This is a genomic window from Salmonella sp. NW645 (genome assembly GCF_051703725.1).
GTDB lineage: Bacteria > Pseudomonadota > Gammaproteobacteria > Enterobacterales > Enterobacteriaceae > Salmonella > Salmonella enterica.
On sequence record NZ_JAMMKR010000006.1, the window covers coordinates 57,672 to 173,014 of the forward strand.

Annotated in this window: 98 protein-coding genes and 1 pseudogene (2 of these 99 cut by a window edge); 42 read left to right on the forward strand and 57 right to left on the reverse strand. The window is 54.0% G+C overall.

Features of this window, described 5'->3' with window-relative positions; genetic code table 11:
* Positions 1–439 carry the end of a phosphoenolpyruvate carboxykinase (ATP) gene (pckA, locus tag NA389_RS14065; RefSeq protein WP_001265689.1) on the forward strand. It extends 1,181 nt beyond the left edge of the window, so the window shows 439 of its 1,620 coding nt (coding positions 1,182–1,620); the start codon falls outside the window, past its left edge; its stop codon occupies positions 437–439.
* Between the two features lie 74 nt (positions 440–513).
* Here pckA and envZ read toward each other — a convergent pair whose 3' ends face one another.
* Positions 514–1,866 carry a two-component system sensor histidine kinase EnvZ gene (gene envZ / locus NA389_RS14070; RefSeq protein ID WP_001253818.1) on the reverse strand — a complete coding sequence of 451 codons (1,353 nt, stop codon included), beginning with the start codon at positions 1,864–1,866 and terminating at the stop codon, positions 514–516.
* Entirely contained in the window at positions 1,863–2,582 is a 720-nt protein-coding gene (ompR, locus tag NA389_RS14075; protein WP_001157751.1) for an osmolarity response regulator transcription factor OmpR, read from the reverse strand. Before ompR ends, envZ begins: the two co-directional genes overlap by 4 nt.
* A 225-nt stretch (positions 2,583–2,807) precedes the next feature.
* Here ompR and greB point away from each other — a divergent pair, with 225 nt between their 5' ends.
* From greB to NA389_RS14105, 6 genes are all read left to right on the forward strand, one after another.
* Positions 2,808–3,281, forward strand: a complete 474-nt coding sequence (gene greB, locus NA389_RS14080; protein WP_000856696.1) for a transcription elongation factor GreB — start codon at positions 2,808–2,810, stop codon at positions 3,279–3,281.
* Between the two features lie 98 nt (positions 3,282–3,379).
* On the forward strand, positions 3,380–5,710 hold the full coding sequence (locus tag NA389_RS14085) for a Tex family protein (protein WP_000980654.1): 2,331 nt from the start codon (positions 3,380–3,382) through the stop codon (positions 5,708–5,710).
* Positions 5,711–6,146: 436 nt separating this feature from the next.
* On the forward strand, positions 6,147–6,374 hold the full coding sequence (gene feoA, locus NA389_RS14090) for a ferrous iron transporter A (RefSeq protein WP_001160955.1): 228 nt from the start codon (positions 6,147–6,149) through the stop codon (positions 6,372–6,374).
* Between the two features lie 18 nt (positions 6,375–6,392).
* Positions 6,393–8,711: a Fe(2+) transporter permease subunit FeoB gene (gene feoB, locus NA389_RS14095; RefSeq protein ID WP_000736971.1), complete on the forward strand. Its 2,319-nt coding sequence runs from the start codon at positions 6,393–6,395 to the stop codon at positions 8,709–8,711.
* A 12-nt stretch (positions 8,712–8,723) separates the two neighbouring features.
* Positions 8,724–8,960, forward strand: coding sequence for a [Fe-S]-dependent transcriptional repressor FeoC (gene feoC / locus NA389_RS14100; protein ID WP_000157589.1), 237 nt, complete (start codon positions 8,724–8,726; stop codon positions 8,958–8,960).
* A gap of 234 nt (positions 8,961–9,194) precedes the next feature.
* Positions 9,195–10,121 carry an Rpn family recombination-promoting nuclease/putative transposase gene (locus NA389_RS14105; protein ID WP_000235951.1) on the forward strand — a complete coding sequence of 309 codons (927 nt, stop codon included), beginning with the start codon at positions 9,195–9,197 and terminating at the stop codon, positions 10,119–10,121.
* Positions 10,122–10,156: 35 nt separating this feature from the next.
* Here the strand turns inward: NA389_RS14105 and bioH are convergent, their stop codons facing one another.
* Positions 10,157–10,927, reverse strand: a complete 771-nt coding sequence (gene bioH, locus NA389_RS14110; RefSeq protein ID WP_000998138.1) for a pimeloyl-ACP methyl ester esterase BioH — start codon at positions 10,925–10,927, stop codon at positions 10,157–10,159.
* Between the two features lie 37 nt (positions 10,928–10,964).
* Here bioH and gntX point away from each other — a divergent pair, with 37 nt between their 5' ends.
* From gntX to gntT, 3 genes are all read left to right on the forward strand, one after another.
* Positions 10,965–11,648: a DNA utilization protein GntX gene (gene gntX, locus NA389_RS14115; protein ID WP_000958733.1), complete on the forward strand. Its 684-nt coding sequence runs from the start codon at positions 10,965–10,967 to the stop codon at positions 11,646–11,648.
* 58 nt (positions 11,649–11,706) lie between these two features.
* Entirely contained in the window at positions 11,707–12,282 is a 576-nt protein-coding gene (gene nfuA / locus NA389_RS14120) for a Fe-S biogenesis protein NfuA (protein ID WP_000619387.1), read from the forward strand.
* A gap of 376 nt (positions 12,283–12,658) precedes the next feature.
* Positions 12,659–13,975, forward strand: coding sequence for a gluconate transporter (gene gntT, locus NA389_RS14125; protein WP_001131741.1), 1,317 nt, complete (start codon positions 12,659–12,661; stop codon positions 13,973–13,975).
* A gap of 118 nt (positions 13,976–14,093) precedes the next feature.
* Here gntT and malQ read toward each other — a convergent pair whose 3' ends face one another.
* Together malQ and malP are read right to left on the reverse strand one after the other, a co-directional pair.
* Positions 14,094–16,172, reverse strand: a complete 2,079-nt coding sequence (gene malQ, locus NA389_RS14130) for a 4-alpha-glucanotransferase (protein WP_000428720.1) — start codon at positions 16,170–16,172, stop codon at positions 14,094–14,096.
* A 9-nt stretch (positions 16,173–16,181) separates the two neighbouring features.
* Positions 16,182–18,575 carry a maltodextrin phosphorylase gene (gene malP / locus NA389_RS14135; RefSeq protein ID WP_000082247.1) on the reverse strand — a complete coding sequence of 798 codons (2,394 nt, stop codon included), beginning with the start codon at positions 18,573–18,575 and terminating at the stop codon, positions 16,182–16,184.
* A gap of 593 nt (positions 18,576–19,168) precedes the next feature.
* Here malP and malT point away from each other — a divergent pair.
* Positions 19,169–21,874, forward strand: coding sequence for an HTH-type transcriptional regulator MalT (gene malT / locus NA389_RS14140; protein WP_000907030.1), 2,706 nt, complete (start codon positions 19,169–19,171; stop codon positions 21,872–21,874).
* A 67-nt stretch (positions 21,875–21,941) separates the two neighbouring features.
* On the opposite strand, the gene NA389_RS14145 is transcribed toward malT, so the two are convergent.
* From NA389_RS14145 to glpE, 3 genes are all read right to left on the reverse strand, one after another.
* Positions 21,942–22,700: a DeoR/GlpR family transcriptional regulator gene (locus tag NA389_RS14145; RefSeq protein WP_000815084.1), complete on the reverse strand. Its 759-nt coding sequence runs from the start codon at positions 22,698–22,700 to the stop codon at positions 21,942–21,944.
* Between the two features lie 93 nt (positions 22,701–22,793).
* Positions 22,794–23,624: a rhomboid family intramembrane serine protease GlpG gene (gene glpG, locus NA389_RS14150; RefSeq protein WP_000928694.1), complete on the reverse strand. Its 831-nt coding sequence runs from the start codon at positions 23,622–23,624 to the stop codon at positions 22,794–22,796.
* A 75-nt stretch (positions 23,625–23,699) separates the two neighbouring features.
* Positions 23,700–24,026 (reverse strand): thiosulfate sulfurtransferase GlpE, encoded by a 327-nt coding sequence (gene glpE, locus NA389_RS14155; protein WP_000434523.1) that lies wholly within the window; start codon positions 24,024–24,026, stop codon positions 23,700–23,702.
* 198 nt (positions 24,027–24,224) lie between these two features.
* Here glpE and glpD point away from each other — a divergent pair, with 198 nt between their 5' ends.
* Positions 24,225–25,733, forward strand: coding sequence for a glycerol-3-phosphate dehydrogenase (gene glpD, locus NA389_RS14160; RefSeq protein WP_000448178.1), 1,509 nt, complete (start codon positions 24,225–24,227; stop codon positions 25,731–25,733).
* A 91-nt stretch (positions 25,734–25,824) separates the two neighbouring features.
* On the opposite strand, the gene glgP is transcribed toward glpD, so the two are convergent.
* The 6 genes from glgP to asd form a co-directional block, all read right to left on the reverse strand.
* Positions 25,825–28,272, reverse strand: coding sequence for a glycogen phosphorylase (glgP, locus tag NA389_RS14165; RefSeq protein WP_000993424.1), 2,448 nt, complete (start codon positions 28,270–28,272; stop codon positions 25,825–25,827).
* A 19-nt stretch (positions 28,273–28,291) separates the two neighbouring features.
* Positions 28,292–29,725: a glycogen synthase GlgA gene (glgA, locus tag NA389_RS14170; RefSeq protein ID WP_001197669.1), complete on the reverse strand. Its 1,434-nt coding sequence runs from the start codon at positions 29,723–29,725 to the stop codon at positions 28,292–28,294.
* Complete coding sequence (glgC, locus tag NA389_RS14175; protein WP_000253994.1) at positions 29,725–31,020, reverse strand: glucose-1-phosphate adenylyltransferase; 1,296 nt, start codon at positions 31,018–31,020, stop codon at positions 29,725–29,727. The genes glgA and glgC overlap by 1 nt, the downstream gene beginning before the upstream one ends.
* Before the next feature lie 14 nt (positions 31,021–31,034).
* Positions 31,035–33,011: a glycogen debranching protein GlgX gene (glgX, locus tag NA389_RS14180; RefSeq protein WP_000192471.1), complete on the reverse strand. Its 1,977-nt coding sequence runs from the start codon at positions 33,009–33,011 to the stop codon at positions 31,035–31,037.
* Positions 33,008–35,194 (reverse strand): 1,4-alpha-glucan branching enzyme, encoded by a 2,187-nt coding sequence (gene glgB, locus NA389_RS14185; protein WP_000098551.1) that lies wholly within the window; start codon positions 35,192–35,194, stop codon positions 33,008–33,010. Before glgB ends, glgX begins: the two co-directional genes overlap by 4 nt.
* Positions 35,195–35,540: 346 nt before the next feature.
* On the reverse strand, positions 35,541–36,647 hold the full coding sequence (asd, locus tag NA389_RS14190) for an aspartate-semialdehyde dehydrogenase (RefSeq protein WP_000799940.1): 1,107 nt from the start codon (positions 36,645–36,647) through the stop codon (positions 35,541–35,543).
* 126 nt (positions 36,648–36,773) lie between these two features.
* Here asd and NA389_RS14195 point away from each other — a divergent pair.
* Positions 36,774–37,148, forward strand: a pseudogene (locus NA389_RS14195) (MarC family protein); the annotation flags it as partial.
* On the opposite strand, the gene gntU reads toward NA389_RS14195, so the two are convergent.
* The 5 genes from gntU to NA389_RS14220 all read right to left on the reverse strand — a co-directional run bounded on the left by gntU (position 37,071) and on the right by NA389_RS14220 (position 42,061).
* Positions 37,071–38,411: a gluconate transporter gene (gene gntU / locus NA389_RS14200; protein ID WP_000105950.1), complete on the reverse strand. Its 1,341-nt coding sequence runs from the start codon at positions 38,409–38,411 to the stop codon at positions 37,071–37,073. The pseudogene NA389_RS14195 and the gene gntU sit on opposite strands and share 78 nt — an antisense overlap.
* Entirely contained in the window at positions 38,408–38,941 is a 534-nt protein-coding gene (gntK, locus tag NA389_RS14205; RefSeq protein WP_000108342.1) for a gluconokinase, read from the reverse strand. The genes gntU and gntK overlap by 4 nt, the downstream gene beginning before the upstream one ends.
* A gap of 138 nt (positions 38,942–39,079) precedes the next feature.
* Positions 39,080–40,075, reverse strand: coding sequence for a gluconate operon transcriptional repressor GntR (gntR, locus tag NA389_RS14210; RefSeq protein WP_000730239.1), 996 nt, complete (start codon positions 40,073–40,075; stop codon positions 39,080–39,082).
* Positions 40,076–40,204: 129 nt separating this feature from the next.
* A complete protein-coding gene (locus tag NA389_RS14215) occupies positions 40,205–40,900 on the reverse strand; it encodes a pirin family protein (protein WP_000639789.1) in 696 nt (231 codons plus the stop codon).
* A gap of 123 nt (positions 40,901–41,023) precedes the next feature.
* Complete coding sequence (locus tag NA389_RS14220) at positions 41,024–42,061, reverse strand: oxidoreductase (protein WP_000172402.1); 1,038 nt, start codon at positions 42,059–42,061, stop codon at positions 41,024–41,026.
* A gap of 466 nt (positions 42,062–42,527) precedes the next feature.
* Here NA389_RS14220 and yhhY point away from each other — a divergent pair, with 466 nt between their 5' ends.
* The 5 genes from yhhY to NA389_RS14245 all read left to right on the forward strand — a co-directional run bounded on the left by yhhY (position 42,528) and on the right by NA389_RS14245 (position 47,328).
* The gene (gene yhhY, locus NA389_RS14225; RefSeq protein WP_001290279.1) at positions 42,528–43,016 is read left to right on the forward strand and encodes an N-acetyltransferase; all 489 of its coding nucleotides are present in this window, start codon (positions 42,528–42,530) and stop codon (positions 43,014–43,016) included.
* 264 nt (positions 43,017–43,280) lie between these two features.
* A complete protein-coding gene (locus tag NA389_RS14230; protein ID WP_000667447.1) occupies positions 43,281–44,495 on the forward strand; it encodes a PfkB family carbohydrate kinase in 1,215 nt (404 codons plus the stop codon).
* 15 nt (positions 44,496–44,510) lie between these two features.
* A complete protein-coding gene (locus NA389_RS14235) occupies positions 44,511–45,272 on the forward strand; it encodes a glutamine amidotransferase (protein WP_001066515.1) in 762 nt (253 codons plus the stop codon).
* A gap of 53 nt (positions 45,273–45,325) precedes the next feature.
* Positions 45,326–46,297: a DMT family transporter gene (locus NA389_RS14240; protein WP_001038948.1), complete on the forward strand. Its 972-nt coding sequence runs from the start codon at positions 45,326–45,328 to the stop codon at positions 46,295–46,297.
* Positions 46,294–47,328 (forward strand): phosphotriesterase family protein, encoded by a 1,035-nt coding sequence (locus tag NA389_RS14245; protein ID WP_000675712.1) that lies wholly within the window; start codon positions 46,294–46,296, stop codon positions 47,326–47,328. The genes NA389_RS14240 and NA389_RS14245 overlap by 4 nt, the downstream gene beginning before the upstream one ends.
* Before the next feature lie 44 nt (positions 47,329–47,372).
* Here the strand turns inward: NA389_RS14245 and ggt are convergent, their stop codons facing one another.
* Entirely contained in the window at positions 47,373–49,115 is a 1,743-nt protein-coding gene (gene ggt / locus NA389_RS14250) for a gamma-glutamyltransferase (RefSeq protein ID WP_000805104.1), read from the reverse strand.
* Between the two features lie 125 nt (positions 49,116–49,240).
* On the opposite strand from ggt, the gene NA389_RS14255 reads away from it, so the two are divergent.
* Entirely contained in the window at positions 49,241–49,657 is a 417-nt protein-coding gene (locus NA389_RS14255; protein WP_000826042.1) for a DUF2756 family protein, read from the forward strand.
* A gap of 12 nt (positions 49,658–49,669) precedes the next feature.
* Here NA389_RS14255 and ugpQ read toward each other — a convergent pair whose 3' ends face one another.
* The 12 genes from ugpQ to livK form a co-directional block, all read right to left on the reverse strand.
* Positions 49,670–50,410 carry a glycerophosphodiester phosphodiesterase gene (gene ugpQ / locus NA389_RS14260; RefSeq protein WP_000073548.1) on the reverse strand — a complete coding sequence of 247 codons (741 nt, stop codon included), beginning with the start codon at positions 50,408–50,410 and terminating at the stop codon, positions 49,670–49,672.
* Complete coding sequence (locus NA389_RS14265; RefSeq protein WP_000907832.1) at positions 50,407–51,477, reverse strand: sn-glycerol-3-phosphate import ATP-binding protein UgpC; 1,071 nt, start codon at positions 51,475–51,477, stop codon at positions 50,407–50,409. The genes ugpQ and NA389_RS14265 overlap by 4 nt, the downstream gene beginning before the upstream one ends.
* A 2-nt stretch (positions 51,478–51,479) precedes the next feature.
* A complete protein-coding gene (gene ugpE / locus NA389_RS14270) occupies positions 51,480–52,325 on the reverse strand; it encodes a sn-glycerol-3-phosphate ABC transporter permease UgpE (RefSeq protein WP_000572196.1) in 846 nt (281 codons plus the stop codon).
* Positions 52,322–53,209 (reverse strand): sn-glycerol-3-phosphate ABC transporter permease UgpA, encoded by an 888-nt coding sequence (gene ugpA / locus NA389_RS14275; protein ID WP_000099303.1) that lies wholly within the window; start codon positions 53,207–53,209, stop codon positions 52,322–52,324. Before ugpA ends, ugpE begins: the two co-directional genes overlap by 4 nt.
* Positions 53,210–53,313: 104 nt before the next feature.
* Positions 53,314–54,630, reverse strand: coding sequence for a sn-glycerol-3-phosphate ABC transporter substrate-binding protein UgpB (gene ugpB / locus NA389_RS14280; protein WP_000624747.1), 1,317 nt, complete (start codon positions 54,628–54,630; stop codon positions 53,314–53,316).
* 258 nt (positions 54,631–54,888) lie between these two features.
* Complete coding sequence (locus NA389_RS14285; RefSeq protein WP_000193730.1) at positions 54,889–55,257, reverse strand: type II toxin-antitoxin system death-on-curing family toxin; 369 nt, start codon at positions 55,255–55,257, stop codon at positions 54,889–54,891.
* Positions 55,254–55,475, reverse strand: a complete 222-nt coding sequence (locus NA389_RS14290; RefSeq protein ID WP_001635839.1) for a type II toxin-antitoxin system Phd/YefM family antitoxin — start codon at positions 55,473–55,475, stop codon at positions 55,254–55,256. The genes NA389_RS14285 and NA389_RS14290 overlap by 4 nt, the downstream gene beginning before the upstream one ends.
* A gap of 130 nt (positions 55,476–55,605) precedes the next feature.
* The gene (gene livF, locus NA389_RS14295; protein WP_000416114.1) at positions 55,606–56,319 is read right to left on the reverse strand and encodes a high-affinity branched-chain amino acid ABC transporter ATP-binding protein LivF; all 714 of its coding nucleotides are present in this window, start codon (positions 56,317–56,319) and stop codon (positions 55,606–55,608) included.
* Position 56,320: 1 nt separating this feature from the next.
* Positions 56,321–57,088, reverse strand: coding sequence for a high-affinity branched-chain amino acid ABC transporter ATP-binding protein LivG (livG, locus tag NA389_RS14300; RefSeq protein ID WP_000082083.1), 768 nt, complete (start codon positions 57,086–57,088; stop codon positions 56,321–56,323).
* Positions 57,085–58,362 carry a branched chain amino acid ABC transporter permease LivM gene (gene livM, locus NA389_RS14305; RefSeq protein WP_000803764.1) on the reverse strand — a complete coding sequence of 426 codons (1,278 nt, stop codon included), beginning with the start codon at positions 58,360–58,362 and terminating at the stop codon, positions 57,085–57,087. The genes livG and livM overlap by 4 nt, the downstream gene beginning before the upstream one ends.
* Positions 58,359–59,285, reverse strand: a complete 927-nt coding sequence (gene livH, locus NA389_RS14310; protein ID WP_000003007.1) for a high-affinity branched-chain amino acid ABC transporter permease LivH — start codon at positions 59,283–59,285, stop codon at positions 58,359–58,361. The genes livM and livH overlap by 4 nt, the downstream gene beginning before the upstream one ends.
* 59 nt (positions 59,286–59,344) lie before the next feature.
* Complete coding sequence (gene livK / locus NA389_RS14315; protein ID WP_000822976.1) at positions 59,345–60,454, reverse strand: high-affinity branched-chain amino acid ABC transporter substrate-binding protein LivK; 1,110 nt, start codon at positions 60,452–60,454, stop codon at positions 59,345–59,347.
* Positions 60,455–60,875: 421 nt separating this feature from the next.
* Between livK and panM the strand changes: the two genes are divergently transcribed.
* Both panM and NA389_RS14325 read left to right on the forward strand, forming a co-directional pair.
* Positions 60,876–61,259 (forward strand): aspartate 1-decarboxylase autocleavage activator PanM, encoded by a 384-nt coding sequence (panM, locus tag NA389_RS14320; protein ID WP_000778873.1) that lies wholly within the window; start codon positions 60,876–60,878, stop codon positions 61,257–61,259.
* On the forward strand, positions 61,237–61,371 hold the full coding sequence (locus NA389_RS14325; RefSeq protein ID WP_001517957.1) for a hypothetical protein: 135 nt from the start codon (positions 61,237–61,239) through the stop codon (positions 61,369–61,371). The genes panM and NA389_RS14325 overlap by 23 nt, the downstream gene beginning before the upstream one ends.
* Before the next feature lie 83 nt (positions 61,372–61,454).
* On the opposite strand, the gene livJ is transcribed toward NA389_RS14325, so the two are convergent.
* From livJ to ftsY, 5 genes are all read right to left on the reverse strand, one after another.
* Positions 61,455–62,558, reverse strand: a complete 1,104-nt coding sequence (livJ, locus tag NA389_RS14330) for a branched chain amino acid ABC transporter substrate-binding protein LivJ (RefSeq protein WP_001530031.1) — start codon at positions 62,556–62,558, stop codon at positions 61,455–61,457.
* Between the two features lie 321 nt (positions 62,559–62,879).
* Complete coding sequence (gene rpoH / locus NA389_RS14335) at positions 62,880–63,734, reverse strand: RNA polymerase sigma factor RpoH (RefSeq protein ID WP_000159621.1); 855 nt, start codon at positions 63,732–63,734, stop codon at positions 62,880–62,882.
* Positions 63,735–63,979: 245 nt separating this feature from the next.
* Positions 63,980–65,035 (reverse strand): permease-like cell division protein FtsX, encoded by a 1,056-nt coding sequence (gene ftsX / locus NA389_RS14340; RefSeq protein ID WP_001081707.1) that lies wholly within the window; start codon positions 65,033–65,035, stop codon positions 63,980–63,982.
* Positions 65,028–65,696, reverse strand: coding sequence for a cell division ATP-binding protein FtsE (ftsE, locus tag NA389_RS14345; protein WP_000617729.1), 669 nt, complete (start codon positions 65,694–65,696; stop codon positions 65,028–65,030). Before ftsE ends, ftsX begins: the two co-directional genes overlap by 8 nt.
* A 2-nt stretch (positions 65,697–65,698) precedes the next feature.
* A complete protein-coding gene (gene ftsY, locus NA389_RS14350; protein ID WP_001118680.1) occupies positions 65,699–67,174 on the reverse strand; it encodes a signal recognition particle-docking protein FtsY in 1,476 nt (491 codons plus the stop codon).
* Between the two features lie 125 nt (positions 67,175–67,299).
* Between ftsY and rsmD the strand changes: the two genes are divergently transcribed.
* Both rsmD and NA389_RS14360 read left to right on the forward strand, forming a co-directional pair.
* On the forward strand, positions 67,300–67,896 hold the full coding sequence (gene rsmD / locus NA389_RS14355; protein ID WP_000743275.1) for a 16S rRNA (guanine(966)-N(2))-methyltransferase: 597 nt from the start codon (positions 67,300–67,302) through the stop codon (positions 67,894–67,896).
* Entirely contained in the window at positions 67,886–68,155 is a 270-nt protein-coding gene (locus tag NA389_RS14360) for a DUF1145 family protein (protein WP_000906762.1), read from the forward strand. Before rsmD ends, NA389_RS14360 begins: the two co-directional genes overlap by 11 nt.
* 21 nt (positions 68,156–68,176) lie before the next feature.
* Here NA389_RS14360 and NA389_RS14365 read toward each other — a convergent pair whose 3' ends face one another.
* On the reverse strand, positions 68,177–68,548 hold the full coding sequence (locus tag NA389_RS14365; protein WP_000042855.1) for a DUF2500 domain-containing protein: 372 nt from the start codon (positions 68,546–68,548) through the stop codon (positions 68,177–68,179).
* A gap of 141 nt (positions 68,549–68,689) precedes the next feature.
* On the opposite strand from NA389_RS14365, the gene NA389_RS14370 reads away from it, so the two are divergent.
* The 3 genes from NA389_RS14370 (at position 68,690) to tcp (ending at position 73,438) form a co-directional block, all read left to right on the forward strand.
* On the forward strand, positions 68,690–69,316 hold the full coding sequence (locus NA389_RS14370; protein WP_000964735.1) for a lysoplasmalogenase: 627 nt from the start codon (positions 68,690–68,692) through the stop codon (positions 69,314–69,316).
* Between the two features lie 80 nt (positions 69,317–69,396).
* Positions 69,397–71,595 (forward strand): Zn(II)/Cd(II)/Pb(II) translocating P-type ATPase ZntA, encoded by a 2,199-nt coding sequence (zntA, locus tag NA389_RS14375; protein ID WP_000106655.1) that lies wholly within the window; start codon positions 69,397–69,399, stop codon positions 71,593–71,595.
* 199 nt (positions 71,596–71,794) lie between these two features.
* The gene (gene tcp, locus NA389_RS14380; RefSeq protein ID WP_000789678.1) at positions 71,795–73,438 is read left to right on the forward strand and encodes a methyl-accepting chemotaxis citrate transducer; all 1,644 of its coding nucleotides are present in this window, start codon (positions 71,795–71,797) and stop codon (positions 73,436–73,438) included.
* Between the two features lie 23 nt (positions 73,439–73,461).
* Here the strand turns inward: tcp and tusA are convergent, their stop codons facing one another.
* Positions 73,462–73,707 carry a sulfurtransferase TusA gene (gene tusA, locus NA389_RS14385; protein ID WP_001541054.1) on the reverse strand — a complete coding sequence of 82 codons (246 nt, stop codon included), beginning with the start codon at positions 73,705–73,707 and terminating at the stop codon, positions 73,462–73,464.
* A gap of 169 nt (positions 73,708–73,876) precedes the next feature.
* On the opposite strand from tusA, the gene NA389_RS14390 reads away from it, so the two are divergent.
* A complete protein-coding gene (locus tag NA389_RS14390) occupies positions 73,877–74,542 on the forward strand; it encodes a 7-cyano-7-deazaguanine/7-aminomethyl-7-deazaguanine transporter (protein ID WP_001531644.1) in 666 nt (221 codons plus the stop codon).
* Positions 74,543–74,614: 72 nt separating this feature from the next.
* Complete coding sequence (locus tag NA389_RS14395) at positions 74,615–75,172, forward strand: DcrB family lipoprotein (protein ID WP_001245277.1); 558 nt, start codon at positions 74,615–74,617, stop codon at positions 75,170–75,172.
* 3 nt (positions 75,173–75,175) lie between these two features.
* Here NA389_RS14395 and NA389_RS14400 read toward each other — a convergent pair whose 3' ends face one another.
* Positions 75,176–76,435: an MFS transporter gene (locus tag NA389_RS14400; RefSeq protein ID WP_077905455.1), complete on the reverse strand. Its 1,260-nt coding sequence runs from the start codon at positions 76,433–76,435 to the stop codon at positions 75,176–75,178.
* A gap of 89 nt (positions 76,436–76,524) precedes the next feature.
* On the opposite strand from NA389_RS14400, the gene NA389_RS14405 reads away from it, so the two are divergent.
* From NA389_RS14405 to nikR, 3 genes are all read left to right on the forward strand, one after another.
* A complete protein-coding gene (locus NA389_RS14405) occupies positions 76,525–77,574 on the forward strand; it encodes an AI-2E family transporter (protein ID WP_000179588.1) in 1,050 nt (349 codons plus the stop codon).
* A gap of 51 nt (positions 77,575–77,625) precedes the next feature.
* Entirely contained in the window at positions 77,626–78,204 is a 579-nt protein-coding gene (acpT, locus tag NA389_RS14410) for a 4'-phosphopantetheinyl transferase AcpT (protein WP_000285375.1), read from the forward strand.
* Positions 78,205–78,295: 91 nt separating this feature from the next.
* On the forward strand, positions 78,296–78,697 hold the full coding sequence (gene nikR / locus NA389_RS14415) for a nickel-responsive transcriptional regulator NikR (protein WP_001190057.1): 402 nt from the start codon (positions 78,296–78,298) through the stop codon (positions 78,695–78,697).
* A 102-nt stretch (positions 78,698–78,799) separates the two neighbouring features.
* Here the strand turns inward: nikR and NA389_RS14420 are convergent, their stop codons facing one another.
* The 4 genes from NA389_RS14420 to NA389_RS14435 form a co-directional block, all read right to left on the reverse strand.
* Positions 78,800–79,924, reverse strand: coding sequence for an ABC transporter permease (locus NA389_RS14420; RefSeq protein WP_001214750.1), 1,125 nt, complete (start codon positions 79,922–79,924; stop codon positions 78,800–78,802).
* Positions 79,924–82,665 carry a ribosome-associated ATPase/putative transporter RbbA gene (gene rbbA / locus NA389_RS14425; RefSeq protein ID WP_000202916.1) on the reverse strand — a complete coding sequence of 914 codons (2,742 nt, stop codon included), beginning with the start codon at positions 82,663–82,665 and terminating at the stop codon, positions 79,924–79,926. The genes NA389_RS14420 and rbbA overlap by 1 nt, the downstream gene beginning before the upstream one ends.
* Positions 82,662–83,729: an HlyD family secretion protein gene (locus tag NA389_RS14430; protein ID WP_000359836.1), complete on the reverse strand. Its 1,068-nt coding sequence runs from the start codon at positions 83,727–83,729 to the stop codon at positions 82,662–82,664. Before NA389_RS14430 ends, rbbA begins: the two co-directional genes overlap by 4 nt.
* Before the next feature lie 305 nt (positions 83,730–84,034).
* Complete coding sequence (locus NA389_RS14435) at positions 84,035–85,231, reverse strand: NAD(P)/FAD-dependent oxidoreductase (RefSeq protein ID WP_000439227.1); 1,197 nt, start codon at positions 85,229–85,231, stop codon at positions 84,035–84,037.
* A 230-nt stretch (positions 85,232–85,461) separates the two neighbouring features.
* On the opposite strand from NA389_RS14435, the gene pitA reads away from it, so the two are divergent.
* On the forward strand, positions 85,462–86,958 hold the full coding sequence (gene pitA, locus NA389_RS14440; protein WP_000902764.1) for an inorganic phosphate transporter PitA: 1,497 nt from the start codon (positions 85,462–85,464) through the stop codon (positions 86,956–86,958).
* A gap of 140 nt (positions 86,959–87,098) precedes the next feature.
* Here pitA and uspB read toward each other — a convergent pair whose 3' ends face one another.
* A complete protein-coding gene (gene uspB, locus NA389_RS14445) occupies positions 87,099–87,434 on the reverse strand; it encodes a universal stress protein UspB (RefSeq protein WP_000626193.1) in 336 nt (111 codons plus the stop codon).
* 387 nt (positions 87,435–87,821) lie between these two features.
* On the opposite strand from uspB, the gene uspA reads away from it, so the two are divergent.
* Together uspA and dtpB are read left to right on the forward strand one after the other, a co-directional pair.
* Positions 87,822–88,256, forward strand: a complete 435-nt coding sequence (gene uspA, locus NA389_RS14450; RefSeq protein WP_000323565.1) for a universal stress protein UspA — start codon at positions 87,822–87,824, stop codon at positions 88,254–88,256.
* A gap of 324 nt (positions 88,257–88,580) precedes the next feature.
* Positions 88,581–90,053: a dipeptide/tripeptide permease DtpB gene (gene dtpB, locus NA389_RS14455; RefSeq protein WP_001098268.1), complete on the forward strand. Its 1,473-nt coding sequence runs from the start codon at positions 88,581–88,583 to the stop codon at positions 90,051–90,053.
* Positions 90,054–90,144: 91 nt separating this feature from the next.
* Here dtpB and rsmJ read toward each other — a convergent pair whose 3' ends face one another.
* The 3 genes from rsmJ to NA389_RS14470 all read right to left on the reverse strand — a co-directional run bounded on the left by rsmJ (position 90,145) and on the right by NA389_RS14470 (position 94,405).
* The gene (gene rsmJ, locus NA389_RS14460) at positions 90,145–90,903 is read right to left on the reverse strand and encodes a 16S rRNA (guanine(1516)-N(2))-methyltransferase RsmJ (RefSeq protein ID WP_001165130.1); all 759 of its coding nucleotides are present in this window, start codon (positions 90,901–90,903) and stop codon (positions 90,145–90,147) included.
* Positions 90,904–90,909: 6 nt separating this feature from the next.
* Positions 90,910–92,952, reverse strand: a complete 2,043-nt coding sequence (prlC, locus tag NA389_RS14465) for an oligopeptidase A (RefSeq protein WP_000184177.1) — start codon at positions 92,950–92,952, stop codon at positions 90,910–90,912.
* A gap of 181 nt (positions 92,953–93,133) precedes the next feature.
* On the reverse strand, positions 93,134–94,405 hold the full coding sequence (locus tag NA389_RS14470; RefSeq protein WP_000766149.1) for an acid phosphatase: 1,272 nt from the start codon (positions 94,403–94,405) through the stop codon (positions 93,134–93,136).
* A gap of 210 nt (positions 94,406–94,615) precedes the next feature.
* On the opposite strand from NA389_RS14470, the gene NA389_RS14475 reads away from it, so the two are divergent.
* Both NA389_RS14475 and gorA read left to right on the forward strand, forming a co-directional pair.
* Positions 94,616–95,458 (forward strand): 23S rRNA (adenine(2030)-N(6))-methyltransferase RlmJ, encoded by an 843-nt coding sequence (locus tag NA389_RS14475; protein ID WP_000954233.1) that lies wholly within the window; start codon positions 94,616–94,618, stop codon positions 95,456–95,458.
* A gap of 104 nt (positions 95,459–95,562) precedes the next feature.
* The gene (gorA, locus tag NA389_RS14480) at positions 95,563–96,915 is read left to right on the forward strand and encodes a glutathione-disulfide reductase (protein ID WP_000160772.1); all 1,353 of its coding nucleotides are present in this window, start codon (positions 95,563–95,565) and stop codon (positions 96,913–96,915) included.
* 46 nt (positions 96,916–96,961) lie between these two features.
* Here gorA and fraE read toward each other — a convergent pair whose 3' ends face one another.
* From fraE to NA389_RS14505, 5 genes are all read right to left on the reverse strand, one after another.
* Entirely contained in the window at positions 96,962–98,005 is a 1,044-nt protein-coding gene (gene fraE / locus NA389_RS14485) for a fructose-asparagine asparaginase (protein WP_000702756.1), read from the reverse strand.
* A 58-nt stretch (positions 98,006–98,063) separates the two neighbouring features.
* The gene (locus NA389_RS14490; protein ID WP_000498935.1) at positions 98,064–99,383 is read right to left on the reverse strand and encodes an anaerobic C4-dicarboxylate transporter family protein; all 1,320 of its coding nucleotides are present in this window, start codon (positions 99,381–99,383) and stop codon (positions 98,064–98,066) included.
* A 53-nt stretch (positions 99,384–99,436) separates the two neighbouring features.
* Positions 99,437–100,282, reverse strand: a complete 846-nt coding sequence (gene fraD, locus NA389_RS14495) for a fructose-aspartate kinase (RefSeq protein WP_000028427.1) — start codon at positions 100,280–100,282, stop codon at positions 99,437–99,439.
* A gap of 63 nt (positions 100,283–100,345) precedes the next feature.
* Positions 100,346–101,323, reverse strand: coding sequence for a 6-phosphofructose-aspartate deglycase (gene fraB / locus NA389_RS14500; protein ID WP_077905336.1), 978 nt, complete (start codon positions 101,321–101,323; stop codon positions 100,346–100,348).
* 175 nt (positions 101,324–101,498) lie between these two features.
* The gene (locus NA389_RS14505) at positions 101,499–102,218 is read right to left on the reverse strand and encodes a GntR family transcriptional regulator (protein WP_000572566.1); all 720 of its coding nucleotides are present in this window, start codon (positions 102,216–102,218) and stop codon (positions 101,499–101,501) included.
* Between the two features lie 326 nt (positions 102,219–102,544).
* On the opposite strand from NA389_RS14505, the gene NA389_RS14510 reads away from it, so the two are divergent.
* Positions 102,545–104,194, forward strand: coding sequence for an alpha,alpha-trehalase (locus NA389_RS14510; RefSeq protein WP_000934257.1), 1,650 nt, complete (start codon positions 102,545–102,547; stop codon positions 104,192–104,194).
* A gap of 12 nt (positions 104,195–104,206) precedes the next feature.
* Here NA389_RS14510 and NA389_RS14515 read toward each other — a convergent pair whose 3' ends face one another.
* The gene (locus NA389_RS14515) at positions 104,207–105,796 is read right to left on the reverse strand and encodes an STY4199 family HEPN domain-containing protein (RefSeq protein WP_000185021.1); all 1,590 of its coding nucleotides are present in this window, start codon (positions 105,794–105,796) and stop codon (positions 104,207–104,209) included.
* A 280-nt stretch (positions 105,797–106,076) separates the two neighbouring features.
* On the opposite strand from NA389_RS14515, the gene NA389_RS14520 reads away from it, so the two are divergent.
* Positions 106,077–106,433, forward strand: a complete 357-nt coding sequence (locus NA389_RS14520; RefSeq protein ID WP_001120251.1) for a glycoside hydrolase family protein — start codon at positions 106,077–106,079, stop codon at positions 106,431–106,433.
* Between the two features lie 5 nt (positions 106,434–106,438).
* Here NA389_RS14520 and NA389_RS14525 read toward each other — a convergent pair whose 3' ends face one another.
* Positions 106,439–107,041, reverse strand: a complete 603-nt coding sequence (locus NA389_RS14525; RefSeq protein WP_001196082.1) for a helix-turn-helix transcriptional regulator — start codon at positions 107,039–107,041, stop codon at positions 106,439–106,441.
* A 632-nt stretch (positions 107,042–107,673) separates the two neighbouring features.
* Between NA389_RS14525 and NA389_RS14530 the strand changes: the two genes are divergently transcribed.
* From NA389_RS14530 to NA389_RS14540, 3 genes are all read left to right on the forward strand, one after another.
* Positions 107,674–108,573 carry a LysR family transcriptional regulator gene (locus tag NA389_RS14530; RefSeq protein ID WP_000358039.1) on the forward strand — a complete coding sequence of 300 codons (900 nt, stop codon included), beginning with the start codon at positions 107,674–107,676 and terminating at the stop codon, positions 108,571–108,573.
* Positions 108,574–108,645: 72 nt separating this feature from the next.
* The gene (yhjD, locus tag NA389_RS14535; RefSeq protein WP_000191228.1) at positions 108,646–109,674 is read left to right on the forward strand and encodes an inner membrane protein YhjD; all 1,029 of its coding nucleotides are present in this window, start codon (positions 108,646–108,648) and stop codon (positions 109,672–109,674) included.
* A 350-nt stretch (positions 109,675–110,024) separates the two neighbouring features.
* The gene (locus NA389_RS14540; protein WP_001148981.1) at positions 110,025–111,347 is read left to right on the forward strand and encodes an MFS transporter; all 1,323 of its coding nucleotides are present in this window, start codon (positions 110,025–110,027) and stop codon (positions 111,345–111,347) included.
* 39 nt (positions 111,348–111,386) lie between these two features.
* Here NA389_RS14540 and NA389_RS14545 read toward each other — a convergent pair whose 3' ends face one another.
* A complete protein-coding gene (locus NA389_RS14545) occupies positions 111,387–113,447 on the reverse strand; it encodes an AsmA family protein (protein WP_000158671.1) in 2,061 nt (686 codons plus the stop codon).
* 109 nt (positions 113,448–113,556) lie between these two features.
* Positions 113,557–114,324: a cyclic-guanylate-specific phosphodiesterase gene (gene pdeH / locus NA389_RS14550; RefSeq protein WP_000595626.1), complete on the reverse strand. Its 768-nt coding sequence runs from the start codon at positions 114,322–114,324 to the stop codon at positions 113,557–113,559.
* Positions 114,325–114,552: 228 nt separating this feature from the next.
* On the opposite strand from pdeH, the gene NA389_RS14555 reads away from it, so the two are divergent.
* Positions 114,553–115,343, forward strand: the 5' portion of a protein-coding gene (locus NA389_RS14555; protein ID WP_000037583.1) for a sugar kinase. 139 nt of this gene lie beyond the right edge of the window; only the first 791 of its 930 coding nucleotides appear in the window; it begins with the start codon at positions 114,553–114,555; its stop codon lies beyond the right edge, outside the window.

Genomic DNA, 115,343 nt, shown 5'->3' on the forward strand with positions numbered 1-115,343 from the left:
ACGCGGCGTCACCGAACCGACCCCCACCTTCTCCGCCTGCTTCGGCGCCGCGTTCCTGACGCTGCACCCGACGCAGTATGCTGAGGTGCTGGTGAAACGTATGCAGGCAGCAGGCGCGCAGGCTTATCTGGTTAACACCGGCTGGAATGGCACCGGTAAACGTATCTCCATCAAAGATACGCGTGCGATTATCGACGCCATTCTGAACGGTTCTCTTGATAACGCGGAAACCTTCCGTCTGCCGCTGTTCGATCTGGCGATCCCGACTGAACTGCCAGGCGTGGATACCCACATTCTCGACCCGCGTAACACCTACGCGTCGCCGGAACAATGGCAGGAAAAAGCCACCGCGCTGGCGAAACTGTTCATTGAGAACTTCGAGAAGTATACGGATACCCCGGCAGGCGAAGCGCTGGTTAGCGCCGGACCGAAGCTGTAAGGAACAGGCCGGATGGCGGCTTTGAACAGCGTCATCCGGCGTTAAGAAGAAAGGGAGGGTAATACCTCCCTTTCTTATGCCTCTTTTGTCGTCCCCTGGACGCGAGCCACAGGAACCGGTAGCCAGGCGCGAATTGACAATCCGCCACGCTCGCTGGTGCCAATCTCCAGCATCCCGTTATGGTTATCGATAATGCGCTGCACAATCGCCAGCCCCAGCCCTGTGCCGCTGGTGCTACGGGCGCTGTCGCCGCGTACAAAAGGCTGGAACAGATGTTTACGCTGCTCCGGCTTAATGCCCGGCCCGTCATCTTCTACCTGGAACCAGGCGCGATGCGACTCGGTGCCGCTACTGACCTTAATCCAGCCGTTGCCATAACGGGCAGCATTAACCACCATATTCGCCACCGCGCGCTTAATCGAGAGCGGGTGCATTTTCACCTGGATGCTGCCTGCCTGAAGCGCAGTGTTAATCTCACGCTCATAGCCGCTTTCCGCCGCAATCACCTCGCCCAGTACGGAATTGAGATCCGCCATCTCCATTGGCATTTCCTGACCGGTACGCAGATAGTCAATAAACTGTTCGATAATGGCGTTACACTCTTCGATGTCTTTATTGATCGACTCCGCGAGATAACCGTCTTCCTCGCCCATCATCTCCGTCGCCAGACGAATACGGGTCAGCGGCGTGCGCAAGTCGTGGCTGACGCCCGCCATCAATAGCGTACGGTCATCAGCCAATTGTTTCACGCCGGCTGCCATATGGTTAAACGCCCGAGTCACAGAGCGCACCTCAGAGGCGCCATATTCACGCAGCGGCGGCGGAATAATTCCCTTCCCTACCTGCAGGGCGGCATGTTCAAGATCCACTAACGGTCGGTTCTGTATACGAATAAACAGCCACGCGCCGCCTATCGCCAGGAGCATAATCGCCAGCGTGTAACGGAAAAGCGGAGAAAAATCGCCCTGATGAATCTCGGTCAGCGGCACGCGCACCCAGATATTGGGCGACAGCCAGGTTTTGAGCCACACGACAGGCGAGCTTTTGTTGACCTCAACGCGCACTTCCGTCGGGCCGCCTAATTGCTGCGCCATCTGGTGGCTTAAGAATTCGTAGTGTTGCGCCCAACGCAGCCCGGCCTCTTCGGCGGCTTCGTTGGTGTAGAGAGAGATCCCCAGCTCGCGATAGATTTCCCGACGAAACGCAGGCGGCACGACTAACTGCGTGCCGTCCTCCAGTTGCAGCTTATCGGTCATCAGCATACGGACTTCGTAAGCCAGAACCTTATTAAACTGCTGGAGGCTCGGCAAAATCGCGAAGTTCAGCACCACCAGGTAGGTCGTCACCAGGCTGACGAACAGCAAGGTGACGATGAGCAACAGCGTGCGGGCAAATGAACTTCGCGGCGAGAAGCGCATTCGCCTCATGCTTTAGAACCGTCCGGTACGAAGACGTAGCCCAGGCCCCAGACGGTCTGAATATAACGCGGATGCGCCGGATCTTCTTCCACCATACGGCGCAGGCGGGAGATCTGGACGTCGATGGAGCGTTCCATCGCGGAATACTCGCGGCCACGGGCCAGATTCATCAGCTTGTCGCGAGAGAGCGGCTCGCGCGGGTGGCTTACCAGCGCTTTCAGTACCGCAAACTCCCCGCTGGTCAGCGGCATCGGTTCATCTTCACGGAACATCTCGCGCGTACCGAGGTTCAGTTTAAACTTACCGAACGCAATAACGGCCTCTTCCTGCGACGGCGCGCCGGGCAGTTCGTTTGCCTGACGACGTAACACGGCGCGGATACGCGCCAACAGCTCGCGCGGGTTAAACGGTTTAGGAATGTAGTCATCGGCGCCGATTTCCAGCCCGACGATACGGTCAACTTCTTCACCCTTCGCCGTGACCATAATGATCGGCATTGGATTACTTTGACTACGCAGGCGACGACAAATCGACAGACCATCTTCACCTGGCAGCATTAAATCCAGTACCATGAGATGGAAAGATTCACGGGTCAGCAGACGATCCATCTGCTCGGCGTTAGCGACGCTTCGAACCTGGAAGCCCTGCTCGGTCAGATAACGTTCCAGTAGCGCCCGCAGACGCATATCGTCATCAACCACCAGAATCTTATAATTCTCTTGCATTGTCTGTACTCCCAAAGGTTCGCAACAAATGTAAGTGTGTATTCTTAAAAAAGCTCACGTGAGTCACCAGCAAATTCTGGTATGAATTTCAGGCTAAATTGTTACAAAGCATATTTAACAGCAGCTTAAATATACAATTAATCGGCAACCCCATTATTTATTCTGTCGGGACGATCACGTTATACCCCGTGTGCGCAATATCGACAGCAAAGGTAAATCAACGAGATGAAAACGCCCCTGATCACCCGCGAAGGGTACGAAACACTCAAACAAGAGCTCAATTATCTCTGGCGTGAAGAGCGCCCGGAGGTCACCAAAAAAGTGACCTGGGCTGCGAGTCTGGGCGACCGCAGCGAGAATGCCGACTATCAGTATAATAAAAAGCGCCTGCGTGAGATCGACAGACGCGTCAGATATCTGACCAAATGCATGGAAAATCTCAAAATCGTGGATTATTCCCCGCAGCAGGAGGGCAAAGTCTTCTTCGGCGCCTGGGTGGAAATCGAAAATGATGACGGCGATACGCTGAAGTTCCGCATTGTCGGCTACGATGAAATTTTCGGACGTAAGGATTACATCTCTATCGACTCGCCGATGGCGCGGGCGCTACTGAAAAAAGAAGTGGGCGATCTGGCGGTGGTTAACACCCCTGTCGGCGAAACAAACTGGTACGTCAATGCGATCGAATACGTCAAATAAGACAAGAAGAATCCTAAGCCCCCGCTGATGGCTGGCATTTTTGCCAGCCAATCCGTATAACTATCCCCTGATTTTTATCCTGAAGACGAAGCTAACCCATGATGAATGATTCTTTCTGCCGCATTATTGCGGGTGAAATCCAGGCAAATGCCGGGCAGGTTGAAGCTGCCGTTCGCCTGCTTGACGAAGGGAACACCGTGCCGTTTATCGCACGTTATCGTAAAGAAATCACCGGCGGTCTGGATGACACGCAGTTGCGTAACCTGGAAACGCGTCTGGGCTATCTGCGTGAGCTTGAAGACAGGCGTCAGGCCATCCTCAAGTCCATTTCCGAACAAGGCAAACTGACCGATGAGCTGGCTGGCGCTATCAACGCTACGTTAAGTAAGACCGAGCTCGAAGACCTCTACCTGCCCTATAAACCTAAACGCCGCACCCGTGGACAAATCGCCATTGAAGCCGGCCTTGAGCCGCTGGCCGATCTGCTCTGGAACGAACCGTCCCACGATCCTGACGTGGAAGCGGCAAAGTACATTGATGGCGACAAAGGCGTGGCGGACACGAAAGCCGCGCTCGACGGCGCACGCTACATTCTGATGGAGCGCTTTGCCGAAGACGCCGCATTGCTGGCGAAAGTGCGTGATTACCTGTGGAAGAACGCCCATCTGGTCGCCACGGTCGTGAGCGACAAAGAGGAAGAAGGGGCAAAATTCCGCGACTATTTCGACCATCATGAGCCCATTGCTAACGTCCCGTCTCACCGTGCGCTGGCCATGTTCCGTGGTCGTAACGAAGGCATTCTGCAACTTTCGCTCAATGCCGACCCACAGTTTGATGAGCCGCCGAAAGAAAGCTACTGCGAGCAAATCATCATGGACCATCTCGGCCTGCGGCTAAATAACGCCCCGGCGGATAGCTGGCGCAAAGGCGTAGTGAGCTGGACGTGGCGTATCAAAGTCTTAATGCACCTCGAAACCGAACTGATGGGCACCGTGCGCGAACGTGCGGAAGATGAAGCGATTAACGTGTTTGCCCGTAACCTGCACGACCTGCTGATGGCAGCCCCCGCAGGCCTGCGCGCCACGATGGGCCTTGATCCTGGCCTGCGTACCGGCGTAAAAGTCGCTGTCGTTGACGGCACCGGCAAGCTGGTGGCGACGGATACCATTTATCCGCATACCGGTCAGGCGGCCAAAGCGGCTACCGTGATCGCCGCGCTGTGCGAAAAATACCACGTCGAACTGGTCGCGATTGGCAACGGTACGGCCTCGCGTGAAACCGAACGCTTCTATCTCGACGTACAGAAACAGTTCCCGAACGTGACGGCGCAGAAAGTGATCGTCAGCGAAGCGGGGGCGTCCGTGTATTCCGCTTCTGAGCTGGCGGCGCAGGAGTTTCCGGATCTCGACGTCTCCCTGCGCGGCGCGGTCTCTATCGCGCGTCGTCTGCAGGATCCGCTGGCGGAACTGGTGAAAATCGATCCGAAATCCATCGGCGTCGGCCAATATCAACACGATGTCAGCCAGACCCAGTTGGCGCGTAAGCTGGATGCGGTGGTCGAAGACTGCGTAAACGCCGTCGGCGTCGATTTGAATACCGCCTCCGTACCGCTGCTGACCCGCGTCGCGGGCTTAACGCGCATGATGGCGCAAAACATCGTCGCCTGGCGCGATGAGAACGGTCAGTTTCAGAACCGCCAGCAACTGTTGAAGGTGAGCCGTCTGGGGCCGAAAGCGTTTGAGCAGTGCGCGGGCTTCCTGCGTATTAACCACGGCGATAACCCGCTGGATGCCTCCACCGTCCACCCGGAAGCCTATCCGGTTGTCGAACGCATTCTGGCGGCGACGCAGCAAGCGCTAAAAGATCTGATGGGCAACAGCAACGAATTGCGTCACCTCAAGGCCGCTGATTTTACCGACGATAAATTCGGCGTGCCGACCGTGAGCGATATCATCAAAGAGCTGGAAAAACCGGGCCGCGACCCGCGTCCTGAATTTAAAACCGCGCAATTCGCCGATGGCGTCGAAACCATGAACGACCTGCTGCCGGGGATGATTCTGGAAGGGGCGGTCACTAACGTCACTAACTTCGGCGCGTTTGTCGATATCGGCGTTCATCAGGATGGCCTGGTGCATATCTCCTCGCTCTCGAATAAGTTCGTTGAAGATCCGCACACCGTGGTGAAAGCGGGCGACATCGTGAAGGTGAAAGTGCTGGAAGTGGATCTGCAACGTAAGCGTATTGCGCTGACGATGCGTCTGGACGAACAGCCCGGCGAAACCGCCGCTCGCCGCGGCGGCGGCGCCGATCGCGCTCAGGGCAACCGCCCGGCATCTAAAGCGGCGAAACCGCGCGGTCGTGACGCCCAGCCAGCTGGTAACAGCGCCATGATGGACGCGCTGGCAGCCGCAATGGGAAAAAAACGCTAATCGGGTAATACGCAGGCCGGGTTACTTCTTATCCGGCCTGCGATTTTGCAATACGTCCAACCCTTTCTTTTTTAATTAACAATTAAATCTTACCCATTAGAACCTGTTAATTAATTTTCTTCTGCTATCCGCACTATTAATTATCACTTTATTAACAGATGAAACCTTAATTAAACATTAAAAACGGTGAATATTTGCACATCAGGGGTATTTGCAAAAAGACAAATAAATGTTGAGCCATATCAACATCGGCGCAAATTATCGCTTATTTGTACATTCCGTCACATTTTAATCGTTGAAGATAGAAACCATTCTCATTATCATTGTGTTGTTGATTATTTACTCTTTCCTTCGTTGGCTAAACATCGGGTCTCCTGCCGCCCCCCTGAGCGCCGCATGAGGTATACATCCAGTTAGTAAGAAACAAGTAGGTCGTATGCAATTCACTCCTGACACTGCGTGGAAAATCACCGGCTTTGCGCGTGAAATCAGCCCGGCGTATCGTCAAAAACTGCTTTCGCTCGGCATGTTGCCCGGCTCTTCATTTAATGTTGTCCGCGTCGCGCCCTTAGGCGATCCGATCCATATCGAAACACGACGCGTGAGTCTGGTTTTGCGTAAAAAGGATTTGGCGTTAATAGAAGTGGAAGCGGTTTCCTGTTAATACAGTGAGTCTATAAAAATGAAAAAATTAACCATTGGTTTAATTGGTAATCCTAATTCCGGCAAGACCACCTTATTTAACCAACTCACCGGCGCGCGTCAGCGCGTGGGGAACTGGGCGGGCGTCACCGTCGAGCGTAAAGAGGGCCAGTTCGCGACAACTGACCACCAGGTCACGCTGGTAGATTTACCCGGCACCTATTCTCTGACGACCATCTCGTCACAAACCTCTCTCGACGAACAGATCGCCTGCCACTACATCCTGAGCGGCGACGCCGACCTGTTGATAAACGTTGTAGACGCCTCCAATCTGGAGCGCAACCTCTATTTGACGCTGCAGCTGCTGGAGCTGGGTATCCCCTGTATTGTCGCGCTCAATATGCTGGATATCGCTGAAAAACAGCAGGTTCGTATTGATGTCGACGCTCTGTCCACGCGTCTGGGTTGCCCTGTCGTACCGCTGGTATCGACTCGCGGTCGCGGTATCGAGGCGCTGAAACTGGCCATTGACCGTCACAACGCTAACGACAACGTCGAACTGGTGCATTATGCCCAGCCGCTGCTGCGCGAAGCGGATTTCCTGGCCGACGCGATGGCCCAGGAGATGCCTTTACAACAGCGCCGCTGGCTGGGTCTGCAAATGCTGGAGGGCGATATCTACAGCCGGGCTTACGCAGGCGAGGCGGCGCAAAACCTGGACACCTCCCTGGCCCGTCTGAAGGACGAAATGGACGACCCGGCGCTGCATATCGCCGACGCCCGTTATCAGTGTATCGCCGCTATTTGCGACGTGGTCAGCAATACCCTGACAGCCGAACCCAGCCGCTTCACCAGGGCGGTCGATAAAATTATCCTGAACCGCTTCCTCGGCTTACCGATTTTTTTGTTCGTGATGTACCTGATGTTCCTGCTCGCCATTAACATCGGCGGCGCGTTGCAACCCCTGTTTGATGCCGGTTCCGTCGCCATCTTTATTCATGGCATTCAATGGATTGGCTACACGCTGCACTTCCCGGATTGGTTAACCATCTTCCTGGCGCAAGGTCTTGGCGGCGGGATCAATACCGTCCTGCCGCTGGTGCCGCAAATCGGGATGATGTACCTGTTCCTCTCTTTCCTTGAAGACTCCGGTTATATGGCGCGCGCGGCCTTCGTCATGGATCGCCTGATGCAGGCGCTGGGACTACCGGGTAAATCCTTCGTGCCGCTGATTGTCGGCTTCGGCTGTAACGTACCTTCCGTGATGGGTGCCCGCACGCTTGACGCTCCGCGCGAACGCCTGATGACCATCATGATGGCGCCGTTTATGTCCTGTGGCGCGCGCCTGGCGATTTTCGCCGTCTTTGCCGCCGCCTTCTTCGGGCAAAACGGCGCGCTGGCGGTCTTCTCGCTGTACGTGCTGGGTATTGTCATGGCGGTATTAACCGGCCTGATGCTGAAGCATACCATTATGCGCGGCGAAGCCTCTCCGTTTGTGATGGAGCTGCCGGTTTACCACGTCCCGCATATCAAGAGCCTGATCATCCAGACCTGGCAACGCCTGAAAGGTTTTGTACTACGCGCCGGTAAAGTCATTATCATCGTGAGTATTTTCCTGAGCGCGTTTAACAGTTTCTCGCTGAGCGGCAAAATCGTCGATAACATTAATGACTCCGCCCTCGCCTCCGTAAGCCGCATCATCACGCCAGTCTTTAAACCGATCGGCGTCCATGAGGATAACTGGCAAGCGACCGTGGGTCTGTTTACGGGCGCTATGGCGAAAGAAGTTGTCGTCGGTACGTTGAACACGCTCTACACCGCCGAAAATATTCAGGACGAAGCGTTTAATCCTGCCGACTTTCACCTCGGCGATGAACTGCTGGGCGCGGTTGACGATACCTGGCAAAGCCTGAAAGACACCTTTAGCCTGAGCGTACTGGCTAACCCGATCGAAGCGAGTAAAGGCGACGGCGAAATGGCGACCGGCGCGATGGGCGTGATGGGTCAAAAATTCGGCAGCGCCGCAGCGGCGTACAGTTACCTGATTTTCGTCCTGCTTTACGTACCGTGTATCTCGGTAATGGGCGCTATCGCCCGCGAGTCCAGCCGCGGCTGGATGGGCTTCTCCATCCTGTGGGGGCTGAATATCGCCTATTCGCTCGCCACGCTGTTCTACCAGGTTACCAGCTTCAGTCAACACCCGACATACAGCCTGATCTGTATTCTGGCAGTGATCGTCTTTAACGTTGTGGTGTTAAGCCTGTTGCGCCGCGCCCGCAGCCGTGTAGACATTGAACTGCTGGCAACCCGCAAAAACGTCAGTTCCTGTTGTTCGGGCACTGCGGGCAATTGTCACTAAGGGATGTAAAAAATGGCTTCATTGATACAGGTTCGCGATCTACTGGCGCTACGGGGGCGTATGGAGGCAACGCAAATCAGCCATACGCTGCACGCTCCGCAGCCCATGATCGACGCCATGCTGAATCAACTGGAGATCATGGGTAAAGCGGTACGTATCCCGGAAGAACCGGACGGCTGCCTTTCAGGCAGCTGTAAAAGTTGTCCGGAAGGTAAAGCCTGCCTGCGCGAATGGTGGGCCTTGCGTTAACCTTCGCCGGGTAGCGACGTAACGCGTCCTATCCGGCCTTTATTCCGCGTTATGTTGCCCGGTACGCGTCACGCTGCCGGGCAATTTTGCGTCATGCCTTCCACAAAGATGAAAGCGTTACCGCCGTGCGCATTTATCTCCCCATGCGCCTCGCAAGCGCACTAATCCTCTACTGCAATCAGCACGGTCTGCGCGTAGTGTCACGCCATTGAACTTCACTGATGACGGATCGATATGGCGACCTCAACAACATCCACGCCGCATGACGCGGTATTCAAACAGTTTTTATGCCACCCCGATACTGCACGGGATTTTTTGGAAATTCATCTCCCGACGACATTACGTCAAATCTGTAATCTGAATACGTTACGGCTGGAGTCCGGTAGCTTTATTGAAGAGGATTTACGCCCCCATTATTCCGATATTATTTGGTCGCTGGAAACAAGTGAAGGTGAAGGTTACATTTACGTGGTTATTGAACATCAGAGTACGCCGGACGCGCATATGGCATTTCGGCTGATGCGTTACGCGATGGCTGCAATGCAACGGCACCTGGAGGCCGGGCATAAGACGTTGCCGTTAGTGGTGCCAATGCTGTTTTACCACGGAAACCGAAGCCCGTATCCGTTCTCATTATGCTGGCTGGATGAATTTGCCGACCCGGTGATGGCGCGTAAGCTATACGCCACCGCCTTTCCTCTGGTCGATATTACGGTCGTGCCGGATGACGAGATTATGCGGCACCGACGGGTCGCGCTGCTGGAACTCATACAAAAACACATCCGCCAGCGTGATCTAATGGGGCTTGTCGAACAGCTGGTCGCCCTACTGGTTAAGGGATACGCTAATGACACCCAGCTTCAAAGTTTGTTTAATTACATGATGCACACTGGCGACGCCGCGCGCTTCAATACGTTTATCCGCCAGGTGGCTATGCGTATCCCACAGCATAAGGAGAAGATCATGACTATCGCAGAAAGATTACGTCAGGAAGGGCATCGTAACGGGTTACAGAAAGGGCTACAGCAAGGCAAACAGGAAGGCCAACGGCTCGCCGCATTGCGCATTGCCCGCTCCATGCTAAACGATGGTTTCGATCGCGATACCGTGCTTAGGGTTACCGGGCTGGCGCCTGCCGATCTGGCATCTGAAAACCATTAATCTGGCAGAATGGTCCGGGCCCGGCAACGCCCTGGTTACAGCGATGATTTTAGCGTCATCAGCGCCTGACAAAACGCCGCCGGATGCGAGATAAACGGCGCATGGGCCGCCTTCGCCATTATCTGTGATGTACTGTGCGGCCATAACGTATCGAGCAAAGGCACAATTTTACGCGGCACCAGACCGTCCAGATAACCATACAAACGCAAAAACGGCATGTTCACATTTTTAAGCGCTTCTCGTAGATCGACCGTTTTTAAGATTTCCAGTCCGCCATTGAGCACGTCTACATCCGGCATAGGCTGCGCCAGCACCACGCTTTTTAAGGTGCGGGCATCCTGACGCGCCGTCTCCGTCCCTAACGTTTGCAGCGCCAGAAAACGCTCCACCGTGCGCTGAAAATCGTCGCTAAGCTGCTGCTGGAATCCACCGAGGATTTCCGGTTTTATTCCCGGCCACCCCTCACGCGCGCTAAAGCATGGCGAAGAGGCGACTGTCACCAGCGCCTGAACGCGTTCAGGGTGGGTGAGCGCCATCTGACTCGCCACCAGGCCACCCAGGCTCCAGCCAAGCCAGATAGCCTGGTCCGGCGCGTTTTTCGCTACCTGCGCCGTCATCTCTTCAAACGTCATAGCGCCAAACCCCGAACTACGGCCATAGCCCGGCAAATCGACCAGATGCAGCGTAAAATGCGAGCCGAGTTCCTCGCGAATGCAATGCCATACCTCCGCGTTCAATCCCCATCCGTGCAGCAGCACAAGATGACAATTTCCCTCGCCGTAGGTCTGCCACCAGATGTCATTCATCAGTTACTGTTCTCTTTTGTCTAACAAGGATGCACCTATGCTAACAGTACCGGGATTATGCTGGCTATGCCGAATGCCGCTGGCGTTAAGCCACTGGGGGATTTGTTCCGTATGCGCGCGCGCCGTTCGTCAGCGCGTCAGCCTGTGTCCGCAATGCGGATTACCTGCCGCGCATCCTTCGCTCCCCTGCGGTCGCTGCCTGCAAAAACCACCGCCCTGGCAGCGTCTGGTGAGCGTCAGTGACTATACGCCGCCCTTGAGTTTACTGGTGCATCAGCTTAAATTTACCCGCCGCAGCGAAATTGCCGCCGCTCTGGCGCGTCTACTGTTGCAGGAAGTACTCATGGCGCGCCGCAGCACTGGCTTGCAGCTTCCCGATAGAATCGTCAGCGTTCCGCTCTGGTCGCGCCGACACTGGCGGCGGGGATTTAACCAAAGCGATCTGTTATGTCAACCGTTAGCGCGCTGGCTTGGCTGCGCGTGGGACAGCCAAACCATCACGCGGGTACGGGCGACCGCAACACAACATCATCTCAGCGCCAGGTTACGTAAGCGCAATTTGAAAAACGCGTTTCGCCTTGAATTGCCGGTACAGGGTCTCCATATGGTTATTGTGGATGATGTCGTCACTACCGGAAGTACCGTCGCGGAAATCGCGCAACTGCTTTTGCGCAACGGCGCAGCGACTGTCCAGGTATGGTGCCTGTGTCGAACCTTGTAGAGCCTCGATGATGGGCGTATTATAACCAACTAAAATAGTCAACTATTAGGCCATTACTATGATCCGTATTTCCGATGCTGCACAAGCGCACTTTGCCAAACTGCTGGCAAATCAGGAAGAAGGGACGCAAATCCGCGTATTTGTCATTAATCCCGGCACTCCTAACGCAGAGTGCGGTGTTTCTTATTGTCCGCCCGACGCCGTAGAAGCCACCGATACTGCACTGAAATTTGACCTGTTGACCGCTTATGTTGATGAACTGAGCGCGCCCTATCTGGAAGACGCGGAAATTGATTTCGTGACCGACCAGCTAGGTTCTCAACTCACATTGAAAGCGCCAAACGCGAAGATGCGCAAAGTGGCCGATGACGCGCCGCTGATGGAGCGCGTGGAATATGCTCTGCAATCGCAGATTAACCCACAGTTGGCGGGCCACGGCGGTCGCGTCTCGCTGATGGAAATTACCGATGAAGGCTATGCAATTCTGCAGTTTGGCGGCGGTTGTAACGGTTGCTCGATGGTTGACGTCACGCTGAAAGAAGGGATCGAGAAACAGTTGCTGAATGAATTCCCGGAACTGAAAGGGGTTCGCGATCTGACCGAACACCAGCGCGGCGAGCACTCATACTACTAAGATTTTCCCCGCATCCATGCCCGATGGCGCTTGCGCCTGTCGGGCCTTGTCTGCCCCACCGTAGGCCGAATAAGGCGTCTACGGTGCCGTCCTGTGCCATCAGCCACATCTCAGAGCAATGGTCCTTCTTCTTTCGCCGATAACATGACCTGTGTCTCATAATTTAAATTTTGCCTGCCAGGGTCATTTTCAACACCCATATGTTACCCGTATCATTCTTATGGGCACCTAACATCCATATAACATCTGACTACGCTCATTCGTTTCAACGGTAATCAGTATTGGTGCTATTGCGACTCTGTTCCCGTCGGGAACAACAGGAATTTGTCGTCGAAACAATGACGTTACCCATAACAAAGTAAAGGCCAGGTAAATCATGCCATTAGTCATCGTTGCTATCGGTGTTATCTTGTTACTTCTTCTGATGATCCGCTTCAAAATGAACGGATTTATCGCCCTTGTCCTGGTAGCGCTCGCTGTCGGGTTGATGCAGGGAATGCCGCTGGATAAAGTCATCGGCTCCATCAAAGCCGGTGTCGGCGGTACGCTTGGCAGTCTGGCCCTGATTATGGGGTTCGGCGCCATGCTGGGCAAAATGCTTGCCGACTGCGGCGGCGCTCAACGTATCGCCACTACCCTGATCGCGAAATTTGGTAAAAAGCATATTCAGTGGGCCGTAGTGTTAACCGGCTTTACCGTCGGCTTCGCTCTGTTCTATGAAGTGGGCTTCGTTCTGATGCTGCCGCTGGTATTCACCATTGCCGCAGCGGCGAATATTCCGTTACTGTACGTCGGCGTGCCGATGGCCGCGGCGCTCTCCGTCACACACGGTTTCCTGCCGCCGCACCCGGGCCCAACCGCGATCGCCACGATTTTCCATGCCGATATGGGTAAGACGCTGCTGTTTGGTACGATTCTGGCAATCCCGACCGTGATCCTTGCCGGCCCGGTTTACGCCCGTTTTCTGAAAGGCATCGATAAGCCGATCCCGGAAGGCCTGTACAGCGCGAAAACTTTTACGGAAGAAGAGATGCCGGGCTTTGGCGTCAGCGTCTGGACGTCGCTGGTTCCGGTGATTCTGATGGCGATGCGTGCGGTTGCCGAGATGATTCTGCCAAAAGGCCACGCTTTCCTGCCCGTTGCCGAGTTCCTGGGCGACCCGGTAATGGCTACGTTAATTGCCGTACTGATTGCGATGTTCACCTTTGGCCTGAACCGCGGGCGTTCCATGGATCAGATTAACGATACGCTGGTCTCTTCCATCAAAATTATCGCCATGATGCTGCTGATCATCGGCGGCGGCGGCGCGTTCAAGCAGGTGCTGGTCGATAGCGGCGTGGATAAATACATCGCTTCAATGATGCATGAAACCAATGTCTCTCCGCTGTTGATGGCGTGGTCTATCGCGGCGGTGCTGCGTATCGCGCTGGGCTCCGCGACTGTCGCGGCGATTACCGCAGGCGGCATTGCGGCGCCGCTGATCGCCACTACCGGCGTTAGCCCTGAACTGATGGTTATCGCGGTCGGTTCCGGGAGCGTGATTTTCTCTCACGTTAACGATCCAGGCTTCTGGCTGTTCAAAGAGTATTTCAATTTGACTATCGGCGAGACCATTAAATCCTGGTCGATGCTGGAAACGATCATCTCCGTCTGCGGCCTGATCGGCTGTCTGCTACTGGGTATGGTGGTTTAAGCGAGGCGGCTTGTAGGCCGGATAAGGCAGCAATGTGCGCCAGGATTGCCTGATGGCGCTACGCTTATCAGGCCTACGTGCTCTCTCCATAACAAAGCCGGGGAAATCCCCGGCTTTATTACTTCTTCTTCGCGGCCGCTTTTCGGCGCTTATCCAAATCCTTAATTAGCTTGTTTACGCCCTCATCGGCAAACATGGCCTCAAGAGATGCAGACAATTTCCGCCGCCAGTTTTTATACTGATCGCTGGTGCCCGGTACGTTAACCGGATCGGCCATATCCAGCCAGTCCTCCGGCTGAAGCCCCAACAGACCGCTGTTACTGTCGGCGATGTAGCGCTGAAGTCCGCGATTTAGCGTTGGCGTCATCGACATTAACGATGCCTTATGCCCGGCGCGTTTTGGCAGACAGCCATATTTATGCAGCGCGTCCAATAGCCCCTGTTTCGCCCGCTCGCGATCCTCATACAGCCCGCGCAGAATCACTTCATCCGGATAAAGCCCCAGAGCTTTGCCCAACGTCAGGTCACCGCATTCCCAATAGCCGCGCAGCGTGGGGAGATCGTGCGTCGAGGCGACAGCCATCGATTGTTGCGGATATGCGCCTGGCGCGCGGAAGTTTTTCTCAAGGTCATTTTCAAACCACAGCACTTTATAAGAATAGACCCCGCTATCGCGCAGCTTGCCGACAATCTCAACTGGCACAGTCCCCAGATCTTCGCCTATCACCATACAGCGGTGACGTTGGCTCTCCAGCGCCAGAATAGCCAACAGATCGTCAACCGGATACTGAACATATGCCCCGCGATCCGCGGTTTCGCCATACGGTATCCACCACAGACGCAGCAACGACATGACATGGTCAATGCGCAACGCGCCGCAGTTTTGCATATTGGCGCGCAGCAGGTCGATAAAGGGTTCATAGGTCCGGGCGACAATGATATGCGGGTCCATTGGCGGCAGCCCCCAGTTCTGACCGAGCGGGCCGAGGATATCCGGCGGCGCGCCGACAGATGCTTTCAGGCAGTACAGCTCCCGGTCGCACCAGGTTTCCGCGCCGCCTTCCGCTACGCCAACCGCCAGATCGCGGTACAGACCAATCGGTAGTTTAAAACTCTGGCAGGTATCCCAGCAGGCGGCGAATTGGCGCCAGGCCAGCCACTGAAGCCAGAGGTAAAACTCCACCTCTTCGCGGTGCGCTTCACAGAATTGTTTTACAGCGGGAGACTCTACCGACTGGTACGCCTCCGGCCAGGCTGGCCAGCCCCAGCGCTGCTCATCCTCTTTCACCTGATACGCATGCAGCGCGTCGAATGCCGCCTGCCAGTAAAGGCTCTCGCCTTCACGGGCGATAAAGTGACGAAACTCCGCCATTTGCGCATCGTCGCGAGCGGCAAAGCGCGTCCACGCCATCCGAAGCGCCGTGATTTTCAGCGCGGTAACGGTAGCGTAATCCACCCATTGCGCATCGCGCGCCTGCCGCAGCTTTTGCTGTGTGGCGGGCATTTGCCACCATGCCTGCGCCTCTTCGCTCAGGCGGAAATCTTCGACGGCATTGACGTCGATATATATCACGTTCAGCCAGCGACGAGACGAGGGGCTGTAGGGACTGGCGCTCTCCGGATTCGCCGGATAAAGCGCGTGGATCGGGTTCAGGCCGATAAACGCGCCGCCGCGTGTCGCCACATCGACCAGCATCGACTTTAAATCGCCGAAATCGCCAATACCCCAGTTTTTTTCTGAACGCAGAGTATAAAGCTGGACGCAGGCCCCCCACAGTTTTTTCCCTTCCAGTAACGCCTGCGGCTCATAGCATCGCGGCGGGGCGACGATAATACGGCAGTGCGTACGCTGTTCATCCTGGGTCAACGTCAGGGTGTGGTAGCCCTCCGGCAATGTAGCCGGAAGGTTAAGTTTTTTACCGCCCGTCACGCGCCCTTTGTAATGCACGCCCTCTTCCGTAGTCAGCAGCCAGGCAAACTCACCGCGCCCCTCTACCGGCAACGCCATTTTTTTACCCGCGGTATAAACCTTCACATTCGGCACGACCGCCTGTGGTCCTGTTGTCGTGCCGTGCATCGCCGCCAGCAAACGTCTCTTGGTTTCAGCGCCAATAGACTGCGGTTTGCCATGAGCATTGATGTAACTGGGGCTGATCCCCGCCGCCAGCGCGGCACTATCGAGACGTTTATTTTCCATCGCGCTCCCTTAGCGTTTTGCCTGCCAGATACGGGCCTGATAATCGCGAATAGAGCGATCGGAACTGAACATACCGCAGCGCGCGGTATTGAGGATCGCGGCGCGCGTCCACGCTTCCTGGTCGCGATACAGTGCATCCACCTGCTTTTGCGCCTCGACATAAGCGGCGAAGTCCGCCATGACCAGGTACGGATCGCCCCCCTGTTTGCCGAGGCTATGCAGCATCTGGTCAAAGGCATGTTTATCGCCATCGCTGTATTGACCGCTTTCCAGCTCTTTTAGCACCGCATCCAGCACTTTGTCTTTTTTACGCCATTTCACCGGATCGTAGCCTTTGGCTTTGAGCGCCTTGACCTCTTCCACAGTATGGCCAAAGATAAAGATATTCTCTTCACCCACCTTCTCAGCGATTTCAACGTTAGCGCCGTCCAGCGTTCCCACTGTCAACGCCCCGTTCAGCGCCAGTTTCATGTTGCCGGTGCCGGACGCCTCTTTCCCGGCAGTGGAAATTTGCTCGGAAATATCCGCCGCCGGAATGAGCATTTCCGCCGCCGAGACGCAGTAATCCGGCAGGAAAACCACCTTCAGCTTATCACCCACCGCCGGGTCGTTATTAATGGCTTCCGCAACCTTATTGATAGCAAAAATGATGTTCTTCGCCAGGTAATAGCCCGGCGCCGCCTTCGCGCCAAACAGGAATACGCGCGGTACGCGGTCGGCCTGCGGGTTTTCGCGGATCTCTTTGTACAGCGCCAGAATATGCAACAGATTCAGATGCTGACGCTTGTACTCATGCAGGCGTTTGATCTGAATATCAAAAATCGCATGGCTCGAAATCTCAATCCCGGTACGGGCCTGGATAAATTTCACCAGCCGTTCTTTGTTCGCCCGTTTGATGTCGCGATACTGCTGACGGAACTTCGCATCGTCAGCGTATTTTTCGAGGTTGCTCAACTGGTCGAGATCGTTAGCCCACTCTTTTTTCAGCGTTTTATCCAGCAACGCCGCAAGCTGCGGATTGCACTGTTTGATCCAGCGACGCGGCGTAATGCCGTTGGTGACATTGTGGAATTTGTTCGGCCAAAGCTGGTGATATTCAGGGAACAGATCTTTCACCACCAGATCGGAGTGCAGCGCCGCCACACCGTTGACCGCAAAGCCACTGACCACGCACATATTGGCCATGCGCACCTGACGGTCATGCACCACCGCCAGTTTTGCCCATACCTGCTTATCGCCAGGCCAGGTGTTATCGACCAGCGTCTTAAAGCGGTCGTTAATCTGCTTGATAATCTGCATATGACGCGGCAGCAGCGCTTTCACCAGCTTCTCATCCCAGCACTCCAGCGCTTCCGGCATCAGGGTGTGGTTGGTGTAGGCGAAGGTTTTGCTGGTGATAGCCCAGGCGTCATCCCAGCTCAGCTGGTGCTCGTCAATCAGCACGCGCAGCAGTTCAGGGATGGCAATAGTCGGGTGGGTATCATTTAGCTGAATGACCTCATAATCCGCCAGCTCATGCAGTTTGCGTCCGGCCAGATGATGGCGACGCAGAATATCCGCTACCGAGCAGGCGCACTGGAAGTATTGCTGCATCAGACGCAGTTTTTTGCCCGCCGTGTGGTTATCGTTGGGATAAAGCACCTTCGTCAGTTTTTCCGCATCGATACCCTGCTGTTCCGCCCGCAGGAAAGCGCCGTCGTTGAATTTGGTCAGATCAAACGGATGCGCGTGGGTCGCCTGCCACAAACGCAGCGGTTGCGCGACACCGTTACGATAGCCTAACACCGGCAGATCCCAGGCCTGGCCTGTAATCACAAAACCTGGCTCCCAGCGCCCTTCTTTGGTGACTTTACCGCCGATCCCAACCTGGACGTCCAGCGCCTCGTTGTGGCGGAACCACGGATAGCTGCCGCGATGCCAGTCATCCGGCGCTTCCATCTGCTTGCCTTCAACAAATGACTGACGGAACAGCCCATACTGGTAGTTCAGACCATAGCCCGTAGCGGACTGCCCGACGGTGGCCATCGAATCGAGGAAGCAGGCGGCCAGACGTCCCAAACCACCGTTGCCGAGCGCCGGATCGACTTCCTCTTCCAGCAGATCGGTCAGATTAATATCGTGCGCTTTCAGTACATCGCTAACGTCCTGGTACCATCCCAGATTTAACAGGTTATTTCCCGTCAGGCGACCAATCAAAAATTCCATCGAAATGTAGTTCACATGACGCTGGCCTTTTGTCGGCTGCGCTACCGGTTGCGCGCTCAGTAATTCCGCCAGCGCGCCGCTAACGGCCTGCCACCACTGACGAGGCGTCATGTCGGACGCCGACAGTAAACCGAAACGCTGCCACTGACGCGTCAGGGCGGCCTGGAATTGATCTTTATTGAAGGTTGGCTGTGACATAGGAAATCCGTCCTCGGGTAATAAAACAACGTTATCGCTAGTTTGCCAGGCTCGATGTTGACCTTCCTCCTCCCGGCAATGATTAGGGAGGGAGGAGGAGCGGGGATGAGCATAAAAGTGTGATCGCCGCCACTTACCCCTGTATAAACGCGCCGATTCCTGTCAACGACACTCAGTGTTACGCATAATCAAATGAATAAACAGAAATAACAGTAAATCGCGAAGGGGTATTTTCGAAGATTATATGAACGCCGAAATAGTTTCTTATCTGAAATATTCAGCGGCGGGAGATTCACTAACTAAACATAATTAATTAAACGCCTGGTATCGTCATTGTGTTAAATCCGCATCATGTCCAGGACATTATTTACAATAACGAAAATATGACCTCAGCCCAGCTCTGACGCTCGTTTCAACCGCGCTGAATACTTTTTTAATACCGTTATTTAGAATTGTGACAGAGTGCAAATTCAGACACATAAAAAGTCTGCTTAGCTTGCATTAAAATGCTTTCTGGCCGACCTTATATCTATTAATTACGAAGCGCAAAAAAAATCGCAGTTCCCCCCATTTCCCACAGTGAAGTGATTGCTATGTTGATTCCGTCTAAATTAAGTCGTCCGGTTCGTCTCGACCATACCGTGGTTCGTGAGCGGCTGTTGGCTAAACTTTCCGGCGCGAACAATTTCAGGCTCGCCCTGGTAACCAGTCCTGCTGGCTATGGGAAAACCACGCTTGTCTCACAGTGGGCGGCGGGCAAAAATGAATTAGGCTGGTACTCTCTCGACGAAGGCGATAACCAGCAAGAGCGGTTCGCCAGTTACTTAATTGCCGCAATCCAACAGGCCACCGGCGGACACTGCTCTACCAGCGAAGCGATGGCGCAAAAACGTCAGTACGCCAGCCTGACGTCCCTCTTCGCACAGCTCTTTATTGAACTGGCGCAGTGGCATCGCCCGCTTTATCTGGTGATTGACGACTACCATTTGATTACCAATCCGGTGATTCACGACGCGATGCGCTTTTTCTTACGTCATCAGCCGGAAAATTTCACCCTGGTGGTGTTATCGCGTAATTTACCGCAACTGGGCATCGCTAACCTGCGCGTGCGCGATCAGCTGTTGGAAATCGGTAGCCAGCAGTTGGCTTTTAACCATCAGGAAGCAAAGCAATTTTTTGACCGTCGTCTTTCGTCGCCCATTGAAGCCGCTGAGAGCAGCCGCATGTGCGACGATGTTGCCGGTTGGGCCACTGCGCTACAGTTGATCGCCCTCTCCGCGCGCCAGAACCATACCTCTGCGCATCACTCCGCCCGCCGTCTTGCTGGGATTAATGCCAGCCACCTTTCTGATTATCTGGTGGACGAAGTACTGGATAACGTGGATGTCAGCACCCGACATTTTTTACTTAAAAGCGCGATCTTACGCTCAATGAATGACGCGTTGATCGTGCGTGTGACCGGCGAAGAAAACGGCCAGATGCGGCTGGAGGAGATTGAGCGCCAGGGGTTATTCCTACAACGCATGGACGACACGGGCGAGTGGTTTAGCTATCACCCGTTGTTTGGTAGCTTTCTGCGCCAGCGTTGCCAGTGGGAACTGGCGGCGGAACTGCCGGAGATCCACCGCGCGGCCGCAGAAAGCTGGATGGAACAAGGTTTTCCCAGCGAAGCTATACATCATGCGCTGGCGGCGGGTGACGCGCAAATGCTGCGCGATATCCTGCTTAATCATGCGTGGGGGCTGTTTAATCACAGTGAACTGGCGCTGCTGGAAGAGTCATTAAAAGCGCTGCCGTGGGAAAGCCTGCTGGAAAATCCGCGGCTGGTGTTGTTACAGGCCTGGCTGATGCAAAGCCAACACCGCTACAGCGAAGTGAATACGTTGCTGGCGCGCGCCGAGCAAGAGATCAAAGGGGTCATGGACGGCACGCTACATGCTGAATTTAACGCGCTGCGCGCTCAGGTCGCCATCAACGACGGCAATCCGGAAGAGGCAGAGCGGCTGGCGAAACTGGCGCTGGATGAGCTTCCTCTCGCCTGGTTTTATAGCCGCATTGTCGCGACCTCCGTTCACGGCGAAGTGCTGCACTGTAAAGGCGATCTCAGCCAGTCTTTATCGCTGATGCAGCAAACCGAACAAATGGCGCGCCATCATGACGTCTGGCATTACGCGCTATGGAGCTTAATTCAACAAAGTGAAATTCAGTTCGCCCAGGGATTCCTGCAGGCCGCATGGGAAACGCAGGAGCGAGCCTTCCAGTTGATCAAAGAGCAACATCTGGAACAACTGCCGATGCATGAGTTTCTGGTACGTATCCGCGCGCAATTGCTGTGGGCATGGGCGCGCCTTGACGAAGCGGAAGCCTCGGCGCGCAGCGGTATCGCTGTGCTGTCCACCTTCCAGCCGCAACAACAGTTGCAGTGTTTGACGCTACTGGTGCAGTGCTCGCTGGCGCGCGGCGATCTGGATAATGCCCGTAGTCAGCTTAACCGACTGGAAAACTTATTAGGCAATGGCCGTTATCACTGCGACTGGATCTCTAACGCCGATAAAGTGCGTGTCATTTACTGGCAGTTAACCGGCGACAAGAAATCCGCCGCCAACTGGTTACGTCATACGCCAAAACCGGCGTTTGCCAATAACCATTTTCTGCAAGGCCAGTGGCGGAATATCGCCCGCGCGCAGATCCTGCTGGGCGAATTCGAGCCTGCGGAAATCGTGCTGGAAGAGTTAAATGAGAATGCCCGTAGCCTGCGCTTAATGAGCGATTTAAACCGCAATCTGCTGTTACTCAATCAGCTTTACTGGCAATCCGGGCGGAAAAACGATGCCCAGCGCGTATTGCTTGATGCCTTACAGCTCGCCAACCGCACCGGATTTATCAGCCATTTTGTGATTGAAGGCGAAGCCATGGCGCAACAATTGCGTCAGCTTATCCAGCTCAATACGCTGCCGGAGATGGAGCAGCATCGCGCGCAGCGCATCCTGCGAGAGATTAACCAACATCACCGGCATAAATTCGCCCATTTTGACGAAGGCTTCGTCGAGCGCCTGCTTAACCATCCGGATGTCCCGGAGCTTATTCGCACCAGCCCGCTCACCCAGCGTGAATGGCAGGTGTTAGGGCTTATCTATTCCGGTTACAGCAACGAACAGATTGCCGGCGAACTGGCGGTGGCCGCGACCACCATTAAGACGCATATCCGCAACCTCTACCAGAAACTCGGCGTCGCGCACCGTCAGGACGCGGTACAGCACGCGCAGCAGTTGCTGAAGATGATGGGGTACGGGGTTTGACGTGTGCCTGATGAGCTTATCAGGCCTACGATCACGCGCAGAGTGTAGGCCTGATAAGACAGTCTCTTTAGCACAGCTCTAATTGAATATGGTGGTCGGCAATCACCTGCATCACGCCCGGCGGCGGCAGGGTATCGGTGTAGACCGCATCGACCATACTAATGCTGCCCATGTTTACCATCGCGTTACGGCCAAATTTAGAGTGATCCACCACCAGCATCACATGGCGCGAATTTTCGATAATCGCGCGCTTGGTGCGTACCTCATGGTAGTCAAATTCCAGCAACGAGCCGTCGCTATCAATACCGCTAATACCGAGAATGCCGAAATCGAGACGGAACTGGGCGATAAAGTCCTGCGTCGCTTCGCCAATAATGCCGCCGTCGCGGCTGCGGAGTTCACCGCCGGCGAGGATAATACGAAAATCCTCTTTCGCCATTAGCGTGTTCGCTACGTTCAAATTGTTGGTCACGATCCGCAAATTACTGTGCCCTAACAGGGCGTGCGCTACGGCTTCCGGCGTCGTGCCGATATCAATAAACAGCGTTGAACCATTGGGGATCTGGGCCGCGACTTTGCGAGCGATGCGCTCTTTTTCTTCCGTTTGCGTCGCCTTACGATCGTGCCACGGCGTGTTCACCGAGCTGGAGGGCAACGCCGCGCCGCCGTGGTGGCGCAAAATCATATTCTGTTCCGCCAGATCGTTAAGATCCCGACGAATGGTTTGCGGGCTGACAGAAAAATGCTCCACCAGCTCTTCCGTACTGACGTACCCCTGTTTTTTCACCAGTTCAATGATCGCGTCATGCCGTTGTGTTTGTTTCATGAATAATCTCTGAAAGTAACCAACCTTGCGCCGGATAGCGGCATTCGCCCTACCCGGCCTGGAAAAATATCTCGACCACAGGCCGGATACGCCTCACGTTCGTTTTCGCGCATTCAGCGTATCAACAAAGGCCATCGCTAAACCGACGATAAGCCCGGCGATGTGCGCGCCGTTCGCCATAGACATGCCAAACCAGTCAAACCAACCAGCGACTATCCACAATAATGCAAAAATAATTAAGCCGCGCTGGAGGTAAATTCCGCTTTGCGGATCGCGCTCTCCGCGCAGCCACACGTAACCCATCAGCGCATAGACGACGCCAGACAGCCCGCCAAACCACGGGCCGCTAAATTTCTGCTGTACATAGCCGCTTAGTAGCGCGCTTATCACCGTAATGACGATTAATTTACCGCTGCCCAGGCGCTTCTCTACCGCCCCGCCGAGATACCACCACCACAGCAGGTTAAAAAGAATATGCATCAGTGAGAAGTGCATAAAGATATGGGTGAAGTAGCGCCAGAATTCAAATTTTAAAACCGGATCGAACGGCCACGCCAGCCACACCATCACCGTCTGATCGCCGATGAGACTCATCGCGATATAGACCAGCACGCAGACGAGCATCACGATCCAGGTAACAGGGCCGGCTCGTTCACGCAGCGTGGCGAGAAAGGGAAAACGGCGATAGCGTAGTCCGCTGTTCGTCTGCCCGGACTGCCAGCTAGCCGCCAGATAACGCGGATCGCCGGGATTTTCTATAAACCGCGCCAGCTCGACCCGCACACGTTCGGCCTGCGATTCATCCGCCAACCAGATATCGCTTTGATTATGTTGCTGAATAGTAAGAATGATGCCCTGGGTGGCCATGTAATCAACAAATGCCTGCGCCACGCGAGGATTCGCAAAGGAAGTAATCATCAACATTATTGCTGTCGCTTAGTCCATACAAAAGAAGACAGTATATATACCCTTCTCGTCGGAGGCTGCATCTTTATGGGATTACGCGCCATTTGCGACATCGGCAGGGAAACGGCGATGCCAGGCCTCAAACCCGCCGTCAATGCTGTAAACCGCATCATAGCCTTGCTGGAGCAGATACTGCGCGGCGCCTTTACTACTGTTGCCGTGATAGCACATTACCATCACGGCGGTATCGAAACCATGCTCACGCATAAACGCGCCCAGCGTATCGTTAGTCAAGTGAAACGCCTGCGGCGCATGACCCATGGCATAACTTTGCGGATCGCGAATATCGACCAGCACCGCCGCGCCCTGGTGCAGTTTCTGATACGCCTCTTCTACAGTGATACATTCAAATTGTTCCATGAATCGCTCTTTCATTATTACCGGTGAAGCCAATTAAGGCATTTTATCGCCCAGTGTACGTTGACGGAGTAGCTTAACGCCATAATGTTATACATATCACTCTAAAATGTTTTTTCGATGTTACCAATAGCGCGTTTCTTTGCTATTATGTTCGATAACGAACATTTTTGAACTTTAACGAAAGTGCAAGAGGGCAGCATGGAAACCAAAGATCTGATCGTGATAGGCGGGGGCATTAACGGTGCAGGCATCGCGGCTGATGCCGCCGGACGCGGTTTGTCCGTACTCATGCTGGAAGCGCAGGATTTGGCCTGCGCGACCTCTTCCGCCAGTTCGAAACTTATCCACGGCGGCTTACGCTACCTTGAACACTACGAGTTCCGTCTGGTCAGCGAAGCGCTGGCCGAACGTGAAGTGCTGTTGAAAATGGCGCCGCACATCGCCTTCCCGATGCGTTTTCGTCTGCCGCACCGCCCGCATTTACGTCCGGCCTGGATGATCCGTATCGGTCTGTTTATGTACGATCACCTCGGCAAACGTACCAGTTTACCCGGTTCCACCGGTGTGCGGTTTGGCGCAGATTCGGTACTCAAACCTGAAATCGTGCGCGGATTCGAATACTCCGACTGCTGGGTAGACGATGCGCGTCTGGTGCTTGCTAACGCACAGATGGTGGTGCGTAAAGGCGGCGAAGTCCTTACCCGTACTCGCGCAACCGCCGCTCGTCGGGAAAATGGCCTGTGGATTGTCGAAGCGGAAGATATCGACACCGGTAAAAAATATGTCTGGCAGGCGCGCGGACTGGTTAACGCCACCGGACCGTGGGTCAAACAGTTCTTCGACGAAGGGATGCATCTGCCGTCACCGTATGGCATCCGCCTGATCAAAGGCAGCCATATCGTCGTGCCGCGCGTCCATAATCAGAAGCAGGCGTATATTCTGCAAAACGAAGATAAACGTATCGTCTTTGTCATTCCGTGGATGGAGGAGTTTTCGATCATTGGCACAACCGATGTCGAATATAAAGGCGATCCGAAAGCGGTAAAAATCGAAGAGAGCGAAATTAATTACCTGTTGAAGGTCTATAACGCGCACTTCCAGAAACAACTGGGGCGCGATGACATCGTCTGGACGTACTCCGGCGTCCGTCCGCTGTGCGATGATGAGTCCGACTCACCGCAGGCGATCACTCGCGATTATACCCTGGATATCCATGATGAAAACGGCAAAGCGCCGCTGCTTTCCGTGTTTGGCGGTAAGCTCACGACCTACCGTAAGCTGGCCGAACACGCGATGGAAAAACTGGCGTCTTATTATCCAGGCATCGGGCCGGCATGGACCAAAACGTGCGTACTGCCCGGCGGCGACATCGACGGCAGCCGCGAAGATTACGCGGCGAAGCTGCGTCGTCGTTATCCGTTCCTGACGGAATCGCTGGCGCGCCACTATTCGCGCACTTACGGTAGCAACACGGAGTGGATTCTCGGCGAAGCTACGTCACTGCTTGATTTAGGCGAAGATTTCGGTCATGAGTTTTACGAAGCGGAACTCAAGTACCTGGTGGATCACGAATGGGTGCGCCGTACTGAAGACGCTATCTGGCGTCGCACCAAAGAAGGCATGTGGCTGACCGCCGAACAGCAGTCCCGCATCACTCAGTGGCTGGCGGCGTATGTTGAGAAACACCAGCTTTCACTGGCGTCCTGAGAAAAATGCCGGATGGCGGCTAACGCCTGATCCGGCCTACAAGGATACATAAACGTAGGCCGGGCAAGCGAAGCGCCGCCGGCATCGGGATTTACAACCGCACCGGATCAATATGCCAGATATTTTCGGCATACTCTTTGATGGTTCTGTCCGATGAGAAGTAGCCCATATTGGCAATGTTGAGCATCGCTTTCGTCGTCCACTCTTCCGGGCGACGATACAACTCATCCACCTTATCCTGGCAGTCCACGTAGCTGCGGTAGTCCGCCAGCACCTGATAGTGATCGCCAAAGTTAATCAGCGAATCTACCAGATCGCGGTAACGGCCTGGCTCTTCCGGATTAAAGACGCCGCTACCAATCTGCGTCAGTACCTGATGTAGCTCTTCATCTTTTTCATAATAGTCGCGAGGCTTATAACCCTGCCTGCGCAACGCTTCCACCTCTTCGGCAGTATTACCGAAGATAAAGATATTCTCCTCGCCGACATGCTCCTGCATCTCTACGTTCGCGCCATCCAGCGTACCAATGGTGAGCGCGCCGTTCAGGGCAAATTTCATATTACTGGTGCCGGAAGCTTCTGTTCCTGCCAGCGAAATCTGCTCAGACAGGTCGGCAGCGGGAATGATCACCTGCGCCAGGCTGACGCTGTAGTTCGGGATAAACACCACTTTCAGCTTGTCGCCAATCTGCGGATCGTTGTTAATCACTTTCGCCACGTCGTTGATCAGATGAATGATATGTTTTGCCATGTAATAGGCGGAAGCCGCCTTACCGGCAAAAATATTCACCCGCGGCACCCAGTCGGCCTCCGGATTTTCTTTAATGCGGTTATAGCGGGTAATGACATGCAGTACATTCATCAACTGCCGCTTGTATTCGTGAATACGCTTAATCTGCACGTCGAATAACGCTTTAGGGTTCACCACCACATTCAGTTGTTGCGCTATCACCACCGCCAGCCGTTTTTTATTTTCCAGCTTCGCCTGACGCACCGCATGATTGACCAGCGGATAATCACAATGCTGCTTCAGCTCGCTGAGCTGACTAAGATCGGTACGCCAGGTACGACCAATATTCTCATCCAGCACGTCAGACAGCGGCGGGTTTGCCAGCGCCAGCCAGCGGCGCGGCGTAACGCCGTTAGTGACGTTACAAAAACGGGTCGGAAAAATCTTCGCAAAATCCGCGAACAGCGACTGCACCATCAGGTTGGAATGGAGTTCAGAAACGCCGTTGACTTTATGGCTGACCACCACCGCCAGCCAGGCCATCCGTACCCGGCGGCCGTTCGACTCATCAATAATCGACGCGCGTCCAAGCAGGCTGGTATCGTTGGGATATTGCTCCTGCAACGTTTTCAGGAAATAGTCGTTAATCTCGAAGATAATCTGCAGGTGACGGGGCAGAATTTTCCCCAGCATATCGACGGGCCAGGTTTCCAGCGCCTCGCTCATCAACGTATGGTTGGTATAAGAGAAGACCTGACAGCACACCTCAAACGCGTCGTCCCAGCTAAATTTATGTTCATCAATCAGCAGACGCATCAGCTCCGGAATTGACAGCACCGGATGGGTATCGTTGAGGTGAATGGCGATTTTATCCGCCAGATTCTCATAGGTTTTATGCAATTGATAATGACGGTGCAGGATATCCTGTACCGTCGCCGAGACCAGAAAATACTCCTGGCGCAGGCGTAGCTCTCGTCCGGAATAGGTGGAATCGTCCGGGTAGAGCACCCGTGAAACGTTCTCAGAGTGGTTTTTATCTTCCACCGCCGCAAAGTAGTCGCCCTGGTTGAATTTACCGAGGTTGATTTCACTACTGGCCTGCGCATTCCACAGCCGCAGTGTGTTAGTGGCGTCGGTGTCGTAACCGGGGATAATCTGATCATACGCGACGGCCAGAATCTCTTCCGTCTCAATCCAGCGCGCTTTTTTACCTTCCTGCTGAATGCGCCCGCCAAAAAGCACCTTATAGCGCGTATTGTGGCGCTTGAACTCCCACGGGTTGCCATATTCCAGCCAGTAATCCGGAGATTCTTTTTGCCGCCCGTCGACAATATTCTGCTTAAACATGCCGTAATCGTAGCGAATGCCATACCCGCGACCCGGTAATCCTAGCGTCGCCAGCGAGTCCAGGAAGCAAGCCGCCAGCCGTCCTAAGCCGCCGTTGCCAAGCCCTGGGTCATTCTCTTCATCGATCAGCTCTTCGAGATCTAAGCCCATGGCCTCCAGCGCGCCTTTAACGTCGTCATAAATGCCCAGCGAGAGCAGCGCGTTAGAGAGGGTACGACCAATCAAAAACTCCATCGACAGGTAATAAACCTGCCGGGTTTCCTGCGATAATTGGGCTCGATTAGAACGCAGCCAGCGCTCCACCAGACGATCGCGCACCGCGAACAATGTGGCGTTCAGCCATTCATGTTTATTGGCAATGACCGGGTCTTTACCAATCGTAAACATCAGCTTATAGGCAATAGAATGCTTAAGCGCCTCAACGCTGAGTGTGGGCGATGCATAAGTAAACGGAGCATTCATATAAATGATTCCTGGATGACTATTTCAAGCGATAGTACAGCTCGCGGTATGATTTCGCGGCAACTTGCCAGCTAAAATCCATCGCCATCGCCTGCCGTTGTACAAACCGCCAAAGCGAAGGCCGTGACCACAACACAAAAGCACGCCGAATCGCGCGTAGCAACGACCAGGCGTTACTGTCTTCGAAGACAAAACCGCTGGCGATACCGTCCGCCAAATTTTCCAGCGAACTGTCGGAGACCGTATCGGCCAACCCCCCGGTACGCCGCACCAGAGGCAGCGTGCCATACTTTAAGCCATATAACTGCGTTAAGCCGCACGGTTCGAAACGACTGGGCACCAGAATGACGTCCGCGCCGCCCATAATGCGATGCGAGAAAGCTTCGTGATAGCCGATCTGTACGCCAACCTGCCCTGGGTGTTCCGCCGCCGCCGCGAGGAACCCCTCCTGAAGCACCGGATCGCCCGCGCCGAGTAGCGCCAACTGCCCGCCCTGCTCCAGCAGCCCCGGTAACGCCTCCAGCACCAGATCCAGACCTTTCTGGTTGGTCAGACGGCTTACCACGGCGAACAGCGGCACTTTGTCGTTAACCTTCAACCCCATCGCAATTTGTAGCTGACGTTTGTTTTCCGCCTTCTCTTCCAGGGTATCGCGCGTGTAGCGCGACGCCAGCAGCAGATCGGATTCCGGGTTCCAGATCTTCTCATCCACGCCGTTCAGTATGCCGGACAAGCGCCCTTCCAGATGACGCTGACGCAGCAGGCCTTCCATACCATAAGCAAACTGCGGTTCGGTAATTTCACGCGCATAGGTCGGGCTCACCGCCGTAATATGGTCGGCATAGTACAAACCGGCCTTCAAAAAGGAGAGTTGTCCGTTGAACTCCAGCCCATGCATATTAAAGAATGACCACGGCAGTTCGATGTCATCCATATGCTTTGCATAAAACATGCCTTGATAGGCCAGGTTGTGTACGGTAAAGACCGATTTCGCCGGCCGCCCGCGCGCCGCCAGATAGGCGGGCGCCAGCCCGGCGTGCCAGTCATGGGCGTGCACCACGTCGGGGCGCCAGAATGGATCAAGTCCGCAGGCCATTTCACAGCCGACCCACCCTAACAGGGCAAAGCGCAGCACGTTATCGGTATAAGCATATAAATTCGTATCGTGATAGGGACTGCCTGGACGCTCGTACAGATGCGGCGCGTCGATCAGATAAATGCCCACGCCGTTATAATGCCCGAACAGCAGCGATATCTTACCGGCGAAAGTATCGCGGCGGCTCACCACATGCGCATCGGGTATCCCCCGACGGATATCGGGAAACCCTGGAAGCAGAACGCGAACATCAACACCATCCGCAATTTGTGCCGCAGGCAACGCGCCTATCACATCCGCCAGCCCCCCAGTCTTCAGCAGGGGGAACATCTCTGAACATACATGTAAAACCTGCATTATCGCTCCTGTTTGACCTGCAGTTTGCGCAGCATTTCACGCGTGACCAGTACAATACCTTCTTCTGAACGGTAGAAACGACGAGCGTCCTCTTCCGCATTTTCACCAATCACCATGCCTTCCGGGATAATACAGGCACGGTCAATAACACAGCGACGTAAACGGCAGGAGCGCCCTACCCAAACCTCAGGTAACAACACTGCCGAATCAATATTACAAAAAGAATTTATTCTCACCCGTGGGAAGAGCACAGATTGCACCACCACCGAACCGGAGATAATGCAGCCGCCGGAGACCAGCGAGTTCAGCGTCATACCGTGGCTACCGGAGCGGTCCTGCACGAATTTCGCAGGCGGTAGCGATTCCATATGCGTACGGATAGGCCAGTTCTGGTCATACATATCCAGCTCCGGCGTCACCGAGGCTAAATCCAGGTTCGCCTTCCAGTAAGCTTCCAGCGTACCTACATCGCGCCAGTACGGTTCGGCTTGCGGATCGGACTGCACGCAGGAGAGCGGGAAAGGATGCGCGTAAGCCATACCTTCGCGGGTGATTTTGGGGATAATGTCTTTACCGAAATCGTGGCTGGAAGCGTCATCTTTATCGTCTGCCGCCAGCAATTCATACAGGTAATCGGCGTCAAAAACGTAAATGCCCATACTGGCCAGCGCTTTGCTGGCGTCACCAGGCATTGCGGGGGGATTCGCCGGTTTTTCGACAAAATCAATAATCTTGTCGCTTTCATCGACCGCCATCACGCCGAACGCCGTCGCTTCTTTGATTGGCACCGGCATACAGGCCACCGTGCAACGCGCGCCCTTTTCAACGTGATCGATCAACATACGCGAGTAGTCCTGCTTGTAGATATGATCGCCTGCCAGGATGACGACATATTCCGCTTTATAGCGACGAATAATATCCAGGTTCTGGGTCACCGCGTCTGCCGTGCCGCGATACCAGTTTTCGCCCTTCATACGCTGTTGAGCTGGCAGCAGATCGACAAATTCGTTCATCTCTTCGCTAAACAGTGACCAGCCGCGCTGAATATGCTGCACCAGCGTATGGGACTGATACTGAGTGATCACGCCGATACGGCGAATCCCGGAGTTCAGACAATTAGATAAGGCGAAATCGATGATGCGGAACTTCCCACCAAAGTGGACGGCTGGTTTGGCGCGTTTGTTCGTTAAATCTTTTAGACGCGTGCCGCGGCCGCCAGCCAGGATTAGGGCAACAGATTTCAGTGGCAGCTGGCGCGCCAACATTACACGATCGTTCTTCTCTAAACTCACCATGATTAACTCCTTTTTTATCCTCTCTGGAACACACACAGTCCATGCGCAGGTCCCTGCCAGACCGCCGTTATCACCGGATTATCCTCTCCAGCGAATGGGGGAACGGCGCGCCATTCCCCTTCGGGTAAAACTATATCTGTCACCTCAAGCGTGGCATTTATCGCAATCAGAAAACGGTCCGACAACAGAATTTGCATCAGCTTAGGCCCGTTTTGCCACTCATCCGCACTCAAGGGTTGCGCGTTTTTATTCAGCCAACGCACGTTGCCATCGCCTTCTTCCCACCAGCTATTGCCGGTTAAAGCCGGTATCTGCTGACGCAAACGAATCAGCGCGGCGGTAAACGTGGTTAACCCACGGTTTGCCTGCTGCCAGTCCAGCCAGGTTAAGGCATTATCCTGACAGTAGGCGTTATTGTTGCCGTGCTGGCTATGGCCATGTTCATCGCCTGCCAGCAGCATCGGCGTTCCCTGAGAGAGCAGTAGCGTCGCCAGCAGGGCATGAATGCTGTCGCGCCGCCGCTCCATTAAATCAAGCGGACCGCCTAATCCTTCTTTACCATGATTGTCGCTGTAATTGCTGTTGGTGCCGTCGCGATTTTCCTCACCGTTCGCCTCATTGTGTTTCTGATTGAAACAGACGCAGTCCCGGAGCGTAAAACCGTCATGCGCCGTGAGCAGATTGACAGAGGCGCCGGGCGTGCGGCCATTGCGTTTAAACACATCGCTGGAAGCGGCGAAACGACAGGCAAATTCCCCCGTCGTCAGGTTACGCGGCAACCAGAATCGGCGGGCCGCATCGCGAAAATGATCGTTCCACTCGGCAAACGGTGGCGGAAAATTCCCGACCTGATAGCCGCCCTCGCCAATATCCCACGGTTCAGCAATCAGCTTGACCGTTGATAACACAGGACACGCTTTAATCGCGGCGAACAGCGGCGCATCCTGGCGAAACGTCGGCGTGCGCCCCATGACGGACGCCAAATCAAAACGAAAACCATCGACATGACAGGTTTCCACCCAATAGCGCAAACACTCGCACGCGTATTCCACCACGCCAGGATGGCTTAAATTGAGCGTGTTGCCGCACCCCGTCCAGTTGTGATAATCGCCATCGTCCCTTATCCAATAATAGCTACGGTTATCAATTCCGCGCAGGGAGAAGGTTGGACCGTCCAGATCCAGCTCGGCGCTATGGTTTAATACGATGTCCAGAATGACCTCAATCCCCGCGCGATGCAGCGCTTTCACCGCGTCGCGAAACTCGTCCAGCGCCGTCTCGGGCGAACTGGCCCAGGCGGGATGCAGCGCGAACATCGCCATCGGGTTATAACCCCAATAATTGGTCAGTCCCATACGTTGCAGGCGCGGCTCGCTGGCAAACTGCGCCACCGGCAACAGTTCCAGCGCCGTAATGCCAAGCTGTTTGAAATACGCCACCATGACCGGATGACCGAGCGCTTTATAGGTGCCGCGTATCTCCTGGGGGAGTTCCGGATGCAGGTAGGTCAGCCCTTTGACATGCGCTTCATAGATGACCGTTTTTCCCCACGGCGTGCGCGGCGCGGCGTCATCTTCCCAGTCATAATGGTCGCTGATTATCACGCTTTTCGGCGCCACCGCCGCGTTATCGCGGTAATCCGGTTCATCGTGTCCGCCGTGCAACAGCGGATGATCTTTTAGTTCGCCCTCCACCCGGCGCGCATAAGGATCAAGCAGTAACTTCGCCGGATTAAACCGATGCCCCTGCGCTGGCTGCCACGGGCCATGTACGCGATAGCCATAGCGCAAACCAGGCCTGGCGCCTGCCAGATAACCATGCCAGACATCGCCGCGACGTCCTGGCAGGTCATAGCGGCGCTCATTCCCTCGGGAATCAAAAACGCACAGATCTACGCGCTCCGCATGGGCGGAAAAGAGCGTGAAATTCACGCCATGACCGTCATACGTTGCGCCATGCGGCGTTGCTTCGCCGATCGCAAGCTGCGTCATTCCCCCTCCCGCATCAGCCAGATCGTCGCCAACGGCGGTAACGTCAGGCTAAGAGAGTGCTGACGGCCATGGCTTTCGATCTCATCGCTGTGCACCACGCCGCCGTTGCCGGTGTTGCTACCGTGATAATGTATCGAATCAGTATTGAGAATTTCACGCCAGCGTCCCGGCTGGTTGATGCCAAAACGGTAGTCGTGGCGAGGAACGGGCGTAAAGTTGCTGGCGACGATGATCTCGTTACCGGCTTTATCACGGCGTACAAAAATCAGTACCGAGCGTTCATTGTCATCGACCACCAGCCACTCAAAGCCGTAAGCATCAAAATCCAGCTCATGCAACGCTTTATGGTGGCGATAGGTGTGGTTGAGATCGCGTACCAGACGCTGAACCCCGTGGTGCCAGTTATCGCCCCCCTCCAGCAAGTGCCAGTCGAGGCTGGCGTCATGGTTCCACTCGCGTCCCTGGGCAAACTCATTCCCCATAAACAGCAGTTTCTTGCCGGGGAAGGCCCACATCCAGCCATAGTAGGCGCGCAGGTTGGCGAATTTTTGCCACGCATCGCCCGGCATACGATCGAGAATGGATTTCTTGCCGTGAACCACCTCATCGTGCGACAGCGGCAGAACAAAGTTTTCGGTATGGTTGTACAACATACCAAAGGTCAGCTTGTCGTGATGATACTGGCGGTACACTGGGTCCAGCTTCATATAGTCCAGCGTGTCGTGCATCCAGCCCAGGTTCCACTTGTACCAGAACCCCAGGCCGCCCGTTTCCGGTGGACGCGTCACGCCAGAGAAGTCTGTCGACTCTTCCGCCATGCTGACCGCGCCGGGCACCTGCTCGCCAATAATGCGGTTGGTATTACGCAGAAACTCAATGGCTTCCAGGTTTTCACGACCGCCGAACTCGTTCGGTATCCACTCGCCCTCTTTGCGGCTGTAGTCGCGGTAGATCATAGAGGCCACCGCATCGACACGCAGCGCATCAATCCCAAAACGCTCCATCCAGTACAGGGCGTTACCCACCAGATAATTACTGACTTCACGACGACCATAGTTGTAGATCAGCGTATTCCAGTCCTGGTGATAGCCCTCGCGCGGGTCGCTGTGCTCATAGAGGTGGGTGCCGTCAAACTCCGCGAGGCTAAATTCATCGGACGGGAAATGGCCCGGCACCCAGTCGAGAATGACGTTAAGGCCCGCCGCATGGGCCGCATTGATGAAATAGCGGAAGTCGTCCCGCGTACCAAAGCGGCGGGTCGGCGCGTAGAGGCCGGTCGGCTGGTAGCCCCAACTGCCGTCAAACGGATGTTCGTTGACCGGCAAGAGCTCAAGGTGCGTAAAGCCCATCCATTTGGCGTAAGGCACAAGCTGATCCGCCAGCTCACGATAGCTCAGCCAGAAATTGTTATCCGTATGGCGGCGCCATGAACCTAAATGCACCTCATAAATCGAGATCGGCGCATCAAACTGATTGGCTTTTTGTCGTTCTTCGCTTGGCGTCACTTTCTCCGGCAGTCCGCAAATCATCGACGCCGTTTCCGGACGCATCTGCGCCTCAAAAGCATAGGGATCGGCTTTAATGCGCAGATTACCGTTCGCATCAAGCAGCTCGAATTTATACAGTTGTCCATTATGCGCGCCGGGGATAAACAGCTCCCAAATACCGCTCTCTTTGCGCAGACGCATCGGGTGGCGACGCCCATCCCAATAGTTGAATTGCCCGACAACCGAAACGCGACGAGCATTAGGCGCCCAGACGGAGAAACGGGTGCCGGTGACGCCATCCATCGTATCGGCGTGCGCGCCCAGCGTTTCATAAGGACGCAGGTGGGTGCCTTCCGACAATAGCCAGGCATCCATTTCCTGTATTAATGGACCAAAACGGTAAGGATCGTCGATGAGGTTCTGCTGTCCGTGCCAGGTCACGGCGAGCTGATAGCGAAAGAAATTTTTACGTCGGGGTAAAACGCCGCAGAAAAAACCGCGAGCGTCGAGACATTCCAGTTTGCCGACTTTACGTCCGGTTTTGGGTTCAATCACCCATACGTCGGTGGCGTCAGGTAATAGGGCGCGGACTTCTAGTCCGGCTTGGGTCTGGTGCATTCCGAGTACGGAAAAAGGGTCCGCAAAATGTCCTGCAATTAGCGCATTAATCACGTCTCTATCGATACGACTGGACATGGTTTGTCATCCTGTTTTGTGGCGTCACTCCATCTCACTGAATTCAACATCAGGTAGTGACACTTCTTTGACCTGAACGGCGCAGCACACTGTGCATCCTATCTGCGTCGTCCTACCTTCAGGTTAGGCTTAATACCCGTGGGATTAAGCTACCCTTAAAGAATAGCCAATGCTCTGCTTAACTCCTGATAAAAATGAAACATCTGCGTTTACTCCTGTATTACGCAAAAAAAGGGTGACGATGCACCCCTGGTTTAACACAAATTTCCCCGCCGGATGGCGGCGCTAACGCGCCTTATCCGGCCTACAGAACCACACGCAGGCCCGATAAGCGCTGCAATAGCCACTACGCCAACTGGCGCAGCATTCGACGCAGCGGCTCGGCGGCGCCCCATAACAACTGGTCGCCTACGGTAAACGCCGACAAGAACTCTGGCCCCATGTTCAGCTTACGCAGACGACCAACCGGCGTAGTCAACGTGCCGGTCACCGCCGCCGGGGTTAATTCGCGCATAGTGATATCACGATCGTTCGGCACCACTTTCGCCCACGGATTATGTGCCGCCAGCAGTTCTTCCACCGTCGGAATGGATACCTCTTTTTTCAGCTTAATGGTGAACGCCTGGCTGTGACAGCGCAGTGCGCCGACGCGCACACACAAACCATCAACCGGGATCACAGAGGCAGTATTGAGGATCTTGTTGGTTTCCGCCTGGCCTTTCCACTCTTCGCGGCTTTGGCCGTTATCGAGCTGTTTGTCGATCCAGGGGATCAGGCTTCCCGCCAGCGGTACGCCAAAGTTATCAACCGGCAGCTCGCCGCTGCGGGTCAATGCCGTAACTTTGCGTTCAATATCAAGAATTGCGGAAGACGGCGTCGCCAGTTCATCGGCGACATGGCCATACAACTGACCCATTTGGGTTAACAGCTCGCGCATATGGCGCGCGCCGCCGCCGGAGGCGGCCTGATAGGTCGCGACGGATACCCAGTCAACGAGATTATGGGCAAAGAGACCGCCCAGCGACATCAACATCAGGCTAACGGTACAGTTACCGCCCACAAAGGTCTTCACGCCATTGTTCAGGCCGTCGGTAATCACGTCCTGGTTGACCGGGTCGAGAATAATAATGGCATCATCTTTCATGCGCAGCGTAGAAGCCGCGTCAATCCAGTAACCTTGCCATCCGCTTTCGCGCAGCTTTGGATAAATTTCGTTGGTATAATCGCCGCCCTGGCAGGTCACGATGATATCGAGCGCTTTTAGCGCATCCAGATCAAAAGCGTCCTGTAGCGTGCCGGTGGAGGTGTCGCCGAAGGTGGGCGCCGCCTGTCCAAACTGGGAGGTAGAAAAGAAAACAGGGCGAATAGCGTCGAAATCGCGCTCCTCTACCATGCGTTGCATGAGAACAGAGCCGACCATTCCGCGCCAGCCGATAAAACCAACATTTTTCATAGTGTTTTTTTCCTGCAAAGAGATGTGCTGTGTATGCGCGCCAGTATCCTGTGGCGCATCCTTCACCATACAAAAAGCAGCCAAAGTCGCAAGTGAAATTAATCAATGATAGCGAAGCCATCAGTAATGCGACTTATCCTGCCTTACCGCGCAAGCAGAAAGTCCAGTGGCGATTATCAGGGAATTTGCGTTAGGAAGGGAATCATTTCCGTCGCTGTTTTATTGATCCTAATTATGGATCAGCGTAGAAATTTGCCTGCTTTTATGCGCGTACTGAAACATGGCGAGGCAAAATGTCGTTGGGCGATTGCCATGCACACCTCAATAAAAAAACCGGGTAGCGATTACGCCTTACCCGGCTTACGGTGTCGATATGTGCCCGTTTCCAGGCCCGGTAAGCACAGCGCCACCGGGCAACAAGACTCAGCTCAGCAGTTGGAAAGCAATCATTCCGACAATCGCGCCGACCGTGCCGAGGATAGTTTCCATCATCGTCCAGGTCTTCAGCGTCTGCGCTTCGGTCGCGCCGGTAAATTTACCGAACAGCCAGAAGCCGGCGTCGTTAACATGAGAAACCACAATTGAACCGCCGGCGATACAGATAGAGAGCGCCGCCATCTGCGCGCCGGAGAAATTCAGTTGCTCAATGACCGGCATAACCAGACCGACCGCGGTTAAACACGCCACGGTCGCGGAACCCTGAATGATGCGCACCGCCGCCGCCAGCACAAAGCAGGTAATGGCAATCGGCAGCCCCATGCCGGTTAACGCTTCGCCCAGCGCCGGGCCGACGCCGGAGTCAACCAGTACCTGTTTGAACACCCCGCCTGCGCCAATCACCAGCAGAATAATGCCCGCCGGTTGCAGCGCGTGGCCGCAGATTTCCATCACTTTGTCTTTCGGCATCCCCTGACGCATCGCCAGGCCGTAAATCGCTACCAGACAAGCGACCAGAATCGCAGTGAAGGGGTGGCCGATAAACTCAAACCATTCGTAAGCGGTGGAACCTTCCGGCACAAAACGCGCGGCGATCGTTTTCAGTCCTACCAGCACCAACGGCAGCAGGATCAGCGACAGGCTGAAGCCGAAAGAAGGCATTTTGCCTTCGCCCAGATGCGGCTCGGTAATGTCGTCAGGAATACGCAGCTCAACGTAACGGCTGATAAAATTCCCCCACAGCGGCCCGGCGATAATCATGCCAGGAATGGCGGCGCACAGCCCAATCAGGATCATCCAGCCGAAATCAGCATGCATCTGGGAAGCCAGCAGCATCGGCGCAGGCCCAGGCAACAAAAACGCCGCGGCTGCCGCCACGCCCGCAAACAGCGGAATGACCAGCTTCACCAGGTTTGTGCCGGTATGACGCGCCATTGAGAACGCCACACTTATCAGCAGCACAATCGCCACTTCAAAGAACAGCGGGAGCGCGCAAATCAAGCCGGCCAGGCCAATCGCATAGTGCGCGCGGTTATGGCCAAAGGATTTAAGCATTTTCACGGCTATCTGATCGACCGCGCCGGTTTCATGCAGAATCTTGCCAAACATCGCCCCCAGCGCGACCACAATCGCCAGGAATCCCAGCGTGCCGCCCATCCCTTTTTCCATGGTCGCGGCGATTTTATCAAGCGGCATCCCTGAAAAAAGCCCCGCGCCCATCGAGACGACCATTAACGCGACGAAGGCGTGCATACGCGCCTTCATCACGAGAAACAGCAGCAGTAAGACGGAACCGACGGCGGTTAAAACCAGTGTTAATGTACTCACAGCGTACTGCCTTTATTGATGACCTCAATGGTGCTCGCCACGACGCCTTCCAGCGGCTGGTCGATATCCACCACCAGAACATCGCGTTCGTCGGCACCCGGCTCTTGCAGCGTTTCAAACTGCGTCACCAGCATCTGGGTTTTGAAGAAATGACCTTTGCGCGCTTTCAGACGGCTTTCAATGACGTCGAAATCACCTTTCAGATAGATAAAAGAGAGGTTCGGGTTTCCCTCGCGCAGCAGGTCGCGATAGTGTTTTTTCAATGCGGAACAGACAATCAGCGAGATTTTATTGGTACGCTGCATCGCGAAAGCGGCGTCGTTCAGCGCCTGCAACCACGGTTTGCGGTCATCATCATTCAACGGCTCGCCGGAGGCCATTTTTTCAATATTGCAGCGCGGATGCAGAAAATCGCCGTCCAGAAACGCGGCATGAAGCTGATGCGCCACGGCGCTTGCGACAGCGGATTTACCGCTGCCTGATACGCCCATCAGAACGTAAACGTGGTGATCATGATTAGTCGTGCTCAAAGCGGGCCCCCACTCTACAAGTTGCAAAATTTGTTACGGGTAACTGTTATCGGTAACATTGTCCAACCGCACCATTCACGACGCAATGACCATTCGTGCCAAAAGTGAATAAGTGTGAGCTACTTCAAAGTTGTCAGACTAAATAGATCCGCCCGGTGACAAGGTGAAACCTAAATCTAACATTTTCGGCGTGACCGTTTCGCCGCGAATGCGGGCCAACAGGCGTTCCGCGCCAATGCTGCCCATTCGCTCGCGCGGCGTCAGGACGCTTGCCAGACGCGGTTCCATCACCTGGCCGATGTCATGACCGTGGAACCCGGCGATCGCCATGTCGTCCGGGATTTTTAGCCCCAGGCGCTGGCATTCGAAGGCCGCCCCCACCGCCAGGTCATCGTTGGTGCAAAAAATACCGTCAAGCTGTGGGTATTCGCGTCGCGCCTGGCGCATGAGTTCGATACCGGAAGAGTAGGATGAAGATTGCTCCATCATCACACTGTAAGGAACCAGGCCTGCGTCCCGCATCGCCTGTTCATAGCCCTTCTGCTTGATGATAGTACGTTCGTCGAGGCGCGCCCCCAGATAGGCGATATGACGATGACCACGCGCGATAATCGCGGCGGTCATCTGACGGGCGGCCTCGAAGTTGTCAAAACCGACGGCAATATCGAGACATGGCGACTGGCTGTCCATCAGTTCCACCACCGGAATCCCGGCGACTTCGATCATTTTTAAGGTGCGCGGCGTATGGGTACGCTCAGTGAGGATCAGGCCGTCGATATTCCAGGAGAGCATCGATTCCAGGCGCTCCTGCTCCATCTCCGGTTTATAGCCGTAGTGCGCCAGCATGGTTTGATACCCGTGGGCATCGGTGACAGCCTCAATACCGCGTAACACTTCCGCAAAGACCTGGTTGGTTAAAGACGGCAGCAGAACGCCAATGGCGCGGCTGGTGGCGTTGGAAAGAATGTCAGGCGCGCGATTAGGAATGTACCCGAGCTCATCAAGCGCAGCCGCAATTTTACCCCGCAGCGCGACGGAGACCTGCTCCGGATTACGCAAAAAACGGCTGACCGTCATTTTGGTCACGCCCACACGGTCGGCCACATCCTGAAGTACGGGTCTTTTCTTTTTCATCGTCCTGAAAGGTATAAAAGGGATAGATTTGCCCAGTTTACCACGGACGTGCGGAATTAATGACAAACGATGAAAAGCCGGATGGCAACGCTTTCGCGTCTTATCCGGCCTACAAAAGGTTACAGCACGTTAAACTGGCGGCAAGTCAAACAGCAACACTTCACTGTCGCTGTCGGCATGAATCGAGATTGCCTGCTCATCCCAAATCGCCAGACCATCGCTGGTGGTGGCTTTAGTACCGTTAATGGTCACGTTACCTTTTACCACCTGGATCCAGACGCGGCGCTCAGCGGCAATCTGATGCACCGACTGCTCATCTTTGAGCAGCGCCCAGCGGTACAGCTCCATATCCTGGTGGACCTTCAGCGAACCATCGCGAGCATCTGGCGAAAGCACCAGTTGCTTGCCCTGCGCGGCGTCGAAGCGACGCTGTTCGTAGCGCGGCGTGATGCCGGTTTCTTGCGGAATGATCCAGATCTGGTACAGCCGCAGACGATCCGTTTTGCTCGGGTTGTACTCGGAGTGGCGAACGCCGGTCCCGGCGCTCATAATCTGGAATTCACCTGCCGGAACCTGTTCTTTATTGCCCATACTATCCTGGTGTTCTACGGCGCCTTCCAGCACATAGGTCAAAATTTCCATGTCTTTATGCGGATGCGTGCCGAACCCCTGGCCTGCGTCGATCACATCGTCGTTAATCACACGCAGCGCCGAGAACCCCATAAAGTTCGGATCGTAATAATCGGCAAAAGAAAAGGTATGCCAGGAGTCAAGCCAGCCATGATTCGCATGACCGCGGTCGTTTGCTTTGCGTAAGTAGATCATTGTGTTCACCCCCAGATGTTTTCGATGGAATAAGTGTGGACTCATTCCGTCCGGGATCATAGAGGGTGAAAATTGACTCCTCTGTTCAAAAAATATGAATAAGCGCAGAGGAGTCTGCAAGGGCTATTTAGCGAGGGTTATCGTCGCAGGCGTTGCCTGTTCGAAAGCACGTTCGAGGATTTCCAGGTTGGTAAGAACTTCAGATTCCTTGACGTAATTAGGCGTACCGACGGTCAACGTCTGGTACAGCGCATCATAAACACGACCATAGTCACCCGTTTCCGGTTTCACCTCTTCTTTCACCGTAACACCGTCATCGTTAACATATTCCAGCACGCCGACGGATTCGTCAGCGGCGAAACCGGGTTCACCGGGCATAATGTTCGCTTTCAGGCTGGTTTCTTGTTGATCGATACCGTACTTCACAAACGAACCTTTAGTCCCATGCACGATAAATTTCGGGTAATCAATTTTCACCAGGTGGCTGGTTTTAACGATAGCCTTCAAATCGCCATAAAATAGTTGCGCTTCAAAGGTGTCATCCGGATTCGCTTTATTACGCAGGCTACGAATGTCATACGCGACATGATCCGGGCGGCCAAATAGCGAAATAATTTGATCCATGGTGTGGACGCCAAGTCCGTAGAAAGCGCCATCTTGCGGCAGGCCCGGTTTGGTTTCCGCCACGGGTCGGTAGTAGTCAAAATGGCTTTCAACTTCGACAATCTTGCCCAGTTTCCCGCTCTCAATCGCTTTTTTAGCCGTGAGAAAACAGGAATCAAAACGCCGATTCTGATACGGCGTAACGGTCAGTCCTTTGCTTCGCGCCAGGTCGAACAACACTTTTGCCTGCGCCAGCGTCGGCGTGAAAGGTTTCTCAACCAGCACATTTTTACCCGCTTCCAGCGCGCGTTTGGCGTATTCGAAATGGCTGTCAGCATGCGTACAGACGATCACCAGTTTTACCTGCGGATCGCCCAACACCTCATCCAGATCGCTTGTGAAGTGAATATGTGAATACTGCGGCGCCTGCTCTTCCGGTTTAGCGTGACGACGGAAAATATGCGCGACATGCCAGGTATCTTTCCGATTCAGAACATAGGGGAGATGGTAACGGGTGGTACTTTTGCCGAATCCAATAAATGCGCAGTGTAAGGTCATGAGACGATCCTTTTGAAGATGATTGTTTACACCATAGCGCAAAGCGTGAGGAGACTGAATGTTGGATTCTTTGACGGTGGCGGAGAAGACTTTTCGGGCCTACAAAAGCAGATGCCTCAAGATCGGCCGTCGGCGTCGCGGTCAGTTTGTTCACGGCAAGCGCGCAGGGCCCGGAGCGTACTAAATGTACGTGAGGAGCACGAGCACTTCCCGGGGACAAAATGACAAGTAAGCCAGGCTGAAACAAAACCCAAAAAAAAGCCAGCAAAAGCTGGCTAAAGTAATACTGGAAGCAATGTGAGCAATGTCGTGCTTTCAGGTTCTCCGTAGGGGTTCCCCTGAACGCAAGGCAATAATAATCATTCTCATTCGCACTTGTCTACTTCTTTTTGCAAAAAAATGCGGTTGACGGAATTTTCTTTCTCAGCGAGTGTAAATACACAATTACCCCTGCAGGAGATAAGGAATGAGTGAAATAGTGATACGCCACGCTGAACCGAAAGATTACGACGCCATTCGTCAGATCCACGCCCAGCCGGAGGTGTATCACAACACGCTACAGGTTCCTCATCCTTCCCTCGAAATGTGGCAGGCGCGGCTAACCGAGCAAGCCGGGGTTAAACAACTGGTTGCCTGCATTGACGATATTGTCGTTGGCCATCTTTCTATTCAGGTCACCCAACGTCCTCGCCGCAGCCACGTGGCCGATTTTGGTATCTGCGTGGATGCCCGGTGGCACAATCGCGGCATTGCCAGCGCGCTGATCCGCACGATGATCGACATGTGTGACAACTGGCTGCGCGTCGAGCGTATCGAGTTAACGGTATTTGTTGATAACGAGCCCGCGGTGGCGGTGTATAAGAAGTACGGCTTTGAAATCGAAGGCACCGGTAAGAAATACGGCCTGCGCAACGGTGAGTACGTTGATGCGTACTTTATGGCGCGCGTGAAATAGCGCTTCCCCGCCCCACCCTGTGGGGCGAAACGTCACAAACCTTCACAACATTCCAGTTATTGCAACCTACTTCCCCTATATCAAAACAATAACCACCTGAATTTCATGGTTATTACCACTTTAAGCTTTATCACCGTTTTTTCCGTAATTTTAGCAATATTAATATTACATTTTTGTTTTTTTTTGGTTTCTGCCATCACTTTATGGTGACAATCACAACAATATACTCCTCCCGGGACTAATTTAACCACGGTGAGGTAAAAAATGAAATTTGAACGCCATCATAGAATATTGAAGGAACTCAGTATTTCGGGAGTTGTAAAAGTTTCAAATCTGGCGAAAAGTCTCAAGGTAACAAAGGAAACTATTCGTTCAGATCTCAATGAACTTGCCGGACAGGGATATCTTACTCGCTGTCATGGTGGTGCATTTATTACCCTTGATTCTCTTGATAACGTCGCAAAAAATGAAATTGCTTATGTGCTGGAAAAATATGAATCAGCGCAGAAAAATAAAAAAGGTCTCTCTGCCATGAAAAATAATGTATGTGTTATTGGCTCGTTCAATGTTGATATTATCAGTTATCTACCGAGATTACCCTCAACGGGAGAGTCATTGCTTGCCGATAAATTTATTTTTTCACCCGGCGGTAAGGGATGTAATCAGGCATTAGCAGCAAGCTATGCCGACTCTGATGTGCATTTTATTACTAAAGTCGGCTCAGATCATTTTAGTGATTACGCCATTAATTTTATAAACTCATCAAAAATCCATAAAAGTGTTATCTACCAGACCAAAGAAACACAAACAGGTACAGCAACCATCATGGTGAATGGAGATACCGGAGATAACGTCATCGCTATCTACCCTGGCGCCAACATGACAATTTCCCCTGATGAAATCACCATTCAGAAAGAAGCCATTATTCATTCAGATATTGTTCTTGTCCAACTGGAGACGAATTACGAAGCGCTGCAGCAAACAATTCGTCTCGCACAAAAAAATGACATACCGGTCATCATCAATCCAGCGCCATACAATGACATGGTTAACACTATCATTGATAACATTGACTATATTACGCCAAATGAAACGGAAGCAGGCCTGCTGGCCAATATGGCGGTTAATGATATCGAATCAGCCAAATGCGCGGCCAAAATTATTCATCAGAAAGGCGTCAAAAATACCATTATTACATTAGGTAGCAAAGGTTCGCTTGCTTATGATGGCACACAATTCATCTATTCCCCGGCATTTCCGGCAGTTGTAAAAAATACTGCGGGAGCGGGTGACGCTTTCAATGGCGCCCTCGCATCTGGTCTTGCAAAAGGAAAGTCACTGGCATCCGCATTGTGCTACGCCAGCGCATTTGCCTCACTTGCGGTTGAAACGCCTAATGCCTCTGATATGCCGGAAAACGACTCCGTTCTTCATCGTATTCAGGGTTCACATTACAAACAAACTATCTCTACTCACTAAATCAAGGAGCAGACTATGAACAATACGCAGAAAAAACTAAAGGTGCTCTTTATTGGAGAATCCTGGCATATTCATATGATTCATTCAAAAGGTTATGACAGTTTCACCTCCAGTAAATATGAAGAAGGCGCTACATGGTTACTGGAATGCCTGAGGAAAGGCGGCGTTGATATTGATTACATGCCTGCCCACACGGTACAAATTGCCTTTCCAGAGAGTGTTGACGAATTAAACCGTTACGATGTGATTGTTATTAGCGACATTGGTAGTAATACCTTCCTGTTGCAAAACGAGACATTTTATCAGCTAAAAATAAAACCAAACGCTCTGGAGTCCATTAAAGAGTACGTCAAAAATGGCGGTGGACTACTCATGATTGGCGGTTATCTGTCATTTATGGGTATTGAGGCAAAAGCCAATTATAAGAACACCGTTCTTGCTGAGGTTCTGCCAGTTATTATGCTTGATGGCGATGACCGGGTAGAAAAGCCCGAGGGTATCTGTGCTGAGGCTGTCTCACCTGAACATCCTGTTGTTAACGGATTCTCAGATTATCCGGTATTTCTTGGATATAACCAGGCCGTCGCCAGAGACGATGCCGATGTCGTATTAACAATAAATAATGACCCATTGTTAGTGTTCGGTGAATACCAACAGGGTAAAACCGCCTGCTTTATGAGTGACTGCTCCCCACACTGGGGAACCCAGCAGTTTATGTCATGGCCGTTTTATACCGACCTGTGGGTCAACACGCTTCAATTCATCGCCAGAAAATAAAAAACAATGGAGTAACGAAAGTTACTCCTTTTATAAAATATAAGGATTGATGTATGAACAAGAATAAGTACTCAACCCCCTTACTGATGCTTGCCACCATCTTAGCCGGTATGCTTTCCCCGATGCAGTCTGCCGTTAATGGGCAGTTAGGACATTGGTTACAAGACGGTAATGCTTGCGCAGTAATCTCGTTTGCCAGCGGTCTGGTCGTCATGTTTTTTATTATTATTGCGCGCAAAGAAACACGCCAGCAATTCGCCTCAATCCCTACTCTGATTAAAAAGAGAAAAATCCCGCTATGGAATTGGTTTGCAGGATTATGCGGGGCGATGGTCGTATTTTCTGAAGGCGCATCCGCCAGCGCACTGGGCGTTGCCACCTTTCAAACGGCATTAATTTCCGCCCTGCTCCTTTCCGGCCTGCTGTGCGACCGTTTTGGCATCGGTGTGGAGGAGAAGAAATATTTTACGCCATGGCGCATTACTGGCGCATTGTTCGCCGTTATCGCCACCATTTTTGTCGTGTCGCCACAGTGGCACTCAACCTCGTTTATCCTGCTCGCTATCCTCCCCTTTTTGGCAGGGTTACTCGCTGGCTGGCAGCCTGCAGGGAATGCGAAAGTCGCCGAGGCAACGGGCTCCATGCTGGTGTCCATTACATGGAACTTCATCGTCGGCTTTTGTGTCCTGGGCGCGGCGCTGGCGATACGTATCGCATTAGGCCATGTCACCATCCAGTTACCCGATACATGGTGGATGTATCTCGGTGGTCCGCTGGGTCTGCTGTCCATCGGGCTAATGGCGATTCTGGTGAGAGGCTTAGGGCTATTGATGCTGGGCGTAGCGTCAACAGCAGGCCAACTGCTTGGCTCAGTGCTAATTGATGAATTGATCCCTTCATTAGGCAATACGGTCTACCTGGTCACCATCATCGGTACGCTGTTCGCGTTAGTCGGTGCGATTGTGACCACCATCCCTGAATACAGAGCATCCAAAATGGCGCAAAGAATAGAGGTGTCAGAATGAAAGGTTTCCTGCAAACCGTAACAGGCCCGGTGGCGCATACGGATATGGGGCTGACGCTACCGCATGAACATCTGTTTAACGATCTGTCTTCGGTCGTAGACGAGCCACATTATGCTTTTTCACAGCAACTGGTGGGAAAGAAAGTCAGTGCTGACCTGCAGTGGGGGTTGAAACACGACCCATACTGCTGCGCCGATAACATGGACCGCAAAGAGATTGATGATGTTATCTTCGAAATCAATAACTTTATGTCTTTGGGCGGCAGGACGATTGTCGACGCCACCGGTTCAGAATCCATTGGGCGGGATGCCTCAGCGCTACGAGAAGTTGCCTTAAAAACGGGTTTGAATATCGTTGCGTCATCCGGACCTTATCTGGAGAAATTTGAAAGTACCCGGATCCATAAACCTGTTGAGCTGTTAGCCTCACTCATTGATAAAGAACTGAATCAGGGTATTGGCGAGACGGATATTCGCGCTGGCATGATCGGTGAAATCGGTGTATCCCCCGCGTTTACCCAAGCGGAGCGTAACAGCCTGCGGGCAGCGTCTCTGGCACAATGTAACAACCCCCACACGGCGATGAATATCCATATGCCAGGGTGGCTGCGACTGGGTGATGAGGTGCTGGATATCGTGCTGGAAGAAATGAACGTCTCTCCGGCAAAAGTCTCGCTGGCGCATTCGGACCCTTCAGGAAAAGATGTCGTCTATCAACGTAAAATGCTCAACCGTGGCGTATGGCTTGAATTTGACATGATTGGTCTGGACATCACCTTCCCAAAAGAAGGTGTCGCGCCGGGCGTTCAGGAGACCGCAGATGCAGTAGCGAATCTGATTGCACTGGGTTACGCCGACCAAATCGTTTTAAGCCATGATGTTTTTCTCAAACAGATGTGGGCGAAAAATGGCGGAAATGGCTGGGGGTTTGTCCCGAATGTCTTCCTCGCCTATCTGGCTGCTCGCGGAGTAGACAACGATACTCTGCGCAAGCTTTGTATTGATAATCCAGCCCGATTACTCACGGCATAATCTGCAAATAGCCCGGTGTCTGACACCGGGCCTGGAATTAAAAATCAGTATCCCGCCGTTAAATCATCCACCGAACGCGGGTCAGACGCGCCGTACAGTTCGCCATCCGGTCCAACCATAATACTTTGGGTGCTGCCCATCGCTTCTTTCAGCGCGACTTTCTGCCCTTTCTGTTCCAGCAACTTCAGCGTATCGGGGCTGAAGCCCTTTTCTACCCGCAGTTCGTCCGGCAACCATTGATGATGGAAACGCGGCGCGTTGGTCGCTTCGGCGACGTTCATGCCAAAATCAATGCTGTTCACTACCATTTGCAGCACGGTAGTGATGATTCGACTCCCGCCAGGGCTGCCGGTCACCAGCCAGGTTTTGCCATCTTTAACGACGATAGTCGGCGACATCGACGACAGCGGACGCTTCTTCGGACCGACCGCGTTAGCATCGCCGCCCACCAGGCCATAAACATTAGGTACACCGGGTTTAGCAGAAAAATCATCCATTTGATTATTCAGCAGAATACCGGTATTTCCCGCCACAATTCCTGTGCCGAAGGTGGTGTTCAGGGTATAGGTCACCGCCACAGCATTGCCGTCTTTATCCACCACCGAGAAGTGGGTGGTCTGGTTGCTTTCATACGGGGCGAGCTTGCCCGGTTTGATCTGACTGGAAGGTTTTGCCTTATTAATATCAATTTGATCGGCCAACGTTTTTGCATAGGCTTTGTGGGTCAGCGCCTGCCACGGCACTTTCACAAAGTCCGGATCGCCCAGATACTCTGAGCGGTCAGCGTAGGCATATTTTTCCGCTTCCGCCATGATTTGCATGGCATCGGCGCTGCCAAAGTCGTACTTCTTCATGTCGAAATTTTCGAGGATATTCAGGATCTGTACGATGTGAATACCGCCCGAGGATGGCGGCGGCATGGAGAAGACCTGATACCCGCGATAGTCACCACTGATTGGCGTACGCTCAACGGCTTTATAGCTGGCTAAATCCTCTTTGGTCATCAGACCGCCGTTCTTCTGCATTTCCCCGGCAATCTGGTCGGCAATCGCCCCTTTATAAAACGCATCCGGGCCGTTTTCGGCAATCATTTCCAGGCTTTTCGCCAGATTCTTCTGGACCAGCTTATCGCCTTTTTTCAGCGGCTCGCCGTCTTTCCAGAAAATGACTTTGCTGTTCTCATGATTAGGGATCACTTCGCTGCCGTAAGTTTTTAAGTCGTCGGCCAGCGCATCGTTAACCACAAAACCCTCTTCCGCCAGCTTCATCGCCGGACGCACCACTTTATTCAGCGGCATCGTGCCGTATTTCTCCAGCGCCAGCGAGAACCCCGCCACGGTACCCGGCGTACCGGATGCCAGATGCGACGTCAGCGACTTTTTCGCATCGGCGTTACCCTGCTCGTCGAGGAACATATCACGGGTCGCGCCAGCAGGCGCCATTTCACGAAAATCGATCGCCGTGGTAGCGCCATCTTTAGTGCGCAGCAGCATAAATCCTCCGCCGCCCAGATTCCCGGCTTGCGGATGCGTGACAGCCAGCGCATAGCCCACGGCGACGGCGGCATCCACGGCATTACCGCCCTGCTTTAAGATATCCACGCCAACCTGCGTCGCCATTGCATCCACGGACGCCACCATCCCTTGCGTCGCCCGCACAGGATGAAAGACATCTTCTTCAACACCATAGGAGACTGGCGGCGCGACGGGAGGATTGGCCACCGCGCTAAACGTCCCCCCGGCCAGCAGAGCGGCGATCGCCACCCAGCGCATAAACGTTGGTTTCATCGTTGTTTTTCTCCAGATAAATGGGTGTATGTCCCGTTTAATCCTGGTCCACAACGCTTAAAAAATCATCATCATGGCGAAATAGAGGTACACTTAAAAAGAGGCCTCATCGGGAGGAGACGACAATGAAACGCTTACTACTTATTACGGCTTTGTTACCCTTTGCTGTATTGGCCCAGCCAATTAACACTATGAATAATCCTAATCAGCCAGGTTATCAGATCCCCAGCCAGCAGCGTATGCAGACGCAGATGCAAACGCAGCAGATTCAGCAGCAGGGTATGTTGAAACAACAGATGCAAACGCAGGCGCGCAGCCAGCAGCAAAATCTACAGTCGCAGTTGAATGCCAATACGCAGCGGGTTCAGCAGGGACAGCCGGGCAACGGTATGCTCGGTCAGCAAACGCTGCCCAATACGCAGGGCGGAATGCTCAGCGGCAGCGGAAATCCGGACCGGATGCTAAACCATTCCCAGCCAATGTTGCAGCAGGGCAGCGGGACGCCGCAGCCTGACATCCCGCTGAAAACCATCAGCCCTTAAAACTGACGGCCCTTAAAACTGAAAGTGAGGGCCGATGTCATCAATGCGATCGGTGCAGATACAATCCACGCCCCAGCGCAGCAGCTCTGCCGCCCGCTGGGGCTGATTGACGGTATACACCAGAATCCGCAGACCCGCGGCCTTAATCTCTTGCACTCGCGTCTCATCGAGTAATTTATGGTTGAGATGGAGGGAAACACAGCCCAGACGGGTCGTCAGTTCACGCCAGTCTTCACGCCATTTATCCAGCAGTAACCCGCGCGGCAGTTCAGGTGCTGCCGCCTGCGCCGCTTCCAGCGCCTCTATCTCAAAGGAAGAAAGCAGCGGCGGCGTCATCCCGGCCCACAGTTCGCGGGCGGCCAACGCCACGACACGTCCTGTTAGCCTTCCGCTCCCCGTTGTCGGTTTTATCTCAATATTCGCCATCATGCCGTGTTTACGGCAGCGCTCCGCCACCTGCGAAAGCAACGGCAGCGGCTCGCCTTTAAATTCGCCGCTAAACCAACCGCCAGCGTCCACACGCAATAAATCCTGCCAGTTCAACTCGCCCGCCACGCCCCAACCGTTGCTGGTGCGCTCCAGGTTATCGTCATGCAGCAGGAAAATTTCGCCGTCTTTCGACAGCTTGGCATCAAACTCAATCATGGTGTGCCCGTATCGCGCGCCCACGTCAATCGCCGCCAGAGTGTTTTCCGGCGCCAGTTTACCGCCGCCGCGATGGGCGACAATGTGGGGATAAGGCCAGTTACTCATACACGTTGTCCTGTTTCGCCATCAAAAAGATGCCGCTGATGTTCCGGCAGATGCAGCCATAGCGTACTGCCCGCCGCCGGGCGCTGCTGATGCGCCAACCGCACCACCAGTTTCTGATCGCCCCAGCGCCCATGCGCCAGATTATCCGCCCCCAGAATCTCCAGCGTGTCTACCGTTAACGGCACGCCGCCTTCTGCCTGCGAGCTTAACGCAATATGCTCCGGGCGGATACCCAGCGTCATTTTACGTCCGGCATGACCCCGATAGCCCGCACCTATCGGCAACGCCAGACCGCCAGGCAATTCGAAACGGTCGCCGGAAGCGCTGATAACGCCATCCAACAGATTCATCGCCGGGCTGCCGATAAAGCTCGCCACGAAGCGACTGGCCGGTTTTTCATACACCTCTACCGGCGTGCCAATCTGTTCTGCGACGCCTTTATTCATCACCATCACCCGCTGGGCCAGCGTCATCGCTTCTACCTGATCGTGAGTAACATAGAGCGAGGTGGTACGAAGACGACGATGCAGATGTTGTAACTCCAGACGCATCTGCACGCGCAGCTTGGCGTCGAGGTTAGAAAGCGGTTCGTCGAATAAAAAGACTGCCGGCTCGCGGACGATCGCGCGCCCCATTGCCACGCGCTGCCGTTGACCGCCGGAAAGCTCGCGTGGACGGCGTTTAAGCAGGCCGTCCAGCTCCAGAATGCGCGCCGCCTCCCGCACGCGTTCTTCAATATGCGCTTTGCTCATACCGCGAATTTTCAGCCCCCACGCCATGTTCTCCTCTACGCTCATATGGGGATAGAGAGCATAGTTCTGAAATACCATCGCGATGCCGCGATCTTTGGGCTCCATCTCGGTGACCCGTTTGCGATCAATCCAGATATCGCCGCCGGTCACGCGTTCCAGACCGGCCACCATCCGCAACAACGTTGATTTGCCGCAGCCGGACGGCCCGACCATCACGATAAATTCGCCATCCGCCACGTCCAGCGTTAACGGTTGAATGACCTGGGTTTTGCCGTCCCAGCTTTTGGTTACTGCCTGTAGTTTTAAACCAGCCATTTTTATTTCTCACTGTCCACTAAACCACGCACAAACGCCCGTTGCATGGCTAACACAATTACGACCGGAGGGATAAGGGTGAGCAGCATTGCCGCCATCACCTGGTTCCATTGCGTGGTACCTTCGCCGGTGGCGATCATCCCTTTGATACCCGCTACGGCAGTGCCAAGATTCACGTCGGTGATAATCAACAGCGGCCACAGATACTGGTTCCAGCCGTAGATAAAGGTGATGACGAATAACGCCGCCAGGTTGGTTTTTGACAGCGGCAACACGATGTCGCGGAAAAAGCGCATCGGCGACGCGCCGTCAATACGGGCCGCCTCCACCAGTTCATCCGGAAGCGTCATGAAGAACTGACGAAACAGGAAAGTGGCGGTAGCGGACGCCATCAGCGGTAGCGTCAGACCAGCATAGCTGTCGAGCATTTTCAGGTTGGCGATCACTTCCACCGTCGGGAAGATACGCACTTCAACCGGCAGCATCAGGGTGATAAAAATCATCCAGAAGAACAGGTTACGCAGGGGAAAACGAAACCAGACGATGGCGAATGCGGAAAGCATAGATACCGTGATTTTGCCTACCGTAATGCTGAACGCCATAATGAAACTGTTAAGCATCATCAGCCAGAATGGCGCGCTATTAACACCGACGCCGTTGACCCAAATAGTTTTGATATTCTCCAGTAACTGCGTGCCGGGAAGCAGCGTCATCGGCGTCTCAAACACCGCGCGGTCGTCCAGCGTCGCCGCGACAAACGCGACATACAGAGGAAACAAAATGACCGCGATCCCCAGAATCAGCATGGTATGGCTGAATATTGTCAGCCCGCGACGATTCTCTATCATTGGTAACGCACCTTACTTTCCACATAGCGGAACTGCACCACCGTCAGAATGATGACGAGGAACATCAACACCACCGACTGCGCGGCGGACGCCGAGAGATCCAGGCCGGTAAACCCTTCGCGATAGATCTTATAAATCAGCGTCGTGGTGGCTTGTACCGGCCCGCCGGCGGTCGCGGCGTCGATCACCGGGAAGGTGTCGAAAAAGGCATACACCAGGTTGACCACCAGCAGGAAGAAACTGACCGGCGCAATAAGCGGCAAAGAAAGCCGGAAGAAACGACGAATCGGCCCGGCGCCGTCAATGGCCGCCGCTTCCACCAGCGAGCGGGGAATGGATTGCAGCGCGGCAAAGAAGAATAAAAAGTTGTAACTAATCTGCTTCCAGACTGACGCAAATACCACCAGGAACATCGCCTGACCGCTGTTTTGCGCGTGGTTCCAGTCATAGCCGAATTCGCCGAGGAAATGGGTGATTAATCCCCGCCCCGGGTTAAACAGGAAAATCCACAATACGGCGGCGACGGCGGGCGCGACGGCATAAGGCAGCAGCATCAGCGTCTGATAAAAACGGCTGCCGCGCACCACGTAATCCACCAGGGCGGCGAAAAACAGCGAGACCAGCAGGCCGCTAAACGTGACCAGCGCGCTGAATTTAATCGTCGTCCAGAAGGCGTCGAGATAATAACTGTCGTGAAAAAGCGCGACAAAATTCTCCAGCCCGACAAATTGGCTGGAAAAACCAAACGGATCGACGCTTTGCAGCGAATACCACAGCGCTTCGCCCGCAGGCCAGATAAAGAAAATAACGGTGATAACCAACTGCGGGGCAACCAGTAAATACGGCAGCCAACGCGAGCGGAACACCGGACGGGATGATGACATGAAGGTTCTTTTCCTGGAAGGTGCCGGATGGCGGTGCAAGCACCTTATCCGGCCTACAAACGCTGTAGGCCTGATAAGCGCAGCGCCATCAGGCACTTATACACTTAAGATTTGCTCGCTTTCTCAAAACGACGCAGTAACTGATTCCCGCGATCCACCGCGGTATCCAACGCCTGTTGTGGGGTTTTCTTCCCGGTCCAGACGCTTTCCAGCTCTTCGTCCACGATAGTACGAATCTGCGGCATATTGCCCAGACGCAAGCCTTTGGTGAAGGGTAACGGCGGCTTATTCAACATCTGGCGAGTGGCGATATCCGCACCGGGGTTTTTATCGTAATAACCCTGCTCGCGGGTCAGCTCGTAGGCGGCGGTGGTAATCGGCAGGTAGCCAGTTTTTTGATGCCATTCAGCAGCGTTTTCCGGTTTTGCCAGGAAGTCGAGGAATTTGGCGACGCCGGTATAGGTTTCTTTATCTTTACCCTGCATGACCCATAGGCTGGCTCCGCCGATAATGGCGTTTTGCGGCGCGCCCTTGATATCAGCGTCGTACGGCATCATACCCACGCCATAGTTAAATTTGGCATACTGGCGGATATTGGCAAGCGAACCGGAGGACGCGGTTGTCATCGCGCAGTCACCGTTATAAAACTTCTCGGTAGACTCGTCCTTACGCCCAACATAGCTAAAATCGCCTTTCTTATTCATCTCTTCCAGCAGCGCGATATGTTTCACCTGCTCTGGCTTATTAAATTCCAGCACCGCATCTGTACCGTCAAAGCCATTGTTTTTACTGGCGAAGGGGAGACCGTTCCAGGCGCTGAAGTTTTCCAGTTGGATCCAGCCTTGCCAGCCGCTGGCGTAACCGCATTTCATGCCAGCCGCTCTCAGTTTCGCGGTATAGTCAGCCAGCTCCTGCCAGGTTTTCGGCGGCTGTTCCGGATCTAAACCGGCTTTCTTAAAGGCGTCTTTGTTGTAGTACAGTACCGGCGTGGAGCTGTTAAAGGGCTGGGAGAGCAGATGCCCGCTTTTAGCATCGGTGTAGTAGCCTGCAACGGTTGGTACAAACTGGGACTCGTCAAAGTTAATACCGGCGTCTTTAAACACTTCATAAACCGGCTTAATGGCTTTCGAGGCCATCATGGTCGCCGTCCCAACCTCATAAACCTGCAATATTGCCGGCGCGTTGCCGGTACGGAATGCCGCGATCCCGGCGCTCAGGTTCTGTTCATAGTTCCCCTTATAGACCGGAACGATTTTGTAATCCGGATTGGCCTGGTTGAAACGTTGCGCCAGTGAATCAACTTCTTTGCCTAACTCCCCTTCCATTGAATGCCAGAATGGAATAGTGGTGACGGCCAACGCCTGACCCGTAAATGCCAGACTCAGCGCCAGTCCTAAAGCTGTATGTCGTAACGATATCATCGGTTATCTCTCTTTTTGTGCCGGGATGCGCGATATCACGCGTTTTATGTTCGCGGGGGTAACATGACATGCTCGAATGACAGAAAAATAACTTTTTTATTACAAAAAAAAGATAGTAAGGCGACAGAGAGATGGCAAGGCAGTGAAAGCGCCGGAAAAGAAAAGTGGGAGCTACGGCACGGATAGGTACGACATTATTCCCGGGGACGGCGCACATGCCGTAACTCAACCAGGCGGAGCGTCGCCGGGATTAACGTCTCAGGCGCGTAAGCGAACGGCAATTTGCTCCAGCGTAAGCCGCCCTGCCGCCGCATCGACTGTCATATCGACAAAATCCGGATTCGCAGCGAGTGAGATCCCGTTACGCTTTAAAAACAGCAGCGTAATAAATAAGGCGGTGCGTTTGTTACCATCATTGAAGATATGCCCACGGGATATAGCGAGCAAATGCATTGCCGCCAGCAGCCACACGTCGGTCACCCCTTCATATTCGATTTGATTGAGTACCCGGTACATTAGCGCTTCCGCGCGGCCAGGATCAGGCATACCTGTTACACCAGGCGTAACGCGGAGAAGCCTGTCGTGAAACTGAATTATCTCTTCCGCTGAGATAAGTTGTTGGGTCATTTATCCGCCAGCTCCCTGAGCTCATTGCCATGAACCGCCATAATGGCAGCAAACTCATCATCCATTCGCGCCGTCTGATAACGCTCAAACTCCTCGGCGCTGATGATCACTGCGGGCTTATGCCCACGACGCGTGATGGTGACAGGGCCCGCCGTCACCGCACTTTCCAGGACTTCGGCCAGATTTTGCCGCGCTTCGCTATAGTTAACCGTACGCATAAACACCTCCCCAGTTGTACATGTTTATTGTACAACAAACACGTACAAAAAAAGAGCCATCAGGCTCTTTTGAAAAATTTTACCGCTTGCCGTTACCGGGGACGGCGCACGCGCTTCCCCCTGGCACAGTCTAACCGCCCAGATAGGCGCTGCGCACCGCTTCGTTCGCCAGCAGCGCATCACCGGTATCGGATAGCACCACGTGGCCGTTTTCCAGCACATAACCGCGGTCGGCGAGCTTCAGCGCCTGGTTGGCGTTTTGCTCGACAAGGAAGATGGTCATACCCTGCTCGCGCAACTGCTCAATGGTGTCGAAGATCTGCTGGATGATGATCGGCGCCAGCCCCAGCGACGGTTCATCCAGCAGCAATAGCCTCGGCTGGCTCATCAGCGCGCGGCCAATCGCCAGCATCTGCTGTTCGCCGCCGGACATGGTACCCGCTCGTTGGATACGGCGTTCATGCAGGCGCGGAAACAGCTCGTACACCCATTTGATACGCTCCTGAAACCGATCGCGCTCGGCAAAAAAACCGCCCATCGCCAGGTTCTCTTCCACCGTCATCCGCGAGAAGACGCGCCGCCCTTCCGGTACTATCGCCACCGCTTCACGCATGATTTTCGCCGTCTGCCAGTCGGTGATGTCTTTACCGTCAAACACCACCCGTCCGCTGGAGGCGCGCGGATCGCCGCACAAGGTGCCAAGCAGCGTCGTTTTCCCCGCGCCGTTAGCGCCAATCAGGGTAACGATTTCCCCCTGGTTGATGTGCAGACTGACGTCGTGCAGCGCCTGAATCTTGCCGTAGTGGGCGCTGACTTTTTCAAACGTTAACATCGTTTTTTCCATCTTATGCCTCACCCAGATAAGCGCGGATGACGTCCGGGTTGTTGCGGATCTCTTCCGGCGTGCCGTTCGCCAGCGGCGTGCCCTGGTTCACCACGTAAATGCGATCGGAAATGCCCATCACCAGCTTCATATCGTGTTCAATCAGCAGGATAGTGGTGTTGTGATGGTTACGTAGTTCGGCAATCAGCTCATCCAGCTCTTTGGTCTCTTTCGGGTTAAGACCAGCCGCCGGTTCGTCGAGCATCAGAATTTCTGGCTGCGTCACCATGCAGCGGGCAATCTCCAGCCGGCGCTGGTCGCCGTAGGCCAGATTACTGGCCTGGCGGTTGGCATGTTCCAGCAGGCCAATACGCTCAAGCCAGGTCGCCGCGCGGTCCAGCGCTTCACTTTGCGCGCGGCGGAAAGCGGGCGTTTTCAACAGGCCGGAAAAGAGGCCCGTTTTCAGTTGCTGGTGCTGCGCCACCAGCAGGTTTTCAATCACCGTCATTTCTCGAAACAGGCGCACATGCTGGAAAGTGCGTACCACGCCCATGCGGGCGATCTGCTGGCCCGGCAATCCTTCCAGATGCCGCTCGCGCAACGTGATCGTACCGCCTGTCGGCTTATAAAAACCGGTCAGGCAGTTAAACACCGTCGTTTTACCCGCGCCGTTAGGGCCAATCAGCGACACAATTTCCCGCTCACGCAATTCCAGCGATACATTGTTGACCGCCAGCAAACCGCCAAAGCGCATCATCAGGCCGTTAACCGCTAATAATGGCTGACTCATGCCTGCTCTCCTTTCGCCTGACCACTTTTCAGCTTCAACTGCGGACGCGTCATCGGCAGCAATCCCTGCGGGCGCCAGATCATCATCAACACCATCAAACCGCCGAGCATCAACATGCTGTATTCGTTGAAATCGCGCATCAACTCGCGCGACACCACCAACAGAACCGCCGCCAGGATCACCGCAAACTGCGAGCCCATTCCGCCCAGCACCACAATCGCCAGCACGAAGGCGGATTCGGCGAAGGTGAAGGATTCCGGGCTGACAAAGCCCTGGCGGGCGGCAAACAACGTCCCGGCGAAACCGGCAAACGCGGCGCTGATAGTAAAAGCGGTCAGCTTGATGCGCGTCGGGCTTAAACCTAATGAGCGACAGGCGATCTCATCTTCACGCAACGCTTCCCACGCCCGGCCCAGCGGCATACGCAGCAGGCGGTTAATGACAAACAGCGACAGGACCACCAGCAACAGGGCCACCAGATAGAGGAAAATGACCCGGTCGGATGGGTCGTACTTCACGCCAAAGAAATTGCTGAAGGTATCCCAGCCGCCTTCGCGGGTGTTGCGGCTAAACTCCAGACCAAACAGCGTCGGTTTGGGGATCTGGCTGATACCGTTCGGGCCGCCGGTAATTTCAGTGTTGTTGAGCAGCAGGATACGGACGATTTCGCCGAAGCCGAGCGTCACAATCGCCAGATAGTCGCCGCGCAGGCGCAGTACCGGGAAGCCGAGCAGGAAACCAGCGGCGGCGGAGACCAGTCCCGCCAGCGGCAGGCAGGTCCAGAAACCCAAACCATAATAGTGGTTGAGCAGCGCAAAGGTATAAGCGCCGATGGCGTAAAAGCCGCCGTAGCCCAATACCAGCAGGCCGGACAGCCCTACCACCACGTTCAGCCCCAGACCGAGGATGATATAAATCATGGTCATGGTGGCGATATCGACGCTACCGCGCGACACCATAAACGGCCACGCCACGGCGATAACCAGCAGCGCCATCAGAAACAGCTTTTGCTTAACGGTAGAGCCATCGATCGCCGGCAGAATAAACTTCGGTCCGGAGACGTGCTTCACCGCTTTCTGGAACATCGGACGCAGCAACTGAAAGAAAAAAACCACTGCCGTACCGATAAAGATCCACTGCCAGCGGATGTCGGCGGCGGTATCCACCACCAGTTTGGTGCCGTCCAGCTCCAGTTGTACGCCCATGAAGACGCCAGCCAAAACGAAGAACATCGCCGCAGAGAACAGAGCCATCGCAATATGCATCGGTTTCATACTTTCTCTACCTCCGGACGCCCCAGGATACCGGTCGGCATCACCAGCAGTACCAGAATCAGCAGAGCGAACGATACGACATCTTTATATTCGGTACTTAAATATGCAGACGAGAGCGCTTCGGCGACGCCCAAAATCAGACCGCCGATCATCGCGCCCGGAATGCTGCCAATACCGCCCAGCACCGCCGCGGTGAACGCTTTCATCCCGGCCATAAAACCGATGTAGGGGTTAATCACGCCGTAAAATTGCCCAAGCAGCACACCCGCCACCGCCGCCATTGCCGCGCCGATAACAAACGTTAGCGCAATGACGCGGTCGGTATTAATGCCGAGCAGGCTGGCCATTTTCAGATCCTCCGCGCAGGCGCGGCAGGCGCGGCCCATCCGGGAGTAGCGAATGAAAATGGTGAGCGCCAGCATAGCCAGAAAGGTGACTATCCAGATAACCGCCTGCATGGTGGTGATGGACGCGGAAAAGTTTTCGCTGCTGCCCACAATCCACTGGCCGTTAAACAGGCTGGGTAACGCCACGTCGCGCGAACCTTCCGTCAGGCTGACGTAGTTTTGCAGAAAGATAGACATCCCGATGGCGGAAATCAGGGCGATCAGGCGCTTGGAGTTGCGCACAGGCCGGTAAGCGACTCGCTCGATACTCCAGCCGTAGGCGCTGGCAATAATAATCGCGCCGATAAATCCGGCGGCCACCAAGAGCCAACTGGTGTCTATTCCCATCATCATTAGCGCGGCGATGATCATAAAAGAGACGTAGCTGCCGATCATATACACCTCGCCATGAGCGAAGTTGATCATGCCGATAATGCCGTACACCATCGTATAACCGATAGCAATCAGCGCGTAGGTGCTCCCCAGCGTGACGCCGTTAAACATCTGCTGCAAGAAATAGAGAAACTGCTCGGACATAAGGTAACCTTTTTAAACCCGCCCGGCGTGCGGGCGGTGGGATAACTTATCTTCTGGCATTACTTCGCGACGGTTGACGAGCCGTCGGCGTGCCACTGGAAGACGCCAAATTCAAATCCCTTAAGATCGCCTTTTTCATCCCATTTCAGCGGCCCAATAACGGTATCAGCCCCGTTAGCTTTAAGATCTTTCACCAGATCCAGCGGAGCATGGCTGGCGCTACGCGTCATTGCGGTCGCCAGCGACTGGACGGCGGCGTAGGTGATCCAGACATACGGACCGCTGGGATCTTTCTTGTCGGCTTTCAGCGCCTCGACAATCGCTTTATTCGCCGGGTCCTGGTCATAACGTTTTGGCATCGTCACCAACATGCCTTCCGCCGCACCGCCCGCAATATTGGACAGCGACGCGTTACCCACGCCTTCCGGCCCCATAAATTGCGTTTTCAGGCCATTAGCCCGCGCCTGGCGCAGCATCTGCCCCATTTCCGGGTAGTAGCCGCCGTAATACACAAAGTCGATATTCTCTTTTTGCAAGCGAGCAATCAGGGCGGAGAAATCTTTTTCACCGGCGGTAATACCATCAAAAAAGACAATATTGGCATTGCCCTGCTTCAGACCATCCTGCACGGAGCGCGCCAGTCCTTCGCCGTATTGCTGTTTATCGTGAATGATAGCGATGCGCTGCGGTTTCACCGTTTCCAGGATATATTTCGCGGCTGTTGGCCCCTGGGAGGAGTCCAGGCCGGCGGTACGCATAATGTACTGATAGCCGCGCTGGGTCAGCTCCGGGTTAGTCGCCCCCGGGGAGATCATCAGAATACCTTCATCTTCATAGATATCGGATGCTGGCTGAGTAGAAGAAGAACACAAGTGACCAATAACGTACTGAATACCGTCGTTAACGATTTTGTTGGCCACCGCCACCGCCTGTTTTGGATCGCAGGCATCATCGTACTCTACGCCGACCAGCTTATCGCCTTTAATACCGCCTTTAGCGTTGATGTCTTTAATGGCCTGCCGCGCGCCGTTAAATTCCATATCGCCCCATTGCGCTACCGGGCCGGACATCGCCCCGACTATGGCGACTTTAATATCATCTGCCATTGCCCCCTGCGAGACTGCTAATGCAACAATCCCTGCGATTATTGTTTTCGCTTTCCGTTTCATGTGCCTGTATCCCCATTCGTGATGTTATATGTTTTGTTTTTTGCTGGTTAAAAAGCAGACTGTACTTTTTATAAATGGTGCGCTTTTTACTGACTCATTAATGAGTTAGCGCAGCATTTAAAGCATAATAAGATTAAAATCTCTATTTTTCAGTCTATTAAGAAAAGATAATATTCTGCTTTTCGCTATAGATAAACAAAAAAAAGCATGCTTGTCAGCATAAAATAACGGCATATTAAGCGGAATAATTCACTAGCATTCAGGGAATTATGCTGCCTGTTTTCCATTCTCTAATGCTTCAAACTGTAATTATCGTTGTTAAAAAATTAATAACCTGGTAAATGACACAAAAAAGAGAAAGCATCTGGCCTGCCTGTTTCGGTACACTGATCGCATCTTTTGAAATCGGGACAAGCCGTCGATGAAGCTGACTATCCTTCGTTTAGAACACTTTAGCGCTCAGGATCAGATCGATCTGGGCAAAATCTGGCCGGAATATTCCGCCTCCTCATTAAGCGTAGATGAAACGCACCGGATTTATGCCGCGCGGTTTAACGAGCGTTTGTTGGGCGCCGTAAGAGTGACGCTGAGCGGAACGCAGGGCGCGCTGGATTCCTTACGCGTGCGTGAAATCACCCGTCGTCGCGGCGTCGGGCAATACCTGGTAGAAGAAGTCATCCGCGATAATCCCAACGTCTCGTCGTGGTGGATGGCGGATGTCGGTGTTGAAGACCGCAGCGTGATGGCCGCGTTTATGCAGGCGTTAGGTTTTACCGCCCAGCATGACGGCTGGGAGAAGCGCTAAAAGAAAGCCGGATGGCGCTGACGCTTATCCGGCCTACATGCCGGGAGAAAAGATAAAAACCACCTCGCAATTTTCCAAGAATTTCGCGTTGCAGGCAGGCGGCAAGTTATGAAATCCCCGGGAGCTTACATAAGTAAGTGACCGGGGTTGAATAACGTAGCCAACGCACCTGCAGCGCGAAAGGCGCCAGGAAAATTACTTAGCGTCTGTCGCCGTACCGTTCGCATGCCAGTCAAATACGCCGAACTCAAATCCTTTCAGATCGCCTTTCTCATCCCACGACAGCGGTCCCATTACGGTGTCGACCGTGGCGCCTTTCAGGTATTTGGCAATTTCCGCCGGATCGTCAGACTGGTTCAGGCCCGCCTGTAAGGATTGCAGCGCGGCGTAGGTGGTCCACACGAATGCGCCGCTAGGATCTTGTTTCTTGGCTTTGATGGCATCCACAATCGGTTTGTTCGTCGGCACCTGATCGTAGTTCTTCGGTTTGGTGACCAGTAAGCCTTCCGCTGACTCTCCGGCGATGTTAGACAGCGAGACGTTCGCCACCCCTTCCGGCCCCATAAACTGGGTTTTCAGCCCTGCGGCGCGAGACTGGCGCAGGATCTGCCCCATTTCCGGGTGATAACCGCCGTAGTAGACAAAGTCGATATTCTCTTTTTTCAGACGCGCTACCAGAGTGGAGAAATCTTTTTCGCCGGCGGTGATGCCGTCAAAGAATACGACGTTAACGCCGCCTTTCTTCAGACCGTCCTGCACCGCGCGCGCCAGCCCTTCGCCGTACTGCTGCTTATCGTGGATAATCGCGATGCGCTGCGGTTTTACCTTCTCCAGAATATACTTTGCCGCCGTTGGCCCCTGGTCAGAGTCCAGGCCGGTCGTGCGCAAAATCAGGTTATAGCCGCGTGCGGTCAGCTCCGGCGCGGTCGCCGCCGGGGTTATCATCAGGATACCTTCGTCTTCGTAGATATCAGACGCTGGCTGTGTGGAAGAGGAGCATAAGTGACCGATAACATACTTGATGCCGTCGTTCACCACTTTGTTAGCGACAGCTACCGCCTGTTTCGGGTCACAGGCGTCGTCATATTTCACCGCGACGAGCTTATCGCCTTTAATACCGCCTTTCGCATTGATATCGGCAATTGCCTGTTCCGCACCGGTAAACTCCTGATCGCCATACTGCGCTACCGGACCGGACATCGCGCCGACAACCGCGACTTTAATGTCCTCGGCGAATGCCATATGGCTTAATGACAGGGCGATACATCCTGCCAATAACGTTTTACCCTTCATATTCATCCTGATAATCCCCATTATTCTGGTTGTTACGTGTGTTGTGGTGTTATTGTTCAGCACTTTATTTCGATTATTGGCTAGCTACTCGTGCTTTAGCAGCATACTCTGCTAAAACATACCCGATTTTTATTATTTTGGAATAGCTAAATTTACATCCAGATAACAGATTTGTGTCGGTGGGGGAGAGGAAGGGCCCGTAGGCCCGATAAGCGAAGCGCCATCGGGCAAACGTGTTGCCGGATGGCAGCGTAAACGCCTTATCCGGCCTACAAAAAACAAAACCCCCGAATTCACATTCGAGGGTTCATTGGCAATTCGCGAAGATTACGCTTCGATCGCAGCGCGAAGCTTTTTCATGGCGTTCTTTTCAAGCTGGCGCACACGCTCAGCGGAGACGCCGTAACGATCGGCCAGCTCCTGCAGCGTAGACTTATTGTCTTCGTCCAGCCAGCGAGCGCGGATAATATCCTGGCTACGCTCGTCGAGCCCCTGCATCGCGTCGGTCAGTCGGTTGGCGGCCTGCTCTTCCCAGTTATCGTCTTCAATGCCGTCGGCAAAGTTAGACGATTTATCCTGCAGATACAGCACCGGCGCCATTGGCTGGCTGTCGGACTCATCGTCCGAAGACATGTCAAACGTCATGTCCTGCGCCGCCATACGCGACTCCATCTCACGCACGTCTTTACTGGAAACACCCAGTTCGCGCGCCACCATTTCAACCTCATCCTGATTAAACCAGCCCAGACGCTGCTTGGTTTTACGCAGATTAAAGAACAGCTTACGCTGCGCTTTCGTGGTCGCGACTTTAACGATACGCCAGTTACGCAGCACGTATTCGTGAATTTCTGCTTTAATCCAGTGTACGGCGAAGGAGACCAGGCGCACGCCTACTTCCGGGTTAAAACGACGTACGGCTTTCATCAGGCCGATGTTGCCTTCCTGGATCAAATCCGCCTGCGGCAGACCATAGCCCGCATAGTTACGAGCAATATGAACAACAAAGCGCAGGTGAGACAGGATCAGCGTTTTAGCTGCTTCCAGATCGCCCTGGTAATGCAGCCTTTCAGCCAATGCCCGCTCCTCGTCAGCCGATAACATCGGCCACGCGTTCGCCGCCCGGATATAAGATTCCAGGTTGCCAACAGGGGCTAAAGCTAAATTTTGCATTTCTTTGGTCATTCAAATCCTCTCAATCAGTATTGCCTGGCACCGTCAGCGAGCAACAACCGTGCCAAAGCCGATGAGCAACGAGAATATCATCCACTCTTTTATCAGACAGTGATTTTATCCACAAGTTCAATGTAACACTGTGCATAATTTACACACATAATGTGACATGAAGATGAAACGCGGGGAAGAGACAACAGGGACTCTTTCCCTGCGAACGGAAGCCCATTACAGGGAAAGATTATACCACGATTTTATCAATCGGGAGTAAAGTGACGTAAATGTTGCACCGTGGCCAGCCAGGCGGCGATCCAGCCAATCATGGAACAGACCAGCAGCAGCAGCAGGCACTCATCGAACGATAAACCATTGAGATCAAACTTCGTGCCGAAGACCTGCGCCACTTCAGTCACCGCCGATGATAAACGCATCACCAAAATTTCAGACAATATCAGTGAAAGAAACGCGCCGGAAAAACCGAGCAACGCGCCGCCGTAGAGGAACGGACGCAGGATAAAGCCATCGGTCGCGCCAATCAGCTTTTGCACGTTAATGGTGTCGCGACGGGCAAAAATGCTCAGACGCACGCTGTTGCCGATAACGAGGAAGACCGCCGCGACCATCAGCACGCCGATCATCGCCGACACACGGCCCACCAGCCCGGTGAGCGCCGCCAGGCGCGCAAACCAGCTATCATCCATGCGGACTTCGTCAATGCCGTTAATCTGCGAGATACGGTCGCGCAGCGTATTAAGCGAGGCGGTACTTTGAAAGTCCAGCTTGGGGATCACCACCGCCACTGCCGGCAGCGGGTTCTCTTCCAGCATGTCCAGCGCGCCGCCAAAACCCGACCAGTTGCGGAATTCTCCCAGCGCGTCCTCACGGGACAGGTAGTTGACCTTTTCAACGCCCTGCTCGGCCTGAAGCTGCCCAACAACCCGCGCCGCCGCATCATCATCCAGCGTTTTTTGCAGATAAACAGTGATCTGCGGCGACGGATAATACTGAGTCGCCGCCTGGTTAACGTTCTTATAGACCATGTAACAGACGCTGGGCAGCGTCAGGGAGATGGCGATCACCATCACCGTCAGAAACGTCGCCAGCGGTTTGCTTTTCAGATCCTGCAGCGCGCCGTGCCAGGCATAGCGCACCTGTTCATTAAAGACATTTGTTTTACGTGAGTTCGGTTTCGGCGTCGGCTTCTGGCGTCCTGGCGCGTTGCGCCCGCCGCCTGTTCCGCCGCGAGACTTACGCAGTCGATCCAGCCGTCCGCCGAACTGCCTGATTTGGTTAATCGCGTCGCGCCTATTCATTGGCCAGGCCTCCATGCAGATGTCCATCGCTCAGGACGAGCTGCCTATAGGAACGACGGGAGATAAGTCCAATATCGTGCGTCGCCATCAGTACCGTCACCCCTACGCGGTTAAACTCTTCAAACAGACGTAAAATCCCTTCCGACAACGCGTCGTCCAGGTTCCCGGTCGGTTCATCCGCCAGCAATACCGCTGGCTTATTGACCACCGCGCGGGCGATGCCCACGCGCTGTTGTTCGCCTCCGGAGAGTTGAATCGGGAAGTTTCTCGCTTTGTCCAGTAGTCCAACCTTATCCAGCGCCGCCGACACACGACGACGGATATCATCGCCGCTGGCGCCGGCAATGATTAACGGTATCGCCACATTGTCATAGACCGTGCGATCCATCAGCAGATGGTGATCCTGGAAAATCATCCCAATCTGGCGGCGCAAAAACGGCACTTCGCGGTTTTTCAGGCGCGTAATATCATGCCCGCTGAAGAAGATTTTGCCGGCGCTGGGCCGCTCAATCCCACAGATTAGCTTCAGCAGGGTACTTTTCCCCGCGCCGGAGTGGCCGGTCAGAAACGCCATCTCGCCTGGCCGCATATGGAATGTCACTCCCTGCAGCGCTTGTCTCCCGCCGAGATAGGCCTTGCTGACATGTTCAAAGCGAATCATTGTTAATCCTCTCGGGCAAAAAGTGCCTCAATAAAATCGTCCGCCTTAAACGGACGCAAATCCTCGATACGTTCGCCCACGCCAATGTAACGAATAGGAATGCCAAACTGGTCAGCTACCGAGAAAATCACCCCGCCTTTCGCCGTACCGTCCAGCTTGGTCAGGGTAATACCGGTTAAGCCTACCGCTTCATGGAACAGTTTGGCCTGGCTTACCGCGTTCTGTCCGGTGCTGGCGTCAATGGTCAGCATAACTTCATGTGGCGCTTCTTCGTCCAGCTTTTTCATGACGCGAACGATTTTTTTCAGCTCTTCCATCAGGTGCGACTTGTTCTGCAGACGCCCTGCCGTATCGGCAATTAACACATCCACATTACGCGCCTTCGCGGCCTGGATAGCGTCAAAAATCACCGAGGCGGAGTCCGCGCCGGTATGCTGGGCGATAACCGGAATGTTATTACGCTGTCCCCAGACCTGTAGCTGTTCGACCGCCGCCGCGCGGAAAGTATCCCCCGCCGCCAGCATCACTGATTTACCCTGCTGCTCAAACTGGCGCGCCAGTTTACCGATAGTGGTGGTTTTACCCACGCCGTTCACGCCAACCATCAGAATAACAAAAGGCGTTTTACCTTCAATATTAAGCGGTTCGTCTACCTTCGCCAGAATCTCGCCCATCTCGTCTTTCAACAGACCATACAGCGCCTCGGCATCTTTAAGCTGTTTGCGGCTGGCGCCTTCCGTCAGATTAGCGATAATCTTACGCGTGGTTTCCACCCCGACATCAGCGATGAGCAACTGCTCTTCCAGCTCCTCGAACAAATCATCGTCGATTTTCTTGCCGCGGAACAGACTGATAAATCCGGAACCGAGATTTTCTTTGGTTTTCAGCAGACTGCGTTTCAGGCGGGCAAAGAAACCTTCTTTAGTCGGTTTTTCCTGCTCCTGAACGATCGCTTCCACCGGCGCGTCTTCTTCCGCTGGCGGAACAACCATAACCGCCTCTTCCGCCGCCTGAGCGGCCAGCGCCTGCGCTTCCAGCTCTTCGTCGGTGAATTTCGCCGCGTTTTCGCCCTCTTCTTCTACCGCGGCAATGACCTCTACGGTTTCCGCTTCGGCCTGCCACTCTTCCGGCGAGATAGCCTCGTCTTTGACCTCTTCCGGCAGCGGCAATTCTTCGCGTTCCACCGCGATCTGCGGCGCTGCCGTCTCAACAGCCGTCGCGGGCTCCGGCTCTACCGGCTGCGGTTTTTCGCTCTCCTGAACTTTCTCAGTAACGTCCACCACCTCTTCCGCAAAGGCTTCGGTTTCTGCTTTGCTGTGCGCGGGCGTTTGCGCGTCTATGTCTGCCGCCGTTTCAACAGGGGGCTCAACCGGTCGTTGTTCCTCAACAATCTGCTGTTCTTCGGTCTGTTCCTGCTTCTGCTCTTTATCACCGAAGCCCAACCAGGAAAAGAAGCCACGTTTTTTCTGTTTTGCCATCTGCGACTACACCCCTCGCGGCGCTATATACATGGAAGCTAAAAAAATGATGAAATAGTCTATCACTTAACTTAATTCACATCACCGCCTGGAATAACTTGCAACAGGCGGTTCGAGCAAGAGAAATGAAAAAACCGACTCACTCTGGCAGCGGCCAAATCCGCATTATTGGCGGGCAATGGCGTGGCCGTAAATTACCGGTTCCGGACAGCCCGGGTCTGCGTCCCACCACCGATCGCGTGCGCGAAACGTTATTTAACTGGCTGGCTCCGGTAATGGTAGACGCCCATTGTCTGGATTGCTTTGCCGGCAGCGGCGCTCTGGGCCTGGAGGCGCTATCGCGTTATGCGGCCCAGGCAACGTTACTGGAAATGGATCGCGCCGTATCGCAGCAGTTGCAAAAAAATCTGGCGACGCTGAAAGCCAACAATGCTCGCGTCGTCAATACCAATACTCTGGCCTTCCTCAGCCAGCCGGGAACGCCGCATCACGTCGTCTTTGTCGACCCGCCGTTTCGTAAAGGGCTGCTGGAAGAGACGTTACAATTGCTGGAAACCCAGGGATGGCTGGCCGACGACGCGCTAATCTACGTAGAAAGCGAGGTGGAAAACGGTCTGCCGCCCGTTCCGGCGAACTGGGCATTGTATCGAGAAAAGGTGGCCGGACAGGTCGCTTATCGTCTGTATCAGCGCGACGCGCAAGGAGAAAATGATGTTGATTAATCTGGGCCGCTTATTAATGCTCTTCGTGTGGGCATTTTTGATTCTTAATCTGGTGCAACCCTTCCCGCGCCCGCTCAATATCTTCGTCAACGTGGCGTTGGTGTTCATGGCGCTGATGCACGGTATGCAGTTGGCGTTGCTGAAATCAACGATACCGAAAGAGGGTCCGCAGATGACGACGGGAGAGAAAATCCGCATTTTCCTGTTCGGCGTGTTTGAGCTGCTGGTCTGGCAGAAGAAGTTTAAGAACAAAAAATAACGTTTGCTGCCGGATGACGGTTTATTCGTTATCCGGGGTACGGCTAACAAACCCGACGAACCGCGTTCCCTTATAGCTCAGCGTACCTTGATCGCCCACCGTCAAAGCGTGGTACTGCTGCGCTTGTAAACGGAACGTTTTTTCCAGACCGCCATTGAGCGGCTTAAAACTTGCCTCATAGCGCATACTGGTTCCCGCCGGGCTCACTTCCTGCTGGCGAGAGCGTCGGTCATTAACCGGCTTCTCCCGTTTATTGCTGACCACGACCTGCTTTTGCTGTAACGGCGCCGCCTCATTAGCGGCTTTTTCCCGCCGTTGCTGAACGAAGCGGAACGACGCGGCAACTACGATTAATGCAATGATTATAATGAAGAAAAGCGGTGGCTTACTCATACTGTTAACCTGTCAGAAAATGCGGAAATAAGCATACCCTGCCCGTTATAGTGTTGTCATCTGACCGTCACGGCCTCTACACTGAATAATAGAGCCGCAAGCATACCGTTTGCGAAAAAATAACGAATTCAAGGAATTAAGATGCTTTGGTCGTTTATCGCTGTCTGCCTGTCCGCATGGCTGTATGTGGACGCCTCCTATCGCGGGCCAGCCTGGCAACGCTGGGTTTTTAAGCCCGTCACGTTATTACTGTTGCTGTTACTGGCCTGGCAAGCGCCGATGTTTGACGCCATCAGTTATCTTGTGTTGGCCGGGCTGTGCGCCTCGCTGGTCGGCGATGCGTTAACGCTCTTACCGCGTCAACGCCTGCTGTACGCCGTCGGGGCATTTTTCTTATCGCATCTGCTCTACACCATTTACTTTGCCAGCCAAATGACGTTGTCGTTCTTCTGGCCGCTGCCGCTGGCGTTACTGATAGTCGGCGCGTTGCTTATCGCCGTTATCTGGACGCGACTGGAGGAGCTACGCTGGCCGGTGTGTACTTTTATCGCCATGACTCTGGTCATGGTCTGGCTGGCGGGCGAACTGTGGTTCTTCCGCCCAACGGCGCCAGCCCTTTCGGCCTTTACCGGCGCGACGCTGCTGTTTATCGGCAATATCGTCTGGCTGGGTAGCCATTACCGCCGCCGTTTCCGGGCGGATAACGCGATTGCCGCCGCCTGCTACTTTGCCGGACACTTCCTGATTGTTCGCTCGCTGTACCTGTAAATAATAGCGCTTGACTCTGGAGTCGACTCCAGAGTGTATCCTCCGGTTAATGAGAAAATTATCATCAACCGGAGGACGTTATGTCGACCCCTGATACCGATGGCAAAAAAGTCCCGCCCTTTACCTCCTTCAGATTAGCCCCGGCAATACAGAAGGCCGATAGCTGCTGCTGCGAAGAACATTGCGCGTCCAGCGCGCCTGTTTCTACTGCCGTGGCAGGCACGCGCTATACCTGGAAAATCTCCGGCATGGACTGCGCCGCCTGCGCTCGAAAAGTGGAGAATGCGGTACGCCAAATTCGCGGCGTCAACCAGGCGCAAGTGCTGTTCGCCACCGAAAAGTTAGTGGTCGATGCCGACGCCGACCTCCGCGCGCAAATTGAACGCGCCGTACAGAAGGCGGGTTATACCTTGCGTAGCGAAGATTCGCGCGACGCCGCGCCTGAATCTCGTCTTAAAGAGAACCTGCCGCTTATTACGCTGATCATTATGATGGCGATAAGCTGGGGGCTGGAGCAATTTAACCACCCGTTCGGCCAACTGGCCTTTATCGTCACCACTCTGGTCGGTCTGTATCCTATTGCCCGCCAGGCGCTGCGGCTGATGAAAAGCGGCAGTTGGTTCGCTATTGAAACGCTGATGAGCGTCGCCGCCATTGGCGCGCTGTTTATTGGCGCGACGGCGGAGGCGGCAATGGTATTGCTGCTGTTCCTCATCGGCGAGCGCCTGGAAGGATGGGCCGCCAGCCGCGCCCGTAAAGGCGTCAGCGCGTTAATGGCGCTTAAACCGGAAACGGCGACCCGTCTGCGCGACGGCGTACGGGAAGAGGTCGCTATTAATACCCTGCGACCGGGCGATATTATCGAAGTCGCCGCCGGGGGGCGTTTACCCGCCGACGGTAAACTGGTTTCCGGTTTCGCCAGCTTTGATGAAAGCGCGCTCACCGGCGAGTCTATCCCAGTGGAGCGCGCAACGGGCGACAAAGTCCCGGCAGGCGCGACCAGCGTTGACCGTCTCGTCACCCTGGAGGTGCTATCTGAACCTGGCGCCAGCGCGATTGACCGTATCCTGACGCTGATTGAAGAGGCGGAAGAGCGCCGTGCGCCCATTGAGCGGTTTATTGACCGTTTCAGCCGCATCTATACGCCAGTCATTATGGTCATCGCGCTGCTGGTGACGCTTATTCCGCCGCTGATGTTCGATGGCGGCTGGCAGGAGTGGATTTATAAAGGGCTGACGCTGCTGCTCATCGGTTGCCCGTGCGCGCTGGTGATCTCCACGCCCGCGGCCATTACCTCCGGGCTGGCGGCGGCGGCACGGCGCGGCGCATTGATTAAAGGCGGCGCAGCGCTGGAGCAACTGGGCCGTATCACGCAGGTCGCCTTTGATAAAACCGGTACGTTGACCATCGGTAAACCACGGGTGACGGCGATTCATCCGGCAAGCGGTATCAGCGAGGCTGAACTGTTGGCGCTGGCGGCAGCCGTAGAACAAGGCGCTACGCACCCGCTGGCGCAGGCTATTGTCCGCGAAGCGCAGACACGCGATCTGGCGATCCCGACGGCGGAATCGCAGCGAACGCTGGCCGGCACCGGAATTGAAGCGCAGGTTAACGGCGAACGTATTCTGATTTGCGCGGCGGGAAAACAGCCTGCGGCAGCGTTTGCCGGGCAAATTAGCGAACTGGAAAACGCCGGGCAGACGGTGGTTCTGGTGCTGCGTAACGAGACCGTACTTGGCGTCCTCGCCCTCCAGGATACGTTGCGTGACGATGCGCGCGACGCCATCCGCGATCTGCATCAGTTAGGCGTTAACGGCGTGATTCTGACTGGCGATAACCCACGGGCGGCGGCAGCGATTGCCGGCGAGCTGGATCTGGCGTTTAAAGCCGGGCTACTGCCGGAAGACAAGGTGCGGGCAGTCACCGCCCTTAACCAACAAGCGCCGCTGGCAATGGTGGGCGACGGCATTAATGATGCGCCCGCGATGAAAGCCGCCAGTATCGGAATTGCGATGGGCAGCGGTACTGACGTCGCGCTGGAAACGGCTGACGCCGCCCTTACTCATAACCGTCTGCGCGGGTTAGCGCAGATGATTACGCTGGCGCGCGCTACCCACGCGAATATCCGGCAGAACATCACCATTGCGCTGGGGCTGAAAGCTATTTTCCTGGTGACGACGCTACTGGGTTTTACCGGGCTATGGCTGGCAATCCTGGCGGATACGGGAGCCACGGTATTGGTGACCGCCAATGCGCTACGTTTGCTGCGTAAAAACTAATCTTCTCCCACCCGGCGGCGTCGTGTCGCCGGGTTATCCCGCGATATTCCTTTCTTTGTACATATTATTCACGCGAAAATTATTTATTTTCTATTACTTATCAAACCATTAATCAGAAATAGCGTGATTTGATGTAAGGTTAATTTTTATCCAACCGATATTGATCATACCGTCTACAAAATAAGGAATGTTAGGCACTATGAAAAATATCAAAGTCATCACCGGCGTTATCGCGACGCTGGGCATATTTAGCGCCTTATTGCTGGTGACAGGAATACTGTTTTATTCCGCCGTCAGCAGCGATCGGCTGAATTTCCAGAATGCGAGCGCGCTGAGTTACCAACAACAGGAACTGGGCGGCAGTTTTCAGACATTGATCGAAACCCGCGTTACCATTAACCGCGTGGCGATACGCATGTTAAAAAATCAGCGCGATCCCGCCTCGCTGGACGCCATGAACACGCTGTTAACCAACGCTGGCGCGTCGCTCAACGAAGCGGAAAAGCATTTCAACAACTACGTGAACTCCGAAGCGATCGCAGGAAAAGATCCGGCGCTGGATGCCCAGGCCGAAGCCAGCTTTAAGCAGATGTATGACGTTTTGCAGCAGTCTATCCACTATCTTAAAGCCGATAATTACGCCGCCTATGGCAACCTTGACGCGCAAAAAGCGCAGGATGACATGGAGCAGGTATATGACCAGTGGCTCTCTCAAAATGCGCAATTAATAAAATTAGCCAGCGATCAGAATCAGAGCAGTTTTACCCAGATGCAATGGACGCTGGGGATAATTCTACTTATCGTGCTCATCGTACTGGCGTTTATCTGGCTGGGGCTGCAACGCGTTCTACTCCGCCCGCTGCAACGGATTATGGCGCACATTCAAACTATCGCCGACGGCGATCTTACCCATGAGATAGAGGCTGAAGGACGCAGTGAAATGGGTCAACTGGCCGCCGGTCTTAAAACGATGCAGCAGTCGTTAATCCGTACCGTCAGCGCGGTGCGCGATAACGCAGACTCTATCTATACTGGCGCAGGCGAAATTTCCGCCGGCAGCAGCGACCTCTCTTCCCGTACCGAACAGCAGGCCTCGGCGCTGGAGGAGACCGCCGCCAGCATGGAACAGTTAACCGCCACGGTACGGCAAAACACCGATAACGCACGACAGGCGACGGGTCTGGCGAAAACCGCATCAGAAACCGCGCGTAAAGGAGGACGCGTGGTGGATAACGTAGTGAACACCATGAACGATATCGCCGAAAGCTCGGAAAAAATCGTGGACATCACCAGCGTGATTGACGGTATCGCCTTCCAGACTAATATCCTGGCGCTGAACGCCGCGGTAGAAGCCGCCCGCGCCGGCGAACAGGGGCGAGGATTCGCGGTCGTGGCCGGAGAGGTACGCACGTTGGCCAGCCGTAGCGCGCAGGCCGCCAAAGAGATCAAAGTGCTGATTGAAAACTCCGTGTCGCGCATTGATACCGGCTCTACGCAGGTACGCGAAGCGGGAGAAACCATGAAAGAGATCGTCAACGCCGTGACTCGCGTGACCGATATTATGGGCGAAATCGCCTCTGCCTCCGATGAGCAAAGCAAAGGCATTGAGCAGGTGGCGCAGGCGGTATCGGAAATGGACAGCGTGACGCAGCAAAACGCCTCGCTGGTAGAGGAATCCGCAGCAGCGGCAGCGGCGCTGGAAGATCAGGCTAACGAACTTCGTCAGGCGGTCGCCGCGTTCCGCATCCAGAAACAGCCTCGTCGGGAGGCGTCGCCAACGCCGTTAAGCAAAGGTTTAACGCCACAGCCCGCCGCAGAACAGGCGAACTGGGAAAGCTTCTAATCAGAATGTTATCTGCCGTGCGGTTAATGCGCTTTACGCAATAAATAGCGGTACGGCAGACCCTCCGTCTCTTGCGCCAGCAAATCGTGTTCCATAAAGGTACAGAACCCCGGAATATCACGCGTTGTCGCCGGATCGTCGGCGATAATCAGCAATGTTTCGCCAGTTTGCATGTTGCGCACCGTTTTGCGCACCATCATTACCGGTTCAGGGCAACGCAGCCCCAGGGCGTCAAGCGTATGGTCAGGGGAGGAAAACAGATCGCTCATCTTCGTCTCAATGGTAGAAAAACGGCGATATTTTACGCCCATCTTCGTCAGTAAGCCAGGCAGGTTAACGATTGCGTGAAAATTAGCCATTGCAATGCCAGCGCAAAACAGTATTATGCGGCGGTTCTTTATTGGGTTCCCTCACCCCATCCAACAAAAAGGTCACAATATGACTCCGTTTACACAATCACAGCGCATAAAAGCGTTGTTCTGGCTATCGCTATTCCATTTACTGGTGATCATTTCCAGTAACTATCTGGTGCAGCTCCCCATCACTATTTTTGGTTTCCACACGACCTGGGGCGCGTTTAGTTTTCCTTTTATTTTTCTCGCCACCGATCTTACCGTGCGTATTTTTGGCGCACCGCTGGCGCGCCGCATTATCTTCGCCGTCATGATCCCCGCGCTGCTGGTGTCGTATGTGGTGTCATCGCTGTTCTATATGGGCGCCTGGCAAGGTTTCGCCGCGCTGGCGAACTTTAATCTGTTTGTCGCCCGTATCGCCGCCGCCAGCTTTATGGCCTACGCGCTGGGACAGATCCTTGATGTCCATGTGTTTAACCGCCTGCGCCAAAATCGTCGCTGGTGGCTGGCGCCGACCGCTTCAACGCTGTTTGGCAATATCAGCGATACCCTTGCCTTTTTCTTCATTGCGTTCTGGCGAAGCCCCGATGCCTTTATGGCCGAGCACTGGATGGAAATTGCGCTGGTGGATTATTGCTTTAAGGTGCTCATCAGCATTATTTTCTTCCTGCCGATGTACGGCGTTCTACTGAATATGTTGCTGAAAAAGCTGGCAGATAAATCTGAAATTTCCCCATTACCGGCAAGTTAAAGGTTCGTTTTCCGAGTTGTGATAAGATGAGCGAATGAGCCGTTATGGCCGTTTATCGAAAGGAAGAAGTCAATGCGCAATTTGGTTAAATATGCCGGTATTGGCCTGCTGGTTATGGGGCTTGCGGCCTGTGATAACAACGATACAAAAGCGTCGGCAGAAAGCGCCGCCGCAGAAAGCCAGGCCTCCGGTCAGCCCATCAGCCTGATGGATGGCAAACTCAGTTTCTCACTGCCGGCGGATATGACCGATCAAAGCGGTAAGCTGGGCACCCAGGCGAATAATATGCACGTTTATTCTGACCCGACGGGCCAGAAAGCGGTGATTGTTATCGTCGGCGATAATACCGATGAAGCGTTGCCGGTGCTGGCGAACCGCCTGCTTGAGCAACAGCGTAGCCGCGACCCGCAGCTTCAGGTCGTCACCAATAAGTCTATTGAGCTCAAAGGCCATACGTTGCAACAACTGGACAGCATTATCTCCGCGAAAGGCCAGACGGCGTACTCTTCCATCGTGCTGGGCAAAGTGGATAACCAATTGCTGACGATTCAGGTCACGCTGCCTGCGGACAATCAGCAAAAAGCGCAAACCACGGCTGAAAACATCATCAATACGTTAGTTATTAAGTAACCTTTACGATGATGATGCGGCCTCCGGCAGTGCAGACGGAGGCCGTTTTTTTAAGCGCCAGGTCAGCAATAACGCCATCGCTACCAGCCCGGCTGCCGCCAGATAAATCACCGGCACGCCCGCCCAGGTCATCACCAGCCCCGCCAGCGGCCCGGTAACCCCCAAAGACATATCCATAAAGACGGTATAGGTCGCCAGCGCCGCGCCCTGGTTCTGCGGCGGCACGGCTTTGACGGCCACCACGCCCAGCGCCGGAAAGACCAGCGAAAACCCCATCCCCGTGAGTAAAACGCCGATTTTTGCCATCCACGGCATGGCTGCCGTTCCCACCAGTAACAGACCAATAATCTCCACGCCAAAGCAGATCATGGCGACATTCAACCCGCCTAAACGATTGATACCGTTAGGGAACAGCAAACGCGTGCCGACAAACGCGACGCTAAATAACGTGAGCGCAAAGGCGGCACCATCCCAGCCTTTAGCATCATAAAATAAGGTAATAAACGTCGCGATGACGCCAAACCCTGCCGAGGCCAGCGCCAACGCCATACCATACAGCCAGACACGCCCCAGCACCGCGCGAAACGGCAGCGGCTTGCCTTTGTTCGCCTTCACCGACGGACGTGGAAGGGCTAACAGTATCGCCAACAGCGCCACGCCCATCACCGTTAGCGCCAGCCCCTGTAACCCGCCCCAGGCATAACACAGCACGCCCAGCGGCGCGCCCATCGCCATTGCGCCGTAGGTGACGATACCGTTCCAGGAGATAACCCGACCAATATGCAACGACCCGACGACGCCGACGCCCCACAGTGTCGAACCGGTGCCGGCAAAACTTTGCCCAATCCCCAAAATCACGCGACCCAGCCCCAGTAGCAACAAACTGATCAGCGGCCAGGCGCTGGCGATATCCGCCAGCAGGTAGCCGAGTCCGCTTAAAAAACAGCCGCATAAGCCAAAGACAACGATTTTTTTCGGCCCTAATACATCCGCATACCGCCCGGCATGGGGACGGCTTAACAGAGTGGCGAAGTATTGCAGGCTGATAATAAGCCCCGCCCAGAACGCGCTGAATCCCATCGCATCATGTACATAGCCGGGCAAGACGGCGAGCGGCAGGCCGATGGTCAGGTAGCTGGCAAAGTTAAACATCACAATGGAGACAATACGCAGATTGAGGCGCAATCCGTTTAGCGCCGGTTCAGCGACGGGTTCGGGCATGAGTATCACCGCATTTTTACAACATGTTTTCTTTTCTATCATGGCGCGCGGTGAAAATCAGTAGTGAGATTCAGATTATCGGTATCAGGGCAGCCGCTACACTTAGAAAAAAACACAACAAGGAAAACTTCATGGCAACCGCTCAACCCGACAAAACGGGTATGCATATTCTGCTGAAACTGGCCTCCCTGGTTATTATTCTCGCCGGGATTCATGCCGCGGCGGATATTATTGTACAACTCTTGCTGGCGCTCTTTTTTGCCATTGTTCTTAATCCATTAGTGACCTGGTTTATTCGTCGGGGCGTGAAGCGACCGCTGGCGATTACTATCGTGGTGGTCGTCATGCTGATCGTGCTTACCGCGCTGGTGGGTGTGCTTGCTGCATCGCTTAATGAATTTATCGCTATGCTGCCTAAATACAGCAAGGAGCTGACGCGTAAGGTCTTACACCTTCAGGAGTTAATGCCCTTCCTGAATTTACATATGTCGCCGGAACGTATGCTCCGCGGGATGGATTCCGATAAAATCATGCTCTTCACCACAACATTAATGACCGGCGTATCGGGCGCGATGGCAAGCATTGTGCTGCTGGTGATGACCGTGGTTTTTATGTTGTTTGAGGTGCGTCACGTGCCTTATAAATTACGTTTCGCGCTAAACAATCCACAAATCCATATTGCCGGCCTGCACCGCGCCCTGAAAGGTGTCTCGCATTATCTGGCGCTGAAAACGCTGCTCAGTCTATGGACGGGCGCGATTATCTGGCTGGGGCTGGCGTTAATGGATATTCAGTTTGCGCTAATGTGGGGCGTACTGGCCTTTTTGCTCAATTACGTTCCTAATATCGGCTCGGTGATTTCCGCCGTTCCCCCCATGATTCAGGCGCTGTTATTTAACGGCTTTTACGAGTGCGTACTGGTCGGCGCGCTCTTTTTGGTGGTCCATATGGTGATTGGCAACATTATGGAGCCACGCATGATGGGCCATCGTCTGGGAATGTCCACGCTGGTGGTATTTCTTTCGTTATTGGTCTGGGGATGGCTATTAGGCCCGGTCGGGATGCTCTTGTCTGTTCCTTTGACCAGCGTCTGCAAAATCTGGATGGAAACCACTAAAGGCGGCAGCAAACTGGCGATCTTACTGGGGCCAGGCCGACCGAAAAGCCGTTTACCGGGATGAGGCGACAGATGCTACAATCTCCTCTTCTTCATAGGCAACGTTGGTCCTGATATGTACCAGGTCGTTCTGGGAAAAGTGTCAACATTAAGCGCAGGTCAATTGCCCGACGCGTTAATCGCTCAGGCGCCGCAGGGCTTTCGCCGGGCAAGCTGGCTGGCCGGGCGCGTGCTGCTTTCCCGTGCGCTCTCGCCGTTACCGGAGATGGTGTATGGCGAACAGGGTAAACCGGCTTTTTCCGCCGGAACGCCGCTGTGGTTTAACCTCAGCCATAGCGGCGACACTATTGCTCTGTTGCTTAGCGACGAAGGTGAAGTCGGCTGCGATATTGAAGTGATCCGCCCGCGCGATAACTGGCGTTCGCTGGCAAATGCGGTATTCAGCCTCGGCGAACATGCTGAAATGGAAGCGGAACGTCCGGAGCGACAACTGGCGGCCTTCTGGCGTATCTGGACGCGTAAAGAAGCCATCGTAAAACAACGCGGCGGCAGCGCCTGGCAAATCGTCAGCGTGGACAGCACGTTGCCCTCTGCCTTGTCGGTCAGCCAGTGTCAGCTCGATACGCTCAGTCTGGCAGTCTGTACCCCCACACCGTTTACGCTGACGCCGCAGACGATAACAAAAGCGTTATGACACATTAATTTTTCCCTCTGGCGGCGGACGTGTGTTACAAAATGCGGAGCTTCCCATGCGCCGACGCGCCATACCAAAAGGTTTAAGTCAGATGCAACGTGTCACCATCACCCTCGATGACGATTTACTGGAAACGCTGGACAGCCTGAGCCAGCGACGCGGCTATAACAATCGCTCCGAAGCGATCCGTGATATTCTGCGCGGCGCTCTGGCGCAGGAGGCCACCCAGGAACACGGTACACAAGGTTTCGCCGTACTTTCATATGTTTATGAACATGAGAAACGGGATTTAGCCAGCCGCATCGTCTCCACCCAGCATCATCATCATGATTTATCCGTCGCCACGCTGCACGTCCATATCAACCACGATGACTGTCTGGAGATCGCCGTTCTGAAGGGCGATATGGGCGACGTACAGCATTTTGCCGATGATGTTATCGCCCAGCGCGGCGTGCGCCACGGCCACTTGCAGTGTTTGCCGAAAGAAGACTAACGCCCCAGCGCCTTACCGGGGGCGCTTCGCTTGCCCGGCCTACGCTCGCACGTCTGTCGTTTGTAGGCCGGATGAGGCGCAGCCGTCCTCCGGCAATAATGTTTACGCCATTGTGCCAATCGTTTTTCTGAAGCGTAACAGCGCTATCAGGAAGAACACGCCGCCTATCGCCAGCAGGGTCAGGAACTGCGGCCAGACGATGCTCAAACCTGCGCCGCGATAAAGAATAGCCTGGGCAAGGCTGACAAAATGCGTCGTCGGCATGGTCAGCATAATATCCTGCACCGCCTGCGGCATACTTTCGCGCGGCGTGGAACCGCCGGAAAGCATTTGTAGCGGTAACAGTACCAGAATCATTAATAACCCCAGTTGCGGCATCGAACGGGCGATGGTGCCCATAAAAATCCCAATTGAAGTGGTGGCGAACAGGCTCAGCGCCACGCCCAACATAAACAATGGGATCGATCCTTCAATCGGTACGCCAAGTACGCCTTTCACCATCAGCATCAAAGACAAACCGGAAACCACCAGCACGACCAGCCCCATCGACCATACTTTTGCCATCATGATCTCAAAGGGCGTGACCGGCATCACCAACAGATGCTCTACCGTGCCGTGTTCTCGCTCGCGGATCAGCGCCGATCCGGTCAGCACTATCGCCAGCATGGTAATGTTGTTGATAATCGCCATCACGCCGCCAAACCACGCCGGGTCCAGATTCGGGTTAAAGCGCATCCGAATCTCCAGCGACACCGGCTGAACGTTATCTCCCCGCGCGCGCGCCACAAAGCTGTTGACCTCGCCGCTAATAATATTCTGGATATAACTGTTGCCGGTAAACGCCTGGCTCATGCGCGTCGCATCGACGTTAACCTGAATATCAGGCTGACGTCCGGCCAGCACATCACGCTGGAAATTCGGCGGAATATTGACCGCAAAGGTATAGCGTCCGGCATCCAGTCCGGCATCCATTTCCGTTGCCGTAATCATCTCCGGCGGCAGAAACCACGGGCGGTAAAAACTATTCACAATACGGTTCGACAACTGCGACTGATCCATATCGGCGATGGCGATAGGGGCAAGATGCAACGAACCGGGCAGGACGGTAGCGGAGGAGTAAACCGAAATCGTAAAGGCGAAGACGATCAGCGCCAGCATCGCTTTGTCGCCCAGCAGACTGCGCAGTTCTTTGACGCCGAGGTTATAAATATTACGTAATCCGCGCATTACCCCTCCTGTTTTTTCAGCAGCAAAATGCTCAGACCCATCACCACCGGGACGGCAATCAGTAACGGCATAAATAACGGCCAGAGATCGGACAGATCCAACGCTTTGGAAAACGTCCCGCGCGCGATCGTCAGAAAATGGCTGGTCGGGTAGATCTCGCCGATCCATCTTCCCGGTCCTTCCAGCGAAGCCACCGGATCGATCATGCCGGAAAATTGTGTTGCCGGAATGAGGGTAATAATCGACGTCCCAAAAATAGCGGCGATTTGGCTCTTCATAAACGTAGAGATCAGCAGCCCCAGACCGGTGGCGATGATGACGTAAAGTAGCGCCGCGAGGGTAAGCGTGAGAAAGCTGCCTTTCAGCGGCACGCCGAACACAAAGACCGACAGCGCGCACAGTAGCAAGAAGTTCAGCATACCCAGCGCGATATACGGCAGTTGTTTACCCAGCAAAAATTCGCTGCGCGTCGTCGGCGTTACGTACAGATTAATCATCGACCCCAGCTCTTTCTCCCGCACCACGCTCAGGGCGCTAAGCATTGACGGGATCATCATGAGCAGCAGCGGAATGACCGCCGGAACGATAGCGGGCAGACTTTTCACATCCGGGTTATAACGATAGCGCGTTTCAATGTTGAGCAGCCCGGTCTGTTTAACCGGGTTCGGCTGACGACTTGCCGCCTCCTGCAGCCAGCTTTGGTGCATCGCCTGAACGTACCCCTTCACCGTCTCGGCGCGGCTGGGCATGGCGCCATCCACCCAGACGCCAATCTGCGCTGGCGTACCGCGAGCAATATCGCGGCCAAAATTAGGCGGGATCTCAATGGCAACCGCCAACTCTCCCGAACGCATCCGCCGGTCAAGCTCGTCATAGCTGGCGAGCGGCGGCTGTTCGATAAAATAGCGCGATCCCGCCAGATTGAGCGACCATGCCTGGCTGCTGACGGTTTGATCGCGGTCGAGTACGGCAAAACGCAGGTTCTCCACGTCCATACTGATGCCATAGCCCATAATCAGCATCAGAATTACCGTTCCCAGCAGCGCCAGCGTCGAGCGTACCGGATCGCGGCGTAGCTCCAGCGCTTCGCGGCGACTGTAGCTGAACAAACGCCGGAAGCTCAATCCCTGCCGCGACGGTTTACCTGACGCGGCGGGCGTCTGGGATGGCGGTATTGGGGTTTCAGGAGCCGCTCCCGCAGCTTCCTGTAGCCAGGAAATAAACGCCGCCTCCAGATTGGCCGCGCCCCGCTGTTGCACCAATTCCTGCGGCGTACCGCTGGCGAGCACTTTACCGGCGTGCATCAATGACATTCGGTCGCAACGTTCCGCTTCGTTCATAAAATGGGTCGAGATAAAAATCGTCACCTTATCCTGACGCGAAAGATCGACCATAAGCTGCCAGAACATATCCCTGGCGACCGGATCAACGCCGGACGTTGGCTCATCAAGAATCAGCATTTCCGGGCGATGGATCACCGCTACCGCCAGCGATAAACGCTGGCGGATACCGAGCGGCAACGAAGCGGGGAGCGTATCTTCCACCTCCGTTAGCATAAAGCGTTCGATCATCTGCGCGACGCGCGCCGGGATCTCCGCTGGCGGAATATGAAACAGGCGGGCATGAAGTTCCAGATTCTGCCGCACGGTGAGTTCGTTATAGAGCGAAAAAGCCTGCGACATATACCCGACCCGGCGACGGGTATCGATGTCGTTCGGGTCTACTGGCTGGCCAAATAGCCAGGCCTGGCCTTCGCTGGCGGGAAGCAGACCGGTCAGCATTTTCATGGTGGTCGATTTGCCGCAACCGTTTGAACCGAGGAAGCCAAAAATCTCGCCGCGCGGAATACGGAAATTAACATGGTCAACCGCGACGAACTTACCGAAGCGCATGGTCAGATCTTTCGCCTCAATGGCAATCTCTTCCTGCTCAGCGTGATACGGCGGGATCACCACTGGCTTATGCGCCTGGCGCTGCGCTTCTGGCAACAGGGCGATAAACGCCTGTTCCAGCGTCGCGCTATGGGTTTTTGCCCGCAGTTGCTGCGCGCTGCCGGTTGCCAGTATCTCGCCCGCATTCATCGCCACCAGCCAGTCAAAACGCTCCGCCTCTTCCATATAGGCCGTTGCGACCAACACGCTCATATTGGTCTGCCGTTGGCGGATACTGTCGATTAAGTCCCAGAACTGAGCGCGGGAGAGCGGGTCCACGCCGGTGGTAGGCTCATCAAGAATCAGCAATTCCGGGTCATGAATCAGCGCACAGCACAACCCCAGCTTTTGTTTCATCCCACCGGACAGCTTCCCGGCAGGACGGTCACGAAACGGCGCCAGGCCGGTGCTGTTCAGCAGCTCGGTAATACGCGCTTCGCGTTCAGCTTTGTCATGACCAAAGAGACGAGCGAAAAAATCGACGTTCTCATAAACCGATAGCGTGTGATAAAGGTTTTTCCCCAGCCCCTGCGGCATCCAGGCGATGCGCGGACAGACATCGCGGCGATGTTTCGCATCGCGCATATCGCCGCCCAGGACGATAACGTTCCCTTGCTCAATCACCCGCGCGCCAGAAATCAGCGACAGCAGGCTCGACTTACCCACCCCGTCCGGACCAATCAGCCCGACCATACTACGGGCGGGAATGTCCAGCGTGATATTGTTCAGCGCGACCGTTTTTCCGTAATGCTGGCTCACCCCATCAAGCTGCGCCACGGGAGGAACAGGCACCAGCGTCAGCGACGTCATTGCGACAACCTCACGCTTAGAGCGTCAGGCCAGGGCACGCGCTCATCCAGACGAACCCAGGCCATTCCCGGCAAACCGGTTTTGACATATTCCAGATGCTGTCGCAGTAGCTCTGGCGGAATACGCGCTTTGACACGGAACATCAGCTTTAACCGTTCATCGTGGGTTTCCACGGTTTTGGGTGTGAACTGCGCCACGCTGGCGACAAAACTGATCGTCGCCGGAATACGCAGATCCGGCGCGGCGTCCAGCACCAGTCGCGCTTCGCCGCCGATCTTCAACAACCCCGCCTGTTCGGTCGGCAGGAAAAATGTCATATAAACATCGCTGAGATCGACCATGTTCAACACCCGGCCGCCAGCCGATAACACTTCGCCCGGCTCCGCAACGCGGTACTGCACGCGTCCATCGCGCGGCGCTTTTAATTCGCTGTCGTCGATGTCGGCGACAATACGCCGCTCGGTCGCCTGCGCCGCTTCCACGCGCGTTTGCGCCTGGATAATACTGGTACGCGCCGCCTCAATCGCCGCTTTTGCCGCAGATACCTGCGCTTTGGCGGTCTCGAGGGCGGCGCGCGCGCTTTCCGCCGCCGCACGATCGTCATCTAACTGTTGTACAGATACCGCGCCACGCTGCGACAGCGAACGGGAACGCACGTGACGTTTAGAGACGGAGTCCAGCTCAGCTTCCCGCTGTTTGACGACCGACTGCGCGGCGCGCATTTCACTCTGGCGTTGCTCCAGCAAGGCGCGGGCGGCGGCAACTGCGCTCTCGGCCTCTTTAATCTGCGCAATAGCCTCCAGCCGCTGCTCCTGCAATACGCGGGTATCCATTTTCGCCAGCACCTCGCCCTGACGAACGAACTGCCCTTCCGAAACGAGGATGGTATCAATACGCCCGGCAATCTTAGTGGCAATATCCACTTCGGTGGCTTCAATTCTGCCGTTGCTGGCGGCAAATCCCTCCGGTATTCCCGCAGGGCGCAGCATCCACCAGGCTATCGCGGCCACCGCCACAAGAATCCCCGCTCCCCACCACACCAGATGACGCTTCATTTTGTCCATAATCGACCCGCCGTAATCCCTGTTGTCTAACCATGCGTGTCACAAAGTCCGCCGGGCGTGCGCTCAGCGGGGGTTTCCATTCGGGATAAGAATGAAAAAAGAAAAGGGGCCAGACGACGAACAGACGCCGATGAAGCGCTCGCCGTCAAAGGGAGTGAATGATGTAGGTACCCGGAAAAGAGGGAGTAATGTTGTCATCATCAGCGTTCCTGGCCGTAAATGAAACACGCATACTCATAACTGCTATAAATCGATACTAACACCTCTGTCCGGGATGTCTATTCGCTTATTGTTTGTAATGGTACTTAGCGTTTTGCCGCCAAATCCTGCGCGCAGGCCCAGGCGCTCGACCACGCCCACTGGAAGTTATAGCCGCCCAACCAGCCGGTGACGTCCATCACTTCGCCGATAAAATAGAGACCCGGCACGCGGCGCGCTTCCATAGTCCGCGATGATAGTTCGTTTGTATCCACGCCGCCCAGCGTCACTTCCGCTGTCCGATAGCCTTCGGTGCCGTTAGGCTGCACTTGCCAGGCCGTAAGCGTGTCAACCAACGCCTGCTGGTCACGAACGTTCAACTGCCTGAGCGATACATCCGGGATGTGCCCCAACTGTTGTAAACACTCCACCAACCGTTTCGGCAGATGCATCGCCAGCGTGTTCTTCAGACTCTGGTTCGGGTGCGCGTTACGCTGTTCATTGAGAACGTCTTCCAGCAAGAGGTCCGGCAATAAGTTAATGCTCACTAACTCGCCCGGTTGCCAGTAGCTGGAAATCTGTAAAACAGCGGGGCCGGACAGCCCACGATGGGTAAAAAGTAGGTTTTCCCGAAATACCGTGCCATTGCGGGCGGTAATTACGCAGGGCACAGAGACGCCAGACAGCGTCTGGAGCTGTTCTAACAGCGGCTTATGTAGCGTAAAGGGCACCAGCCCGGCGCGCGTCGGCAACACCTTGAGACCAAACTGTTCGGCGATTTTATAGCCAAACGGTGATGCGCCAAGCCCCGGCATCGACAGGCCGCCGCTGGCAATCACCAGCTTTTGCGTAGTCACCGTCTCGCCGTTCAGCGCCAGTATGAAACCCGACTCATCACGCTCGACGCTCAGTACCTCGCTACGCAGGCGCATCGTTACGCCGCCTTTGTCGCACTCGGCAACCAGCATATCGACAATGCGTTGGGCGGAATCATCGCAAAAAAGCTGTCCCAGCGTTTTCTCATGCCAGGCTATCCCATACCTGCCGACCAGATCGATAAAATCCCACTGGGTATAGCGGGCTAACGCTGATTTACAAAAATGGGGGTTCTGGCTCAAATACGCAGCAGGCTCAACATAAAGATTAGTAAAGTTGCAGCGCCCACCGCCGGACATGAGGATTTTACGTCCTGGCTTCTTGCCATTATCGATGAGCAGCACGCGGCTACCCGCCTGTCCTGCCTGCGCGGCGCAAAACATGCCCGCTGCGCCAGCGCCTATAATAACGGCATCAAACCTTTCCACGTCGCCTTCCTCTCTCAAATTCGGGCGGGAATTGTAAAGTTTCCTCAGTGGTCGCACCAGCGCGAAAAGCGCCTGAAAATGGTATTTATCTGAAATATATAAGATAATTCTTTAGTGATATCAAACAAAGCACGAAGTACATCAAAAAAAGTCTATATTTCACTTTGCCCGCGCCGCCAAAGTCACTGATAATGCGCCGCGTTCATGTCCTCAAAATGGCGTAACGTCCTATGCTACATTTGTTTGCTGGCCTGGATTTACATACCGGGCTTTTATTATTGCTTGCTCTGGCTTTTGTGCTGTTCTACGAAGCGATTAACGGCTTCCATGACACAGCCAATGCAGTCGCAACCGTGATTTACACCCGTGCGATGCGTTCGCAGCTGGCGGTTGTCATGGCGGCGGTGTTTAACTTTTTTGGCGTTTTGCTGGGGGGTCTCAGCGTGGCGTATGCCATTGTGCATATGCTACCGACGGATCTCCTGCTCAACATGGGTTCCGCGCACGGCCTCGCTATGGTCTTTTCCATGTTGCTGGCGGCGATTATCTGGAACCTCGGTACCTGGTATTTCGGGTTGCCGGCGTCCAGTTCCCACACGCTGATTGGCGCCATTATCGGCATCGGTTTAACTAATGCGATGATGACCGGCACGTCAGTGGTGGATGCGCTTAACATCCCGAAAGTTATCAATATTTTCGGTTCACTCATTATCTCCCCTATTGTCGGTCTGGTATTCGCCGGCGGTCTGATTTTCTTGCTGCGCCGCTACTGGAGCGGTACTAAGAAACGCGCCCGTATCCACCTGACGCCAGCCGAACGTGAAAAGAAAGACGGCAAGAAAAAGCCGCCGTTCTGGACGCGTATCGCGCTGATCCTCTCAGCTATCGGCGTGGCGTTTTCGCATGGCGCGAACGATGGTCAGAAAGGCATTGGCCTGGTCATGCTGGTGCTGATTGGCGTCGCGCCTGCGGGTTTCGTGGTCAATATGAATGCCTCCAGCTACGAAATCACCCGTACGCGCGATGCTATCAACAATGTCGAAACGTACTTTGAGCAGCGTCCTGACCTGCTGAAAGCCGTCACCGGCGTTGACCAACTGATTCCCTCTCCGGAGCCGGGCGCGACTGAACCGACTGAATTCCACTGCCATCCGGCTAACACCATTAACGCGCTTAACCGTGCGAAAGGGATGCTGGCAAACGTGGAAAGCTACGACAAGTTAAGCGTTGAACAGCGTAGCCAGTTGCGTCGCATTATGCTGTGCATTTCCGACACGACCGACAAAGTCGTGAAATTGCCTGGTGTAAGCAGCGATGACCAGCGCCTGCTGAAAAAGCTGAAGACCGATATGTTAAGCACCATTGAGTATGCGCCGGTGTGGATCATTATGGCAGTGGCGTTGGCGCTGGGTATTGGTACGATGATCGGCTGGCGTCGCGTGGCGACCACTATCGGCGAGAAAATTGGTAAAAAAGGCATGACGTATGCGCAGGGAATGTCGGCGCAGATGACGGCGGCAGTCTCTATCGGTCTTGCCAGCTACACCGGTATGCCAGTTTCTACCACTCACGTCCTCTCCTCTTCAGTGGCGGGAACCATGGTCGTTGATGGCGGCGGGTTGCAGCGTAAAACCGTGACCAGCATTCTGATGGCCTGGGTATTTACGTTACCGGCGGCGATTATTCTTTCCGGCGTGCTGTACTGGCTTTCCCTGAAGATTATTTAAGCCAAATGGGCCGGATAGCGCTGTCGCTAATCCGGCCTGTCAGAATGAAGCAACACAGGCCTGACAGGCCGCTACAAGCGGCGTCATCCGGGAGGCTTATCTAACACAAGCGGGTCAGGAAACTGGCCCGCTTTTTTTATTCAGTGCCAAATCATGAGCGCAATCAAGCTCACCACCACCAAACCGCATAACGCGCTGGTCAGCAGAAACTGGCGGCGCACGCGTTCACAACGGCGAATAAATTCTTCATCATGATGATCGCGATAGCGCTGAGCGTAGATATACCATACCAGGCGCACCTGTTTGTTGGGCTGACCATGCGTGGTAAAGAAGCCGCCGCCATCGACATATTGATAGAGCAAAGGATCGCAACCACGAAGTACCACTAACAGTGCGCGTAGCGATGAGAAATAGCGCGCCATATTAACAATGCAAACGACACATAAAGCCCAGAATAGTGAGACGGTGCTTATCATATCTCCTCCCCGGCGACCCGCCCACGGAGTTCCTCTCCGGGACTACCGCTCCCCGATACCCTGCCAGACAATCAGTGAAAGAGTACTACGAAAGCCGTCCATATTAGCGCTCCGCATTCGAACGGCTCTTATACACATTGTAGGAGATCAGTTAATTTTTTTACCAGAAGGTTAATCACTATCAATGCAATTCCCTGAAAATTTTGTTTAACTAGCTGGCAAGCAAGGCAGATTGACGGATTATCCTGGTCGCTATAATGTAAGGATAGTTATGGTAAACGGCTGAGCTAGCCCCGCGCATAGAGTTCGCAGGACGCGGGTGACGCGGCGGCATAAGAAACGCCAGTAGCTCAATGGTCATCGACAACTTATGGAAGGAGTAACACTATGGCTTATAAACACATTCTTATCGCAGTTGATCTCTCCCCGGAAAGTAAAGTTCTGGTTGAAAAAGCGGTCTCTATGGCGCGCCCCTACAACGCGAAAATCTCCCTCATCCACGTTGACGTGAATTATTCAGACCTGTACACCGGTCTGATTGACGTCAATCTGGGCGATATGCAGAAACGTATCTCCGAAGAAACCCACCACGCGCTGACCGAGCTGTCTACCAACGCTGGCTACCCTATCACTGAAACCCTGAGCGGTAGCGGCGATTTGGGCCAGGTGCTGGTTGACGCCATCAAGAAATACGATATGGATCTGGTCGTTTGCGGTCATCACCAGGACTTCTGGAGCAAACTGATGTCTTCTGCGCGCCAGCTGATCAACACCGTTCACGTTGACATGCTGATTGTTCCGCTGCGCGACGAAGAAGAGTAATACTTGCCGTGCCGGCTGGCGGCTAAGACCGCATCTGGTCTATAGTCAATCAGGTTGGCCTGAACCATCAGGCAAATTCCGGCTCTCAACAACAACGCCCGCTTAGGTGGGCGTTTTGTTTATCCCCCCTTCTTCGCAGTGCTCAGTACATCATTCCATCACACCAAACATAATTAGTGTGATCCACTAATTAGTTTGCGTATCATTTGTATAATAACCTATTGATCAGGCTAATAACCGCAGTCTATATCAGGGTAAGTCTTTTCGGCGCGTTTTGATATACGCGCTCATACGTTTCGGGATGGCATTAAAAGGCGAAGGAATATGAATACAACTGCACCTACGGGCTTGCTGCAGCAACCTCGTCCATTCTTCATGATCTTTTTTGTAGAATTATGGGAACGATTTGGCTATTACGGCGTCCAGGGCATCCTGGCGGTCTTTTTCGTTAAACAATTGGGTTTTTCTCAGGAACAGGCCTTTATTACCTTTGGCGCTTTTGCGGCGCTGGTTTATGGCCTGATCTCCATCGGCGGCTATGTTGGCGACCATCTGTTAGGGACTAAACGCACCCTGGTCCTGGGCGCGATTGTGCTGGCGATTGGCTATTTTATGACCGGCATGTCGCTATTAAATCCCGATCTGATTTTTATCGCATTGGGTACGATTGCCGTGGGCAACGGGTTATTTAAAGCCAATCCCGCCAGCCTGCTCTCTAAATGCTATCAGCCTAAAGATCCCCGGCTGGATGGCGCTTTCACCCTGTTTTATATGTCGATTAACATCGGTTCTTTGTTATCGCTATCGCTGGCGCCGGTGATTGCCGATAAATTTGGCTATGCGGTGACCTATAATCTGTGCGGCGCTGGTTTAATTGTTGCGCTTCTGGTGTACTTCGCCTGCCGTGGCATGGTGAAAAATATCGGTTCTGAACCGGATCATAAACCGCTACGTTTTCGCAATTTGCTGCTGGTACTGCTCGGCACCATCGTCATGATTTTCCTCTGCGCCTGGCTGATGCACAACGTTAAGATTGCCAATCTGGTGCTCATCATCCTTTCTATCGTCGTCACTATTTTCTTCTTTCGCGAAGCGTTTCGTCTGGATAAAACCGGCCGCAATAAAATGTTCGTGGCGTTTATTCTGATGATTGAAGCCGTGCTGTTTTACATTCTGTATGCGCAGATGCCTACCTCGCTGAACTTCTTTGCGATTAATAACGTGCATCATGAAATTCTTGGATTCGCCATTAACCCGGTGAGTTTTCAGGCGCTGAACCCATTCTGGGTGGTCGTCGCCAGTCCGGTACTGGCAGCGATTTACACCCGACTGGGTAGCAAAGGCAAAGATCTGACTATGCCGATGAAGTTTACGCTTGGCATGTTCCTCTGCGCGCTGGGTTTTCTGACCGCCGCCGCCGCCGGGATGTGGTTTGCCGATGCGCAAGGATTGACGTCGCCGTGGTTTATCGTGCTGGTGTATCTGTTCCAGAGTCTGGGCGAGCTGCTGATTAGCGCGCTGGGGCTGGCAATGGTCGCCGCTCTGGTGCCGCAGCATCTGATGGGCTTTATTCTGGGAATGTGGTTCCTGACCCAGGCCGCCGCCTTCCTGCTCGGCGGTTATGTGGCGACCTTCACTGCCGTACCGGAAAACATCACCGATCCGTTGCAGACGCTGCCAATTTATACCGGCGTCTTTAGCAAAATTGGTCTGGTAACGCTGGCGGTCACCGTGGTGATGGCCATTATGGTGCCGTGGTTAAACCGAATGATTAATACGCCAGATACCGAACAGTAATACTCAGTGCCGGATGCGGCTTACGCCTTATCCGGCCTACAAATAATTGAGAATCGTAGGCCCGATAAGCGCAACGCCATCGGGCAATCCGTTACTCCGTCAGAGGGGTTCCGGCATAAATATCAAACCGATGCCCTTTGGTAACGATGGCGTTGGGCGTCGCGACATCCGCCAGCGGCGGCGCATAATCGGGACGTTTGACCACCACGCGTTTGGTCGCCAACTGACGCGCCGGTTCCAGCAGTCCGTCGGCGTCGAGATCCGGCCCCACCAACGACTGAAATACCCGCATCTCTTTCTTTACCAGCGCGCTTTTCTGCCGGTGAGGAAACATCGGATCGAGGTAGACCACCTGCGGGCGCGGCGTGATATCGGTTAACGCCGTCAGGCTGGAAGCATGAATCAACTGCAAACGTTGCTGCAACCACGGACCGATGTCCGCATCGGCGTAGCCGCGCGTCAGACCGTCGTCGAGCAACGCGGCGACCACCGGATTACGCTCCAGCATCCGCACGCGGCAACCGACGGACGCCAGCACAAACGCATCGCGCCCCAGTCCGGCCGTGGCATCAACCACGTCCGGCAGATAATCGCCTTTGATACCAACGGCTTTCGCCACCGCTTCGCCGCGCCCGCCGCCGAACTTACGTCGATGGGCCATCGCGCCGCCGACAAAATCGACAAAAATACCGCCGAGCTTCGGTTCGTCGCGCTTGCGCAGCTCCAGATGTTGCGGCGTCAATACCAGCGCCATCGGGTTGTCTTCGTCATGCTCCAGTCCCCAGCGGGCAGCCAGAACAGATAAGGCGCCGTCTGTGGCGCCCGTTTCATCCATTAAGCAGATTTGCACGTAAAATCAGCCTTTAATCCCGTAATGCTCCAGCATCGCGTCCAGTTGTGGTTCACGGCCACGGAAGCGTTTAAAGAGTTCCATCGGCTCTTCAGAACCACCGCGAGTCAGGATGTTATCAAGGAACGACTGACCGGTCTCACGGTTGAAAATGCCTTCCTCCTCAAAGCGGGAATAAGCGTCCGCCGCCAGTACGTCGGCCCACAGATAGCTGTAGTAGCCTGCCGCATAGCCGCCAGCAAAGATATGGCTGAACGCGTGTGGGAAGCGGCCCCATGTCGGTGACGGCACCACGGCGACATGTTTTTTAATTTCAAAGAGCGTCTCAAGAATTTTCGCTCCTTGCTGCGGATTAAATTCCGCATGCAGACGGAAATCAAACAGACCGAACTCCAGCTGACGCAGAATAAACAGCGCCGCCTGATAGTTTTTCGCCGCCAGCATTTTATCCAGCAGTTCCTTCGGCAACGGCTCGCCGGTTTCATAGTGGCCGGAGATAAACGCCAGCGCTTCCGGCTCCCAGCACCAGTTTTCCATAAACTGGCTTGGCAGTTCGACCGCGTCCCACGGCACCCCGCTGATACCGGAGACCCCGGCGGTCTCAATGCGGGTCAGCATATGATGCAGGCCATGACCAAACTCGTGGAACAGGGTGATCACTTCGTCATGGGTAAACAGAGCGGGTTTACCGTTCACCGGACGGTTGAAGTTACAGGTCAGATAAGCGACCGGCTTTTGCAATGTGCCGTCCGCCTTACGCATCTGGCCGACACAGTCGTCCATCCACGCCCCGCCGCGTTTGTGTTCGCGTGCGTACAGGTCAAGGTAGAAGCTGCCGCGCAGCTCGTTATTTTCGTCATACAGTTCAAAGAAACGCACTTCCGGGTGCCAGACATCAACGTCAGTACGCTCTTTGGCGGTGATGCCGTAAATACGTTTCACCACTTCAAACAGGCCATTCACGGCTTTGTTTTCCGGGAAGTACGGGCGTAGCTGCTCATCGCTGATGCTGTACAGGTGCTGTTTTTGCTTTTCACTGTAGTACGCGATATCCCACGGTTGCAGCTCCTCAACGCCAAATTCGGCTTTGGCGAAGGCGCGCAGCTGGGCCAGCTCTTTTTCCCCCTGCGGACGGGCGCGTTTCGCCAGATCGGTTAAGAAATCGAGCACCTGCTGCGGATTTTCCGCCATCTTGGTGGCCAGCGATTCATGGGCATAATTTTCGAAGCCCAGCAGTTGCGCCAGTTCATGGCGCAGCGCAAGAATTTCTTCCATCACCGGGCTATTATCCCACTTACCGGCGTTCGGCCCCTGATCGGAGGCGCGAGTGGAATAGGCGCGATACATCTCTTCGCGCAACGCCTGGTTGTCGCAGTAGGTCATGACCGGCAGATAGCTCGGGATATCCAGGGTCAGCAGGTAACCTTCCTGCTCTTTGGCTTCCGCCTGGGCTTTAGCGGCGGCGAGCGCGCTTTCCGGCATTCCCGCCAGCTCGGCTTCGTCGGTGATGAGCTTCGTCCAGCCCATGGTGGCATCGAGCACATTATTGCTGTACTGGTTGCCCAGCTCAGACAGGCGAGTGGCGATTTCGCCGTAACGCTGCTGTTTCTCTTTCGGCAGACCGATGCCGGACAGTTCAAAATCACGCAGCGCGTTATCAACCGCTTTCTTCTGCGCGGTATTCAGCGTGGCGTAATGATCGCCGTCGCGCAGGTCGCGGTACGCGTTGTACAGTCCTTCATGTTGCCCAACCCAAGTGCTGTATTCCGACAGCAGCGGCAGCGTCTGTTCGTAGGCTTCACGCAGCTCCGGGCTATTTTTCACCGAGTTTAAGTGGCTAATTGGCGAGAAAATACGCCCCAGAACATCGTCGGCTTCCGCCAACGGCTGGCAGAGGTTTTCCCAGCTATACGGCGCGCCATGCGCCACAACGCCTTCTACCGCCGCCCGGCAATCGGCCAACGCTTTGGTGACCGCAGGCACCACATGCTCCGGTTTAATTGCAGAAAAAGGCGGCAGTGAAAAAGACGTTAGTAATGGATTGGTCATATGCGCAGTCCTGTAGAAGAAGGTGAGTGGAGCGCGCTTTTGGCGCTCTCGCGATGAGATCTAGAATGGGGGATAGTAAGGGGAATTTCAATGATGGACAGCGTACAGACGTGGGTATCGCTGCAATAAGCCGCCCCTTTAACATCATCCCGGCTTACGTTTTATAAGCCGGGTGACAACGTCAGCGCGTTTTTCTCGCCATCTCGTAAGCAGCGGACAGATCCAGACGCTGCCAGAACTGTTGATCCTCGGTCTCGCCCGACAACGGATATCCTGCCGGTAACGCCGTCTCTTCCATTAACGCCTGACGCTGCGCTGGCGACAGGTTCGGCAGCGCTGTCTGTAGCAGAACATCGGCGCCTTTTGGTATTTTCAACGACTGATGCTCGCCTTTCTGTTGCGGCAGGTTATAAGTCATGGTGAAGCGGTAGAAGGTATGCATAGCCGGAGCGCGGTACGGATCGTCTTTTCCGGCCGATGCCGCGCATTCGACAATCGTCGTACCGCACTCTTTCACCAGCGCCTCGCGCAGTTGAGCGCGAGCTTCGTTGAATAACGTACGATAATACGGATCGTTAAGATAATGCGCGACATTACGCTGCGCGACCATCCGCGCGCCCATCACATCCAGCGGATAGTGTACGCCAAGGACCAGGCGAGAATAGCCATAACGCGCGCCACGAATCACCAGCGCATCAAAGCGTTCCGGGATCATTTCCGCCATCAACAGCGCATCCGTATAACCGGTATTCGTGTGTCCGCTGGGAAAAGCACCGCCACCTGCGGTATAAGGATGACCATCTTTTACCACCACATCATCCGGCGTCAAATGGATAGTATTACCCGGCACCTGGTAAGGACGCGGGTAATGAAAATATTTTTTCGCCGCGCCGGTGCTGACTTCCGAGGCTTTAATCAACGCTGCCGCTTTGCCCAACTCACCTTTATCATAAGCGGCGAGAAATGCCCGCCCCAGCCGTGGCCCCATTGCGTCGCTCAGGAAATAGAGATACTCCACGCTTTCCGCATCCGCCAGCGCCTGGTGACGGGTATTAACATCGGCATCGTGATTAATCGCCGTCACCGTCGCCAGATTGTCTTTCAATACTGCTTCCGGCAATGTATTGAAGGCGGAAAGTAGGGTAATCCCCATCTGTTGATTCTCAGTAGTATGAAAATCATAACCGCTAGCCTGTAACCAGGCATTATCCGCCTGGATGGAATTCTGTCGCATCTGAGCCAGGGCGTCGCGAGTCAACGCGGCGGTATCGCCTTGTAATGCCTTACGCAACTGTGTCAGCCATTGAGCCTCAAGGTCATTAAAGGCGACGCTCGCCGAGTCGGGCGTCACGCTTTTCGCTATCGACTCCGCCTGGGACAGGGGAATATCTTTCGCCAGTGCCGGCATCGCCAGCGCCAGAGATGACGCCAGTACAGTAATGTGTAGTTTCATTATGGTTCCTTTCATTAAGAATAACGCCAGATCAAAACCACTACCTTGCCCACAGGCGATGCTGGCCTGCGCAGTTGACGGTTTGATGATACGAACACGTCTTGCAATACTTTCACAACGCGCGAAACAACATGGCGGTACTGGGGTAATCTGCGCGGATCTGCGGTAAACTATCGGCTAACTTGTTTACTTCCCGGAATATCTGCATCCATGCTCAGTTATCGTCACAGCTTTCACGCTGGCAACCACGCCGACGTCCTTAAACATACCGTTCAGAGCCTGATCATCGAGTCGCTAAAAGAGAAAGAAAAACCGTTTCTCTATCTGGACACGCACGCGGGCGCGGGGCGTTATCAGTTGGGCAGCGAACATGCTGAACGTACCGGAGAGTATCTGGAAGGCATCGCCCGTATCTGGCAGCAGGACGATCTGCCCGCCGAACTGGAACCGTATATTAGCGTCGTAAAACATTTCAACCGCAGCGGGCAGTTACGCTACTATCCGGGCTCCCCGTTAATCGCCCGCCAGTTGCTGCGTGAGCAGGACAGTCTGCAACTCACGGAATTGCATCCCAGCGACTTCCCACTGTTGCGCGCGGAGTTTCAAAAAGACAACCGCGCCCGCGTGGAACGCGCTGACGGCTATCAGCAACTGAAAGCCAAATTGCCGCCGGTTTCCCGCCGCGGTCTGATCCTCATTGACCCACCTTATGAAATGAAAACCGATTACCAGGCGGTAGTCAGCGGCATCAGCGAGGGTTATAAACGTTTCGCCACCGGTACATACGCGCTATGGTATCCGGTGGTGCTCCGCCAGCAAATTAAGCGCATGATTCATGATCTGGAGGCCACCGGCATCCGTAAAATCCTGCAAATTGAGCTGGCGATCCGCCCGGACAGCGATCAGCGCGGGATGACGGCGTCCGGTATGATCGTGGTTAACCCGCCGTGGAAACTGGAGCAGCAGATGAACAACGTGCTACCGTGGCTGCACAGCAGGTTGGCGCCAAACGGTCACGGACACACTTCGGTAAGCTGGATCGTGCCGGAGTAATCACAGCCATCGGTGGAACCTTTCACCTTCAGGTATACAATCGCGAATATTTTGGCGGGTAGCGCAGAATCTATCCGTCCGACAACGAACATAAAGGAGCGGTCATGACCAAACACTATGATTACATCGCTATCGGCGGCGGCAGCGGCGGTATCGCCTCGATTAACCGCGCCGCTATGTACGGCCAGAAATGCGCGCTCATCGAAGCCAAAGAGCTGGGCGGCACCTGTGTTAACGTGGGCTGCGTGCCGAAGAAAGTGATGTGGCATGCCGCGCAGATTCGTGAAGCGATTCATCTGTATGGCCCGGACTACGGTTTTGACACCACGATTAATCAGTTCGACTGGAGCAAGCTGATTGCCAGCCGTACCGCGTATATTGACCGCATCCATACTTCATACGACAACGTGCTGGGCAAAAATAACGTGGATGTGATTAAAGGCTTTGCCCGCTTTGTCGATGCCAAAACCATTGAAGTGAACGGCGAAACCATTACCGCCGACCATATTTTGATCGCTACCGGCGGCCGTCCAAGCCATCCTGAGATTCCAGGCGTGGAATACGGCATTGATTCCGACGGTTTCTTTGCGCTGTCTGCCTTGCCGGAGCGCGTCGCGGTGGTAGGCGCAGGTTATATCGCCGTTGAACTGGCTGGCGTTATCAACGCGCTGGGGGCGAAAACGCATCTGTTTGTCCGTAAACATGCGCCGCTGCGCAGTTTTGACCCGATGATTAGCGAAACGCTGGTTGAGGTGATGAACGCCGAAGGCCCGCAACTGCATACTCACGCCGTGCCGAAAGCGGTGGTGAAAAACGCCGACGGCAGTCTGACTTTGGAACTGGAAGATGGCCGCAGTGAAACCGTTGATTGCCTGATCTGGGCCATTGGTCGCGAACCGTCGACCGACAATATTAATCTGGCGGCGGCGGGCGTGAAAACCAATGAAAAAGGTTACATCATTGTCGATAAATTCCAGAATACCAACATTGAAGGCATTTACGCCGTTGGCGACAATACTGGCGCGGTAGAACTAACGCCAGTCGCCGTCGCCGCCGGTCGCCGTCTCTCCGAACGCCTGTTTAACAACAAGCCGGACGAGCATCTGGACTACAGCAACATCCCGACCGTGGTCTTTAGCCATCCGCCTATCGGCACCGTCGGGTTAAGCGAGCCGCAGGCGCGCGAGCAGTACGGCGACGAACAGGTGAAAGTCTATAAGTCATCGTTTACCGCTATGTATACCGCGGTAACGACGCACCGCCAGCCGTGCCGTATGAAGCTGGTCTGCGTCGGGCCGGAAGAAAAAATTGTGGGTATCCACGGTATCGGCTTCGGCATGGATGAAATGTTGCAGGGCTTCGCGGTAGCGCTGAAGATGGGCGCTACCAAGAAAGACTTCGATAATACCGTCGCTATTCACCCGACCGCATCGGAAGAGTTTGTGACCATGCGTTAATATCTTGTGCGCCCATCTTCGAGGGTGGGCGCACAGGCCTGCATGATTAATACGTACTGAAATAACTCTGGATCAGTTCCGGATTACGCGTCTGAGTTAGTGCCGTCATCAGCAACACCCGCGCCTTCGCCGGGTTGAGCGAGCCAGACACCAGCCCTGGCTGCCCTTTATCCAACGGTACGACGCCGTTTCCGGTGCGGGAAGCGCGCACCACGATAATCCCGGCTTTCTCCGCTTTTTTAATCCCCGCGTCGCTGCGTACCGAGACCGAACCTGCGCCGGTTCCGGCATAAATAATACCGTCCGCGTGATGGGCGATCGCCGCATCATACATATATTCTGGGTCGTCCTGATAGCCGTAAATAATCACCACATTGGGTAATTTTTTGATATTACGTACGTCAAAAACAGAGCGCAGGGTATGAATTTTTTCCACCCGCGTTTCGAACTGTGGCTGACCATTAACGATGACCCCCAGATAGCCCTCTTCCGGCGCTTTAAAGGTATCCAGAGTCGTGGCATTAGTTTTCGTCACAAAGCGCGCCGAACCAATACGATCGTTTAAAACCACCATCACGCCGCGTCCCTTCGCATTCGGGTCAGCAGCCACCGTGACCGCTTCCAGCAGGTTCATTGCGCCATCGGCGCTGATTGCCGACGCGGGCCGCATTGCAGCGGTAAACACCACCGGTTTGTCGCTTTTCACTGTCAAATTAAGAAAGTAGGCGGTTTCATCGAGCGTGTCAGTGCCATGAGTAATGACCACACCGTCAACATCGTCCCGCGCCAATAACGCATTCACCTTCTGTGAAAGTTTCAGGATAATATCGCTGGTCATATTTTCGCTACCAATATTCGCCACCTGCTCGCCGTCAACGCGAGCGATATTATTCATTTCCGGCACGGCATTTATTAATGTTTGCACGCCAAGTTCACCAGATTTATATCCGGCGGTTTGCGTATTATTGGCTGCCGTCCCGGCGATAGTACCGCCTGTCGCGAGAATAACAATATGCGGTAGTGACGTTGTGCTAAATACACAGTGGCTGATGAGCAGCAACACGGTGGCCATGAAAACTCTGATTTTCATTTTCTTCCTCTGAATTAAAAGTAATAAGTGACGTGTGCTATAAAAACATGAATAACAATCAGGCCAGAACCATTTTTCCTATTAACAGCCCGACAATGACCGAGACAATCACGTTAACTAATCCCGGACGCATAAAACTATGGTTAAGCACATATTTGCCGATACGCGTCGTACCGGTATCGTCAAACGCCAGCGCCGCCAGACACTGCCCCGCCACCGGAATAAAGAAATAGCCGTTAACGGCAGGCCAGGAGCCGATTAACGCATAAGCGGGCAACCCTAACGCCAGCCCCAGCGGCAACAGAATTAACGTCGTTGCCGCCTGACTACTGACCATAGCGGACACGAAAAACATCATAATGGCGATAAGCCAGGTATGCTGTTGCAATAGAGTTTGCACTTCTGCCTTAATCAACGCGATATGACCATTCACGAACGTCTCACTCATCCAGGCCAGGCCGAAGGCGCAGACAATCGCCAGCGCGCCCGCCCGAAATACCGTACCGCTGATAATCTGATCGACCTGCGGCCGGCATAACAACACAATCAGGCAGGCAAAAGAGAGCATCGTAATCTGGATAGCGGCGGACATCGAAAGCGGTTGTAGCCCTTTCGCTGTCTCCACCATGGGCCGAAGCGCCGGAATCAGTCCTAAGAGAACGATAACGATCGCGCTGGTCAGAAATAACGCCACCGACAATTTGGCGCGCGAAGTGACCACCGTATTTTTACTTTCTTTCTGCGCAGGTTTAATTAACCCTTCAGCAAGCCGACGTTGATATTCCGGATCGTCTTTTAACTCTTTTCCTTTATTAAAGGTCGCTATTGCCCCCATCGCTACACCGATTAACGTGGCGGGCACGCAAATCATCATAATGGTTGAAATAGAGACGCCCAACGGTGCCATTAAACCAATCATCGCCGCCATGGCGGCAGATATAGGACTGGCGGTGATCGCCTGTTGCGATGCAATAACAGAAATAGATAAAGGACGTTCCGGTCGAATACCTGAATCCCGTGCGACTTCAGAAATAACCGGCAGCAAGCTATAAACGACATGCCCCGTTCCTGACATAAACGTGAAGATATAACAGATAAACGGCGCTAATAACGTAATGTAACGAGGGTGGCGACGCAGAATTTTTTCCGCCAGTTTGACCAGTAAATCCAGCCCGCCGGAGGCCTGTAAAGATGCGGCCGCCAGGACAACAGAAAGAATTATCAGAATAACATCAATCGGTGGCGTAGAAGGCGTCAGGCCAAAAATAAAAACCATCACGCCGACGCCTAACCCGCCGACCATCCCTAAAAATACGCCGCCGATCCTGGCTCCTATCATCAGGGCCACAAGGATAAAACATAATTCCGTCCAAAACATACTTCCTCCTGGGTTATCTGGAGTGAGTGTCGCTTTACATTGAGGGACGTAACCTATTGTGCAAACGGTTTACCAAAACCAAATGCGCCGTAATGAGATAAAATCTGCGCCGCCGATTTCCCGCCCTGCCACATGGCGCGTAACACGCTTTCTTTATCGGGTTCCGCCATACCCGATTGCAAAATGGAAAGCAAAAAACCGGTTAAGAAGGCGTCGCCTGCGCCCAGCGTATCGACAGGTTCGATATAAACAGGTTGCCACTCCAGATAATCCGCGCCGGAAAAATAATAAACTTTTTCATGCCCGCAGGTGGCAATAATATGCCGACAGCCATAACGATAAAGTTTATTGAGTTTTATTTTTATTTCATCTGGCGATAACCCGCTGCAGGAGATAAATCCGTAATCTACCCACGGGCATACCTTTTCAAAATAGTCGTCTGTACCGCGCCCGGAAAAATCAAAAGAGAGTAAGACGGTTTGTTGTTTAATTTTCTCCAGCTCCGATTCCAGATGGCCGTTAATACTGGAATGGACTAATGTAAATTGTGATATATAGCGAAGATCATCGTCAGACAGGCTAAAAGGATGTTCCCGCAATACGCCGTTTTTGTTGCTGGCGACAAATTGTCGATCGCCATGCGAGAGACGGATACAAGCATATCCATTTTCGCCGGTATAATGGCGGCTGTGAGAGATATCTATCTGTAGCTGGTGTAATACATCCTGTACGTGCTGCGCGGCGTCGTCATTGCCAAACGCCCCCATAAACGCGCTGGGGATGTCTGCTAATTTCGCATAGACAGCAAAATTTAATGCATTACCGCCGGGGTACATGATGCCGGAATGCAGGTATTTATCGACAACGTTGTCGCCAATACCCAATACGCTGATGCTCATCATTATTCCTTGTTTGTCTTTACAATAAAAAGCGTCCCTGCTTTTTTATCCATCCTGATGTAATTAATATTCCACTTTCCACATATAGCGGCGCGTCGTTAACGGATGCTGGCGCGCCTCAGCTAACGCCCGATTGTAAACGGGATAAACGTTATTAAAGAGAGAGTGGTTAAAGTAATCAATAACCGTGGTTTTAATGGTCGATAGCCCCAGCTCTTTCGCATCGACAACTTCAATCCGGCGGCCATATTTTTTCAGGAAGTTTAACGCGCGTTCATCCACCGCCCGCGTATTGCCCTCGGAAAACTGGAAGAAGAAAGGCGTATTCGCATCGGTAATTTCAAACGGCCCGTGGAAAAACTCACCGCTATGAATACAGGCGGAATGTATCCATTGCATTTCCATAAAGATACAGATGCTCTGTAGGTAGGCTGCGCCATAGCCCGCGCCGCTGGCGACGGTGTAAATGACTTTATCGTCTTTATATTCCTGCGCGAACGCCTGCGCACGCTCCGCAACCTGCTCGCAAGCGCGCCAGACGATACGGTTGATTTTGCTGACGCCATCCTGAAAATCGTCGTAGTGCGCATACCCTTCCGTCTGCTGGAGCAGTTCGACCGCACTCAGCAGGCCTTTCATCGTTTTCTCTCCGGCAATATCTTTACCGTCGCCAAACGTGTACGTTTCCACATAGTCGCAATGCGCCACCAACGGTGAATCCATTACCCAGGTTAAACCAATGACCGGCGCGCCGTGTTGACGGGCGATTTCAGCCGCTTTAATTGTCTCTGGCGTATTACCTTTGTGGGAGGCGACAACCACAACGGCATTTTCTCCCAGCGCTACCGGCGGGTTGTTAATAAATTCTCCGCTGTTATACAGACCGACAGTCAACGCTTTCGCTTCTTTTTCTAAAAATGCTTTCGCCGGATAGAACGCCGCATAAGAACCGCCGCACGCCACATAATAGACGTGTTTAACGCCTCCTTTCTCTGCCTGGCTGGTCACAATATTGCTAACTGTCTCTTTCATACCCATCATGCTTTCCTCTGGTTCCATCAATGATACAGGCGAGGATTCGCCATAAATGACTCATAATGTATTGTTATTTTTATATGACATTTAAAGACATTTGATCAAGATGGAAACCAAAAAAAATCGGGATCCGCGATCTGGATCCCGATTCAGCCTGCTCTTCGTTAGCGTAATGCTGACATCATACGGTAAACCGTATTTTATCGCCGACAATCAACTGTTGCGAAACGCAGGAGAGTTCTCCTTTGTTATCAATCATTTCACTTTTTATCAGGATCAGCGGATAACCCTCGTTGACGCCAAGATAATGGGCGACTTCAAAGCTGGCATAAACCAGTTCGATCATCTTACGGGAGTGGGTAAACCATAAATGGTATTTCTCGCGTAAGCATTCATACAAAGAGTGATTATTAAGATCTTCGTCCAGCAAAAACGCAAAACGTGGGGGAAGATGTACGGTTTCCAGCGATACCGCCACATCGTCGGCATAGCGGATACGTTCAATGACGACCGCTTTTTCGCCATCGTTCATATTCAGTAACGCTTTTGTCTCATCGTCTACCGATTCAAAAACGGATTTGATGGTGCGTGACCCCGGGCGACGTCCCTGAGACTGGCATAACTCGCTGAAACTCATGATGCCGGTCATGCTGCGCTGAAATTTCTCACCAGAGACAAAGGTGCCTTTGCCGGAGACACGGGTCAGCAAATTTTCACGCGTCAGCGCATCCAGCGCCTTACGGACCGTGACCCTGCTCACCTGCCAGCGCGCGCTCAGTTCATTTTCCGTCGGGATCTGCTGGCCTGGTTTATACTCTCCACGCGCAATGGCCTCTTTTAAGGCGGCTTCAAGCTGCTTATAAAGCGGTTTGGCGCTTTTACTGTCGGGTTGCTCGATCATTTGTATCCATTTGTATTATCATGGTGCCATAGCTTGTATTATAACTATTTACGTTACCTTTGCTTGTGAATCCACGCCATGCGGCGATGTAGTGATACCGCTATGAAACGAATGTTCTGATTTTAGGTCTGGGACGGGCGCCATGAAAATAGGATTTTCGCAATATCATTCAGTAATTTATGAAGTGTTTTTCTTGAGGGGGTAAATTGCAAAATGTGATCTACCGCACACTTTGCCACTCAGGTATCGAAGCGAATGTCTACGCTTAATAGACAGCCGGGCAACACCCGTATCTTTTACGACGCAAGCCGGAGGTCCTTGTCATTATGCTCAACCAGAAATTAAACCCCACGCCTTCTGAAGATCTGACTATTGATGTCGATCTGCTTTATGAAACAGACCCGTGCGAGTTAAAGCTGGATGAAATGATCGAGGCGGAACCGGAGCCGGAGATGATCGAGGGGCTTCCCGCCTCTGACGCCCTGACCCCTGCCGATCGGTATCTCGAACTGTTCGAGCATGTACAGTCAACAAAACTGTTTCCAGACAGTAAAACGTTCCCGGACTGCGCGCCGAAGATGGACCCGCTTGATATCCTGATCCGCTACCGTAAGGTCAGACGCCACCGTGATTTTGACTTACGCCGCTTCGTCGAGAACCATTTCTGGCTACCGGAAACCTTATCCAGCGAGTATGTCTCTAACCCCGAAAACTCGCTCAAAGAACATATTGACCAGCTTTGGCCGATACTGACGCGCGAACCGCAGGATCATATTCCGTGGTCTTCGCTGCTGGCGCTGCCGCAATCCTATATCGTGCCGGGAGGCCGTTTTAGCGAAACCTATTATTGGGACTCTTATTTTACCATGCTGGGTCTGGCGGAAAGCGGGCGCGAAGACTTACTTAAATGTATGGCGGATAATTTCGCCTGGATGATTGAAAACTATGGCCATATTCCCAACGGCAACCGGACCTATTATCTGAGCCGCTCGCAGCCGCCGGTTTTCGCCCTGATGGTTGAACTGTTCGAAGAAGATGGCGTGCGCGGCGCACGGCGTTATCTCGACCATCTCAAAATGGAATACGCCTTCTGGATGGACGGCGCCGAATCGCTGGCACTCAACCAGGCTTATCGCCACGTTGTGCGGATGCCGGACGGTTCCCTGCTGAACCGCTACTGGGACGATCGCGACACGCCGCGCGACGAGTCCTGGCTGGAAGATGTCGAAACCGCAAAACATTCCGGTCGTCCACCCAATGAAGTCTACCGGGATTTGCGCGCCGGGGCGGCGTCCGGCTGGGACTATTCTTCACGCTGGCTACGCGATGCGGGCCGGCTTGCCAGCATACGTACGACCCAGTTTATCCCTATCGATTTGAACGCTTTTCTGTATAAACTGGAGAGCGCTATCGCCAATATTTCAGCACTGAAAGGCGAACGTGACACCGAGGCGCTATTTCGCCAGAAAGCCAGCGACCGACGCGCCGCCGTAAACCATTATCTGTGGGATGATGAAAACGGCTGTTATCGGGACTATGACTGGCGACGCGAAGAAATGGCGCTCTTTTCCGCCGCCAGTATCGTGCCGCTGTATGTCGGTATGGCGAACCACGAGCAGGCCGACCGTCTGGCAAATGTGGTGCGCAGCCGTCTGTTAACGCCCGGCGGGATTATGGCGACCGAATACGAAACCGGCGAACAGTGGGATAAACCGAACGGCTGGGCACCGCTGCAATGGATGGCGATTCAGGGCTTCAAACGGTATGGCGACGATATGCTGGGCGATGAAATCGCCCATAACTGGTTAAAAACAGTGAACCATTTTTATCAGGAGCACCATAAACTGATCGAGAAATACCATATTTCCGGCGGTACGCCCCGCGAAGGCGGCGGGGGCGAGTATCCGCTACAGGATGGGTTCGGCTGGACCAATGGCGTGGTGCGCCGCCTGATTGGCCTTTATGGAGAGCCTTAACCTGCTCCGGCCTCAGTGAATCGCATCATAAATGGCTGACTGAATTTTCAGCCATTTTTTATTGTCTGCGCTGGGCCGGGCCTGAGCGCGCAATCGGGCCTGCTCCGTATCGTGCTGCTGGCGCGTCACAACAGCCGGAACGGTGCAAAACGTTTGCAAATAGGTTTTATGCATCGCGGTCAGCGGCGCGCCGCTCGACATGTCATGACTTAACGTTGTGATAAATCGTCGGCAGGGTTTGACCTCATCCATCAGCGCGGGATAACGCAACAACAGTTGCAGCACCTCGGTATGTCCTGCCGCAAACGCCTGCTCCGTCCACGCGAGCTGCCAGTTCATTCCGCCCTGGAGGAACAGCGCCGTCACCCGCGTATCATTGCGCTCTATCGCCGCCCGCATGGTAAACGCATCCCAGGTAATCCCCATATGATTGAGCGTTTCCCGCGCGGAAGGCGCCTCGCGCGGCGGTTCATCCTGCGCCATTGCGGGAGCTTGCCCGTTATCGGAGCCTGGCGACGACGAACTAAATAGCCAGAACGCGCCCGCCAGTATCGCCAGCGTCATGACGCCAACCCCGCCCCACAAAGCGCCGGAAATAAGTTGCTCACGCTCTTCAGGCGTACGCGGAGGCCGCTTACGCGGTGGTTCTATGCCCTCGCTAATCTCATGCTTATCTCCCCCGGCCTGCCGATCTTTAAGCCGCGCGGTTTCCCAGAACTGGCGCAATTCACGTTCATCCGCCAGCAGAAACGAAGCGGGATTCACGCGGGTACGTTTTTCGGCATAGGCGCGCTGGATGGGCCGAACGATTTGCTGATACTGAACGTTTAGCAGCATAAGCTGCGCTGAGGTGAGCGGCTGCCTGGCGATAACCTCGTTTCGCGCGAGGCGACAATCATCCAGAAACATACGCAGAGTGGTGCGCGACTCGGCGAACAGCGTTAACGCTGAGGCGTCATTAAAAATTCTGACGTAATGACGGGCAAACAATTTTTTATCGACCACCATAAGCGCCAGTTCGCTGAACAACATGCCCTCCAGCGCATGTTGATCTTCTCCCTGTTTTAACCACTGGCGCAAACGGTCCGGGCCAAAATGTTGCTTGAGGTAGTGATTCAGCGACGCCCGATCCGGCCATGCGCGCGCAATAAGCGCTTTTAACGTCAGTTCTATCGCCCGAAGCTGACGCTGCGCCTCAAGATGCGCCTCCTGGTCGGGTTCTTCCAGCTCAGTTTGATACGTCAGTAGCGGCTGCTGCTGACGTAGATGTTCCAGCGAGGTGACAAAACGCAACGCGGCAAGGAGTTGATTTTCGCTCACCTCTTGCCCGCTGTCATACTGGGGAACATGCTGCTGAAGGTGACGCAGTTGCAGCATAAACTGGCTCAACTGCGCGTCATTTATCCGCAATTTTTTCGCCACCGCGCCCCAACCGCCCAGGTTAAGACGCGCCTGCTCAAGTTGTTCCATGAACCACCGGGGCTCTTTTCCCTCTGTGGTATGAATACCCAGCAACAGCAGGATTTCTATTGATGCCTGGCGGATAATCCCCAGGCTATGTTCAAAAGGCGCGCGTGTCGCCTGCGAAGCGCTATTCGTCATTATCTTCCCTAAAAAGACGATCCCGCGACGAGATCTTCGTTTTCTTTTAATTATGTTTTTTCATAGATATAACAGATTTAGCCACATTTCAGTGACTTAATCTTAATGATTGCAAATTTATAAGAAGATCGGTTACTAACCAAAAACATCAGTTTTTCATTCTGTCAACGCGGCGTGACGCTGAACGGCATAGACCTTTTCCCTGCCTGCGTTTGGCCATCTGACCGCTAGCCACGCGTGCAGCACACTTTATAATCGCGCTTTTTATGAGAAAGATGCCATGCCGCACATTTCATCTCGCTTTAGCTCCGCCTGCATCGCGTTTATTAAACAGTGGCAGGGTCTGTCGCTGGAAAAGTATCGCGATCGGCAGGGTAACTGGGTGATTGGTTACGGGCATATGTTGACGCCGGATGAGACGCTGACGTTCATTACGCCCGACCAGGCGGAGGCATTCTTGCTGGATGACCTCAATAGCTGCGATATGCTGCTACAGAATTGTTTGCCGGAACTTAATGATCGGTTTCAACGCGAAACGCTTATTGCGCTGATGTTCAGCATCGGACATCAGCGTTTTTTATCATTAATCAATACGGGTGATATTTCACAGCCAGAAATAAGCGGACTGCGAATTTAACGCCGTTAATTCGATTCATTTAACATCATGGCGGCCTGGGTACGATTTTTTACATCCAGCCGCCGGTAAAGCGACTCCAGATGCGCTTTAACCGTCCCGGTACTAATATTTAACGCCCGCCCAATTTGTTTATTTGATTCTCCTGCGGCAAGCATCTGTAAAATTTCCTGCTGGCGGGCGCTTAACGCTTTTATATCACGGGACTCCAGCTCCGTTGAATTTAACCAATCCCCCGGTAAAAACATCATCCCGCGAGCGACAGCATTGAGCGCAAGGACAAAGGTTTCGGCATCAGAATCGCGTGGCACCACGGCCTGAACGTTAAATTGCATGACTTCATGCAGCCACTTTTGACTGCCATCCATCGCCGTGATAATAATCTTCACCTCCGGAAATTGCTGCGCGGTTCTTTGTAACACCTCGCGGCAAAATTCAGCATCCAGGCCGCTATCCAGCATGACCAGCGCATCCGGCGCGCTTTCTATTTTTTGCCAGAGTTCTTCTGCCTGACCGACACTCTGGATACTTATTCCTGGAATGTGCTGCTGCAAACTGATTTTCATTCCATGAATAAATATTGACTGCCTGTCAAACATGATTACCTGCATTACTTTTCTCCACCTGGGTAAGATAATAGTCTCAAGATGAGGAAGGGTATTACCCGTAGGGTAAAATAAGAAGTCGCCATTTGGTATAGGCCATTTTACCGATAGTCATTGGTTGAGGAAGGGAAAGGTTATGAATATTTACAGCTTCAACATCGGGATTACAGAATTCGCTAAAATTAGCGTTTTAAAGTAAGGAATATCTTATTAGCGCGAACAGCCAAGGCTAATTTGAATATTAATTTAATAAAGAGTACGCCTGGCGCGTCACAAAGGAAATATCTGCTTTTCACCTGATGTGTTACAAAAAATAAAGTAGCACATTTTGTTAAAAAAATTAATCAATCCGCCTGAAAACCGCGACGATGGGTCAATGACAATACCGTGTATGTACATGCATTTCTCTCTCCCACTACACCCGCGGCTATCAGCGTGTTTTACCGCTCTCGTCCCGTTTATCGGCTTTTTGGCGCTAAAAAGCCTGGCCGGAAGGCGATAAATCCGCCGCGCAACGCGATCAGACGTATTCGTCACGCGAGCAATGATTGCGAAAGGGCTTATTAGATGCTAGAAAATCAATAAAACCAGCCGCTTCAGCGTCACTGTTTCAATAAAAACAATAATAGAGCCTGATGATGGATAAAATATATGCAATGAAATTGTTTGTACGCGTGGCGGAACGGGAAAGTTTTTCCCGCGCAGCAGAGGATATCGGCCTTCCCAAAGGCAGCGTCTCACGGCAAATACAAGCGTTAGAACATCAACTGGGCATCCGCCTGCTCCACCGCACCACCCGGCGGGTACAACTTACTCAGGACGGAATGGTTTACTACGAACGGGCAAAAGATCTGTTGAGTAACCTGGATGAACTGGAAGGTCTTTTCCAGCCTGATCCCGCCAGTATCAGCGGCAAAATACGGGTAGATATACCGCCATGTCTCGCAAACAGCCTCATCATGCCGCGCCTGCCCACTTTTTTGCATCAGTATCCCGGCATTGCGCTGGAATTTTGTAGTAGCGATCGACAGGTCGATTTACTACGGGAAGATTTCGACTGCGTGGTGCGTACAGAGCCGTTACATGCGCCAGGGATACTGACGCGCCCGCTTGGCAAACTGAGAAGAGTGAACTGCGCCAGCCCACAATACCTGGCGCGCTTTGGGTATCCAGAAAACCTTGACGATCTCGCCTCACATGCGATGGTGCATTATTCATTGACCCCGGGAGTCTCTTCACCGGGTTTTGCCTTTGAAACTCCCCACGGTATGCAGTGGGTAAAAACCGGCGGAATGCTAACGGTAAACAGTACGGAGACCTGGCATACGGCCTGTCTGGCAGGATTAGGGATCATTCAGACGCCGCGCATTGCTGTACGGGAGGCGTTACGCGCCGGAACGCTCATTGAAATTTTACCGCAATATCGCGCCGCTCCACTGCCGGTGACGCTGCATTATCCCCATCGCCGTAATCTTTCCCGCCGGGTACACCTGTTTATGGTATGGCTGACTGAAACCATTAAAGAGGCCGCAGAGTAGCCGCATTTTCAGCATCCACCGGGGAGAGGCTATACTGACATATTCTATTAATGATGAAGGACTACCGACCTGATGACGCAGGAAAATGACGTAAAACGCCCTATTCAGGAACTGGAGCACGACCCGATACAAAAAATAGAAACGCAGCCGCATGACGCCCCGGAAAAAAACGAAAAGGCAAATCAGGCGTTGCATTCCGTCACCTCCCTGATGCAAAAAATTCAGCGTCAACCAATGGTGGCCCACCTCATTCGCGCGACCGAACGTTTTAACGATCGACTGGGTAATCAGTTTGGCGCGGCTATCACCTACTTTTCGTTTCTGTCGATGATCCCGATAATGATGGTGTCCTTTGCCGCGGCAGGTTTTATCCTCGCCTCGCACCCTAATCTACTGGAAGATATTTTCAGCAAGATATTGATGAATGTGAGCGATCCTACGCTGGCGTCCACGCTTAAAAATACGATTAATACGGCGGTTCAACAGCGTACCACGGTAGGGCTGGTCGGACTGGGTATCGCGCTCTATTCCGGCGTTAACTGGATGGGCAACCTTCGGGAAGCGATTCGCGCCCAGTCACGGGACGTCTGGGAGCGCAAGCCGCAGGATCAGGAGAAAATCTGGCTCAAATATCTGCGCGATTTTATCTCGCTGATTGGATTATTAATCGCTTTAATCATTACGCTGTCCATTACTTCCATCGCCGGTTCCGCCCAGCAGATGATCATCTCCGCCTTGTATCTCGACAGCATCGAATGGTTAAAACCGGCCTGGCATTTGATCGGTCTGGCCATCTCTATTTTTGCCAACTATCTACTTTTTTTCTGGATTTTCTGGCGACTGCCTCGCCATCGTCCCCGTAAAAAAGCGTTGATTCGCGGCACATTTATCGCCGCTATCGGTTTTGAGGTGATTAAAATCATTATGACTTATACGCTGCCGTCACTGGTGAAATCGCCTTCCGGCGCGGCGTTTGGCTCCGTACTCGGTCTGATGGCATTCTTCTACTTTTTTGCCCGCCTGACGTTATTCTGTGCGGCCTGGATAGCCACCGCCGAATATAAGGACGACCCGCGAATGCCGGGTAAAACGCAACGCTAGTCTGCGGCTTGCTGCCGGATGGCACGCACGGCGTCGTCATTCGGCCTACTGATGTGTAGACCCAGGCCGGGCAAGCAAAGCGTACCCGGCGGTACAATCAGGCACGTCCTTCCGCCTCATCTCATTGTTTCAGCATATAAATCCAGTAATTAACTTTTATTTAACCAGAAACCAGTTTTATCCACCAATTCTAAAATTATGTGAAGCATTTCATAGACGCAAAATGGCTGGCTTAAACATTATCCCCTTTTTGCGCTTTTTTTGACCATTTTTGGCTTTTGTTACACATTGAAATATAACTTTTGCTGTGCGTAATATGGCTATTCGTTCGCTAAAAATAAGAAAATAGTATGCAAGCAACCGCCACAACACTCGACCATGAGCAGGAACATGTTCCGGTAAACTCACGCAATAAAGTCGTTATTGCCTCGCTTATCGGCACCGCAATTGAGTTCTTCGACTTCTATATTTACGCCACCGCTGCGGTGATCGTGTTCCCCCTTATCTTCTTCCCCCAGGGCGATCCCACTGCGGCAACGCTACAATCGCTCGCCACCTTCGCTATCGCGTTTGTGGCGCGTCCGATCGGCTCTGCGCTATTCGGCCACTTCGGCGACCGGGTAGGCCGCAAAGTCACGCTGGTGGCTTCGCTGCTGACGATGGGGATCTCCACGGTCATTATCGGTCTGTTACCGGGCTACGCGACGATAGGTATTTTCGCGCCGTTGCTGCTGGCGCTGGCGCGTTTCGGTCAGGGACTGGGGCTGGGCGGCGAATGGGGCGGCGCAGCGTTATTAGCGACGGAGAATGCGCCGCCGCGCAAACGCGCGCTGTATGGCTCCTTCCCACAGTTGGGCGCGCCGATCGGCTTCTTTTTTGCCAATGGCACCTTCCTGTTGCTCTCCTGGCTGCTGACCGACGAGCAGTTTATGAGCTGGGGCTGGCGCGTGCCGTTTATCTTCTCGGCGGTGCTGGTGATTATTGGCCTGTATGTGCGCGTGTCGCTGCATGAAACGCCGGTGTTTGCGAAAGTCGCCGCAGCGAAAAAACAGGTAAAAATACCGCTGGGCACGTTGCTGACGAAGCATGTCCGCGTAACCATTCTCGGCACGTTTATCATGCTGGCGACCTACACGCTGTTCTATATCATGACCGTCTATTCCATGACTTACAGCACTGCCGCCGCGCCGGTAGGGCTTGGCTTGCCGCGCAATGAAATACTGTGGATGCTGATGATGGCGGTGATTGGTTTCGGCGTGATGGTGCCCGTCGCCGGCCTGCTGGCGGACGCATTTGGCCGTCGGAAAAGCATGGTCATCATTACCACGCTCATCATTCTCTTCGCGTTGTTCGCCTTTACCCCGCTGCTGGGTTCAGGCAATCCAGCGCTGGTATTCGTATTCCTGTTGTTAGGCCTGAGCCTGATGGGACTGACCTTCGGCCCAATGGGAGCGCTGCTGCCGGAGCTATTTCCGACGGAAGTGCGCTATACCGGCGCATCGTTTTCCTACAATGTGTCATCAATTCTGGGCGCTTCCGTCGCGCCATATATTGCCGCATGGCTGCAAAGCCACTACGGGCTGGCGGCGGTAGGGGTTTACCTGGCGTCAATGGCGGCGCTGACGCTGATTGCACTGCTGTTAACCCATGAGACGCGTCATCAGGCGTTGTAATAGGACGCCGGATGGCGTCATCCGGCGCTACGTTTCACGTTACTGCTTCATCTGCGTTAAAATCGTCCGGCACTGATTGGCTTCGCCTTCAGAGGGCGAAATTAGCGCCAATAGCGCGGCGGCGGGCGTTACCAACGTCGCCAGCGCTGCTGCAACCGCGCCGCGCGCAATCAGCGGGCCGGGCTTGACGCCCGCCTGCGGATTTTTAAATGTCCCGCGCACGTAAAGCGGCGATCGCAGCGTAATAATACGAATCCCCTTACTTTCCGGATCAATGGTTAAATCGAGCTGTTCAGAGGCGAAGCTCGCCGTACCGGTCACGTTAATCAGCGCATTTTCTGTATCAAAAGCAAAAATTTGCGGTCGCGCCACGCCGTTCGCAATATTGAGATTCGCCGCCGCGCAGTTAACCCGCACTTCGTCATCGCCAAAAATCTGCCCGACAATATAGTTGCCGACGTTCAGTCCCACGATTTCCATCAGGTTGCGGCTAATCAATCCATCATTCATCAATAATTTCAGATTGCCGTTACTGTTGCCAAGCAGCGCGGCGACCGAGTTGCCCGTCCCGCGAATATCCGCATCGCCGTTCAGCTCGCCCAGCGTTTTCTGCATCAGCTCCACATCCGGCATCAGTTCTTTAAGCTTCAGCCGACGCGCCTGTATATCCGCCCGCCCCTGCATTGGCTTTTTATCCCCTTCCAGATGGATGTTGGAGACAATACTGCCGCCTGCCAGACCAAACTTCAGCGGCTGTAGACGTAAGTCGGCGTTTTTCAGGATGATATGGGTCGAAAGATCGCTAATCGGTAGACTGCCGCCATGCTCAATACGTCGGCCTTTAAACCGGACATCGGCGTCCATAACGTCCCATTTGTCGGTTTCAAAGCGATCGTAAGGCAACACTTTATCCGCCGGCTGAACATTCTTCTCGCCTTTGCGCTGTTCAGACCGTTTCGACTGCTCAGCGTCTTTCCCGGAATCCACGCCAATCAGCGGCCCAAGATCGGCCAGTCGTAACTGGCGCGATTCGACATCGCCTTCCAGTTTAGGGCGCGGTTTACCGGTGGTATAAGTGAGGGAGCCGTGGATATCACTGTCGCCAATGCGCCCGTTAAAACCGCGATAATCAAATACCGATGACTTTTCGGCGTCAATTTTCGCCACCAATCGCCCATCGGTCTCAAACGGCGGCGTATCCGGCAGCAGCACGCCGGTTAAATCATATAAATCGCCCAGTGAATCGCCAGAGAATTTAAGCCGCAGATCGACGCCGCCCATTTTCATCGGCTCGTTCACCACGCCGCTAAAAGCCACCCGCGTGTTGCCAGAGCGGAAATCGGCCTGCACAGGAAAAGGCGTACTTTCGCTGCGTAGCGCCAGCATACCGCCTATTTTGCCCGTACCGGTCAACGGTTCCCCGTTATAACGCCCCTGCGCCTTTAGGCCGAAGACATAGTCGCCCACGCTGGATTTGTCTGCTTTGCCTTTCGTTCCCGTCACTTCGCTGAACGGCAACGGTTTGCCTAACGGATCGATCAGAATAGTGATATCCGCCTTGCTGACCTTATCATCGATCGCGATTCGCCCCTGGTCGAAGAGAATATTATCCAGCCGGAAGGACCAGGCGGAAGGTTTAGCATTGGGGTCCGTATTCTTGTCTTGCGCGAGGTTAAAGGTCCAGTTATTGGTTTTCTCGGACAGACGAATAAGACGCGCGTCGGGTTTCACCAGTTTGATCCACGGCAGCCAGACGGTTTTGGTCAGGAGCGCCAGCGGAGCAAGCGTCGCCTCAACGCGTGGCAGATGTACCATCGTGACTTCCGGAATATCCGGCGGATTGCCGAGAATGACGTCTTCCGCGTGAACATGCGGCCACGGTACCCAGCTTCGCCAGCCGGTCTCCTGTTTTTGGCGTTCCCACACCACGCCTAAATCGCCGCGAATAGCGAAAGGCCGGTTCAATTCAGTAGAGACTTTCTGGTTGATGGTCGGTTTGAGGCGGTTCCAGTCAAATGTTGCGATCAACAAAATCACTATGGCGATCAACAACAAGAAAGTCCCTGTGATGGCGGCGGTTATTTTGCCTGCTTTAGTCATGTGTTATTTCCTCACTTCTTCCCTTGCCTGTCCTAAAGATAGTTCAGCCAGACGAAAAAGGAGGATGACCGCGCCTCGTAATACCACGTATTACGGGAACAGTCTGGCATTACAGGGTCAGAATCACCTCTTCGAGCGATATCAGCGGCACGGGTCGAGAAAGAAAATAGCCCTGGGCGGCAAAGGCGGGCGAACGCTGCACATCACGCCACTCTTCCAGCGTCTCCACGCCCTCGACAATAACGCCGCGGCAGTAGCGGTTCATCAGTTGCAGCAGCAGAGTGAACAGGTTGCGTCCCTCCGGGGACTGACGCAGCATGACGAACAGCTCGCGCGCCACTTTAATGTAGTCATAACGCACTTCGCTCAGCGCTGAAAAATTGGCCATACCGGTACCAAAATCATCCAGCCACAGCGGGCCGAACTCACACATTGAGGCGAAAGAGGAGTCTTTCGGCAAACGAATATGTTCCACCAGTTCGAAACGCAGCCAGGGTAAGCGCTCCATTGCTGCCAGAATGTCCGGCTGTCGTCGCATGGCAATCAGCGTAGGGCCGTCGACATTGACCGATGCCAATAAGTGATGGCGAGTGAAAAAATCCGCTTTTTGTTCAAGCTGATGAAGTTGTTCTTTCACTACGTCAATGCGGTGTCGAACCGCTAACTCCGCGAAATAACGATCCGGGGCAATACGTCTGGAAGGGTTATCAGGATGGGTGACGACAGTGAGAAGTTCAACCGCCATCAAACGGCCATCCGTCTGGTATATCGGCTGGTAAGTATAGGCACGCTCGCATTGCAGCCAATAGCGCCGTTCCTGCAAATTCTCTATACCTGCATCAGGAACGCGTAGCTGCTGGATAACCTGCTTTATCATCTCAGTTGTCCTGTTAATGGGAGTGTGACTGTCCGGACTCGTCAAAGGTTATCGGCGTTCAGGCAGAGAACTTTACCCTCGGTCCCTGGCAAAATAAAAACAGACCACGAAACTTGTCAAAAATACGCACTTGCTCAAAAAAATAATGGACCGATGTTTTAATATTATTGACCACTAAACATCCACAGCGCACACTAACGCTAATTTTTACAGATCAGGTTCACGACTATGTCTAAAAAGATTGCCGTGATTGGCGAATGCATGATTGAGCTGTCGCAGAAAGGCGCTGATGTTCAGCGCGGCTTCGGCGGCGACACGCTGAATACCTCCGTTTATATTGCCCGTCAGGTCGATTCTGCCGCTCTGGCCGTTCACTATGTGACGGCGCTGGGTACCGACAGTTTCAGCCAACAGATGCTGGAGGCGTGGCAGCATGAAAATGTGGATACCTCGCTAACGCAGCGGATGGAAAACCGCCTGCCAGGCCTCTATTACATCGAAACCGATGATACTGGCGAGCGTACCTTCTACTACTGGCGTAACGAAGCGGCAGCGAAATTCTGGCTGGAGAGCGAGCAGTCAGCGGCTATCTGCGAGACGCTGGCAACCTTCGATTATCTCTACCTGAGCGGCATTAGCCTCGCGATTTTAAGCCCGACCAGCCGTGATAAGCTGCTGTCTTTATTGCGTGAATGTCGGGCCAACGGCGGGAAAGTCATTTTTGATAATAACTATCGCCCGCGTTTATGGACAAGTCGCGAAGAAACGCAGCAGGTCTATCAAAAGATGCTGGAATGTACTGATATCGCCTTCCTGACACTGGACGATGAAGACGCGCTATGGGGCCAGCAACCGGTGGAAGAGGTCATTGCCCGCACCCATGCGGCAGGCGTACAGGAAGTGGTGGTAAAACGCGGGGCGGACTCTTGCCTGGTCTCGATTCAGGGCGAGGCGCTCATTGACGTTCCGGCAGTGAAACTGCCGAAAGAGAAAGTGATAGACACCACTGCCGCAGGCGA

Excerpts from the sequence above, each read along its gene's own strand:
- envZ (WP_001253818.1), bottom strand. The coding sequence starts at position 1,866 with ATGAGGCGAATGCGCTTCTCGCCGCGAAGTTCATTTGCCCGCACGCTG.
- ompR (WP_001157751.1), bottom strand. The coding sequence starts at position 2,582 with ATGCAAGAGAATTATAAGATTCTGGTGGTTGATGACGATATGCGTCTG.
- greB (WP_000856696.1), top strand. The coding sequence starts at position 2,808 with ATGAAAACGCCCCTGATCACCCGCGAAGGGTACGAAACACTCAAACAA.
- NA389_RS14085 (WP_000980654.1), top strand. The coding sequence starts at position 3,380 with ATGATGAATGATTCTTTCTGCCGCATTATTGCGGGTGAAATCCAGGCA.
- feoA (WP_001160955.1), top strand. The coding sequence starts at position 6,147 with ATGCAATTCACTCCTGACACTGCGTGGAAAATCACCGGCTTTGCGCGT.
- feoB (WP_000736971.1), top strand. The coding sequence starts at position 6,393 with ATGAAAAAATTAACCATTGGTTTAATTGGTAATCCTAATTCCGGCAAG.
- feoC (WP_000157589.1), top strand. The coding sequence starts at position 8,724 with ATGGCTTCATTGATACAGGTTCGCGATCTACTGGCGCTACGGGGGCGT.
- NA389_RS14105 (WP_000235951.1), top strand. The coding sequence starts at position 9,195 with ATGGCGACCTCAACAACATCCACGCCGCATGACGCGGTATTCAAACAG.
- bioH (WP_000998138.1), bottom strand. The coding sequence starts at position 10,927 with ATGAATGACATCTGGTGGCAGACCTACGGCGAGGGAAATTGTCATCTT.
- gntX (WP_000958733.1), top strand. The coding sequence starts at position 10,965 with ATGCTAACAGTACCGGGATTATGCTGGCTATGCCGAATGCCGCTGGCG.
- nfuA (WP_000619387.1), top strand. The coding sequence starts at position 11,707 with ATGATCCGTATTTCCGATGCTGCACAAGCGCACTTTGCCAAACTGCTG.
- gntT (WP_001131741.1), top strand. The coding sequence starts at position 12,659 with ATGCCATTAGTCATCGTTGCTATCGGTGTTATCTTGTTACTTCTTCTG.
- malQ (WP_000428720.1), bottom strand. The coding sequence starts at position 16,172 with ATGGAAAATAAACGTCTCGATAGTGCCGCGCTGGCGGCGGGGATCAGC.
- malP (WP_000082247.1), bottom strand. The coding sequence starts at position 18,575 with ATGTCACAGCCAACCTTCAATAAAGATCAATTCCAGGCCGCCCTGACG.
- malT (WP_000907030.1), top strand. The coding sequence starts at position 19,169 with ATGTTGATTCCGTCTAAATTAAGTCGTCCGGTTCGTCTCGACCATACC.
- NA389_RS14145 (WP_000815084.1), bottom strand. The coding sequence starts at position 22,700 with ATGAAACAAACACAACGGCATGACGCGATCATTGAACTGGTGAAAAAA.
- glpG (WP_000928694.1), bottom strand. The coding sequence starts at position 23,624 with ATGTTGATGATTACTTCCTTTGCGAATCCTCGCGTGGCGCAGGCATTT.
- glpE (WP_000434523.1), bottom strand. The coding sequence starts at position 24,026 with ATGGAACAATTTGAATGTATCACTGTAGAAGAGGCGTATCAGAAACTG.
- glpD (WP_000448178.1), top strand. The coding sequence starts at position 24,225 with ATGGAAACCAAAGATCTGATCGTGATAGGCGGGGGCATTAACGGTGCA.
- glgP (WP_000993424.1), bottom strand. The coding sequence starts at position 28,272 with ATGAATGCTCCGTTTACTTATGCATCGCCCACACTCAGCGTTGAGGCG.
- glgA (WP_001197669.1), bottom strand. The coding sequence starts at position 29,725 with ATGCAGGTTTTACATGTATGTTCAGAGATGTTCCCCCTGCTGAAGACT.
- glgC (WP_000253994.1), bottom strand. The coding sequence starts at position 31,020 with ATGGTGAGTTTAGAGAAGAACGATCGTGTAATGTTGGCGCGCCAGCTG.
- glgX (WP_000192471.1), bottom strand. The coding sequence starts at position 33,011 with ATGACGCAGCTTGCGATCGGCGAAGCAACGCCGCATGGCGCAACGTAT.
- glgB (WP_000098551.1), bottom strand. The coding sequence starts at position 35,194 with ATGTCCAGTCGTATCGATAGAGACGTGATTAATGCGCTAATTGCAGGA.
- asd (WP_000799940.1), bottom strand. The coding sequence starts at position 36,647 with ATGAAAAATGTTGGTTTTATCGGCTGGCGCGGAATGGTCGGCTCTGTT.
- gntR (WP_000730239.1), bottom strand. The coding sequence starts at position 40,075 with ATGAAAAAGAAAAGACCCGTACTTCAGGATGTGGCCGACCGTGTGGGC.
- NA389_RS14215 (WP_000639789.1), bottom strand. The coding sequence starts at position 40,900 with ATGATCTACTTACGCAAAGCAAACGACCGCGGTCATGCGAATCATGGC.
- NA389_RS14220 (WP_000172402.1), bottom strand. The coding sequence starts at position 42,061 with ATGACCTTACACTGCGCATTTATTGGATTCGGCAAAAGTACCACCCGT.
- yhhY (WP_001290279.1), top strand. The coding sequence starts at position 42,528 with ATGAGTGAAATAGTGATACGCCACGCTGAACCGAAAGATTACGACGCC.
- NA389_RS14230 (WP_000667447.1), top strand. The coding sequence starts at position 43,281 with ATGAAATTTGAACGCCATCATAGAATATTGAAGGAACTCAGTATTTCG.
- NA389_RS14235 (WP_001066515.1), top strand. The coding sequence starts at position 44,511 with ATGAACAATACGCAGAAAAAACTAAAGGTGCTCTTTATTGGAGAATCC.
- NA389_RS14240 (WP_001038948.1), top strand. The coding sequence starts at position 45,326 with ATGAACAAGAATAAGTACTCAACCCCCTTACTGATGCTTGCCACCATC.
- NA389_RS14245 (WP_000675712.1), top strand. The coding sequence starts at position 46,294 with ATGAAAGGTTTCCTGCAAACCGTAACAGGCCCGGTGGCGCATACGGAT.
- ggt (WP_000805104.1), bottom strand. The coding sequence starts at position 49,115 with ATGAAACCAACGTTTATGCGCTGGGTGGCGATCGCCGCTCTGCTGGCC.
- NA389_RS14255 (WP_000826042.1), top strand. The coding sequence starts at position 49,241 with ATGAAACGCTTACTACTTATTACGGCTTTGTTACCCTTTGCTGTATTG.
- ugpQ (WP_000073548.1), bottom strand. The coding sequence starts at position 50,410 with ATGAGTAACTGGCCTTATCCCCACATTGTCGCCCATCGCGGCGGCGGT.
- NA389_RS14265 (WP_000907832.1), bottom strand. The coding sequence starts at position 51,477 with ATGGCTGGTTTAAAACTACAGGCAGTAACCAAAAGCTGGGACGGCAAA.
- ugpE (WP_000572196.1), bottom strand. The coding sequence starts at position 52,325 with ATGATAGAGAATCGTCGCGGGCTGACAATATTCAGCCATACCATGCTG.
- ugpA (WP_000099303.1), bottom strand. The coding sequence starts at position 53,209 with ATGTCATCATCCCGTCCGGTGTTCCGCTCGCGTTGGCTGCCGTATTTA.
- ugpB (WP_000624747.1), bottom strand. The coding sequence starts at position 54,630 with ATGATATCGTTACGACATACAGCTTTAGGACTGGCGCTGAGTCTGGCA.
- NA389_RS14285 (WP_000193730.1), bottom strand. The coding sequence starts at position 55,257 with ATGACCCAACAACTTATCTCAGCGGAAGAGATAATTCAGTTTCACGAC.
- NA389_RS14290 (WP_001635839.1), bottom strand. The coding sequence starts at position 55,475 with ATGCGTACGGTTAACTATAGCGAAGCGCGGCAAAATCTGGCCGAAGTC.
- livF (WP_000416114.1), bottom strand. The coding sequence starts at position 56,319 with ATGGAAAAAACGATGTTAACGTTTGAAAAAGTCAGCGCCCACTACGGC.
- livG (WP_000082083.1), bottom strand. The coding sequence starts at position 57,088 with ATGAGTCAGCCATTATTAGCGGTTAACGGCCTGATGATGCGCTTTGGC.
- livM (WP_000803764.1), bottom strand. The coding sequence starts at position 58,362 with ATGAAACCGATGCATATTGCGATGGCTCTGTTCTCTGCGGCGATGTTC.
- livH (WP_000003007.1), bottom strand. The coding sequence starts at position 59,285 with ATGTCCGAGCAGTTTCTCTATTTCTTGCAGCAGATGTTTAACGGCGTC.
- livK (WP_000822976.1), bottom strand. The coding sequence starts at position 60,454 with ATGAAACGGAAAGCGAAAACAATAATCGCAGGGATTGTTGCATTAGCA.
- panM (WP_000778873.1), top strand. The coding sequence starts at position 60,876 with ATGAAGCTGACTATCCTTCGTTTAGAACACTTTAGCGCTCAGGATCAG.
- NA389_RS14325 (WP_001517957.1), top strand. The coding sequence starts at position 61,237 with ATGACGGCTGGGAGAAGCGCTAAAAGAAAGCCGGATGGCGCTGACGCT.
- livJ (WP_001530031.1), bottom strand. The coding sequence starts at position 62,558 with ATGAATATGAAGGGTAAAACGTTATTGGCAGGATGTATCGCCCTGTCA.
- rpoH (WP_000159621.1), bottom strand. The coding sequence starts at position 63,734 with ATGACCAAAGAAATGCAAAATTTAGCTTTAGCCCCTGTTGGCAACCTG.
- ftsX (WP_001081707.1), bottom strand. The coding sequence starts at position 65,035 with ATGAATAGGCGCGACGCGATTAACCAAATCAGGCAGTTCGGCGGACGG.
- ftsE (WP_000617729.1), bottom strand. The coding sequence starts at position 65,696 with ATGATTCGCTTTGAACATGTCAGCAAGGCCTATCTCGGCGGGAGACAA.
- ftsY (WP_001118680.1), bottom strand. The coding sequence starts at position 67,174 with ATGGCAAAACAGAAAAAACGTGGCTTCTTTTCCTGGTTGGGCTTCGGT.
- rsmD (WP_000743275.1), top strand. The coding sequence starts at position 67,300 with ATGAAAAAACCGACTCACTCTGGCAGCGGCCAAATCCGCATTATTGGC.
- NA389_RS14360 (WP_000906762.1), top strand. The coding sequence starts at position 67,886 with ATGTTGATTAATCTGGGCCGCTTATTAATGCTCTTCGTGTGGGCATTT.
- NA389_RS14365 (WP_000042855.1), bottom strand. The coding sequence starts at position 68,548 with ATGAGTAAGCCACCGCTTTTCTTCATTATAATCATTGCATTAATCGTA.
- NA389_RS14370 (WP_000964735.1), top strand. The coding sequence starts at position 68,690 with ATGCTTTGGTCGTTTATCGCTGTCTGCCTGTCCGCATGGCTGTATGTG.
- zntA (WP_000106655.1), top strand. The coding sequence starts at position 69,397 with ATGTCGACCCCTGATACCGATGGCAAAAAAGTCCCGCCCTTTACCTCC.
- tcp (WP_000789678.1), top strand. The coding sequence starts at position 71,795 with ATGAAAAATATCAAAGTCATCACCGGCGTTATCGCGACGCTGGGCATA.
- tusA (WP_001541054.1), bottom strand. The coding sequence starts at position 73,707 with ATGAGCGATCTGTTTTCCTCCCCTGACCATACGCTTGACGCCCTGGGG.
- NA389_RS14390 (WP_001531644.1), top strand. The coding sequence starts at position 73,877 with ATGACTCCGTTTACACAATCACAGCGCATAAAAGCGTTGTTCTGGCTA.
- NA389_RS14395 (WP_001245277.1), top strand. The coding sequence starts at position 74,615 with ATGCGCAATTTGGTTAAATATGCCGGTATTGGCCTGCTGGTTATGGGG.
- NA389_RS14400 (WP_077905455.1), bottom strand. The coding sequence starts at position 76,435 with ATGATAGAAAAGAAAACATGTTGTAAAAATGCGGTGATACTCATGCCC.
- NA389_RS14405 (WP_000179588.1), top strand. The coding sequence starts at position 76,525 with ATGGCAACCGCTCAACCCGACAAAACGGGTATGCATATTCTGCTGAAA.
- acpT (WP_000285375.1), top strand. The coding sequence starts at position 77,626 with ATGTACCAGGTCGTTCTGGGAAAAGTGTCAACATTAAGCGCAGGTCAA.
- nikR (WP_001190057.1), top strand. The coding sequence starts at position 78,296 with ATGCAACGTGTCACCATCACCCTCGATGACGATTTACTGGAAACGCTG.
- NA389_RS14420 (WP_001214750.1), bottom strand. The coding sequence starts at position 79,924 with ATGCGCGGATTACGTAATATTTATAACCTCGGCGTCAAAGAACTGCGC.
- rbbA (WP_000202916.1), bottom strand. The coding sequence starts at position 82,665 with ATGACGTCGCTGACGCTGGTGCCTGTTCCTCCCGTGGCGCAGCTTGAT.
- NA389_RS14430 (WP_000359836.1), bottom strand. The coding sequence starts at position 83,729 with ATGGACAAAATGAAGCGTCATCTGGTGTGGTGGGGAGCGGGGATTCTT.
- pitA (WP_000902764.1), top strand. The coding sequence starts at position 85,462 with ATGCTACATTTGTTTGCTGGCCTGGATTTACATACCGGGCTTTTATTA.
- uspB (WP_000626193.1), bottom strand. The coding sequence starts at position 87,434 with ATGATAAGCACCGTCTCACTATTCTGGGCTTTATGTGTCGTTTGCATT.
- uspA (WP_000323565.1), top strand. The coding sequence starts at position 87,822 with ATGGCTTATAAACACATTCTTATCGCAGTTGATCTCTCCCCGGAAAGT.
- dtpB (WP_001098268.1), top strand. The coding sequence starts at position 88,581 with ATGAATACAACTGCACCTACGGGCTTGCTGCAGCAACCTCGTCCATTC.
- prlC (WP_000184177.1), bottom strand. The coding sequence starts at position 92,952 with ATGACCAATCCATTACTAACGTCTTTTTCACTGCCGCCTTTTTCTGCA.
- NA389_RS14470 (WP_000766149.1), bottom strand. The coding sequence starts at position 94,405 with ATGAAACTACACATTACTGTACTGGCGTCATCTCTGGCGCTGGCGATG.
- NA389_RS14475 (WP_000954233.1), top strand. The coding sequence starts at position 94,616 with ATGCTCAGTTATCGTCACAGCTTTCACGCTGGCAACCACGCCGACGTC.
- gorA (WP_000160772.1), top strand. The coding sequence starts at position 95,563 with ATGACCAAACACTATGATTACATCGCTATCGGCGGCGGCAGCGGCGGT.
- fraE (WP_000702756.1), bottom strand. The coding sequence starts at position 98,005 with ATGAAAATCAGAGTTTTCATGGCCACCGTGTTGCTGCTCATCAGCCAC.
- NA389_RS14490 (WP_000498935.1), bottom strand. The coding sequence starts at position 99,383 with ATGTTTTGGACGGAATTATGTTTTATCCTTGTGGCCCTGATGATAGGA.
- fraD (WP_000028427.1), bottom strand. The coding sequence starts at position 100,282 with ATGAGCATCAGCGTATTGGGTATTGGCGACAACGTTGTCGATAAATAC.
- fraB (WP_077905336.1), bottom strand. The coding sequence starts at position 101,323 with ATGATGGGTATGAAAGAGACAGTTAGCAATATTGTGACCAGCCAGGCA.
- NA389_RS14505 (WP_000572566.1), bottom strand. The coding sequence starts at position 102,218 with ATGATCGAGCAACCCGACAGTAAAAGCGCCAAACCGCTTTATAAGCAG.
- NA389_RS14510 (WP_000934257.1), top strand. The coding sequence starts at position 102,545 with ATGCTCAACCAGAAATTAAACCCCACGCCTTCTGAAGATCTGACTATT.
- NA389_RS14515 (WP_000185021.1), bottom strand. The coding sequence starts at position 105,796 with ATGACGAATAGCGCTTCGCAGGCGACACGCGCGCCTTTTGAACATAGC.
- NA389_RS14520 (WP_001120251.1), top strand. The coding sequence starts at position 106,077 with ATGCCGCACATTTCATCTCGCTTTAGCTCCGCCTGCATCGCGTTTATT.
- NA389_RS14525 (WP_001196082.1), bottom strand. The coding sequence starts at position 107,041 with ATGCAGGTAATCATGTTTGACAGGCAGTCAATATTTATTCATGGAATG.
- NA389_RS14530 (WP_000358039.1), top strand. The coding sequence starts at position 107,674 with ATGGATAAAATATATGCAATGAAATTGTTTGTACGCGTGGCGGAACGG.
- yhjD (WP_000191228.1), top strand. The coding sequence starts at position 108,646 with ATGACGCAGGAAAATGACGTAAAACGCCCTATTCAGGAACTGGAGCAC.
- NA389_RS14540 (WP_001148981.1), top strand. The coding sequence starts at position 110,025 with ATGCAAGCAACCGCCACAACACTCGACCATGAGCAGGAACATGTTCCG.
- NA389_RS14545 (WP_000158671.1), bottom strand. The coding sequence starts at position 113,447 with ATGACTAAAGCAGGCAAAATAACCGCCGCCATCACAGGGACTTTCTTG.
- pdeH (WP_000595626.1), bottom strand. The coding sequence starts at position 114,324 with ATGATAAAGCAGGTTATCCAGCAGCTACGCGTTCCTGATGCAGGTATA.